This is a genomic window from Streptomyces sp. SID12501 (assembly GCF_010550245.1).
GTDB lineage: Bacteria > Actinomycetota > Actinomycetes > Streptomycetales > Streptomycetaceae > Streptomyces.
Genome location: NZ_JAAGLU010000010.1, coordinates 170791 through 264733, shown reverse-complemented (window position 1 = coordinate 264733; position 93943 = coordinate 170791). Strand labels below are relative to the sequence as shown.

Below are 93943 nucleotides of genomic sequence, written 5' to 3'. Positions count from 1 at the left end.
GCGGTCTCGCCGTCCGCTACGACAAAAAGCCTGAAAGCTACCAGGCCGGACTCGAATTATGTGCCGGCCTCCTCTGGATCCGACACCTCGGATCACAGCCTTGATCACAACTCCACACAGGCCCTAGGGCCGAACATCGCCGCACCCGCGGGGCGCAGTGTGTCCGGACTCGGGATACCCGTGGTGGCGGGCCCCTTCCTCTGGGCGGCCGGGATCTTCCTGGTCGCGGCGGTGACGGTGGCCGTTCTGTTGCGCCCCGATCCTCTGCTCACGGCCCGCGCACTCGCCCCGGTGGAGGAGCGGTCGGCCGGGGGCCGGTCCCTGCGGGCGGGTCTTGCCGCCGTCGCGGCCTCGCCGCGTGCCCGGCTCGCGCTCGTGACGGTGGCCGTGTGCCACACGGCCATGGTCTCGGTCATGTCGATGACCCCGGTCGCGCTCGGCCACCACGGCGCGAGCATCGATCTGATCGGGCTGGTCATCAGTGGCCACATCGCGGGCATGTACGCGTTCTCGCCGCTCATGGGGCGCCTGTCCGACGGGGTCGGGCGGCTGTCCGGCATCGGTCTCGCCGTTGGCCTGCTGGCCTGCTCGGCGTTCCTCGCGGGCACAGCCGACGGCAGTCACGGCCGTACCGCGGTGGGGCTCTTCGTCCTGGGGCTGGGCTGGTCGGCCGGGCTGGTCTCCGGATCCGCCCTGCTCACGGACTCCGTGCCCGAGGCCGCGCGCGCTGCCGCGCAGGGGCTGTCCGACCTCACCATGAACACCTCGGCGGGCCTCGGCGGGGCGGCAGCCGGGCTCGTGATGGCCCAGGCGGGCTACGGGTGGCTGAACCTCGCCGCCGCGTGCCTGCTGATACCCGTGGGCGCGCTGGCCTTGTTCACGTTGAAGGCGTTGCCGCCAAGGTCCCGGAAGTAGGAACTGCGCCTCCCCACCCCTCGGGCACGATGGGAGGCTGGTGGCGTCTGCCACAGGCCGCAGGGGTTTGACCGGGCACGCTGCCCGCCAAAGATCAGGGAAGACCGAACGACAGGAAGCAGGCACGTGATGCTGGTGGTGTCCGAAGAAGTGCGGGAAGCGGTCGACGCGCGTCGACCCGTGGTGGCCCTGGAGTCCACGATCATCGCGCACGGGCTGCCGCGCCCCCGCAATCTGCAGGTGGCGCTGGAACTCGAGGACGTCGTACGCCAGGAAGGCGCCGTCCCCGCCACGATCGCCGTGCTGGACGGGCGCCCCCATGTCGGCCTGGACAAGGAGCAGTTGGAACGGGTCGCGAACGAGGACGGGATCCGCAAGCTGGGCCACCGCGATCTGCCGCTCGCGGTGGCCACCGGGGCGAGCGGGGCGACCACGGTGTCGGCGACCGCGCTGCTGGCCGCCCGCGCGGGCGTACGGGTGTTCGCCACGGGTGGGCTCGGCGGGGTGCACCGGGAGTGGACGGTGACCCAGGACGAGTCCGCCGATCTGGGCCTGCTGGCGCGCACCAGGATCACGGTCGTCTGCGCGGGCGTGAAGTCGATCCTGGATGTGCCGGCCACCCTGCAGCGTCTGGAGACCCTCGGGGTCGCCGTGGCGGGTTTCGGCACCGGCAACTTTCCCGGCTTCTACCTTTCCGACTCCGGGCATCCGGTGGACTGGACGCTGCACACGCCGGATCAGGTCGCGGACGTGATGCGGGCCCAGGACGCGCTCGATTCCCCCGAGTCGGCGTTCATCGTCGCCAATCCGGTGCCCGAGCAGCAGCAACTGGATCCCGGGCTCCACGCGCGCGTGCTCGCCGACGCGCTGCACGCGTGCGAGGAGCAGGGCGTGAGCGGGCAGGCGGTGACACCGTTCCTGCTCGACTACCTGGTGCGGCACACCGACGGTGCCTCGCTGAGCGCCAACCTGGCAGCGGTCCGCGGCAACGTACGGCTCGCGGGGCGGATCGCGGCGGCCTGGGCCGGGGCGTGACGGAGCCGGGCGGGGCGCTGCTCGTCGTCGGGGACGTCATCACGGACATCGTCGCCCGGCACCGGGGTCCGCTCGCGCCGGGGACCGACACCACCGCCGCGATCCGGACCCTGCCGGGCGGTGCGGGCGCCAATGTGGCCTGCTGGGCAGCCCATTGGGGCCGCGCGGAGGTACGGCTGCTCGGACGGGTGGGCGCGGACTCGGCGGAGTGGCACGAGCGCGAGCTGACCGCCTGCGGGGTACGGCCACGCCTCGTCGTCGATCCCGAGGCGCCGACCGGGACGGTGATCTGCCTGGTGGACGCGGACGCGGCAGCCGAGCGCACGTTGGTGACCCAGAGCGGCGCCTCGCTGCGGCTGGACCCCGACGACTGGTCGGACGTACTGCTCGACGGTGTCGCACGGCTGCATCTCTCGGGCTATCTGCTGTTCTCGGCGCCGAGCCGGGCGTTCGTGGCGGTGGCGCTGGAGTCGGCACGCGCGCGTGGCGTACCGGTGAGCCTGGATCCGGCGTCCGCGGGGTTCCTCGTCGAACTGGGTGTCGACCGCTTCCTGGATCTCGTGTCCGGAGTGGATGTCCTGCTGCCGAGCCGTGACGAGGCCTGTCTGCTCACCGGGTTGCCCAATCCGGCGGACGCGGCGGCCGAACTGAGCCGCCACGTCCCGCTGGTGGTCGCGAAGCAGGGTGCCGAAGGCGCGCTGGTGGCCCGCTCGGGGAGCCTCGCCGCTCGTGTCCCGGCCGTGCCCGCGACACCCCGGGACACGACGGGCGCCGGCGACGCCTTCACCGGCGCGTTCCTCGCCGCCCTGCTGACGGGCGCCGCACCCGAGGACGCGGCGGCGGAGGGATGCCGGGCGGGCGCGCGTGCGGTGGAGCGAGTGGGCGGGAGGCCTCCGGTTCTCGGTTGAGGGGGACGGTGAGCAGTGCCCCCGACTGCCGTCGCCGTCGGCTAACCCTTGCGCCCCCAGGCCGAGATCATCGGCGCCGTCGCCAGGTCCATCCCGCCCGCGGCGACGTTGGCCAGATGGTGGTCGATCTCCTGGTCCGTGGCGTGGCCCCCGGCTACGAGCGGCTCCCGGATCTGACGGATCGTCGCCGACTCCAGCGCGGCGCAGGCGGGCGAGGTGACGGGGAAGTAGGCGTCGGCCTGTACGTTGCGCAGGCCCGCCTCGCGCAGCAGCCGCGGGAGTCTGCGGCCGTACGCCAGGTCGGCGCCGCTGTCCGCGAGGAGTTGGCGGAAGCTGTGGCGCAGCCGGTTGGCGAGCTGCTGCTCGGGGCCGTGCTCGTCGGGGCAGAGCAGGGGTTGCAGAGCGGGATCGGCGTCCTCGACCAGGAGCCGTCCGCCGGGACGCAGCGACTTGATCATCGAGCGCAACGCCCTTTCCCGGTCCGGCACATGGACGAGGACGAGCCGGGCGTGCACCAGGTCGAACCCCTCCCCCGGCGGCTCGTCGACGCCGACGTCGTGGACGCGCACCTCTACCGGCGGGCGGGCTGCCGGGGCCACCCACGAGGTGTCGAGGTCGGTCGCGACGACCTTCCCGGTCGGGCCCACCTTCTTGGCCAGCCAGGAGACCACCGAGGTGCCGCCGACACCGACCTCCCAGCAGCGCCAGCCGGGTCCCACGCCGAACCCTTCGAGGTGCCGGAAGGTCGTGGGATCGAAGAGGGCGGCGAAGGCGTCGAAGCGTTGTCCCGCCTCGGTCTGCCGGTTGTCGAGAAGATACCCGTCGGTTCGCGTCATGCCGAGATCATCCCAGTCGTCCGCTTTGTTCGGCCGGGTCGACGCTCCCGTACGACGAGATGTCCGACGATCGCGCCGACCGACGAAACCGAAGCGGAACCTTCCGTTCCCACAGGCTCCTCCGGAGTTCGCGAGGGGCTGGCACACTGGCGAACCGGACGCATGGTGCGGACAGTGCGGCACGAGGAGATCCACGCGAGGGGGTCCAGATGTCCATGGCAGGGAATCTGCGGCAGGTCACCGGCCTCAGCAGGGTCGGCGGCCTCCGCAAGGTGGCACGGCTGGCACGGCGGAGCCCGCACGTAGACCTGAGTCACCACGCCCGGTCCCCGCTGGGCTCCGCGGTCGTGAACTGCGTGGCCTACGAGGACGGCGTCCGGATCCCGGCCGGCCGGGACCTGGTCGATGCCGTGCGACGGGTACGCAAGAGCGACGAGGGCTTCGTCTGGCTCGGTCTCCACGAGCCGACGGACCAGGAGTTCGCGGGCATCGCCCAGCTCTTCGACCTGCACCCGCTCGCGGTCGAGGACGCGGTCGACGCCCACCAGCGCCCGAAACTGGAGCGGTACGGCGAAACCCTGTTCGCGGTGTTCAAGACGGTCTGCTATGTCGAGCACACCGAACTGACGGCGACCAGCGAGGTGGTGAACACCGGCGAGATCATGGTCTTCGTCGGCCGGGAGTTCGTGATCACCGTACGACATGGACGGCACGGCTCACTGGGCCCGCTGCGCGAGGGTCTGGAAGCCGACCCCCAGCAGCTCGCCAAGGGCCCGGCGGCCGTGCTGCACGCGATCGCGGACCATGTGGTCGACGACTACCTGCAGGTCACGGACGCGGTGCAGGCAGACATCGACCAGGTCGAGACGGATGTGTTCGCGACGAACGGCGCGCGGGCCGACCCGGGCCGGATCTACCAGCTCAAGCGTGAACTCCTGGAACTGAAGCGGGCCGTGGCTCCACTGCACCGGCCGCTGCAGGAACTGGCGACGCGGCCGATACGGGTGATCGACCCGGAGATACAGGCCTACTTCAGGGACGTCTCCGACCATCAGATCCGGGCCACGGAGCAGATCGCGGCGTTCGACGAGCTGCTCAACTCGATTCTTCAGGCCCACCTCGCGCAGGTCACGGTCGCGCAGAACGAGGACATGCGCAGGATCACGGCGTGGGCGGCGGTGATCGCCGTACCGACGATGGTGTGCGGGGTCTACGGCATGAACTTCGATCACATGCCGGAGCTGCGTTGGCAGTTCGGCTATCCGCTGGTCATCGGCCTGATATCCGTCGTCTGTCTGACGCTGTACCGGAGCTTCCGGCGCAACGGCTGGCTCTGACACGGCCGACCGGACACACACCCTCACCACGAGGGTGTGTGACGGGGCGGCGGGTCAGCGCATCGTGGTCCTGGCGTAGACGCTCTCGGCCCAGGACGCGATCTGGTCGTCCGTGAGGTGCTGGGCCAGATCGGCCTCGCTGATCATGCCGACCAGGCGCTTGTTCTCGATCACCGGGAGCCGACGGATCTGGTGGTCCTTCATCTCTTCGAGCACTTCGCTGACATCGGCGCTCGCGTCGATCCAGCGCGGGGTGCCCTGTGCCATCTCTCCCGCGGTGACCTTTGCCGGATCGTGGCCCATGGCCACACACCCGACGACGATGTCGCGGTCCGTGAGGATGCCGCAGAGGCGTTCGTTCTCGTCGCTGATGGGCAGGGCGCCCACGTTGAGCTCGCGCATCAACTGGGCGGCCCGGTCGAGGGTCTCGTGGGCGGGGATCCACTGGGCGCCGCGGTGCATGATGTCTCCGGCGGTGGTCATGAAGTACCTCCCGGTGCCGGCGGCCGGCGCGGCGCGGAGGGCACCGCTAGTCCCGGCGCCCTACATTCTTGCCGCGCTCCCGGGGATGCGCACCCGGAAGTCAGCGGTTTTCGGGCGCGGCGGCCGAAGCCGGGTCAGCCGTTCCACGCCGGGTGACGCGGGTCGTCCGCGCGTATCAGGACGTCGGCCGTGGTGGCGGGGTCCGTCTCGCTCTCGTAGCGCTCGAAGGCGGGGAGCGTCCAGTGCTCGGCCTCGGGGGTACGGCGGCGCAGGGCCGCCGGGGAGAGGAGGACGTGGACGGCTCTGTCGAACGGGAACCAGTGGCGCAGCAGGAAGGGGCCGTGCAGCAACAGGATTCCGCCGGGCGGGAGCTGGACGTAGGGACTGCGGGTGGAGCGGTCGGTGAGCGGGTCGCGGAGGTCGGGAAGGACTCGGCCGGTGCCGCCCGGTTCGAGGGGGCCGAAGACCTCGCGCCAGAGGGCGCCGGTGTCGAACCAGCCGTTGTAGTAGGCCTCCACGTCCTCGTGGCCGTACTCCAGCCGGAGAGAGGCGGGGCGCAGGAAGCCGGCGGTGTCGACGGCGAGTGAGGGCCGGCCGCGTAGGCGCAGCGCCTCGGCCACACGTTCGGCGAGGTCTCCTGGGCGGGCGGCCGGGGCCCCGTCGAAAGCGATGCGTGGCCAGGGGCTGCCGTCGTCCGGCTTCAGGTCGAGCACACGTTCGGCGAGAAGGTCGCCGAGCCGGTCCCAGGTGATCGGTTCCAGTCGCACACGGCCCATGATGCCGGGTGACCGCCGGTGGCGAGCAGGTGAGGTCCGTCCGGGGATTCCTGGTCGCCGATGGGAATCACACACCTGTGGAAGACCGTGCGACTCCCCCGCTCCAGACCGGACTTCTCGTCGTGCAGCCGCTCAGGCGGCGCCACTGTGCCGAGTGCCGACGGGGGCCGTTGGCACTGCTCGTGCTGGAGGAGGGGGCGCCTCGGTGTCTCGACTGCGCCGATCTCGGGCATCTGGTGTTCCTGCCCAGGGGCGACACCGCGTTGACGCGCAGGTCGCGGGAGGAGAGCGGGCTGTCGGCGGTGGTCGTGCGATTCAACCGGCGACAGGGACGGTACGAGCGGCAGGGCGTTCTGGTCGAGGAGGCGGGGCTCACCCGGGCCGAGGAGCGGTGTCTGGCGGACGCCGAGGCACGGCGGCGGCGTCGGTCGCGGGACGGATACAGGCGGGCCGCAGAGGATCTGCGGTTCACGGAGGCGTTCTCGCGGGAGATCCACCGGCTGTTTCCCGGGTGCCCGAGGGATCGGGCGGAGGCGATCGCCGCGCACGCCTCGGTGCGTGGCAGTGGGCGTGTGGCGCGGAGTGCGGCGGGGCGGGCGTTGTCCGAGGGGGCGGTGATCTCGGCGGTCGTGGCGGCCGTACGGCATGTGGACACGTCGTACGACCAGTTGCTGATGAGCGGGGTCGCGCGGCGCGAGGCTCGGCGGCGGATCGCCGGTGACGTCGAGGCGAGGCTCAGGGAATGGGGGACGGTGCTGGGACCGAGTCGGAATTAGCTCGTTCGTGTGATCGTCCGCTTGCTGGCTTGCGGTGCCCTGGGCCGTTCGGGCTAACGTGGTCGTGCGACCTGGGACACCGGGTACGGCGTCAGCGTGCGGGGCCCCTGCTCCACCAGAGGATGGTTCAGGGCCTCCCCGTCGCCTCTGGCCGTACCCACCTGGCCAGGTCGCGCAGGGAACTGGCCTCCCGGGCCCGGACCACGCACAGGATGCGTGTCGCCGCCCGGGGTCGAGTACGCCGGGGACCAGCTCGCCCAAGACCGTTCGGGGCGCGCGGCTGAACGGGGCTCACTCCCGATCAGTCCACAGGAACGGTCTTCTGCGGGTTCTCGACGTTCGTGATGAGGGGGCTCGCGGCGCTGCCGCCCGCGCAGGGTGTCGCCGCGATGCGGGCGATCAACGTCACCGCGGTGAATCCGCCCTTCATGCTCGTGTTCCTCGGGTCGGCCGCCGTGTGTCTGGTGACCGTCGTGGTCACGTTCGTGGTGTGGCCGGACGAAGGTGCGGTGGAGCTGCTGGTGGGCAGCGCGCTGTATCTGTTCGGCTCGTTCGGGCTCACCATGGGCGCGAACGTGCCGCGCAACAACGCGCTGGCGGAGCTGGAGCCGGGGACGGCGGAGGCCGCCGCGTACTGGCCCGTGTACGTACGCGAGTGGACCCTGTGGAACCACATACGCACGGTCGCCTCGGGGGCTGCCTCGGTGCTGTACGTCCTGGCCGTCGCCTGAGCCGCCGGCCGGGCCGCCGTCCCGCTCGGCGTGCCTGGTCGATGAGTCGTATCGTGGCCGAAGGAGAGTGCCGCCCGATGACGCACGGCCCCGTCATGCGTACGCAGGGAAGACGGCGAGGACACGGTCATGGGCGATCCCAAGGGTTTTCTCACCACAGCACGCCAGAACTGGCCGCGCAGGCCCGTCGAGGAGCGGGTCCGTGACTGGGACGAGGTGTACGTCCCGGGGGCGCTGCTCCCCATTGTCGGCAAGCAGGCCGGTCGCTGCATGGACTGTGGTGTCCCGTTCTGCCACGAGGCCTGTCCACTGGGAAACCTGATCCCCGAGTGGAACGACCTGGTCTCCCGGGAGGACTGGCGCGCGGCGAGCGACCGGCTGCACGCCACGAACAACTTCCCCGAGTTCACCGGGAGGTTGTGCCCGGCTCCGTGCGAGGCGGGTTGTGTGCTGGCCATCAACCAGCCCGCGGTGACCATCAAGAACGTCGAGGTGGCCATCGCCGACCGGGCCTGGTCCGAAGGCTTCGCACCGCCGAGACCGCCGGACCGGCTGTCGGGGCGTACGGTCGCGGTGATCGGGTCGGGGCCCACCGGGCTGGCCGCCGCCCAGCAGCTGACCCGGGCCGGACACACCGTCGCCGTGTACGAGAAGGACGACCGGCCCGGCGGGCTCATGCGGTACGGCATCCCCGGATTCAAGATGGAGAAGCACCACCTTGAGCGGCGCATCGAGCAGATGCGGGCCGAGGGAACCAAGTTCCGTACGTCGACAGCCGTCGGGCGTGATGTCGGGGCCGCCGAGCTGCGGTCGCGTTACGACGCCGTGGTGCTGGCCACAGGGGCCACGGCGTGGCGTGATCTGCCGCTTCCCGGGCGGGAGTTGGCCGGCGTTCATCAGGCGATGGAGTATCTGCCGCTGGCCAACCGGGTGTGCCAGGGGGATCTGGAGGCGTCCCCGATGTCCGCCGCCGGGAAGCACGTCGTCATCGTCGGCGGCGGTGACACGGGGGCCGACTGTCTGGGCACCGCGGTGCGTGAAGGGGCCGCCTCCATCACCCAGTTGGACATCTACGCCCAGCCCGGCGCGGAGCGCGACGAGGACGCCGACCCGTGGCCGACGTACCCGAGGATCTACCGGCTGTCGGCCGCGCACGAGGAGGCCCGCGACCTGGAGTCGGCGCCCGCCGCCGACGCCGACGCGCGGCTGTTCGCGGCGTCCACGCTCCACTTCTCGGGTGACGCGGACGGGCACGTACGGGCACTGCACCTCGTCGAGGTGGACGCGGGGCGCCGGCCGCTGCCCGGATCCGGGCGGACGCTCCCCGCCGACCTCGTGCTGCTCGCCCTCGGCTTCTCCGGGCCCGGCCGGGAGGACGGTCTGATCGACCAGCTCGGGCTCGCCCTGGACCCGCGTGGCACGATCGCCCGCGACGCGGACTTCGCGACGAACGTGCCGGGGGTGTACGCGGCGGGGGACGCGGCGCGCGGGCAGTCGCTGATCGTGTGGGCGATAGCGGAGGGGCGGGCGGTCGCGGCGGCCGTGGACCGTCGGCTGATGGGCGCCACGCAGTTGCCGGCGCCCATAGGGCCGTACGACCGCCCGATGACCGTGTAACTGTCCCAGCGCCCCGCCCCCGCCTCGTCCGTCCCGAGCGCGGGTCAGCGCTCGTCCGTACCAGCCACCTTTCGGGTCGCCAGGGCCACCCGGTTCCAGGTGTTGATCGCGAGGATCAGAGACAGGACCTGGGCCAGCTCCCGGTCGTCGAAGTGGGCCGCGGCCTCGGTGTAGACGTCGTCCGGGACGCCGGCGTCGGCCACCAGGGTGACCGCCTCCGTGAGGGCCAGCGCCGCCTGTTCCCTCGGGGTGTAGAAGTGGCGGGCCTCGCGCCACACCGCGACCAGGTGCAGCCGGTCCTCGCTCTCGCCCGCCTTGCGCGCGTCGTTGGTGTGCATGTGGAGGCAGTACGCGCAGTGGTTGAGGTGCGAGGCGCGGATCTGGATCAGTTCGACCAGCGCCGGGTCGAGGCCCTCGCGGGCCGCCGCGTCGAAGCCGATGAGGGCGCGGAAGACCTTGGGGGCCGTCTTCCCGAAGTTCAGGCGGGGGGTTTCGGCGGCCCCCGCGAGGTGGGCGGTCGTGGGGTTCGCGGCGTTCGTGTTCGTCGTCATGACCATGAATCTACGGGCCGGAAAGACCGGCTGTAGGGTTCATTTCCATGGCAGAAACATGGGTCAATTCCGCCGAGCGCGTCGGCGCCGACCTGCATCTGGAACTGGAGCCGACGGGACCGGGCGGGCGGCGGGCCGCGCTGATCCGTGCCCTGCGGGACGCCGTCCGCAGCGGCCGGCTCGCGCCCGGCACTCTGCTGCCTCCGTACCGTTCCCTCGCCGCCGACCTCGGTGTGGCCCGCAACACGGTGGCCGACGCGTACGCCGAACTCGTCGCCGAGGGCTGGCTGACCGCCCGCCAGGGCTCGGGCACCCGGGTGGCAGAGCGCGCCGAACCCCTCAGGGCGGCGTCCCGTGTCGCCGTAAAGGCACCTCCACGCGCGCGTGGGCCCCGACACGACCTGCGCCAGGGCAAGCCGGACGCGTCGGGGTTCCCGCGTTCCGCCTGGCTGGCCTCGTACCGGCGGGCGGTCCAACAGGCGCCGAACGAGGCGTTCGGGCCCGGCGATCCGGCCGGACGGGCCGAACTGCGGGAGGCGCTCGCGGAGTACCTGGCACGCGCGCGTGGCGTACGTACCGAGCCCGCACGCATCGTCATCTGCTCGGGCTTCGCACACGCCCTGCGGCTGCTCTTCGGCGGCACGAGCGGCAGCGGGGGCGCCGACGCCGTACTGCGCGGGCCGTTGGCCGTGGAGGCGTACGGACTCGGCTTCCACCGGGAGCTGTTGGCCGCGGCCGGGGTACGGACCGTGCCGCTGCCCCTCGACGAGGACGGCGCACGGGTCGGTCTGCTCGACCGGGAGCGGGCCGTACTGCTCACGCCCGCGCACCAGTTCCCGACCGGCGGCCCGCTGCACCCCGAGCGCCGTGCGGCAGTGATCGACTGGGCACGCGCGCGTGGCGGGCTGATCCTGGAGGACGACTACGACGGGGAGTTCCGCTACGACCGCCGGCCCGTCGGCGCCGTACAGGGGCTGGACCCGGAGCGGGTGATCCACCTCGGCTCGGTCAGCAAGAGCCTGTCCCCCGCGCTGCGGCTGGGCTGGATGGTCCTACCGGAGCGGTACGTGGAGCCGGTGCTCGCGCTGAAGGGTGAGCGGGAGGCGTGGACGAGCGCGCTCGATCAGCTGGCGCTCGCCGACTTCCTCGGGTCGGGGTCGTACGACCGTCATGTGCGGCGGATGCGGCAGCGGTACCGGCGCCGCCGTGACCGGCTCGTCGCCGCCCTCGCCACGCACGCGCCGCATGTCGAGGTCACCGGAGTCGCGGCCGGCCTGCACGCGGTGCTGCGGCTGCCGCCCGGGACGGAGCGGTCGGCGGTGAAGGCGGCGGCCTGGCGGGGAATCGCCCTCGACGGGCTCGCGGAGTTCCGGCATCCCGAGTTTCACGCGTCGGGAACGGCACCGCCCGAAGGACAGGGTTCGATCACGCTCGACGGGCTCGTCGTGGGGTACGCGGCACCCTCCGAGCATGCCTACGGTGCGGCACTGGAGGCGCTCTGCCAGGCACTTCCCCCGGGATGAGGGAGCCCGGACGACGCGAACGGCCGGCGCGCTCGACACCCTGGCCGTGTCGCACGGGGACGACGAGGCGACGATGAGGGGACACCGGCGCCGGCGGGGACCCGCACGGTCAAGGGTGTCCACCGCTCCCAGCCCTCGGACTCCCAGGGGCGGCTGTGGCGCGGGGCCGTGCCCTCGCCTGCCGGCTCCGGGCGTCGACGGGCCTCGGCATCACCACCGTCATAGATCCGCGCGCCGGGGACCTGAGCGCGGCCCAGGTCGCCGAGCCGGGAATCCCCGGGCCGTGACCGCCGCCCCGTGCGTCCGCGTCAGGACGTGCGGCCCACCGCGCCGTACCCCGGAATCACGGCGTCCTCCTGGCCCGGGATCGGCTCGCCCAGCTCCGGATGCCACCTGTCGACCACCTCGACGCCGGGCTCGACCAGGTCGAGGCCGTCGAAGAAGCGGGCGAACTCGGTGCGGGAGCGCAGGGCGAGGGTGACACCCGCCGCCTTGAGCTTCGCCGTCGCGGCAGCCGACTCCGCCGGGGAGAAGTCGGCGGTCGCGTGGGTCATCATCAGGTAGCTGCCGGCGGGCAGGGCGGCCAGCAGGCGGCCGACCAGGTCGTGCGCGCCGTCCTCGTCGGAGATGAAGTGCAGCAGGGCGACGAGCGAGAGCGCGACGGGCCGGTCGAAGTCCAGGACCTTCTTCGCGCCCTCGATGATGGCGTCCGGGTCGCGCACGTCGGCCTGGAGGTACTCGGTGACGCCCTCCTCCGTACCGCGCAGCAGGGCCGCCGCGTGGGCCAGCACGATGGGGTCGTTGTCGCAGTAGACGACCCGCGCGTCGGGCGCGATCTCCTGGGCGATCTGGTGGAGGTTCGGCTCGGTCGGGATACCGGTGCCGACGTCCAGGAACTGGCGCACGCCGTGCCCGGCCAGCCAGCGCGTGGCGCGATGCATGAAGGCGCGGTTGACCTTCGCCATCACCGGGACGCGCGAGTCGAGGGCGAGCATCTGCCGGCCCATCGCCTCGTCGACCGGGTAGTTGTCCTTGCCGCCCAGATACCAGTCGTACATCCGCGCGGGATGAGGCTTGCTGGTGTCTATCTCGATGGGGTGCTGCCCGGTCATGACGAACTCCGTAAGTCTTTTCGGTGTCTGGCGTGGCAAGTGATCAACTGAGCACCAAATTAACCAAATATGGGGAATCGACTGAACACAACGGAACCGACGCCGCACAAACGGCCGGAACCGGACCTCAGGAGAGCAGGAAGTCGGCCTCCCCCGCCTTGGCGCCCTCGATGAAGGCGAGCATCTCGGCCGTCGTGTAGATCAGCGCCGGACCGTCCGGGTCGGTGGACTGGCGCACGGCGATCCGGCCGTCGGCGAGCTTCATCGCCTCCAGGCAGTTGCCGCCGTTGCCGCCGCTCCAGGGCTTGTGCCAGCCCTCGCTGCCCAGTTCACCGGCGGGCATGCCGTTGTAGATGCGGGCACTCGCCCGCTCGGTGACCCGTTCAGTGGTCAGCTCATTGATTCGCTCGTGGCGTATCCGGGCCTTGGACGTCATGCGATCCATGCAGAGATTCAGAGCTCCTTGCGGAGATCCCGGAGGATCTCCTTCGTGCGATGTGCTGTAGCGGACTGAGCCGCCATGCGGTCCATGACCTCCAGGTGGGTGGCCACCTCGGTGCGCGAATCCAGATAGATGGCGCCGGTCAGGTACTCGCTGTAGACCATGTCCGGGAGTTCCGGCACGGCAAAACGGAACAACACGAACGGCCCGTAGGTGCCCGGGTGCGGCCCCGCGGAGAAGGGGGCGACCTGGAGGGTCACGTTGGGCAGGTCCGTGGCGTCGAGCAGTCTGTCGATCTGCGCACGCATCACCTCCGGGCCACCCACCGGGCGGCGCAGAACGGTCTCGTCCATCACGACCCACAGCCGGGGCGCGCCGTCACGGGTGAGCAGCCCCTGACGTTCCATGCGCAGCGCGACATGGCGCTCGATGTCCTCGGGTCTGGTCTGGCCGATGGCGCCCGATCTCAGGACGCCGAGGGCGTACTCCTCGGTCTGCAGCAGGCCGGGGACGAAGTGGGGCTCGTACTGGCGGATGAGGCTCGCCGCGCCCTCCAGGCTGACGTGCATGGAGAACCAGCCGGGCAGCACGTCGTGGAACCGCTGCCACCACCCGGGCAGATTGGCGTCCTCGGCCAGCTGGACGAACGCCTCGGACTCCTCGTCCGAGACGCCGTACGACTTCAGGAGGAGCTGGAGGTACGGGATCTTGAGCGAGACCTCGGCCATCTCCATACGGCGGACGGTGGCGGGGGCGACCCGGAGGATGCGCGCGGCCTCCTCACGCCGCAGGCCCGCGCGCTCCCGCAGGTCCAGCAGGCGCCGGCCGAGGACGACCTGTCCGACCGTCGGCGCGGACCGCGGTTCGCTCACGCTCCACCTCCATCGAGCACCGGCGTACGCCGGTGAAGATTCCTGACAGCCCGGCGGCGCCACCGGGAATTCGTTCGAAGGTTTATTCGAAAACCTGCCGAAAGTCCCAACTGGCGCCGCTCCGCGTGCTGTTGCGAGCAGTGTGCCACGCCGTTCCACTCCGTCACACCGCACTCTGCATTTTTCAGAGTGACACTTGCCAAGTGTTCACGGCGGGGAGATAGTGGCAAGCGTGATTCCGTCCCCGCCCTTAGGAACAGACGCCGCCGCGGACCGCTCCGGTCCCGGGTCCGCAGCCTCGCTGCGCCCCGGCACGGCGGACGAGCGCCGGTTCCGCTTCGAGCTGGCCGCCCATCCGGGCTCGCCCGCGCAGGCCCGCCGCCTGACGCGTGCCCGGCTCACGGGCTGGTCGGTCTGCGAGGACACCTGCGACACGGCAGCCCTGGTCGTCACCGAGCTGGTCACCAACGCCATCGTGCACACCGCGAGCAGCCACATAGTCTGCGAGCTGCACGACGGCGCCGACCTGGTGCGCATAGCGGTGCGTGACGAGGGCTGTGCGCCCGGCGTGCCTCATCAGTCGCCGCAGCGCCCCGACGACGAGCAGGGGAGGGGGCTGCTCCTCGTCGAGGCCATGTGCAGGGCCTGGGGCGCCCAGGAACACGGCCCCGGCCTGCTGGTCTGGGCCGAGCTCGCCCGGACGGCCGTCGTGGGCGCCGACGCCCACGACGGCACGGCGGCCCGCGGCGACCTCGGCTGGGGCGCGCAGCCGCCCCGCCCCGGCACCGCCGGCGACCCGGAACCGGAACCCGCCGACGACACGCAGGCGCACAACGGACACCACGGGCGCCATCGGTTTCAGGGGCACGCGACGACGGGGACGGGGACAGAGGCCGAATGGGTGTAAGGGGTTCGTCCACCGGGGACCGGGTCGTCACCATGGACACGCTGGTGCGCGTGAAGCGCGGCCTGCACAGTCCGCCCCGCCCGGGAAACTCCCTGCACCTTCCGATACCGGACGGCATGGCCGCCCCTCTGGGCTGCGACGCGGTGGCGGTGCCCGCCCGCTTCGGCCCCCAGATACTGCCCCGGCTACCGCGCGTGGGCTGTGTCTACGCGGACACGGGTCACTGGTGGTGGCTCGTCCCCGCCGACTCCGACTACGCCCTGGAGTGGCCCGCCCCCGCGCACTACTCCACAGGAGCGGTGGTCCTCGGGGCCCCGCGCATCCCGCCCCTCCTGCACCGCCCGCACGACACCCTCCCGTACACCCCGCCGATACCCCTTTATCTCGCCCTGTGCCAGGTGACGGGGACGATTCCGGCCTGGTCGAGGCCGATCAGCGCCTGAACCGTTCCTGTGGACCGAGCGTGTGTGAGCCCGTTCAGCCGCGCGGCCCGAACGGTCTCGGGAGATCCCCCAGAGGGGGTGCCCCCAGTCCCCGGCGTACTCGGTCACGGTGGCGACAGGAAGGCCCTGAACCATCTCTCTGGTGGAGCAGGGGCCCCGCACGCTGACGCCGCGCCCGGTGCCCCAGGTCGCACAATCACGTCAACCCGATCAGCCCAGGACACCACAAGCCCGCAAGAGGACGATCAGACGAACGAGCTGATTCGGCCCCGTACGCACTCGTTGCCGAGCAGCCACCAACCCCTCCGCGAGGGGCCCGGCGACCGCTTCACTCCCCCACGGCTCCGCCCGGGACGACCACGAGGAACGTGTCCGTCGCGAGGTCCATGACGACCTCCGCGGCCAGGCCCTCCAGGCGCCGCGCCTGTGCGAACTCCTCCGCGGGCCAGGAACCACGCGGCCCCCCGGCGGGAAAGCGTTCGAGCACCTTTCGCCCGTTCACCCTGCACCTCCATGTAGCGCTGATCTCATAGAGTTAAACGCTCATCATGGGGAAAGGGCCTCGCCCAGTGACCGTACTGAGACGTAGTTGACACTCGTTCACCGCTGGATGTGAGGATGAGCTCATCCTGTTACATCCCCTACACCCCTTTTGCCACTTTCCGTATCAGTACTCGTACGCGTCGTGATGCCGTACCCGCTCGCCGCCCAAGGGCGTTCCCAGGGGCGCCCCCAGGGGCATGAGGTCCAGGAAACTGGTGGCCGAGCCGAGGCCGTCGAGGCCGCGTCCGTACGCCGAGTAGGTGTGGAAGACCTGGTCACGGTCCCGCAGGAAACAGCTCACGCCGGACCGCTCGACGACCTCCCCCGCACTGGCGGACGTCACCAGGAAGTCGTGGTTGAAGTCGTTGCCGTACGACGAGTACCACGGAACCGTCCATCCCATTCGCGCCTTGAACGGCAGGATCCGTGTGTACGGCGCCCGGGACACGACCGCGAACGAGGCGTCACGTGCCCACAGGTGCGCCAGGTGACCGACGTTGTCGAGGAACTCCGAACAGCCGGGGCAGCCCTCGTCCCACTCGGGGGCGAACATGAAGTGGTGGACGAGGAGCCGGCGGCGGCCCTCGAAGAGGTCGAGCAGGGTCGCCTTGCCGTCGCCGCCCTCGAACACGTACTCAGCGTCGACCTCGACCATGGGCAGCTCGCGCCGCTCGGCGTCCAGTGCGTCACGCGCGCGCGTGACGACCTCCTCCTTGACCAGCAACGCCTCGCGTGCCGCCCGCCACTCGTCGCGCGAAACGATCCGCGGAAGTGTCATCGCCCCTCCATGCCCCGTTGTGGAACGGTCCGTTCTCAGGGGTGGACCGGTGGGGCACGCGAAACTCATCGGCGCCGGCGGAAGGACTTCAGGCGTCGTACTCCTGGATCCGCCTGCCGTGGCTCCGGTCGACGAGCGCGGGCAGCCGCTCCCCCAGTTCCCGGACGATTCCCGGCACATCGAGGGTCAGCAGTTCACGGTCGCGCATGAGGACACGGCCGTCGACGATCGTCGTACGGACGTCCGAGGAGCGGGCACTGTGGACGAGGGTCGCGGCGAGGTCGTGCACGGGCTGGGTGTGCGGCCCGGTGAGGTCCACGAGGATGATGTCGGCCTTCCTGCCCGGCGCCAGACTGCCGATCCGCTCGCCGAGTCCCACCGCCCGCGCGCTCTGCAGCGTGGCGTGGTGCAGGGCCTGCCGGGAGGTCAGCCAGCGGGGGTCGCCCTCGGTCGACTTCTGGATCAGCGAACTCAGCGCCATGGACTCCCACACGTCGAGCGAGCCGTTGGAGGCGGCGCCGTCGGTGGCGAGCCCGACGGGGACGCCGATCTCGCGCAGGGCGCGCACCGGAGTGGTGGTGGGCCAGGCGAACCTGAGGTATCCGCGGGGCGCGGTCGCCACGGCCGTACGCCCGTTCGTTCGCGCCAGGACGGGGAGGTCGCGCTCGATGATGCCGGTGCCGTGCGCGATGAGGACGTCGAGGTCGCCGGTCAGGATGCCGGTGCGGGCCAGGACCTCGATCGGGGTGAGGCCGTGCCGGGCGAGGCTGGTGTCGGTCTGGTCGCGGTTCTCGGCGGCGTGGATGTGCACGGGCAGGCCGTGTTCGCGGGCGAGGTCGGCGGTGGCGGCGAGGTCGGTGTCGTCGACGGTGTACGGGGCGTGCGGGGCGAGGGCGGTGGTGATGCGGCCGTGGGCGCCGCCCCGGTGCCGTAGCGCGAACTCCAGCGACTTCTCGCGCCCTTGGGGCCCCTGCGAGGAGAAGTACGCCTCCCCGAGGTGCGCCCGGATTCCGCACTCCTCGACCACCGCGGCGACGGTGTCCATCGAGAAGTAGTGGTCGGCGAAGCAGGTGACACCACCGCGGATCATCTCGGCACAGGCGAGCCGCGCGCCCAACTCCACGTCGACGGCCGTGAGGTTGGACTCGATCGGCCACACCACGTCGTTGAACCACTCCTCGGTGGGAAGGTCCTCGGCGATCCCGCGCAGCGCGACCATCGGGGCGTGCGTATGGCAGTTGATGAGCCCCGGCATGGCCAACTGTCCGCGCGCCTCGATGTGTTCGTGGGCGTCCGGGAGTTCCACGCCCACCCCGATCGCCTCGATGATCCCTCCCCGTACGGCGATCGAGGCGTTCTCGGCGAACTCGATCCGTTCACCGGAGTCGGTGTCGGCGTCGGCGTGGAGGAGGGCGGTGCAGCCGGTGATGACGAGATCCGCGGGAGCAGCGGGAGAAGGCGTCATGCGGCCACCGTACGGCGAGGTCGTGCCCGTGGGCGACGTGAACCGCGCATCCCGGCGCAGCCCTGTCGCCAGGGGCCGCGGCGCGGGCACGCTGGACACATCACCGCTGCAACTCGCGGAACCTGCTGGGACTTGAGGGGGAGCCGGCATGCTCGTCGCCACCTGGAACCTGGAGAACCTCTACCGCCCGGGCGGCCCGTCCGGCCCGAAGGACGAGGCGGCGTACGGGGCGAAACTCGCCGCCCTCGCCGCCGTGATCACGGAACTCGACCCGACGTTGCTCGCCGTCCAGGAGGTCGGCGACACCGAGGCGTTGGGTGATCTGGCCGACCTGCTGGGCGGCGGCTGGACCGTCGCGACCTCGCGGCTCACGGACAGCCGGGGCATCCGGGTCGGTTTCCTCGGCCGCGTGCCGTTCGAGGTGCTCACCGACACGAACGCGTTCCCGCCGAAGCTGACTCCGGTGCAGGTGGACGACTCGGGCCTGGAGATCTCCGTGGCGGGCCGCGGCTTCCTGGCGGTGGAGGCCGACATCGAGGGCGGGCCGGTGCGGGCGGCCGTCGCCCATCTGAAGTCGAGGCTGCTGTCGTATCCGAACGGCCGCTTCCAGCCCCACGACGAGGGCGAACGGGCCCGCTTCGGCGCGTACGCCCTGTACCGGCGCACCGCCGAGGCGACCGCGCTGCGGGCCCTCGCGGACGACCTGCTGGCGGGCGAGGGCCGTTCGCGGGACGTGCTGGTCCTGGGCGATCTGAACGACGAGGTGCAGGCGGCGACCACCCAGATCCTGCTGGGCCCGCCCGGCTCGGAGATCGGTACGCCCGGCTACGACCACGACGACAAGGGCGACGCGACGCGCCTGTGGGACGTGGCCCCGCTCATTCCGGCCGACCAGCGTTACTCGCGGATCAACTCGGGCCGCCGTGAACTGATCGACCACGTCCTCCTGAGTCACCGCCTGGTCCACCGCACGACGGAGGCGGGCACGGGCCTGCCGGGAAGCGGGGCGCCCGCCCTCCCGTCGGTCGGACCGGACCCGGAGGCCCGACGAGACGCACCGGGTTCGGACCACGCGCCGGTATGGGTGCGCATCGACTGACACGGATGACGCGGATGACGCGGAACCGCCCTCAGCCCGCGAGAGGCGTCCCGCCCGCGCGCGGGACACGCGTCCGCAGCCCGGCGCGCTCGCGCCGTTCGGCGAGTTCGTCCAGGAGTTCGGTGAGGTGTTCGGTGTGCCGGCGGCTGAGGCGTCCGCTGTCGTCGAGGTGGACGGCACAGGCGGTCGCCGTGTCGACAAGTCGTTCGAGGGTGGCGGCGACCTCCTCCGTGCCCTCGGTGTGCCGTGCCAGGGCGGGCAGTTCGGCCGCGGAGTGCGCGATGGCGGTACGGGCCTCGGCGAGCGCGCGATAGGCCTCGCGGCGCAGCATCCAGCGCGCGTGCCGGTCGTCCGAGCCGCTCATCACATGCTGGAGGTAGGCCTGAGCGGCCTCGGCGGCCCGCGCCAGCCGCGCCCGCACTCCTCCGCCGCGCTGTCCGGGCATCGGCAGATGTCCGACGATGAGTACGAGGGCGCAGGCGACCAGCGTCTCGAGGATCCGGCTCCAGGACGCCTGGGGTTCGCCGCCCACCATCACGAGGGCGAGCACGAGCACCGTGACGACGGCGGTCTGGGCGGCGAAGTGCCGGGTGGCGACCGGGATCAGCGCGCCGCTCACGGCGACGAGCGCGACGAGCCCCTCGGGCCGGGGCAGTACGGCGGCGAGCCCCGCGAAGACGACGGCCCCGAGGACGGTCCCCGCCGCCCGGCACAGGACGCGCGAGACGAGCGGCCCCAGGTCGGGCTTGACGAGGAAGACCGCGGTGGCCGGGATCCAGTACCAGTGGGCGTGGTGCGTCGCCTGCGCGACAGCCGCCCCGGCCCCGAAGCAGAGCGCCACCCGCAGCCCGTACTCGCGCCCACCGGAGTCGACAGCCGTGCGGAGCAGAGCCGCGACGGTACGGCGCCGGGTGTGCAGGTCGTGCGTGTCGCCACCCCGGTCGAAGGCGTCGGCGGCGTGCAGCAGCGCGTCGTCGAGGGCGCGCAGCCCGGGCGCGGAGCGGGCGGGGGCGGGCAGCGGCCCGGTGTGCGTGTTGGTCCGTACGGCCGCGGCTAGGCGCCGGGGTCCTTCCGCCACGCGCGCGTGGAGGGCGTCCCCGGTCCAGGCGAGGGCGGTCGCGGCCTCGGCGAGGGGCAGCGCGGCGGCGTACTGGGTGCGCAGCCGGCGCTCGTCCCTGGAAGTGGAGTACTGGCGGAGCCGGGGTCCGCCGAGGGCGTCCTGGGCCTGGTCGAGAGCGGCGGTGAGGGCGACGCGCCTGGTGCCTGACTGGCCCGTACCGGCGGCGTCGAGGAGATCGGCGACCGCGTCGTACACGGCGGCGACGGCGGCGCGTTCCCCGTCGAAGCGGAAGTCACCGGCGCCGCCGCCGGGGGTGGGCAGCGCGAGCCGCAGGGCGACCAGCCAGCCGGCGCCCGCGACGAAGAACAGCGCCCGCTCCCAGCCCGGCTCGGGCAACGGCATCCCGGCCCCGATGGCGGTGGCGACCAGCAGTTGCGTACCGGCGCCGGACGCGACGGGCCCGATGGCGCTGATGCCGCCCGCGAGGAGCCCTAGGGCGGTGAGGAGAAGGGTCAGTGGCACAGCTCCGAACTGCTGCCCGGCGTACGTCCCGACGACCAGCCCGAGGGCCCCCGCCGACGCGGGCACGCCGAGGCGCCTGACGGAGGAACGCCGGCTGCCCGGCCGGTCGTTGATCCCGGCGAGCATGGCACCGAGCGCCGCCACCACACCGAGGGAGGTGCGGTCGGCCAGCACTCCGGCCAGCAGCAACGGCCCGGCGGCCAGCGCACCCCGGACGACCGCGTTCCAGGGCACGGGCCCCCGCTGGGCGCGCAGCGCGTGGGCGAGCCAGGGCGGCAGGGCGAGACGCGGGCGCGTACTGCTGGGGCGGGACACAGGGCTCCTGTCGGGCGAGGGCGGGGGTTGTGATGCCTTCGGGCGACGTCGGCCGGGCTGTGGTGTCCAGCGTAGATCGGGTCGGTGGAGGAGATGGGGCACGAGTATTTCGGGGAGGTGACGGTCGTCGGGAAACGCGCGTTCATTATGAACGCAACGCTGGGTGCCCTCCCGCCTCCGGACGCTCCTGGCCGACGGCCGGAACTCCGAAGTCCGCCCCCGAGATCCCGCCGAACCCCGCGGCGATGCGCATCAACGGCTCGCGCAGCGAGGTGAGTTCCGCGCGCATCGCGGGTGCCTGCGGCCAGTTGGCCTCGTGGTCGAGAGGGGCCACGGCGGCCGGGCGCCCGGCCTCGTGCGCGGCGAGCCGGGGATGCCAGGTGGTCGTGAAGGGCCGGATCGTGTCGTTGATCAGGGCGTACGCCAGGCTCTGCACCGTCGCGACGCCGGCCGCCGAGCCCGGCTGAAGACCGATGTTGTACGTGTGCAGGGTGCCGCGCGTGAAGTCGATCAGCGACTTGAGCGACGCCAGCGCCTCCCGCAGGCTGCCCGTGCCGGGCGCCAGTTCCTGCACGCCGATACGGGTGACCAGTTCGACCTGGATGTCGAAGGCCGCCATCCGCTCCGACTCGCTGGGTGCCGCCATGGGGACCTCCCTCCGGCTTCCGGGGAAGGCCAGCGTAACCGGGTCGCGCCGTCCGCACAGGGTGCGCAGGGCCGCGTGCCGCAGGGCCTCTGCGCGGGCGGGGGCGGGGTCGTGGTGCCGCCAGGCGTGCAGGGTGACGGGGTGCGGCTGCCAGCGGTCCTCGGAGGCGGGGCTCAGCAGGCTGCGTACGCGCAGTTCGGCGACGCCGTTCGCGGCGTGCCGGTGGGCGACCACGTGCGGGACGGCGTCGGCCGCGACCAGCACGCCCGCCACGTCGTCGACGCTCAGCGGCAGGGGGTGCAGGGCCGCCGCGCAGCGCAGTACGTCGGCCGCGTCCGGGGTGTCGACGTCCTGGACGAGGGACGCCGTCATGCTCCTGATCCCGTTGCCGGCCTCACCGGCGGCGAGTGTGTCGAGGGGGGACACGCCCGGTCCGTGCAGCCGGTCGTAGAGGGCCCGGGAGCCGTGGCCGGCACGGACCGCACGGCCGAGCAGGTCCGACGCGCCCGGATGTCCGCCGACCGCCCGGGCGAGCACGTCGTCGCCGACGAGCACGCGCGCGTGTGCCGCGTCGAGGGGCCCCAGGTCGACGGGGGTGCCCAGCCCGTCGTAGGCGCGGCTGCGCAGCGTGAACAGGGTGTGGCCGCCGGGACGGGGCGCGGCGAAGCGGGCCAGTTCGCGGGTGGAGAGCCGCCCTTCGGGAAGCCCGTCGACGATCCACAGGAACGGTTCGCCGCCGGTCTCCCGGCGCCGCGACTCCGCACCGCCGACACGCGTCGCGTACGCCGCGTAATTCTCGTACCACTCCTCGTACTCGTCGTACGACTCACCGCCCAGCCAGTACACGCCACCGGGGTACGCCGCCTCGAAGCGCAGCGCGTACTCCTGTGCGAGCCGGGTCTTGCCGATGCCGGCCATGCCGCGGATCTGCACGGCGTGCGCGGCGGCGCGGCCGGTGACCAGGGGTGCGGAGTGGGCGTGCAACGCGGAGTGCACCTGCCACAGTTCGGGAAGCCGGCCGAGGAACTCCGGGAACGGTTCGGGCGTTCCCCCGGTACGGCGCACGGCGCCGTACTTCCTGACGGGCATCGGCCCGTCGAGCCGGCCGACATGGCCGCGTACGCCGGTCACGAGGGCGTCCGGGTCTTCGGCGGAGGCGTGCCGGGCGTCCCGCAGTTCGACGGGGTGGATGTGACCGGTCCCGTGCTCCGGGTTGACGACCATGACGCGTCGGCGCGGATCGCCCTCGCCAAGTCCCGCGAGGTAGGCGGTCGTCAGCTCCCACTGACAGGCCTCGCGTTCCGGGTAGCCGACGGAGTAGTAGGCCAGCAGGGCCTTCGAGCGGGCCAGTTCGCGCCGGATCGTGTCGCTGATGCCGGCGAAGGACGCGACTCCGGTCTCGTCCGTGAACACGGAGAGTCCACCGTCCCGCAGCGCCCGGGCCAGCGGACGCACCCGGTCCACATCACCGCGGCTGTAACTGAGGAAGACGTCCCACACGACGGCTTACCCTACTGTGAGTACGGGGAGGGCGATCATGAGACGCAGTCAGCGCAGGCGACGCGGGCCGAGTGGTCCGTCGCAGATAACGGCCACACTGGCGATTCCGTTCGTCGGTGAGATCTCGGGCACCTGGGTCCCGGCGGACGCGGAGCGCAGCGCGGCCTGGGAGCTGTACCTGGAGCTGGTCACCAGGGTGTCCGTCGAGGAACTCGACCGCGAGGAGGGCTTCCTGCGCGAGGCACTGACGTCGCTGTACACGTTCTTCGGCACCACCCGCGAGATCCTGCGCCGCTACGGCCCCGAGATCGCGCCGCCTCTCGCTCCCGGCCACGTGAGTTTCGGCGTCCTGGCCGTCACGGTCCTCAACCGCGTTCTACGGCCCCTGCTCGCGTCCTGGCACCCCCGCCTGACCGCGTACGAGTCGAGGCGGCCCGCGGACGTCGACCCGGTCGCGTACGAACGGGCGTGGGAACACGCGGACGCCCTGCGCTCGGAGATCGCGGCGGTCCGCCGGACGCTGGTGTCGCTGGCCCGGACCCTTCAGGAGGTGGCGGGTGTCAGCGACCTGATCGACCTGCCGGCACCGAGGTCACCGGGGCTGGGTCGCGGATCGGGGCACCCCCCCCCGCAGGTCAGAGCCTTCCTGACGGTAGTTGAGGGCACGGTCGGCAACGGACTCGGCCTTGTCCTGACCGCCTGAGGGCGAACCGTCCGGCTCCTGGCTCCGGGGCGGCTCGGGTGATTGTCAGTGGTGGGCGCTTCAATGGGAGGTGTCGTCACAGAGCGTCACGACGGAGCTACGGGGGAGGTAGCCATGGCTTGCCATGCCAGTGATCAGAGCTACGAGGACAGTCAAGAACCTCAGGACTGTCAGAGCGTCGAAGGCTACGAGGAGGACGGGCAGCGGTACGTCTCCTTGGCGGGACTGCGGGCTCGCGGCTGGACCGGCGGGATGGTGCACCGGCTGCTCGGGACACCGGACCGCCTCAGCGTCAATCCGCGGCTCAGGGCGGCGCCGCAGGTCCGGCTGTACCGCGTCGAGCGGGTCACCGCGGCCGAGCGGACCGACGAGTACCGGAAGGTGGCGGAATCCTCGGCGCGACGGTCGGAGGCCGTGCGGAACGCCGTACAGCGCCGGCGGCTGGAGATCCTGGAGCGGATCAGGACCGAGCCGATCGAGGTACCACGCCTGGATCCGGGCAAGCTGGCCCTGCGAGCGGTGGAACACCGGGCGCGACAGGAGGCGACGGCCGGCGGCCCGACCGAGCCGGCCGACGGCGACTCCGCGCAGGAGACGGGCCAGGTCGGCCGCGCCACCCTCGCCCCCTGGAAGGTCGACTATCTGCGGCACCGGATGAGTCACTACGACCAGCTGCTGGACGGTCTGCCGGGAGGCGAGCGGGACTCCGGCCGGGCCGAGGCCGCGGAACTGCTGCGCCGACGGATCTGCGCGGCCATCGGCGACGCGTATCCACCACTTGAACAGGGGTGCGAGAGGCAAACGCGCGACCAATGAGCGGGTCCACCGCAAAGGTGAACCCCCAGGTGAGATCCCCTCCCGAGCCGGACAGGCGCACCATCCACGTCCCTACGCTCCGGCCATGGAAGATGATCTCGCCCTGCGCGTGCACGAACGCCTGTCGGCGGGCCCCGGCCTGCGCCCGGTCGGGCCCGCCGAAGGACAGCGGTTCGCCCGCTGGGACCTGACCTCACTCGCCGAGGGCGCCCTCGGCGAGTGCACGGATCCGGACTCGATCACGGCCTCGCACGAGAAGCGGTTACGCCTCCGGCTGGGGGCGTCCGGACAGGAGTACGAACACGACGACGACTACTGCAGGAGGTACTGGATCCGGGACCCCACCGAGGACAGGGCAGGTGAGCGACCGAGGGGGCCGCTCGGGACCATCGCCGTGGACACCTGGCCGAGCGGCGTGGGGTCGCTGCGCGTCTCTTCGCTGTACGTCCATCCCGTCGCCCGGCGGCGCGGCCTCGCCTCGTCGACGCTGGACACCGTGTACGAGGCGTGCCGCGCCGAGAACCTGCACGGCTTCCGCCTCGACACGTGCTGGACCTGGCAGCGGAGCGTTCGCTACTACCTCAACCGGGGCCTGTGGGTGACGTCGTGGAAGCACGCGCTCGGGCTCGCCCGGCTGTCGTATCTACCCCGGTACGAAGTCACGGAGAGCGAGGGCGAGTTGACGTTCCTGGTGGCGGATCCGGATGCGTGCGCACCCGGCGCCATGGTCCCGCTGCTCGTCGCCGATGCCCTCGACGGGCGGCTGCGGCTGCGGGAGACCGAGCAGTACGCCCGCACCCGCGATGAGCTGAACGCCGTCCGGTACTACGCGCGGTCGACACTCGCGCTGCATCTCGCCGTGCGCGGAATGCCGTTGGTGAGAGGGAAGGAGGAGTGGGCCGAGGCGGTCGCGGGCCGCTGGCGCGACATCGGCGACCCGGAGGGGCTCGCGCGCAAGATCGAGGTCTTCGAGCGGGTCGCACGCGACGACGGCTGGCGACTGACGGGCCTGTACGGCCGGTCGTCCCACTCGCGCCACTTCTGACGAGCCCCCGGGCAGGGCGAAGCGGGGTTGGGGGGAAACAGCGACCGTTGTACGGCGGCAACCGCGTGCCCCGACGGAAATTCGGGTGCGCCCGCCACCCGGCACTCCGCATGATCGGCGAGTTGCCCGGCGGGCGCCCCGCACGCCCGCCGCTCGATCCCTCGTCCCGCCTCGTCCCGCTCCCCAGGAGTTCGCTCATGCTCAAGCGCGTCACCGTCCCCGGCCTGTTCCCGCCGCCCACGTACTCCCACGCCTCCGTCGTCGAGGCGGGCACACGCCTCGCGTTTCTCGCCGGCTCCGTGCCGCTGGACGCGGAGGGGCGGATCGTCGGCATGGGCGATCCCGTGCGACAGGCGGAACAGGTGATCGTCAATCTGGGCGAGCAGCTCCGGGCGGTGGGAAGCGACTTCGGGCATGTCCTGGCGACGGACGTGTACGTCGTGAGCGGCGAGCCCGGTGTCCTGTCCGCCGTCTGGGAAGTCGTCGAGGCGTCCGGTCTGTCCACCGGACCGCATTCGTCGACCCTGATCGGGGTGGCCTGCCTCGGCTACTCCGGGCAGTTGGTGGAGATCACGGCGACGGCAGCCGTCCCGGAGCCGGAAGAGACCCCGGAAGCGGGCCCGGAGACAGATTCGGAGCCTGCCGGGCGCGCTGGAATCCGGTGGTAAATCCAGGTGCGTTCGGCACGGCACCTCTGACAGGCTCCGCCCCCGTGACCTCTTCCTCCCCCAGCCCGAAGATCGCCCTCCGCCGTGCGGCGGCCGACGACGCCGTGCCCGCGGCCAATGTCCTCCTGCGGTCCATCGCCGCCGCGCTGCCCACCGTCAACCGGCCACGATCCGACGACGAGGTCCGCGACTACTTCCGGGACGTGGTGGTACCGCACCGCGAGACCTGGGTCGCGGAGGCGTCGTCCGCGGACGGGATCGTCGGCGTGATGGTGCTCGCCGGTCCCAAGGTGTCCCAGCTGTACCTGCTGCCGGGCTGGCGTGGGCGAGGCATCGGTGACCTTTTCATCGCCCTCGCGAAGGAGCGCAGCCCGGACGGACTGACCCTGTGGGCGTTCCAGGTCAACAAGCCCGCCCAGCGCTTCTACGAACGCCACGGGTTCGTCGCCGCCGAGCACACGGACGGCAGCGGAAACGAGGAGCGGGAGCCTGACGTGCGGTACGTCTGGCAGCCATAGCCCGTACAGGGGATTCGCGGGCTCGCCCCAGGCTCACGACCGTGCGTTGCGAGCGAGCTCGAGGGCGTACGACGGCCACCACTGCCCAGCGGGCGGGCCGCCCCGGCAGGTGCCGTCGGACTCGCCCGGCCGTTTGATCCACAGCTGAGCGTCGAGCCGAGGACGGCCGGTGACCGTCGTGGGCGGTGTCCCCAGGGCTCGCCCCGGCGGATTGCACCACGACTCGGCGTCCGTACCGATACCGGTGTCCGTACCGGTACCAGTGTCCGTACCGGTGTCAGTACCCCTGTAGGGGCCGTTGCCGTTGCGGCTGGTGTCCACGACGTAGTGCTTGCCGCCGAGGGCCCTCGACAGCGCGTCGCCGTAGACCGAACTGTCCTGGTCGGTCTGGAAGTTGGAGACGTTCAGGGCGAATCCGTCGGCCTGTCCCACCCCCGCCGCCCGCAACGCCTCGACCAGCCGGGTCGGCTGCGGAATCCAGCCGGAGTTGCCCGCGTCGAGGTACACGTGCGCGTGCGGCTGCCGTTTGATCCGCTCGACGGCGTACGCGAGCAGCGCGTACCGTTCCTCCGCGTCGACCTGGGTACAGCCCGCGACCACCTGGGCGACGGCGTCCGGTTCGACGATCACATAAGCACCCCGGTCACCGAGGCCCACCGCGAACTCGTCCACCCAGGTGCGGTAGTCCAGCACGCCCAGGGCACCGCCGCCGGAGTACTGCCCGCAGTCCCGGCCCGGGACGTCGTACGCCACCAGCACGGCTGTCCGCCCGGCGCGCGCCGCGGCCGTGGTCACCGCCTGGACAGTGGCCCGGGGGCTCGCCCCGGTCACCCACTCGGCCTGGGGGCGGCTCGCGATACGGTCCATCAGCTCGGCGTCCGCCGCGCGCCCCGCGATCCGCCACTCGGCGGCCTGCCGCGCCGCACGCGACCGGGGATCCACCCAGAGCGGTTCGAAGGCCACCTCTTCACGCCCACCCGCGTACTCCCCGGAACCGGCGGGCGCGCCCGTCCCCGGCCCCGCCCTGCGGGCACCGTCCTCCCCTGTCCCCAGCACCCCCATACAGCAGCCTCCCACCAGCAGTACGACGACAACGGCTCGCGGCAACCACATGGGAAACCTGGGCGATCTGCGCAACCTGGGCACGGGCGACTCCGTTCCCGTCGCCGACGGGCCGCGTCGGCGACGACGATCCGACCTCCCCGGAGTCTGCGGTCACCGCCGTCCAGCACCCCGCACAGCACCACCGAGCCGCCCCAAGATCACCCCACCGGCGCCCACCAGCCCTCGCGACCGAACCCCGCCGCGCCCGCCCCGTCGACCAAAGGCAGCCCCAGGCGCCGTAACGCACCCTCGCGTCGGCGAAGATGGGCCCATGACGAAGATCGAACCGCTCGGAGGGGTGCGCGACCGGGCTCCGGCGGCTCTGCCGGAGGAAGACAGCGCGGGTCGGCCGGGGCCCGGCGACCGGCTGGTCGACCGCGAGCCGACCGAGCGCTTCGACAGCATCCTGGCCACAGCGGGCAACAACCTGGAGGGCGACCAGTGACCGCCCGTACGGTGATCGGTGCCGCCCGCACCCGCCCCTGCACGCTGATCGTCTGCCGTGGCTGCTGCTGCGGCGACGCGCGCAAATACCCCGGCTACGACCACGACTGGCAGCTGGAGCGGCTGCGTGCGGCGGCCACGGCCTCCGCCGGGCGCCTCGCGGTCCGTACGACGGACTGCCTCGGCCCCTGCGACCAGGCGAACATCATCGTCGTACAGCCCTCGGGCGAGGGTCGCGGGCGTGGCGGGAAAGCCGTATGGATCGGCTGGTCGATGGGTGACGACTGCACCGACGAGATACTCCGCTGGGCGGAGGCCGGCGGCCCGGGTGTCGTTCCTCCTCCACCCACGCTGGAACTCCAGTTCGTACAGTCAGCGGGCGAACGCACCCGCACCCGCCGTCGCTAGCCGCTAGCCGCTAGTCACCGACAGTCGACTCAGCCACGGGCGGCGTACCGGTCGGTGGCCGCCACCAGCTCGTCCACCATGCCCGGCGCCCCCGCGTTGTGTCCCACCTCGTCGACGACGATCAACTCACTGCCGGGCCAGGCGTGATGCAGCCGCCAGACCGTGCCGAGCAGATTCCCGGGGTCGAGGCTGCCCTGGACGAGGGTGCCGGGGATGTTCCTGAGCAGGTGCGCGTCGCGCAGTACGACGCCTTCCGCGCCCTCGTTTCCCTCGCCCAGGAAGTGGTCGTCGCCCCAGTAGTGGGTGACGGTCCGGGCGAAGCCCATGCGGAACACCGGGTCCTCGTAGCGCGGTACGGAGCGGGGCGGTGCCGGGAGCATGGCCGTCTCCCAGTCGGTCCACGCCCGTGCGGCGTGTGCCCGGACCTCGGGGTCGGGCGACTCCAGCAGCCGGTTGTACGCGGCGGCCAGGTTCCCCTCCCGCTCGTCCTCGGGCACCTCGGCACGGAACTTCTCGAACGCCTCGGGGAACAGATTTCCCAGTCCTCTGGTCAGCAGGGCCACTTCGGCGCCGGATCCGGTCGCGACCGCGGTGAGCACCAGCTCGGACACGACCTCCGGATGCGTCTGCGCGTACCGCAGCCCGAGCACCGACCCCCACGACACGCCCCACACCAGCCACCGGTCGATCCCCAGGTGCCGCCGCAGCAGCTCGAGATCGGCCAGGATGTGGCCCGTCGTGTTGACGCTCATATCGGTGTCGTACGCGCTCGCGTGCGGTGTCGAACGCCCGGCCCCGCGCTGGTCGAGCAGCACGATCCGGTAGGCGGCCGGATCGAAGTACCGCCGGAAGTTCGGGCTCGCCCCCGACCCCGGCCCGCCGTGCAGCATCACCGCCGGCTTGCCCCGCGGATTCCCGCAGACCTCCCAGTGGACGCGGTTGCCGTCCCCGACATCGAGCATGCCGTGGTCGTACGGTTCGATCTCCGGATACGGGCCCATCGGGGCAACGTAACCTGCCTACCCCGGTCCGATCACACCAATTTTCACCACTGCTGCTCTCACTCCCGCTGCTCTCAGCACTGATGGGGCAGGCAGGCGGCGTTCGCCGCGTCCCGCAGCACATCTCGGAGCATCGCGGGCGTGAGACGGCCGGTGAAGGTGTTGCGCCGGCTGACGTGGAAGCAGGCGAAGAGCCGCAGCCCGGCGCCGAGCGTGATCCGCGCCCCGTGCCCGAAGGCGGCTCGCGGACGCGGCACGCTCCAGCCGGCCGCGTCGAGGACGGGCAGCGTCGCCTGCCGGCCGAACGCCCCGAGCACCACCACGGCCCGCAGTGTCGGCCTGAGCAGCTCCAGCTCGCTCACCAGCCACGGCCGGCACGCGTCCCGCTCCTCGGGTGGCGGATTGTTGGCGGGCGGGGCGCAGTGCACGGGCGAGGTGATGCGTACGCCGTACAGTTCGAGCCCGTCGTCGGCGCTCACCGAACCGGCCTGCGACGCGAGACCCACCTCGTGGAGCGCCTCGTACAGCACATCTCCGGAGCGGTCCCCCGTGAACATCCGCCCGGTCCGGTTCCCGCCGTGGGCAGCGGGGGCCAGCCCGACGATGAGCAGCCGGGCATCCGCGGGCCCGAACCCCGGCACCGGCCGCCCCCAGTAGTCCCAGTCCGCGAAACCGGCGCTTGGTACGGGCTACCTCCTCCCGCCAGGCGACCAGCCGAGGGCAGCGCCGGCACCCGGCGATCCGCTCGTCGAGCGCGGTCAGCCCGGCCGGGCCGTTGATGTCCATGGGCCCACGGTAGAACGGTGGACGCGTGCCGCTCCCGGAACCGGGCCCCGAAGACAGGACCGGGTATCAGGACCAGGACCGGAAAAACCCGTCCGGCCCGCCCGATCCGGAGTACTAAGGTCGAGGGCATGGCATCTGGCAGGGCTTCCGAGGGCGCGGCCACCGAAGGCAGCACGCACACCGAAGACGGCACCGCAGCCGACACCTCACCGGCCGCACCGGTCGCCCCGGTCGCCCCGGCGGTGACCGCGGCCGACGCCGCCCGTCCGGTGAGCGGTGAGACCGTCCGCATCGACAGCTGGATCTGGTCCGTGCGTCTCATGAAGACCCGTTCCATGGCCGCGACCGCCTGCCGGGGCGGCCACGTACGCGTCAACGGCGAGCGGGTGAAGCCCGCATACGCCGTGCGCGTCGGCGACGAGGTCCGCCTCCGCCACGACGGCCTGGAACGGGTCGCCGTGGTGAAACGCCTGATCCGCAAGCGGGTCGGAGCTCCCGTGGCCATCGAGTGCTACGTCGACAACAGTCCTCCGCCGCCACCCCGCGAGGCCGTCGCCCCGGCCGGCATCCGCGACCGCGGCACGGGCCGCCCGACGAAGCGCGACCGCCGCGACATGGAGCGCCTGCGAGGTCTCGCCGCCCCCGACGACGCCTCGTAAGGGCGCCACCGCCACAGGCCCCCTCACCCCAAGGCCCGCAGGGACGCGACCCGGCACGGCCCCTCGTACCCGGCAGCGGCGCCCGACAGGTCCCCAGGACCCGCCGAACGCCACCCCCGGCCGTACGCCGGCACCTTCACGCCCGCCGCACCAGCCGCAGAAGCTCCGCGTTGTGTCCACGGCGGGCCCAGGCGATGAGGGCGAGCGGCACGATGAGGATCAGTGGTGTCGCCGCGTACTGCCCGTCGAAGACAGCGACCTGCACGATGAACGCGCCCACCATCAGCGCGCTCAGTGCCATCGCGGCCACCGACTGCAGCACCGGAATCAACAGCGCGACAGCTCCGGCCAGTTCGAGCAACCCGATGGTGTACATGCCTGCGCTGCCCCAGCCCATCTTGTCGAAGGACTCGGCGGCCGACGGGTGCGCGATCAACTTGGGCAGCGCGCTCGCGAACCCGTAGAAGAGGGCGAGCACCACCTGAAGCGCCCGCAGCGCTATCCGGGCGCGGCGCCCGCGAGCGGACACGGACACGGACTCGGACTCGGACTCGGCAGAGGTGAGGGACGTGGCGGGAGCACTGGTCTCGGACATGGAGGTCTCCTGTGTGAAGCGGTTCGCGTTGCTTTCACAGAGGTAGACCGACCGCCGGCCCAGAACTCATCGCAGCTCGGCGGGAGTTCTCAGACCGGGCGCAGAGCCTGGTGCGGCCCACTGGGAAGTTCGACCTTGACCGTGTCTCCGGGGCCCACCTCACCACCTTCCGTCACGACGCTCATGATTCCGGCCTTGCGGACGACGTTCCCCGCGGCGTCCCGTCCGACCACCCGCTTCAGCAGCCCGTCCTGGAAGTTGTCGATCTGCAGGCAGGGGTTGCGCAGGCCGGTCACGGTCAGCACCACGTCGTCGCCTACGTGCAGCAGGGTGCCGACCGGAAGCGCGAGCAGATCGAGACCCCGGGTGGTGATGTTCTCGCCGAGTTCTCCGGGCGCCACCTCGAACCCTTCCTCACCCATCTCGGTGAAGAGCTCCTCGTGGATCAGATGGACCTGGCGCAGATTCGGCTGCGTGGGGTCCTTCGCCATGCGCGAGCGGTGTTTGACGGTCGTCCCGGCATGCACATCCCCCTCCACACCGAGCCCGGCCAGGAGTCTGACGCTGTCCCGGTTCGGCTTGCTGAACGAGTACCCGCCGTTGCTGCTGACCGCCACGACCATGCCGCTCATCCTCAGAATCCCCTCGCACACGTGTCTCTGTTCGCTACAAGCATCCCCTACCCACTCGTCACCCTCACCCAGACCCCGTCCTCCGTCAGATACCGGTCCGCCTTCAGGCCCGCTTCCCTCAGAGCCTCCTCGAACTGCTCCGGTGTCAACGGCCGGGCAAGGAAGGTCTGGGTCCACACCGCGTCCGGGAACTCGTACTCCGCGCGCACCGAGTTGACGCCGTCCCCGACCGGCTCCGACGACACCAGCCGTATCGTGGACCCGCCAGGCCCGATTCGCTCGCGGGGCAGGTTCGTGTGGTAGTCCGCGCCCTCGCGCTGGACCAGCACATGACCGTCCTTGGCGAGATGCCGGGCGCAGGTGCGCAGCAGCCCCCTCCGCACCTCGGCGTCCCCGGCGTGCACGAGGAACGACGCGAGCATCACCACGTCGAACTTCTCGCCCAGGTCGAGGTCCTCGATCGGGCTGCATATCGTGCGCGCTCCCCGGACGCGCTCCAGCATCTCGGCCGACTCGTCCACCGCCGTGACCGTGAAGCCGCGCTCCAGGAGCGGGTGGGTCATGCGTCCGACGCCACTGCCGAGTTCCAGGATGTGCGCGCCTGCGGGCACCGCGGCGGCGATGATGTCCGGCTCGTCCCCGATCGGCAGCCGCGAGTAGAGCTCGACCGCGCAGCCGTCCGGAGTGATCGCCCCCGGTCCCGTGCCTGTATGTCCTTCTCGCATCTCCAGCCTCATACCCGCACAACGGCCCGTGCCTGCACGGCCGTTCCCGCCTCCGGCCTGTTCACCCGTTCGAGTCAAACCATCGGCAGCGGGAACCACCCATGCCCGATGTACCAGTGGCCGCCTGCCCTCAGATGGTCCCCGACAGCCCGTTCCACCGTGGTCCGCCGGGGCATCTCGGCCACCGGCAGGTCCGGATTCCCGAAGACGAACTGGACCGGCTGGGAGTCGGCCGGGTCGTCCGCCTCCTGCACGATCCGGAAGCGTTCCTGGAAGCGGACGATGTTGGAGTCCGCCCCCAGATACCGCTTCAGCTGCGGGTCCAGCAGCCAGGAGTGACAGACCCCGCCCGTGTACCGCTCCTCCGGGAAGTGCCGCGCGAAGAAGTCCAGGGCCAGTGCCAGGGACCGATCACAGGCGGCCGGGGACAACGGCCCGTGAAAGTCGGGGATGTGCAGGCTGAGACACATGGCGTCGGCGGCCGGGGCCGGACCGGTGGCAGCGAGCAACTCCGCCGTCCGCTCCCCCACGCGCGCCCGCTGGAACTGCAGCCGCCCCAGCTGGAACAGCTCCCCGTGAAAGTGCAGGCCGAGCCACCACATCGCCTCCACGCCGCCCCGGCCGTGCCTCCTGCGGTGCAGCGCCATGTTCCGCCCGAGGTCGGCGAGCGTGCGGCGGGACACCTCCGGCGGGATCCCGAGGGCGTGGTGGTGGGCGCGAACGTACGGAAGGGCCGCGAGGAACACGTACACGGCGAAATACCGGCCCAGCGCCCCCGGCTCCCCGCCGGCCCGTCCGTCCGCCTGCCCGGTGAACAGTTCCGCGACCCGCTCGCCGGGCCAGGGCGCCGCCCCGCCGATCTCTCCCATGTCCCGCACCAGCCCCTCGACGCACTCCTCCAGAAGCCGCATCGCTCCGAAGTCGCGGGTCAACAGGTGTCGCAGTGAGACCAGTTCGTTGATGTCCTCATGGGGTACGGCCAGGTCGAGCAGGATCTCGGGAAGGTCGTCGGCATCCGGTAGCACGGTGTGTTTCTCCCCCGTCGTCTCAGCGGCCGGCGGCCCGGCCGACGGCCCTTGGTGAACGTCCGGAGCGAAGAGTACGTTGCAGGCAGGAGAAGTGGTCCTCATGCGTACGGGCAGTGAACCGATGACAGCGCGCAGTGCCCTGCGGGCTCGTCTGTGGCTGAGCGTGTGGGGGCTGGTCTGGGCGGTCGCCGGGACGGCCGCGTTCGCACTCGCCGGCCGCCCCTGGTGGGCGGCTGCCTGCGGTGTCCTGTGGCTGGTCGTCACGGTCGACCTGACCATGATCCTCCGGCACATCCGACAGGGCCCTCACTATCAGCCGGGCCCCGGCATCCCGCCGTACCGGCCGCCGGAACAGCGCGGCCCGTGAACACCACGCGCGCGTGTGGACCCGTAGGAGTCGAGCCTGCCGCTGCCGAACGCTCAGGCCTGCGAGTCGTCGAAGCGCGCCGCTTCCAGATAGCGCGGGTTCGGGTCGAGCGCCGCCGCCAGCCGGAAGTGGCGCTTGGCCTGCTCGGGGCGCCGCTGGCGTTCGTAGGTGCGGGCGAGCGCGTAGTGCGCGAACGCGTTGTCCGGCTCGCGCTCCAGGACGATCGTGAACTCCAGCTCGGCGGGGCGCAGTTGAGCGGCGGCGAAGAAGGCACGCGCGCGCAGCAGTCGGGCGGCCGTGTTCTCGGGGTGCGCGGCGATCACAGGATCGAGCAGTTTCACCGCGCCACGGGGATCACGCGCGGCGAGCAGTCGCTCGGCCGCGCGGAAGTCGATGACATGCGTCTCCGGAGTACGTCCGGTCCATCCGCTGGTCTCGGGCACGGCTGAGTCCTTCCCTCACTGGGGCGGTTCAACGCCCGGCCACGGCGGCGCTATTCCCGCGCCGCCCGCGCTCTGCGTGCGAGATCCGCCCATACATCCGTTACGCGCTGTTCCAGCTCCTCCAGGGGGACGTCGTTGTCGATGACGACGTCCGCGATCTCCAGGCGCTTCTCGCGGGTGGCCTGGGCGGCCATACGCGCGCGTGCGTCGTGTTCCGTCATGCCGCGCAGCCGGACCAGCCGGTCGAGCTGGGTCTCGGGGCTCGCGTCGACGACGATCACGAGGTCGTACAGGGACTTGAGGCCGTTCTCCGCGAGCAGTGGTACATCGTGGATCACGACGGCGTCATCCGCTGCGGCGGCTTCGAGAGCGCGGGAGCGGATGCCCACCAGGGGATGCACGATCGAGTTGAGCACGGCGAGCTTCTCCGGATCGGCGAAGACGATCGAGCCCAGCTTGGGCCGGTCCAGGCCACCGTCCTCGGCTAGCACCTCCGTACCGAAGGCATCGACGACCGCCGCCAGACCCTCGGTCCCCGGTGCGACCACCTCGCGCGCGATGCGGTCCGCGTCGATCAGGACGGCGCCCCGCGCGACGAGCAGCCGCGACACCTCGCTCTTGCCGGCCCCGATGCCGCCGGTCAGGCCCACTGTCAGCATGCCCGGCAGCTTAGGGCCTGCCACTGACAGCGTCACCGACAGAACGCCCGCGCGGGCTCGGCCCCCGGGGGCTCAGCCCTCGCCCTCCCGCTCCGCGAGGAACTTCTCGAACTCCAGGCCGATCTCGTCGGCGGACGGGATGTCGACCGGTTCCGCGAGCATGTTGCCCCGGCTCTCGGCGCCCGCAGCCGCGTCGTACTGGTGTTCAAGACCCTGGACCAGGGCCACGAGGTCCTCGTCGCCCTCCTGGATCTGGCGGTCGATCTCCGTCTGGGTGCGGTGGGCGTCCGTGCGCAGCGCGTGCGCGATGCCGGGCAGGACCAGGCCGGTGGCCCCCGTGATGGCCTCCAGGACGGTCAGGGCGGCGTCCGGGTACGGAGAGCGGGCGATGTAGTGCGGGACGTGCGCGGCGACGCCCAGGACGTCGTGGCCGGCCTCCATGAGGCGGTACTCGACGAGCGACTCGGCGCTGCCGGGGACCTGCGCCTCCTCGAAGGGGCTGCGGTGGCCCGGCACCAGTTCGTTGCGGTTGCCGTGCGGGGTGAGCCCCACGGGACGCGTGTGCGGGACGCCCATCGGGATGCCGTGGAAGTTCACGGACAGGCGTACACCGAGGCGCTCGATGATCTGCTGGACAGCCGCGGCGAAGCGCTCCCACTCGACGTCCGGCTCGGGTCCGGACAGCAGCAGGAAGGGCGCTCCGGTGGCGTCCTGGACGAGCCGCACATCGAGCGTGGGCACCTCGTAGTCGGTCCAGCGGTCGCGCTTGAACGTCAGCAGCGGGCGGCGCGCCCGGTAGTCCACGAGCCGGTCGTGGTCGAAGTGGGCCACGACTTGATGGGGCAGCGTGTCGAGCAGCCGGTCGACGATCTGGTCGCCGGTCTCACCCGCGTCGATGTATCCGTCGAAGTGGTAGAGCATGACAAGACCGGCCGACTCCTGCGCCAGCGCCATGTCGACAACGGCCAGGCCTTTCGGCTCCCATGCGTACAAACCCTGCGGATCAAGCACAGTGACCGCTCCTCCTCGTGTTCGTACTGCACAACGTGGCGCGGAGCGCGTGCATTCCCGCCCGGCCCTCGCTCACAGGTACGACTTACCCGCCTGTGGCGCGTGCACAGCCCCGGGCGGGACGGCACGCGCGCGACCGGGCCGGGCATCGGCGAAGTGCACCCGCCCGGTGGGCTCGTTGCCGGGGAAGCCTCCCAAGGGCCGGTTACGGCACGTCAGTTACCGCTGCGTCCCATACGTTTCCGCGGAACGCCGACGGCAACCCCGTCGGACGGCGACCGTCAGCACACAACACCGAGGGCCCGCACCTCGAAAGGTGCGGGCCCTCAGTCAGCTGCTAAGCCTCAGCGGCAGCGATCAGCTCTGGCCACCGGCCAGCTTCTCGCGGAGCGCCGCAAGGGCCTCGTCCGACGCCAGGGCGCCGGACGTGTCGTCCGACTCCGAGGAGTACGAGCCTCCGCCGCCGCCACCACCGGAGGCGGCCGGAGCCGCACTCGTCGTGCTGGTGCCCTCGGCCTCCGCCTGAGCGTCGGCCTCGCGGGACTTGATGACCTGAGCCTGGTGCTGCTCGAAGCGCTGCTGCGCCTCGGCGTACTGGTTCTCCCACACCTCGCGCTGGGATTCGAAGCCCTCGAGCCAGTCGTTGGTCTCGGGGTCGAAGCCCTCGGGGTAGATGTAGTTGCCCTGGTCGTCGTACGACGCGGCCATGCCGTACAGCGTCGGGTCGAACTCGACCGAGGCCGGGTCGGAACCGAAGGACTCGTTGGCCTGCTTCAGCGAGAGGCTGATGCGACGACGCTCAAGGTCGATGTCGATGACCTTGACGAAGATCTCGTCGTTGACCTGGACGACCTGCTCCGGGATCTCCACGTGGCGCTCGGCCAGCTCGGAGATGTGGACCAGACCCTCGATGCCCTCGTCCACGCGGACGAACGCACCGAACGGGACGAGCTTCGTGACCTTACCCGGGACGACCTGACCGATCTGGTGCGTCCGGGCGAACTGCTGCCACGGGTCTTCCTGCGTCGCCTTCAGCGACAGGGAGACACGCTCGCGGTCCATGTCGACGTCGAGGACCTCGACGGTGACTTCCTGGCCGACCTCGACAACCTCGGAGGGGTGGTCGATGTGCTTCCAGGAGAGCTCGGAGACGTGCACGAGACCGTCGACGCCACCCAGGTCCACGAAGGCACCGAAGTTGACGATCGAGGAGACGACGCCGGAACGGACCTGACCCTTCTGCAGGGTCGTGAGGAACGTCTGACGCACCTCGGACTGGGTCTGCTCGAGCCAGGCGCGGCGGGACAGGACCACGTTGTTGCGGTTCTTGTCCAGCTCGATGATCTTCGCCTCGAGCTCCTTGCCCACGTAGGGCTGGAGGTCGCGGACTCGACGCATCTCGACGAGGGACGCCGGCAGGAAGCCACGGAGGCCGATGTCGAGGATGAGACCACCCTTGACGACCTCGATGACGGTACCGGTGACGATGCCGTCCTCTTCCTTGATCTTCTCGATGGTGCCCCAGGCACGTTCGTACTGGGCGCGCTTCTTCGAGAGGATCAGGCGGCCTTCTTTGTCCTCCTTCTGGAGAACAAGGGCTTCGATCTCGTCGCCGACCTTGACGACCTCGTTCGGGTCGACGTCGTGCTTGATCGAGAGCTCACGGCTCGGGATGACACCTTCGGTCTTGTAACCGATGTCGAGGAGAACCTCGTCCCGGTCAACCTTGACGATGACGCCCTCGACGATGTCGCCATCGTTGAAGTACTTGATCGTCTCGTCGATAGCGGCGAGGAATGCTTCCTCGTCACCGATGTCGTTGACCGCAACCTGCGGAGTGGTGGCGGTGATCTCGGTGATGCTCGTCATGTGGGAAAGGGCTCCGGTACGGACAGAGAGTCGTAGGTACTGCTCACGCCGGGAGCCCGTTTCGCTCTGCAGAAGGCCGGACAGCCGAGGAAGCGCCACATCAGGACCGAAAGATCCGGTGGCGCCTCGACAACCGAGGGGACTTACATACAGATGCGAGCGCAGCCTGCTATGTCTGAGGTGCGCAGGCCCGCAGCGCAACTTGTAGCATACGGGGGCAGCCGAGCAGGGTCAATGCGCGAAGGCGCACACCCGGGGCGGATCGCCGCATACCCGGCACAAGACGTGTCCCAGGAGGCCACGCGGGCGCGGTGACGCCTCATTCGCGACACCGCCGCGGCAGGTCCGGCGGAAGAGCCCGCACACTAATACGAGGGAGCCGATCATCCAAGAGCCCGAATCGTCCGAGCCGGACGCCACCCGGCGCGCCGCCGGAGTCACGGAGAGCTCCCGGGCCAACCGGGGCTGGTGGGACCGGAACGCGGACGACTACCAGAACGAGCACGGCACCTTCCTCGGCGACGACCGTTTCGTCTGGTGTCCCGAGGGCCTCGACGAGGTGGAGGCGGAGCTGCTGGGCCCGGCCGAGGACCTCAAGGGCAAGGACGTCCTGGAGATCGGCGCCGGCGCGGCCCAGTGCTCGCGCTGGCTGGCAGCCCAGGGCGCCCGTCCGGTGGCCCTGGATCTCTCTCACCGTCAGCTCCAGCACGCCCTGCGGATCGGCGGCGGGGTCCCTCTCGTGGAGGCGGACGCGAGCGCCCTGCCCTTCGCGGACGGCTCGTTCGACCTGGTGTGCTCGGCGTACGGGGCGATGCCGTTCGTCGCCGATCCGGTGCTGGTGCTGCGTGAGGTGCGCCGGGTGCTGCGCCCGGGCGGGCGCTTCGTCTTCTCGGTGACGCACCCGGTCCGTTGGGCGTTCCCCGACGAGCCCGGCCCCGAGGGTCTGTCCGTCTCGGGTTCGTACTTCGACCGCACCCCGTACGTCGAGCAGGACGACGACGGCAACGCGGTGTACGTCGAGCACCACAGGACGGTCGGCGACCGCGTCCGGGACGTGGTGGCGGGCGGCTTCCGCCTGGTGGACCTGGTCGAGCCGGAGTGGCCGGCCTGGAACACGTCCGAGTGGGGCGGCTGGTCCCCGCTGCGCGGCAACCTCATCCCCGGGACGGCGATCTTCGTCTGCGAGCGCGCCTGAGGCAGGCCCGAGCAGTCGGCTTCGAAAACGCCCTCCACGCACGCGTGGGGGGCGTTTTCCATGGACGTACGACACTGGGGGCGTGATCCGTTACGACGCCCTGGACGTCCTGCCCGTACGCGCTGCCCTGCCCGACCTGACCGACGCGCTCGACGCGCACGGCACCGCCGTCCTCGTGGCGCCGCCCGGAACCGGCAAGACGACGCTGGTGCCGCTGGCGCTGGCGGGGCTGCTGAGGGACGGCGGGCCGGTGCGGCGGGTCGTGGTCGCCGAGCCGAGGCGGATCGCCGCGCGGGCGGCGGCGCGGCGGATGGCGTGGCTGCTGGGCGAGCAGGTCGGCGCGAGCGTCGGGTACACCGTGCGCGGGGAACGGGTCGTAGGGCCACGCACGCGCGTGGAGGTCGTCACGACCGGCGTGCTGCTGCAACGGCTGCAGCGGGACCAGGAGTTGCCGGGCATCGACGTGGTCGTGCTCGACGAGTGCCACGAACGGCACCTGGACGCGGACACCGCGGCGGCTTTCCTGGTCGACGTACGGTCGGCGCTGCGTCCCGAACTGCGGCTGCTGGCGGCGTCGGCGACGACGGACGCCGAGGGCTGGGCAGCCCTGCTGGGCGGTGCGCCGGTGGTCGAGGCCGCGGGTGTGTCGTATCCGGTGGAGGTGGTGTGGGCACCGCCGGGACGTCCGGTACGGCCGCCGCACGGTATGCGCGTCGATCCGGCGCTCCTGGCGCATGTGGCGTCGGTGGTGCGGCGGGCGCTGGCCGAGCGGGCGGGGGACGTGCTGTGTTTCCTGCCCGGCGTGGGGGAGATCGCGCGCGTGGCGGGCCAGTTGCGGGACCTCGGGCCCACGGTGGAGGTGCTCCAGGTGCACGGGCGGGCGCCTGCGGCGGTGCAGGACGCGGTGCTGTCGGGCGGGACGGGTCGCCGGGTGGTGCTGGCGACGTCGGTGGCGGAGTCGTCGCTGACCGTTCCGGGGGTGCGGGTGGTCGTGGACTCCGGGCTGGCGCGGGAGCCGAGGGTGGACCACGCGCGCGGGCTGAGCGCGCTGACGACGGTACGGGCCTCGCAGGCGGCCGGGCGGCAGCGGGCGGGGCGGGCCGGGCGTGAGGCGCCGGGGGCGGTGTACCGCTGCTGGACGGAGGCCGAGGACGCCCGCCTGACGCGTTTTCCGTCCCCGGAGATCAAGGTGGCCGACCTGACGGCGTTCGCCCTCCAGGCGGCCTGCTGGGGCGACCCTGATGCCTCCGGGCTGGCGTTGCTGGACCCGCCGCCCGGCGGTGCGATGGCGGCGGCGCGGGCGGTGCTGACGGCGATCGGCGCGGTGGACGCCGGTGGGCGGGCCACGGACCGGGGCGCCCGTATGTCCCGCCTCGGCCTGCACCCCCGGCTGGCCCGGGCCCTGCTGGACGCGGCCCCCGAGGTGGGCGCGGCCCGGGCCGCCGAGGTGGTCGCACTGCTGAGCGAGGAGCCGCCGCGGGAGTACGGCGACGATCTCGCGGCGGCCTGGCGTACGGCCCGGCGAGGCAACGACGCGTACGCGGCCCGTTGGCGGACGGAGGCTCGCAGACTGCGCTCGGCGGCGCCGGACCCCGTGTCCCGCGAACCCGCGAAAGGCTCCGCCCAGGTCACCGGGGACGACCGCGCGGTCGGGCTCGTCGCCGCGCTCGCCTTTCCCGAGCGGGTCGCCAGGGCTCAGGGCGGTTCGTATCTGATGGTGTCCGGTACCCGGGCCGAGGCCGGTGACGGGTCGGCGCTGCGGGGCGCGCCCTGGATCGCGGTCGCCGTGGCGGACCGGCCGGTGGGGTCCGGGCACGCGCGTGTGCGGCTGGCCGCCACCGTCGACGAGGACACCGCGCGGTCGGCGGCCGGTGCCCTGCATGCCACGGGCGAGGAGGTCCGCTGGTCCGACGGGGACGTCGTCGCCCGGCGGGTCGAGCGGCTCGGGGCGGTGGAACTGGCGGTGCGTCCGCTCCGGGACCCCGACCGCGGACTCGTACGCGATGCCCTTCTTGAGGGGCTGCGGCAGGAGGGGTTCGGGCTGTTGCGGTGGTCCGCGGACGCCGGGACGCTGCGGGAGCGGCTCACGTTTCTTCATCTGCACCTGAGTGCTCCCTGGCCGGACGTCTCCGAAGACGCCCTCCACGCGCGCGTGGACGAGTGGCTGGAGCCCGAGCTGAGCCGGGCGCGGCGGCGGGCCGACCTGGGCCGGATCGAGGCGGGGCAGGCACTCAACCGGCTCATGCCGTGGGCCTCCGGGCAGGCCGGCCGTCTCGACGAGCTGGCACCCGAGCGGCTGGCGGTGCCGAGCGGTTCCAGGATCCGGATCGACTACTCCGATCCCGAACGGCCCGTGCTCGCCGTGAAGTTGCAGGAGATGTTCGGCCTGCGGCAGTCGCCCGCCGTGGCCGGTGTGCCGGTGCTCGTCCATCTGTTGTCCCCCGCCGGGCGGCCCGTCGCCGTCACCGCCGACCTCGCCTCCTTCTGGAAGGACGGCTACAAGGGCGTACGCGCCGAGTTGCGCGGCCGGTATCCGAAGCATCCGTGGCCCGAGGACCCGGCGACCGCCGAGCCGACGCGGCACACGAACGCGCGGCTCAGGCGTTGACCGGCTCGGGGGCCGAGGTCCGTGTGGGGGCGGGGTCGGCCGGCCTGCGTCCGCGGGCCTCCAGGTAGAGGGCGAGGGCCAGCAGTAGCACGCCCAGGGTCAGGAAGCCCCAGGGCAGGTACGACGTCAGCAGCAGGACCAGTACGCGCTGGGACTTGACGAGGGCGACCGTCGAATCGATGTAGTCCTCGCGCATTTTCACGTGCCCGGAGAAGGCCGTCACCTTCTCGCGCCCCGACAGGAGCCTGCCTCCGCGCAGTTCCTCCTGGTGGATCTCCTCGGCGCGGACTGGCGCACCGGTGACCGGTTCCACCCAGAACTTCCGGACCGTGGTGTACCAGCGGGTCGTACCGGACGCGGCGACCGCCTCGGCGGTGATGCCCTTGACCGGCATGTACCTGGGGAAGGGAATCTTCGTCCAGGGGATGGTCTGCTCGAAGTAGTAGACCGACAGGCCGCGGAAGGTCTGTGTGCCCTTGTAGTGGATGGGAGCGGTCACCCGTGCCTGCGCGTCGAAGTACTCGTAGTCCCGCTTCTCGACCAGGAAGGGCCACTTGAACTCGATGCCCTCCCGTTTCACCGGGGCGCCGTCGACCATCTCCCCGGTGGCGTGGACGGGGTCCTGGGTGTGCGCGTCGAAGATGTAGCGCTCGGGGATCTTCGAGACCGTCTTCCCGTCGGGCCCCTGGACATAGGAGAGGCCGTCCCAGACGACCACGTCCCGCCCCGCCGTCCTCTCGATCTTCTCCGAGGCCTCGACGTTGCCCTTGAGGGTCTGCACGATGGTGACCTTGGGGACCTTGACGGCCTGGATCGAGTCGTAGTCGAGGAGGGTCGCGTCCTTCGCCTCCAGGACCATGGTCGTGTACTGGTTCGCCGGGACCTTGGCGAGACGCGGGAAGGCGTACCAGCGCAGCAGCGGGGACAGCGCCGCGAAGAACACGGCGAGGGCGAGCAGGATCAGGCCGGACTTTCGGCGCATCTCGGCCTCCCTCCCGGAGAGGTGCGGCGGCTAAGGATGTGACGGGACCGTGGTCAGCAGCGGCTTCGGGGACGTCGTGCCCGCCGGCGAGCCCAGGGCCGTGATCGTGAGGACGAGCGCGAACGCGAGGGCCAGGCCGGTCGCGGCGGCGATCAGGGCACGCATACGGGGCCTCCTCGGCTGCCGACGTCCAGCTGACGGAGTGTCAGGTCGGGGCACCGTAGCAACGGGTGCCCGAGATGAGAACAGCTCGCACACACGAAAGCGGCACCCCGCGCCGTGAACGGGGTGCCGCTTTCCTGCGTATTGACGCGTACGACGACTTACGCGCTCGGGGAGCTGGAGGCCGAGGGACTGGCCGACTCGGTCGGAGTCGTCGATTCCGTCGTCGACTCGGTCGAGGTGAGTGCCGTCGTCACCGTCAGCTCGACCGTCAGGGTGGCGCCGCCGGTGGTGGTGATGCGGAGCAGGAAGGTGCCGGTCGTGTCGTCCGCGTACAGCTTCGGCAGCTTGAGCAGGCCGTTCGCGTCCGTTTCGAGACCCGTGAGAGTGCGGACCGTCTTACCGTCCGCGTCCTTGAAGTAGGGGCCCTTGGCGTTCACGGTCGCGTCGTCGGCGGAGGTGACCAGGGTCGCGGTGGCCGCGACGCCGTCCGCGACAGCGCCGTCACGCGTCGCCTTGACCTCGACCTGGTCTGCGAACTCGCCGCCCGCCACGCACGTGAGCGCGGTGGTGCCGACGAGGGCGTCGGCGGCGCGGGCGGTGACGGTGACCGAGTAGTCGAGGGCACTGACCGTACGGCCGACGACGACCGCGCGGACCGTGAAGGCGCCCGTGGTCTCGCCCGCCTTGAGCGCGGGTGCGACCGCGACTCCGGTGCTGTCGGTGAGCACGGTGGCGACGCTCTCACCGCCGGTGAAGGTGGTGTCGGTGTCGCCGACGATCGTGAAGCGGATCCTGACCTTGCCGACCGCGTCACCGGCCGTGGTCTCCGCGCGCGTGCTGATCGTCTTGGTGAACGCGTCGCCCGCCGTCGCGGTGAGCTTGGCGGTACCCGCGTCCTCCAGGTGGTCCACCGTGTCGGTCGCCGTCGGCGTGGTGGGCGTGGGAACGGGTGTCGGGGTCGGCGTGGCGGGCCTGCCCGGCTTCGCAGGGGTGGGGGTGCTCGTCCCCGGCGCGCTCGGGCCGGGGCTCGGCGTCGTCGCGCCCGGCGACGGCGTGGGGCTCGCTCCGGAGTTGCCGTCGCTGCGGCTGACGGGCACCGTGCCCGTGCCGTCCGGGACCTCGTGGGTGCCCTTGCGGTAGTACTCCAGCCACGACAGGACGAGGTTCAGATAGTCCGTCGAGTTGTTGTAGCTGAGGATCGCGCGGTTGAGGTCGGCCTGCGTCGACAGGTCCCAGCCGTACCGGCACAGGTAGTGCCCGGCCGCGAGGGCCGCGTCGTAGACGTTGTTGGGGTCTTTCTTGCCGTCGCCGTTGCCGTCGCGGCCCGCCCAGGCCCAGGTCGACGGAATGAACTGCATGGGCCCGACGGCGCTGTCGTAGGTGCTGTTGCCGTCGTACGCGCCGTTGTCGGTGTCCTTGATGAGCGCGAAGCCGTTGCCGTCGAGCTGCGGGCCGAGTATCGGGCTGGTGGTGGTGCCGTTCGCGTCGACCTGGCCGCCGCGGGCCTGACCGGACTCGACCTTGCCGATGGCCGCGAGGAGCTGCCAGGGCAGGTTGCAGCCGGGCTTGGCCGTGCCGAGCGCCGCCTCGGCCTTCTTGTAGGCGTCGAGGACGGTCGCGGGTATGCCGGCCTCGGCCTCGCCGATCGAGACCGACGTGCCTATGGACGACGACTGCGACGTGCTCGGGCTGGGGTTGGGGCTGTGGAGCGGTGGAAGGTCCGTGTAGTACGGCGAGTTGCCGGTCGCGCTCGCACTGTCGTCGGCCGTCACCTCGGACGTGGGCTGGGAGTCGCTGGCGGTCTGTCTGCCCTGGTCGTCGACCGTCGCCCCCGGAGCCTGGGACGCGGACAGAGCCGCGACCGCGAGTGCGGCCACGGCGGTCGTCGCCGCCCCCTTGCGGAGCCTCCTGCCGATGTACGCCGCCATACAGAGAACCCCTCCCGGGCGACAAGTCGCCGTTTTCCACCCGTTTTCGACCAGTTCTGGCCGATCTCGACCAGTCCCGACCGATCTCGGTCAGCTTTACAAACCGGCCATTTCGCCTGATTACACGCCTTGTTCGCGCGTTACACCTGTGTTGCGCTTCGGTGTTCGACCATGCTCCCCAGCAGGCCGACCCAGGCGACCCTACGACAACTTGCGTTGCGCGGACACCCGTTCGTGCCCGATATTCACCGATTGGCCAACTGTGATTCGTCGCGTCCATGGAGCCTGGTGGCCCGCACACGGCTTTTCCCGCGCCCCTCCCACCGTCCCGTCACCGTCCGCCGCAGCCTGCGGCCCTCCCGCATACTGGACGACGGTGATCACCGGGATGGTTCGCCCCCGTCAACATCCGCTCCAGGGAGCCTCCTTGCCGTTCACTCTCAGCCATGCGGCGGCCGTACTGCCCGCCGTACGCGCCGACGGAACCGGACGCGGCCGACTGATACCGGCGGTACTCGTCGCCGGCTCCTTCTCCCCCGATCTGACCTACTTCGCGGCGAGTGTCCTGCCCCAGGCGATGGAGTTCGGCGCAGTCACCCACTCCTTCCCGGGCGTCTTCACGGTCGACGTGGTCGTGGCCTGGGCGCTGGTGGCCCTGTGGGTGCTTCTGCGCGAGCCGCTGGTCGCCCTGCTGCCACGCGCCCGGCAGGGCCGGACGGCGACCCTGCTGCGCTGCGGAACGCCCCGCGCGCGGGTGACACCGTCCCTGATCCTGCGGTGGTACGCCTCGGCGGCCTTCGGCGCCCTGACCCATGTCGTCTGGGACGCGTTCACGCACCACGACCGGTGGGGGGTGCGGCTGTTCCCCGTCCTGGACAGCGAGCTGCGGGGCTCGCCTCTGTACTGGTACCTGCAGTACGGCAGTTCGGCGCTGGCCGCGGTGGTCATCGCGGGATTCGTGTACTACGCGCTACGGCGGACCGGCGCGGTCGAGCCGACAGGCGTACCGATGCTCTCGGTACGGGACCGGTGGCTGGCCTGCGCCGTGATCGGCGGCTGCGCGGCGGTGGGAGCGGTACAGCGGGTGCTGCGCTGGCGGGCGCACTGGGGTTCGACGGCAAAGCCGTGGGAGGTGATCCCGACGTTGTGCTTCGGAGCGGGTGCGGGCCTGCTGTCCGGGCTGATCCTGTACGCGGCGGGGGTCAGGGTCCGTCGTCCCGGGAAGCGGACGGGAGCCTTCGCCCCGGAAGACCACCACCTCCGTACAGAGGGCCGCACGGTAGGCCTTGCAGAAGGTCGCGCGGAGAGGGACGCGGAGGATCACGCGGGAGGGCGGGCCGGAGGGCGTACGGGTTCTCGCTGACCGCCGCGAAGCGGCCGGCGCAGCCACTCGCGCCCCCGACCGGCCCAGAGGCGCCAGGCCTGGACGCGGCCGGACACCGGAGGCCCGGAGCGCGGGCCGAGGTGGGCACGGCGAGTGCGGGCGGGCGGCGCGAGGGCTCGGCGGAGTGCGTCCGCACGGCATCCGAGGGGCGCGACGGCCAGGCTGCCGCCGGGAAAACGGGCGGTGCTCGCGTCGGCCGCGAATGCCGGTATCGCAGAGCGCGTGGGGGCCGTCCGGCGGATGAGCGTGCGTATACCCATGCCCGCATCCTGTCGGGCGGGACCGGGGCAGGCGTGCTCGCGAGGGCCACGCGGGTGACGGGCTCGGCGGGGGCCGGGGCGAGGCCCTGGGGCGGCCCGGGACTGGTCGGCCGAGGCGGCTCCCCCGCGCCCCATGGGGGCGCGGGGAACTGCGCGACCAGCCCCCACCGACCCGCAGCAGGAAACGTACGCGACCGGCCGCCCCACAGGCCCGAGGCAGACGAACCGCGCGTCCGGCCTCACCGGCCCGAGGCAGACAACCCGCCCGCCCGAACCAACCGCCCACCCAGCGGAGCGCCAGAGCGCTAGTGTGCCGCCGACTCCCAGTCGAGCCCCGAGCCCACCGACACGTCCAGCGGTACCCGGAGGGTCACCGCGTCCGCCATCTCCCGGCGGACCAGTTCCTCCGTGGCCTCGCGCTCGCCCGGGGCGATCTCCAGGACGATTTCGTCGTGGACCTGGAGCAGCATGCGGGACTTGAGTTTCGTCTCCTCGAGCGCCCGGCCCACGTTCAGCATGGCGATCTTGACGATGTCCGCCGCCGTGCCCTGGATCGGGGCGTTCAGTGCCATGCGCTCGGCCATCTCGCGGCGCTGGCGGTTGTCGCTGTTCAGGTCGGGGAGGTACCGGCGGCGGCCGAAGAGGGTCTCCGTGTAGCCCGTCGCCCGTGCCTCGTCGACGGCCCGGCGCAGATAGTCCCGTACGCCGCCGAAACGTTCGAAGTACGTGTCCATCAGGCCGCGTGCCTCGCCCGCGTCGATGTTCAGCTGCCCGGACAGGCCGAAGGCCGACAGGCCGTACGCCAGGCCGTACGACATCGCCTTGATCTTGCGGCGCATCTCCGCGTCCACCGCCGTGCGGTCGACCGCGAACACCTGGGAGGCGACCGTGGTGTGCAGGTCCTCCCCTGACGTGAACGCCTCCAGCAGGCCCTCGTCCTCCGAGAGATGGGCCATCACCCGGAGTTCGATCTGGCTGTAGTCCGTGGTCATCAGCGACTCGAAGCCCTCGCCGACCACGAAGCCACGGCGGATTGCCCGGCCCTCGTCCGTACGGACGGGGATGTTCTGGAGGTTGGGGTCGGTGGAGGACAGCCGGCCCGTCGCCGCCACGGTCTGGTTGAACGTGGTGTGGATACGGCCGTCCGCCGCGATCGTCTTGATCAGGCCCTCGACGGTGACACGCAGCTTCGCCTGCTCGCGGTGGCGGAGCATGATGACCGGCAGCTCGTTCTCCGTCTGGTTCGCCAGCCACGCCAGGGCGTCCGCGTCCGTCGTGTAGCCCGTCTTGGTCTTCTTCGTCTTCGGCAGGCCCAGCTCCCCGAAGAGGACCTCCTGAAGCTGCTTGGGCGAGCCGAGGTTGAACTCGTGGCCGACCGCCGCGTGCGCCTCCTTCACCGCCTGTTGCACCGCACTCGCGAACATCTGCTCCATGGCTTCCAGGTGGGCCCGGTCCGCCGCGATGCCGTGCCGCTCCATGCGGGCCAGCAGCGCCGACGTCGGCAGCTCCATGTCCCGCAGCAGATCCGCCGCGCCGACCGCCTGGAGGCGCTCGGCGAACGCCTCGCCCAGGTCGACGATCGTGCGGGCCTGCACCATCAGGGAGTCGGCCTCCGCGCCCTCGTCCGTGCCGAAGGCCAGCTGGCCGTCCGCCGTCGCGGCGGGCGCCAGTTCACGGCCGAGGTACTCCAGGGACAGCGCGTCGAGATCGAAGGAACGGCGGCCCGGCTTGACCAGGTACGCGGCAAGTGCCGTGTCCATGCTCACCCCGGCCACGGTCCAGCCGTGCTCCGCGAAGACCCGCATCGCGCCCTTGACGTTGTGGAACACCTTGGGCCGGTCCGCGTCGGCCAGCCAGGCCGCGAACGCGTTCTCGTCGGCCTCGTCCAGCTCCGCCGGGTCGAACCAGGCCGCCGCTCCCGCGGCCGCGGCGAGCGCGATCTCGGCGACCGAGCCACTGCCCAGCGCCCAGGTGTCGACCGTGGCGACGCCGAGGACCTCCGTGCCGTGCCCGGTGAGCCAGGGGGCCAGCTCGCCCGCGCCGAGCACCGTCCCGTCCACCTCGACACCGGCCTCGGCCACCGGTCCGGCGTCGGCCTCCTCGGCGCCCGGATCAACGGCCAGCAGCCGCTCACGCAGTGAGGGGTTGCGGATCTCCAGCGTGTCGAGGACCAGCGCCACCGCCGTACGGTCGTACGCGGCACGCCCCAGGTCCGTGACTCTCTTCGGGAGTTCGACGTCCCGGACCATCTCCGTGAGCCGGCGGTTGAGCTTGACGGCGTCCAGGTGGTCGCGCAGGTTCTGCCCGGCCTTGCCCTTGACCTCCTCGACCCGCTCGACCAGGTCCGCGAACGACCCGAACTGGTTGATCCACTTCGCCGCCGTCTTCTCACCGACCCCGGGAATGCCGGGCAGGTTGTCGGACGGGTCGCCGCGCAGCGCCGCGAAGTCCGGGTACTGGGCCGGCGTCAACCCGTACTTCTCGAAGACCTTCTCCGGAGTGAACCGGGTCAGCTCGGAGACGCCCTTCGTCGGATACAGCACCGTCGTGTTCTCGGTGACCAGCTGGAAGGAGTCCCGGTCGCCGGTGACGATCAGCACCTCGAAGCCCTCGGCCTCGGCCTGCGTGGCCAGCGTGGCGATGACGTCGTCCGCCTCGAAACCGTCGACCGCGAACCGCTCCGCGTGCATCGCGTCGAGCAGCTCGCCGATCAGCTCGACCTGCCCCTTGAACTCGTCCGGCGTCTTCGACCGGTTCGCCTTGTACTCCGTGAACTCCTCGGAGCGCCAGGTCTTGCGGGACACGTCGAACGCCACCGCGAAGTGCGTGGGCGCCTCGTCGCGCAGCGTGTTGGCGAGCATCGACGCGAAGCCGTAGATCGCGTTCGTCGGCTGTCCCGTCGCGGTCGTGAAATTCTCCGCGGGCAGCGCGAAGAACGCGCGGTACGCCAGCGAGTGCCCGTCCATGAGCATCAGCCGGGGACGGCTCGTGCCGGAGGTCTTCTCGGTCTTCTTCGACGCTGTTTCTGCCACGACCCCGATCCTGCCACGTGCCACTGACAACGCGGGACGCCCGAGCCCTCCAGACCTGTCCACGCCGTTGTCGCTACCCCGTGCGAGGATCGAACTGGTGGCACACGCGCAGGTGCATGATGCGCACGCCCACCACGCGCAAGCGGAGAGACACGTGCAAGCGAAGGGGCTCAGCCATGGCCAGCAAGCCGCCCAAGAGTGATCCGGTCCAGGACGCGCCGCAGGTCGCCGATCCCAAGCATGTCGCGGCCGGGCTGCCCGCCATCGGCCACACCCTGCGCATCGCCCAGCAGCAGATGGGAGTCCGCCGCACCGCGCTGACCCTCCTGCGTGTCAACCAGAAGGACGGCTTCGACTGCCCCGGCTGCGCCTGGCCGGAGCCCGAGCACCGGCACACCGCGGAGTTCTGCGAGAACGGTGCGAAGGCCGTCGCCGAGGAAGCCACCCTGCGCCGCGTCACCCCCGAGTTCTTCGCCGCCCACACCGTGGCCGACCTGGCCGGCCGGAGCGGGTACTGGCTGGGCCAGCAGGGCCGTCTCACCCACCCCATGTACCTGCCCGAGGGCGGCGACCGCTACGAACCGGTCTCCTGGGACCGCGCCTTCGACATCGTCGCCGAGGAGCTCAAGGCCCTCGGCTCGCCCGACGAGGCCCTCTTCTACACCTCGGGCCGCACCAGCAACGAGGCCGCCTTCCTCTATCAGCTGTTCGCCCGCGAACTGGGCACCAACAACCTTCCCGACTGCTCCAACATGTGCCACGAGTCGTCGGGTTCCGCGCTCTCCGAGACCATCGGGGTCGGCAAGGGCAGCGTCCTTCTGGAGGATCTCTACAAGGCCGATCTGATCATCGTCGCCGGCCAGAACCCGGGCACCAACCACCCCCGGATGCTCTCCGCCCTCGAGAAGGCCAAGGCGAACGGCGCGCGGATCATCAGCGTCAACCCGCTGCCCGAGGCCGGGCTGGAACGCTTCAAGAACCCGCAGACCCCCCAGGGCATGATCAAGGGCGCGGCCCTCACCGACCTGTTCCTGCAGATCCGTATCGGCGGCGACCAGGCCCTCTTCCGCCTCCTCAACAAGCTCGTCCTCGACACGGAGGGCGCGGTCGACGAGGCCTTCGTCCGCGAACACACCCACGGCTACGAGGAGTTCGCCGAGGCTGCCCGCGCCGCCGACTGGGACGAGACCCTCACCGCGACGGGCCTCACGCGCGCGGAGATCGAGAAGGCCCTCGGCATGGTCCTGGCCTCCGAACGCACCATCGTGTGCTGGGCGATGGGCCTGACCCAGCACAAGCACTCCGTGCCCACCATCCGCGAAGTGGTCAACTTCCTTCTCCTGCGCGGCAACATAGGCCGCCCGGGCGCCGGCGTGTGCCCGGTGCGCGGCCACTCGAACGTGCAGGGCGACCGCACGATGGGCATCTTCGAGCGCCCCGCCCCCGCCTTCCTGGACGCCCTGGAGAAGGAGTTCGGCTTCGCCCCGCCCCGCGAACACGGTTACGACGTCGTACGGGCCATCCGCGCCCTGCGCGACGGCGAGGCGAAGGTCTTCTTCGCCATGGGCGGCAACTTCGTCTCCGCCTCCCCCGACACGGAGGTCACCGAGGCGGCCATGCGCCGCGCCCGCCTCACCGTGCACGTGTCGACGAAGCTGAACCGCTCGCACGCCGTCACGGGCGCGCGTGCCCTGATCCTGCCGACGCTCGGCCGCACCGAGCGCGACCTCCAGGGCGGCGGCGAGCAGTTCGTGACGGTCGAGGACTCCATGGGCATGGTGCACGCCTCCAGGGGCCGCCTGGTCCCGGCGAGCACGCATCTCCTCTCCGAACCGGCCATCGTCTGCCGGCTGGCCCGGCGCGTCCTGGGCGAGGAGTCCCGCACGCCCTGGGAGGAGTTCGAGAAGGACTACGCCACAGTCCGCGACCGCATCGCGCGCGTGATCCCGGGCTTCGAGAACTTCAACGCGCGCGTGGCTGGTTCTGCTGGTCGCCATGCGGGCTTCACCCTCCCGCACGCCCCGCGCGACGAGCGCCGCTTCCCGACGGCGACCGGCAAGGCGAACTTCACCGCGGCGCCCGTCGAGTTCCCCGAACTCCCCGAAGGCCGCCTGCTCCTGCAGACCCTGCGCTCGCACGACCAGTACAACACCACCATCTACGGCCTGGACGACCGCTACCGGGGCATCAGGAACGGCCGCCGGGTGGTCCTGGTGAACGCCGAGGACGCGCGGGCCCTCGGGGTCGCCGACGGGTCGTACGTCGACCTCGTGAGCGAGTGGAAGGACGGCGTCGAGCGCCGGGCGCCGGGCTTCCGGATCGTGTTCTACCCGACGGCGCGGGGCTGCGCGGCGGCCTACTACCCGGAGACCAACGTCCTGGTCCCCCTGGACGCCACCGCCGACACCAGTAACACCCCGGCCAGCAAATCCGTGGTCGTGCGTCTGGAACAATCGGCTACCGACTGAGCGTTTGCTCAGTGGATGGACGTAGGTGTACGGACGCCGCAGCGACCACGACGAACGGAGCCGGCCCCATGGGCGAGCAGCAGCATGTGAAGTTCCCGCAAGAGGTCATCGACGAGTACACGGCACTCGGTGTCGACGTGATCGCCATGTTCTCCGCGGGACACCTGGGGAACCGGATGGGCGTGCAGATCCTGGAGGCGTCGGCCGACCGCGTCGTCGGCACGATGCCCGTCGAGGGCAACACGCAGCCGTACGGGCTGCTGCACGGGGGCGCGTCCGCGGTGCTGGCCGAGACGCTCGGGTCGGTCGGGGCGATGCTGCACGGGGGGAGCTCGAAGATCGCCGTCGGCGTGGACCTGAACTGCACCCACCACCGCGGAGCCCGCTCCGGACTGGTCACCGGCGTGGCCACGCCGGTGCACCGGGGGCGGTCGACGGCGACGTACGAGGTCGTGATCACGGACGAGGCCGACAAGCGCGTGTGCACGGCACGCCTGACGTGTCTGCTGCGGGACGCGCCCACGGCCGGCTGAGGGAAGTCTCTCGCCCCCGCCGCCCCTACCGTCACATTCCTGGGGCGGCACCCCCAGACCGGCTGGGGGTCTACCGTTCCCCCATGAGGCTGCGACCATGACCGGCATCGGCCCCGTCGAACCCGTCAACTCGCCGGACGCGCAAGAGACTTACGAAGTCATCGGTGCCGACACACCACACTTCACGGATCGCTGGCAGGCTCTGTCACCGCGCGTCCGCAGAGCCGTTCTCGCCACTGTCGCGCTCGCTGCCGCGACAGGCGGAGTCATCGTCCTCCTGCCCCCGAAGCCGTCCACCCCGCCCAGCGCCCTCACCGCCACACCGTGGCCCGCGGACGTCACCACGTTCCGGTACACAGGACTCGCCGCGACCTTCGACTCCGCGCCCACCAGCGGCCTCTTCCGGTTCGCGGTGACCGTACACAGCGGGCCACCCGTCACCCTGCGCGTCACCGGCGCCGCCTTCGACGGCCTCACCGCCCGCATCTCGCCCGCCGAGACCTCCACCATCGGCGCCGGGACCACCCGCCGGATCACCGTCCAGATATCCGTCGTCGACTGCACGGTCCTCCCTCTCGACACGGACCTGCCATTTCTTGACGTAACGCTGCGTAACACACGTGCAATACAGCATCACCGTTTCGCCTTCGGCGGTGCCTACCCCGACGGCCTCTCCGAGCTTCTCGACAGGGCCTGCCGCCCATTGCCCCGGCGGCCAAGCACAAGGGCACAGGCAGAGGCAATCGAGGACGCAGATTCTCAAAGTATGGACTGAAAAAGATTCCGGCCAAACTGGCTGAGATCCACCTTCACCAAGGATCATCAACCGACACGTCATAACAAGAAAGTCACAAGCAAGCCCTCCCATATGCTCCCACCCACAGCGGGGCTTAGAGTCACGGCCAGTCACCGCGCCGCCGGGCGCGTCTACAGCACGACCTGCTCGACCCAGTACGGCCCGGCGAGACACACGGCAGCCCAGCAGGGCCGCTGCGCCAGGGAGAGGATTTAATCGTGCGTCAGCGTTCTTTGGTCGTACTCACCTCCATGCTCACCACGGGAGCACTCGCACTGACCGCGTGCGGTTCACGCGACGACAGCGGAGACAAGAGCGACAGTAAGACCGAGATCATCATCGGCGTCGACGCCCCGCTGACCGGCCAGAACTCCGCCACGGGCCTCGGCATCCAGGGTGGCGTCCAAATCGCCGTCGACGACGCCAACAAGAACAACACCGTTCCCGGCGTGACCTTCAAGGTCCAGGCTCTGGACGACAAGGCGATCCCGGCCCAGGGCCAGTCGAACGCTACGCAGCTCGTCAGCAACAAGAAGGTCCTCGGCGTCGTCGGCCCGCTGAACTCCGGCGTCGCCACTCAGATGCAGCAGGTCTTCGACACCGCCAACCTGGTCGAGATCTCGCCCTCCAACACTGCGCCCGAGCTCACCCAGGGCAAGAACTGGCAGACGGCGAAGTCACGTCCCTTCAAGACGTACTTCCGCACCGCCACCACCGACGCCCTCCAGGGCGGCTTCGCGGCCGAATACGCGTACACCACTCTCAAGAAGCGCAGCGTCTTCGTCGTCGACGACAAGCAGACCTACGGCGCGGGCCTGGCCAAGCTCTTCAAGGCCGGCTTCACCGGCTCCGGCGGCAAGGTCGCCGGCGAGGACCACGTCAACACCGGCGACACGGACTTCTCGGCCCTCGTCACCAAGATCAAGAACTCCAAGGCCGACCTCGTCTACTACGGCGGCCAGTACGACGAGTCCGAGAAGCTCACCAAGCAGCTCAAGGACGGCGGCTCCAAGGTCCCGCTGTTCGGCGGTGACGGTATGTTCACCCCGACCTACATCGAGAGCGCCGGCAAGACCTCCGAGGGCGACCTCGTCACCTCCGTCGGCGCACCCGTCGACTCCCTGCCCTCCGCCGCGGACTTCATCAAGAAGTACAAGGCCTCCGGCCTCAAGGGCGACTACGGCACCTACGGTGGCTACTCCTACGACGCCGCGACCGCCATCATCAAGGCGATCGGCAACGTCGTGAAGGACGGCAAGGTCCCGGACGACGCCCGCGCCCAGATCGTCGCCGAGGTGCAGAAGACCAAGTTCGAGGGCATCGCCGGCCCCGTGGCCTTCGACGAGTACGGTGACACCACCAACAAGCAGCTCACCGTCTACCAGGTCGTCGACGGCAAGTGGAAGGCCGTCAAGAGCGGCACGTTCAACGGCTGACCTCCACCGCCGCTAGCACCACCCACGGGCCGCGCGGCCACGACCACACGTCACCGCGCGGCCCGCTTCACGCCCTGCTTCACTCCCCATCCCACATGGAGGCCATGCGGTGAACACCCTGCCGCAGCAGCTGGCCAACGGGCTGTTCCTCGGCTCGATGTACGGGCTGATCGCCATCGGTTACACGATGGTGTACGGCATCGTCCAGCTCATCAACTTCGCCCATGGCGAGATCTTCATGACCGGCGGCTTCGGCGCACTCACGGTCTACCTCTTCGTCCTCCCCGACGACACATCCATGTGGCTAGCCCTACCGGCGATGCTCATCGGCGGCGGACTCGTCTCCGTCCTCATCGCGGTCGGGGCAGAACGTTTCGCGTACCGACCACTACGCGGAGCGCCACGCCTCGCACCCCTCATCACCGCCATCGGCCTCTCCCTCGCCCTCCAGCAGGCCGTCTTCAACTGGTACCCCGACGCCAAGACCGACCGGAACTTCCCCCAGCTCGACTTCGGCCCCTGGCACCTCGGCTCCATCAGCATCAGCAGCGGCTCCGTGTTCGTCATCGTCGCCGCCCCCCTCTGCATGGCAGCCCTCGCCCTCTTCGTCAACCTCTCCCGCACCGGCCGCGCCATGCAGGCCACCGCGCAGGACCCCGACACCGCCCAGCTCATGGGCATCGACACCAACCGCATCATCGTGATCGCCTTCGCCATCGGCGGGTTCTTCGCCGCGGTCGCCGCCGTCGGCTACGGCCTGCGATACGGCTCGGTCAAGTACGACATGGGCTTCCAGATGGGACTCAAGGCCTTCACCGCCGCCGTCCTCGGCGGTATCGGCAACATCTACGGCGCCATGATCGGCGGCCTCGTCCTCGGCCTCGCCGAAACCATGGCGACCTCCTACATCGACGGCATCCCCGGCATGCAGCAGCTCGGCGGCGGCGGCTGGGCATCCGTCTGGGCCTTCGTCCTCCTCATCCTCGTACTGCTGTTCAGGCCACAAGGCCTGGTCGGCGAACGCGTCGCGGACAGGGCGTGAGCAGCATGGCAACCACCGACCAGACCACGGCCACCCCCGGCGGCCTCATCGCACTCCCCCAGAGCACCGCACGCGTCCTCATCGCCATCGGCGCCGTCGGCACCATCGCCAGCACGTTCATGTCGTGGACCTACACGTCCGAATTCCCCGGGGACCTCACCTACTACGGCTCCCCGGCCGGACTCCAGATCCTCGCCCTCGTCGCCGGCGCACTCACCCTCCTGTACGCGCTCACCCTCTGGAACGTACGCGGCCTCAAGTGGCTCAACCCGGCAGGCGCCACCGCGCCCGTCGCACTCGCCGCCGCCTCCGCGTTCGCCGTCAGCTGGTTCACCACCATCGCGATCGCCGTCGACCTCAAGGGCCTCGTGGCCCTCGACCCCGGCGCCTACATCGCCGCGATCGCCTCACTGGCGGCCCTCCTCGGCGCCCTCGCACTCCCCCAGCCCGGTGACACGGCCAAGAGCTACATCACCAAGCCCGAGAACATCCCCGCGGCGACCAGGCTCCCCGGCTGGGTCGAACGCCTCGTCATCTCCGCCGCCACCGCCTTCGCCCTGCTCGTCTTCGCCTACGGCATCGGCGTCGACCCGGAGGCCAGCGAAACGTTCCTCGGCTATCTGCTGCTCGTCGTCTTCGGCGCCTGGGCACTGCTCACCGCCGGCCTCTTCGACCGCATCTCCGAACTCAACGCCCGCCACAAGGGATTCGCCACCTCCATGGCGTTCCTCGCCGCGGCGCTCTTCCCCTTCGTCGAGAACGACGAGCACAACTCCAACATCGGCGTGAACATCCTCGTCGTCGCCACCGTCGCCCTCGGCCTCAACATCGTCGTCGGCCTCACCGGACTCCTCGACCTCGGATACGTCGCCTTCCTCGGCGTCGGCGCCTACGCCGCGGCCCTGGTCTCCGGCTCCGAGTTCTCCCGGTTCTCCGGCGTCCAGTTCCCCTTCTGGGCCGCCATGCTCACCGGCATGCTCGCCTCGCTCGTCTTCGGCGTCCTCATCGGCGCCCCCACCCTGCGACTGCGCGGCGACTACCTCGCCATCGTCACCCTGGGCTTCGGAGAGATCTTCCGCATCACCGTCAACAACCTCGACGGCACCTCCGGACCCAACATCACCAACGGCCCCAACGGCATCTCGATGATCCCCGACCTGGAGATCTTCGGCTTCAACTTCGGGACCGCCCACGACATCGGCTCGATCACCATCGGCCGATTCGCGAACTACTTCCTGCTGATGCTGGTCATCACCGCGATCGTCGTCGTCGTCTTCAACAGGGCAGCGGACTCCCGCATCGGCCGCTCCTGGATCGCCATCCGCGAGGACGAGACCGCCGCCACCGCCATGGGCATCAACGGCTTCCGCGTCAAACTCATCGCCTTCGCACTCGGCGCCTCCCTCGCCGGCCTCGCCGGTACGGTCAGCGCCCACGTCGGCTACAGCGTCAACCCCGCGCCCTACCAGTTCGCCGGCTCCGTCCCGCCGAACTCCGCCTTCCTGCTCGCCGCGGTGGTCCTCGGTGGCATGGGCACCGTCAACGGCCCCATCCTCGGCGCCACGCTCCTCTACCTGCTCCCCGAGAAGCTCGGCTTCCTCAAGGAGTACCAGCTCTTCGCCTTCGGCCTCGCCCTCGTGGTCCTCATGCGCTTCCGGCCCGAAGGCATCATTGCCAACCGGCGCCGCCAGCTCGAATTCCACGAGACGGGCCAACTCGACACCCCCGAAACCGGCCTCCCCGACTCCACCGTCGGCGTCACCAAGGCAGGGGCGTGACCCACATGACCACCACCACGGCCACCAGCCCCGTCCTCGAAGCCACCGGCGTGACCATGCGCTTCGGCGGCCTCACCGCCGTGCACAACGTCGACCTCACCGTCAACACCGGCGAGATCGTCGGCCTCATCGGCCCCAACGGCGCGGGCAAGACCACCTTCTTCAACTGTCTGACCGGTCTGTACGTCCCCACCGAAGGCAAGGTCGCCTACAAGGGCAAGGTCCTCCCGCCCAAGCCCCACCTCGTGACCAGCGCCGGCATCGCCCGCACCTTCCAGAACATCCGGCTCTTCTCCAACATGACCGTCCTGGAAAACGTCCTCGTAGGCCGCCACACCCGAACGAAGGAAGGCCTCTGGTCGGCCCTCCTCCGTGGCCCCGGCTTCCGCAGGGCCGAAGCCACCTCCCGCGAACGCGCCATGGAACTCCTCGAGTTCATCGGCCTCGCCCACAAGGCCGACCACCTCTCCCGCAACCTCCCCTACGGCGAACAGCGCAAGCTCGAAATCGCCCGGGCCATGGCGAGCGAACCCGGCCTCCTCCTTCTGGACGAGCCCACCGCCGGCATGAACCCCCAGGAGACACGGGCGACCGAAGACCTCGTCTTCGCCATCCGCGACCGGGGCATGGCCGTCCTCGTCATCGAGCACGACATGCGCTTCATCTTCAATCTGAGCGACCGCGTCGCCTGTCTCGTCCAAGGCGAAAAGATCGTCGAAGGCACCTCGGAAGTCGTCCAGAACGACGACCGCGTCATCGCCGCCTACCTCGGCACCCCCTTCGAAGGCGCCCCCGGCGCCGAGGAGATCGCCGAAGTCGAAGCGGCCGAAGCCGCCGGAGCGCAGAGCACCACCAGCACGGAAGGACCTGCCAAGTGACCGCACTGCTGGAGGTCGAAGACCTCAAGGTCGCCTACGGCAAGATCGAAGCCGTCAAGGGCATCTCCTTCACCGTCGAAGCCGGCCAGATCGTCACCCTCATCGGCACCAACGGCGCCGGCAAGACCACCACGCTGCGCACCCTGTCGGGGCTCCTCAAGCCCAGCAGCGGCCGCGTCCTCTTCGACGGCAAGCCGATCACCGGCACCCCCGCCCACAAGATCGTCGCTCTCGGCCTCGCCCACTCACCCGAGGGACGCCACATCTTCCCCCGGCTGACGATCACCGAAAACCTCCAGCTCGGAGCGTTTCTGCGCACCGACAAGGCAGGCATCGAGAAGGACATCCAGCGCGCCTACGACCTCTTCCCCATCCTCGGGGAACGCAGGAAGCAGGCCGCGGGAACCCTCTCCGGCGGCGAACAGCAGATGCTCGCCATGGGCCGCGCCCTGATGTCCCAGCCCAAGCTGCTGATGCTCGACGAGCCGTCCATGGGCCTCTCGCCGATCATGATGCAGAAGATCATGGCGACCATCGTCGAACTCAAGGCCGCCGGCACGACCATCCTCCTCGTCGAGCAGAACGCCCAGGCGGCGCTCTCCCTCGCCGACCAGGGACACGTCATGGAGGTCGGCAACATCGTGCTCTCCGGCACCGGCCAGCACCTGCTGCACGACGACTCGGTCAGAAAGGCTTACCTCGGCGAGGACTGAGTCCTTCGACGGTACGCACACGGCGTGTACGAGGAGGCCCGCACCCCTGGCCGGGGGTGCGGGCCTCCTCGTACACCTACGTTGGTCTCGTACGTCCGTCCGTGGCCGCGTCAGCCCTTCGCGGCCTTCTTCTCCTCGGCGTCGGCGATGACCGCCTCGGCGACCTGCTGCATGGACATACGCCGGTCCATCGACGTCTTCTGGATCCACCGGAACGCGGCGGGCTCGGACAGGCCGTACTCCGTCTGGAGGACCGACTTGGCACGATCGACGAGCTTGCGGGTCTCCAGCCGCAGGGTGAGATCCGCGATCTCCTTCTCCAGCGTCCGCATCTCGTTGAACCGCGACACCGCCATCTCGATCGCCGGCACGACATCGCTCTTGCTGAACGGCTTCACGAGGTACGCCATGGCTCCGGCGTCCCGGGCCCGCTCGACGAGGTCGCGCTGCGAGAAGGCGGTCAGCATCAGCACGGGCGCGATGGACTCCTCGGCGATCTTCTCGGCCGCCGAGATGCCGTCGAGCTTCGGCATCTTCACATCGAGGATGACGAGGTCGGGCCGGTGCTTACGGGCAAGCTCCACGGCCTCCTCGCCGTCACCGGCCTCACCGACGACGGAGTAGCCCTCTTCTTCGAGCATCTCCTTGAGATCGAGCCGGATGAGCGCCTCGTCCTCGGCAATGACGACACGGGTCGTCAGCGGAGGCACGTGCGACTTGTCGTCGTCGGGCGCGTCTGCGGGCTGGGGCGACTCGGGGGCGGTCACGGGGGCTCCTTGATACGGGCCGGGCACTGCTGCTGCTTTGCAGCCTACCTAGCGGCGTGGACCTGCGGTGAACCGGTACACTCGCGTCAGCGCCTGGCCGGGTTGGTGGAATGGCATACACGGAGGTCTCAAACACCTCTGCCTGAGAGGGCTTGCGGGTTCGAATCCCGCACCCGGCACATCTGGAAGCGGATGCTCACGTTCTCGTGAACATCCGCTTTTTGCTGCGTGTCGTCGCGATCAGTGACACAGAGTGCTCGCATGAATTTTCACGGCACTGACGTGCGACAGAAGGCGGTCACACTGCTACGCGGCGGTGCAAAGAACGCAGAGGTGGCGCGGCGCCTCAACGTCCCACTCGGGACAGTCGGTTACTGGAAGCACATGGACCGAGCCAAGCACGGCGAATGCCCCGGGAAGCACGACCCCAAGTGTCATCGCTGCGACGGCCGGGAACTCGACGAAGAGGCCTACAGCTACCTACTCGGCCTCTACCTCGGCGACGGCCACATCAGCCAATATTCCGAGCACCGTGTGCCCAACCTGATGATCACCTGCACCGAGTCCTGGACCGGCCTCATGGACGAGTGTGAGCGGGCCATGCGCGCGGTTTTCCCCGACAACTCCGTCTGCCGTGTCCGCAGGACCGGCTGCAGCAACGTAAAGGTCTATTCGAAGCACCTGCATTGCCTCTTCCCTCAGCACGGCCCCGGCAAGAAGCACGACCGCCGCATCGCCCTGGAGCCCTGGCAACAGGACATCGTCGACGCGCACCCCTGGGCATTTATTCGCGGCCTCATCCACTCCGACGGCTGCCGCATCACCAACTGGACCACTCGCCTGGTCGCCGGTGAGCGCAAGCGCTACGAATACCCTCGCTACTTCTTCACCAACAAGTCCGACGACATCAGGAAGCTCTTCAGCGACACCCTCGACAAAGTCGGCGTCGAGTGGACCAGCCTCGCCCGAGGCAGTGACCCCTTCAATATCTCCGTCGCCCGCAAAGCCTCCGTAGCCCTGATGGACACACACGTAGGCCCCAAGCACTGACCGAAGAAGGGCCCCTCCGTCAAAGAGGGGCCCATCGGGGGAACGCCTACTTGGGGCTGTCGTCCTCCCCGATGTGGTGCACCCGCACCAGATTGGTGGAGCCGGAGACCCCGGGCGGGGAGCCGGCCGTGATCACCACCACGTCGCCCTTCTGGCAGCGCCCGTACTTCAGCAGCAGTTCGTCCACCTGGTCGACCATCGCGTCCGTGGAGTCGACATGCGGGCCCAGGAACGTCTCCACGCCCCACGTCAGCGTCAGCTGGGACCGGGTCTCCGGGTCCGGGGTGAAGGCCAGGAGCGGGATCGGGGACCTGTACCGGGACAGTCGCTTCACCGTGTCGCCGGACTGGGTGAACGCCACCAGGAACTTCGCGCCGAGGAAGTCGCCCATCTCGGCCGCCGCACGGGCCACCGCGCCGCCCTGCGTGCGGGGCTTGTTGCGGTCCGTCAGTGGCGGAAGGCCCTTGGCCAGGATGTCCTCCTCGGCCGCCTCGATGATCTTCGCCATCGTGCGGACCGTCTCGATGGCGTACTTGCCCACGCTCGTCTCGCCGGACAGCATGACCGCGTCCGTGCCGTCGATGACCGCGTTCGCCACGTCCGAAGCTTCCGCCCTTGTCGGGCGGGAGTTCTCGATCATCGATTCGAGCATCTGTGTGGCGACGATGACCGGCTTGGCGTTGCGCTTAGCCAGCTTGATCGCGCGCTTCTGGACGATGGGGACCTGCTCCAGGGGCATTTCGACGCCGAGGTCGCCGCGGGCGACCATGATGCCGTCGAAGGCGGCGACGATGTCGTCGATCGCTTCGACCGCCTGCGGCTTCTCGACCTTGGCGATGACCGGGAGGCGGCGGTGTTCCTCGTCCATGATGCGGTGGACGTCGTCGATGTCGCGTGCGCTGCGAACGAAGGACAGCGCGATGACGTCGAAGCCGGTGCGCAGTGCCCAGCGGAGGTCCGCCTCGTCCTTGTCGGAGAGGGCGGGGACCGACACCGCCACGCCGGGGAGGTTGAGGCCCTTGTGGTCGGAGATCACTCCGCCTTCGACGACCCTGGTGTGGACGCGGGGTCCGTCGACGGCGGTGACCTGGAGGCAGACCTTGCCGTCGTCGACGAGGACGAGTTCGCCGGGGGTGACGTCGGTGGCGAGGCCCGCGTAGGTGGTTCCGCAGGTCTGCTGGTCGCCTTCGACGCCTTCTTCGACGGTGATGGTGAAGGTGTCCCCGCGTTCGAGGAGTACGGGGCCTTCGGCGAAGCGGCCGAGTCGGATCTTCGGGCCTTGAAGGTCGGCGAGGAGGCCGATGCTGCGGCCGGTTTCGTCGGCGGCCTTGCGGACGTGCTGGTAACGCACCTCGTGTTCGGCGTAGCTGCCGTGACTGAGGTTGAAGCGGGCCACGTCCATTCCGGCATCGACCAGTGCTTTGATCTGGTCGTACGAGTCGGTGGCGGGGCCCAGAGTACAGACGATCTTTGCTCGACGCATACTTCGAGCGTAGGCCTTACCGGTGGGTAGCGAATTGGCGCTGCATGACTACTCAACAACCGTTGCGTGAAGGGTTATTGACAACTGTTGAATTGCGCGCCGGGTTGCTCCGATGAGCATTTCAGTGCCCTGATCGCAAGCCTGGCGGTAAGCCTGTTCACAGCTGTGGCGGCACCATTGTGAAGCGGGCGTTCACCTGTGCGTAGACCTGTTGCCGCTGCGGCTCCAGATCGAGTGGCGCGGCCTCGTCCGCGACCTCGGCTCCGGCGAAGGCCGCGCGACGGAGAGAACGGGACTGGACCCCGTACTCCATGGGCTGGGCGGCCTCGGCGCCCACGTCCGCCAGCTCCACCAGGGCCGCCAGCGAGGTGCCCAGGGCTTCCGCGTACTCGCGAGCCCTTTGCACCGCCTCCCGTACGGCTTGTCGGCGGGCGTCGCGGTGGGCCGGGGAGTCGGGGCGCAGGGCCCACCAGGGGCCGTCGACGCCGGTGAGGTCCAGGTCGGCGAGTTTGCTGGTCAGTTCGCCGAGGGCGGTGAAGTCGGTGAGTTCGGCGGTGAGGTGGACGCGGCCGTGGTAGGCGCGGACGCGTTCTCCGCGGCCGTGTTTGGTGAGTTCCGGGGTGATGGAGAAGGCTCCTGTCTCCAGGCGTTCCACCGCCTCGCCGTAGGTCTTCACGAGGTCCAGGACGGTGGTGTTGCGGCGGGTCAGGTCGTCCAGTGCCGAGCGGCGGTCCGTGCCCCTTGCGCCGATCGTGATACCGATGCGGGCGATCTCGGGGTCGACTTCGAGGTGGGCTTCGCCACGGACGGCGATGCGGGGGGCGTCCGGGGTGCCGTAGGGGACAGCTGTGGGGTGCTCCGGGCTGGAGGTCATACGCCCCACTCTGTCACTCGTAGGGCGGTTGCGGACCGTGTTGCGGAGTCTGCCGGTCACCAGATCGAAACCTTTGGGGGCTGTTGCCACCGGTCGTGCGCGGGTCAGAATCTACGCGCGTCGTTGACCATTCCCCGAGGAGCCCGAAACATGCCGTTGAACCGCCGGAAGTTCCTGAAGAAGTCCGCTGTGACCGGGGCGGGGGTGGCGCTGACCAGTGCTGTCGTGGCTCCGGCGGCGCAGGCCGCGGAGGCGAAGAAGCCCGCGAAGCCGGTGAAGCGTTACTCCCTGACCGTGATGGGCACGACCGACCTGCACGGTCACATCTTCAACTGGGACTACTTCAAGAACGCGGAGTACTCCGACGCGAAGGGCAACGCGCAGGGGCTGGCCCGTATCTCGACGCTGGTGGAGCAGGTCCGCAAGGAGAAGGGGCGCTGCAACACGCTGCTGCTCGACGCGGGCGACACGATCCAGGGCACCCCGCTGACGTACTACTACGCGAAGGTCGACCCGATCACCGCCAAGGGCGGCCCGGTGCACCCGATGGCGCAGGCGATGAACGCCATCGGGTACGACGCGGTGGCACTCGGCAACCACGAGTTCAACTACGGCATCGAGACGCTGCGCAAGTTCGAGTCGCAGTGCCGTTTCCCGCTGCTGGGTGCGAACGCGCTGGACGCGAAGACGCTGAAGCCGGCGTTCCCTCCGTACCTCATGAAGACGTTCCATGTGAAGGGTGCTCCGCCGGTCAAGGTGGCTGTGCTGGGGCTGACGAACCCGGGTATCGCGATCTGGGACAAGGCGTACGTGCAGGGGAAGCTGACGTTCCCGGGTCTGGAGGAGCAGGCGGCGAAGTGGGTGCCGAAGCTGCGTTCGATGGGTGCGGACGTGGTCGTCGTGTCGGCGCACTCGGGGTCCTCGGGGACTTCCTCGTACGGTGACCAGCTGCCGTACGTCGAGAACTCGGCGGCTCTCGTGGCGCAGCAGGTGCCGGGTATCGACGCGATTCTGGTCGGTCACGCGCACACGGAGATCGCCGAGCTGAAGGTCACGAACACGGCGACCGGCAAGACGGTGGTGCTGTCGGAGCCGCTGGCGTACGCGGAGCGGCTGTCGCTGTTCGATGTCGAGCTGGTGTTCGAGAAGGGTAAGTGGGCTGTCGAGTCGGTCGCGGCGACCGTGCGTGACTCGAAGACGGTCGCGGACGACCCGAGGATCACCAAGCTGCTGAAGGACGAGCACGACGTTGTCGTGGCGTACGTCAACCAGGTGGTCGGTACGGCGACGGAGACGTTGACGACGGTCGAGGCGCGTTACAAGGACGCTCCGATCATCGACCTGATCACGAAGGTCCAGGAGGACGTCGTGAAGGCGGCGCTGGTGGGGACGTCGTATGCGTCGCTGCCGGTGATCGCGCAGGCGTCGCCGTTCTCGAGGACGTCGGCGATCCCGGCCGGCCAGGTGACGATCCGGGATCTGTCGAGTCTGTATGTGTACGACAACACGCTGGTCGCGAAGTTGCTGACGGGCGCGCAGGTGCGGGCGTACCTGGAGTACTCGGCGCAGTACTTCGTGCAGACGGCGGCGGGCGCGGTGATCGACGTGGAGAAGCTGACGAACGCGGCGAACCGGCCGGACTACAACTACGACTACGTGTCGGGTCTGACGTACGACATCGACATCGCGCAGGCGGCCGGTTCGCGGATCAAGAACCTGGCCTACAACGGTGCCGCGCTGGACGACGCCCAGCAGTTCGTGTTCGCGGTGAACAACTACCGTGCCAACGGCGGCGGGGCGTTCCCGCATGTGGCGTCGGCGCAGGAGCTGTGGTCGGAGTCGACGGAGATCCGGACGCGGATCTCCGAGTGGGTGACGGCGAAGGGTGTGCTGGATCCGAAGGAGTTCGCGTCGGTGGACTGGAAGCTGACGCGCGACGGCACGCCGGTGTTCTAGTCACCGGTCTCCGTAGGCCGTTTCCGGTCGGCGGTCTCCGGTCGGCGGTCTCCGGCAGGCGGCGGGTTGCCTCGGATTCCCCGGATCCTCAGATTCCTTCCACGAGAGGGGTCAGCACATGGTGCTGGCCCTTTTCTCGTTCCTGGCTCTGCCGGGGAGTCGGGACCTGGGGCAGTGGTGGTTCGAGGCCGAAGGTGGTGAAGGCGGTTCTGGCCGGCTGGGGGTAAGGGGACTTGCCGGTGAGGGAGTTGAGGATGGCGGCGCTGCGCCAGGCGACGAGTCCGAGGTCGGGGGTGCCGACGCCGTGGGTGTGGAGTTCGGCGTTCTGGACGTAGACCTGGCTGCCGGAGGCGGTGACGGCGGGGTCGAGGACGAGTCTGAACCGGTCGTCGATACGCGGGCGTTCGGCGTTGTCGCGGCGAAGGTAGGGGTCGAGGCCGGCGAGGACGCGGTCGAGGGGGCGGTCGCGGTAGCCGGTGGCGAGGACGACGGCGTCGGTGGTGAGCCGGGAACGCGTGCCCTGCTGGGTGTGTTCGAGGTGGAGTTCGACCTTGGTGGTGGCGACGCGGCCGGCGGTGCGGACGCGGACCCCGGGGGTGAGGACTGCTTCGGGCCAGCCGCCGTGGAGGGTACGGCGGTAGAGCTCGTCGTGGATGGCGGCGATGGTGTCTGCGCCGATGCCTTTGTGGAGTTGCCACTGGGCGGCGACGAGGCGGTCGCGCACGGGTTCGGTGAGGGCGTGGAAGTAGCGGGTGTGGTCGGGGGTGAAGTGTTCGAGGCCGAGTTTGGAGTACTCCATGGGCGCGAAGGCCTCGGTGCGTCCCAGCCAGTGGATCTTCTCGCGTCCGGCGGGGCGGTGGCGCAGGAGGTCGAGGAAGATCTCGGCGCCGGTCTGTCCTGAGCCGATGACGGTGACGTGTTCGGCGGTGAGGAGCCGGTCGCGGTGGGCGAGGTAGTCGGCCGCGTGCAGGACAGGCACGGTGGGGGCTTCGACGAGGGGTTTGAGGGGCTCGGGGATGTAGGGCTCGCTGCCGATGCCGAGGACGACGTTCTTCGTGTACGTCCGGCCGAGGGCCTCGGCTTCTCCGTCGGCGTCGAGTTGGGTGAAGTCGACTTCGAACAGGTCCCGTTCGGGGTTCCAGCGGACGGCGTCGACCTGGTGTCCGAAGTGCAGTCGGGGCAGGTTCTCGCTGACCCAGCGGCAGTAGGCGTCGTATTCGGCGCGCTGGATGTGGAAACGCTCGGCGAAGTAGAACGGGAAGAGCCGGTCGCGGCTCTTGAGATAGCTGAGGAAGGACCAGGGGCTGGCGGGGTCGGCGAGGGTCACCAGGTCGGCGAGGAAGGGGACTTGGACGGTGGCGCCGTCGATGAGGAGTCCGGGGTGCCAGTCGAAACGGGGGTGTTGTTCGTAGAAGACGGTGTCGAGGTCGGGGAGGGGGTGGGCGAGCGCGGCGAGGGAGAGGTTGCAGGGGCCGATGCCGATGCCGACGAGGTCGTGGGGGTCGTCGGGGGTGGGGGTGGCGGCCGGGTTGTCGGCGGGTGTGGGGGGTTTCATCGGGGGGTGTTTCCTTCCACCAGCTTCAGGAGTGCGGCCAGGTCGTCCGGCCGGGTGTGGGGGTTGAGGAGGGTGGCCTTGAGCCAGAGGCGGCCGTCGAGGTGGGCGCGGCCGAGGACGGCGCGGCCGTCGTGGAGGAGTTTTCGTCGTACGGCGGCGACGGCGTCGTCGGTTGCTCCGGTGGGCCGGAAGAGCACGGTGCTGATGGTGGGCGGGTCGTGGAGTTCGAAGCCGGGGTGGGTCCGGACGAGGTGGGCGAACTCGTGGGCGTGGGCGCAGACCTGGTCGACGAGTGCGCCGAGTCCGTCGCGGCCGAGGGTTTTGAGGGTGACGGCGATCTTGAGGACGTCGGGTCGCCGGGTGGTGCGCAGGGAGCGGCCGAGGAGGTCGGGGAGGCCTGCTTCGGTGTCGTCGTCGGCGTTGAGATAGTCGGCGTGTTGGGCGAGGGCGGTGAGGTCGCTGGGGTTCTTGACGGTGAGGAGGCCTGCGGCGACGGGTTGCCAGCCGAGTTTGTGCAGGTCGAGGGTGACGGTGTCGGCGTGTTCGAGGCCGGCGAGTTTGATGCGGTGGCGTTCGCTGAAGAGGAGTCCGCCGCCGTACGCGGCGTCGATGTGGAGCCGGGCGCCGTGGGCTGCGCAGAGGGCCGCGATCCGGGGCAGCGGGTCGATGAGCCCGGCGTCGGTCGTCCCGGCCGTGGCGGCGACGAGGAGCGTGCCGCGAGGGCCTGGCAGCGCGGTGAGGGCTTCGTCGAGGGCGGCCGGGTCGAGGGTGCCGGCGGGGGCGGGGACGACGACGGGTTCGGGGAGGCCGAGGAGCCAGACGGCGCGGGCCAGGGAGTGGTGGGCGTTGGCGCCGCACACGAGGCGGACACCGCCGCCGCCGTGTGCCTCGCGGGCGAGGAGCAGGGCGAGTTGGTTGGACTCGGTGCCGCCGGTGGTGACAAGGGCGTCGGCGGCGCCGGTCTCGGCGGCGAGGGCGCGCGCGACGAGGGTTTCCAGCTCGGAGGCGGCCGGGGCCTGGTCCCAGGAGTCGAGGGACGGGTTGAGGGCACTGGCGGCGAGGTCGGCGGCTGTGGCGACGGCGAGGGGCGGGCAGTGCAGGTGGGCGGCGCAGTGGGGGTGGGCGGGGTCGGCGGCGCCTTCGGCGAGGGCGCGCACGAGGTCGTACAGGGCGTTGGGGTCGCCCTTGTCGGGCAGTACGTCCCCGACCGCGGCGCGTATCCGCCGGGCGACGGTTTCCGGTCCGCCGGCCGGGAGGGGGCCTCCGCGCGCGTGTCCGCCGTCCGCGAGGGCGCCGAGGACCGTGTCGAGCAACGGCCGCAGGGCGTCGGGGCCTTCGGCTCCTGAGGCGAGGGGCGGCATGCGCATGGTGGTCCTCCCGGGGCGCGTGGCTGGGGAGTTCCAGCTTGGACGGGGCCGGGGCGACGCGCCCGGGAAGACCAACGATCGGAACCCGAAAGGGGGTACGGGGTTGTCGTCGGGCGGGTGTGTGGGGCAGGGGGTGTCCCCAGGCCCCACATGTGCACCCGTACGCGTACCCGTTGCCCGAACCCGCTTCGGACAGTGGGGGCGTTACGCCTGCTTCTGGGCCCCTTCCCGTACGCGCAGTGCGCGGCTCAGGTCGTCGAGCTGGTCGACGAGTTTGCGGCGCAGGGACGGTATCGGGGCGGCGTCGCGCAGGCACTCCTCGCCGAGGAGGAGGGTGTCGGGGGTGACGGCGTGGGCCGGGAAGGCCCAGCGGCCGGCGGCGTCGGCCATGGCGGGGCCCCGGCGGGCGGCGACGGAGACGGCGTCGGTCCAGTACCGCTCGACGTACTCCTCGGTGAGGTCTGTCTGTTCGGGCTGCCAGAAGCCCTGGGCGGTGGCGACGAAGAGGTAGTTGGAGAGCGCGTCCGAGTTGAACATCTGTTCCCAGGCCCGGAGTTTGGCCTCGGGGTCGGGCAGGGCGGCCCGGCAACGGGCGGCGCCTTCCTGGCCGGAGGCGCTGGGGTCGCGGGCGAGTTCCGCGTCGATCTCCGCCTCGTCGGTGGCGCCGAGGACCGCGAGCCGGGCCAGGACCCGCCAGCGCAGTTCGGGGTCGAGTTCGGGGCCGCCGGAGACCGTGCCGTCGGCGAGCCAGGCGGCGATGGTGTCGGGGTGGGCGGCGACGTCGATGAAGTGCCGTACGGCGATGAGGCGCAGCCCGGGGTGGTCGCCGTCCTCGGTGCGGCGGATGAGGTCGCGGCACAGGGAGGCGAGGGCAGCCAGGGCGGCGGGGCGTGCCTGCGGGGGCAGGTAGCGGTCGGCGACGACGGTCGAGGCGAAGGTGAGGACGCCCTGGACGAGAGCGAGGTCGGTTTCGCGCGGGAGGTGGGCGCGGACGGTCTCCAGGTAGTCCGCGGGCGGGAGTTGGCCGTCGCGTACGGCGTCGCGCAGGGAGTTCCAGACGACCGCGCGGGTGAGCGGGTCGGGGAGGCCGGAGAGGGCTGCGCGGACGGTTTTGAAGGATTCGGGGTCGAAGCGGACCTTGGCGTAGGTCAGGTCGCCGTCGTTGACGAGGAGCAGGGCGGGCCGCTTGCCGATGGGCTGCGGGGCGTCCTGGGGGACGTCGACGTGGAGGCGTTCGCGGAGGGTGAGGGTTCCGTCGCCGGCGACGTCGTGGTCGTAGAGGCCCACGGCGACGCGGTGGGGGCGGCTGCCGTCGTGGCGGACGGTGAGGGTGTGACCGCCGGCGTCGCCGTTGGTGAGGCGCGGGGTGAGGGTGTCGACGCCTGTGGTGCGCAGCCAGGCGTCGGCCCAGGCGTGGACGTCTCGTTCGGTGGCGGCGGCGAGGGAGTCGATGAAGTCGGCGAGGGTGGCGTTGCCGAAGCGGTGGCGGGCGAAGTGGGTGTTGATGCCGGCCAGGAAGTCCTTCTCGCCGAGCCAGGCGACGAGTTGACGCAGCGCGGAGGCGCCCTTGGCGTAGGAGATGCCGTCGAAGTTGACGAGGGCGGCGGCGGTGTCGTCGACGGCCTCGGGGGCGACGGGGTGGGTGGAGGGGCGCTGGTCGGCGTCGTAGCCCCAGGCCTTGCGGGAGACGCCGAAGTCGGTCCAGGTGTCGGTGTAGCGGGTGGCTTCGGTGAGGGTCTGGTAGCCCATGTACTCGGCGAAGGACTCGTTCAGCCAGATGTCGTCCCACCACTGGAGGGTGACGAGGTCGCCGAACCACATGTGGGCCATTTCGTGGGCGATGACCATCGCGCGGGTCTGGCGTTCGGTGTCGGTGACGGCGGAGCGGTAGACGAACTCGTCGCGGAAGGTGACGAGGCCGGGGTTCTCCATGGCGCCGAAGTTGAATTCGGGGACGAACGCCTGGTCGTAGGAGTCGAAGGGGTAGGGCTCCTCGAACTTCTCGTGGTAGCGGTCGTAGCACGCGCGCGTGATGTCGAGGAGTTCGTCGGCGTCGGTGTCGAGGTGGGGGGCGAGGGAGCGGCGGCAGTGCAGGCCGAAGGGGAGGCCGCGGTGTTCGCTGCGGACGGAGTGCCAGGGGCCGGCGGCGACGGCGACGAGGTAGGTGGAGATGCGGGGGGTGGGGGCGGCCTGCCAGAGCCCGTCGGCGGTCTCGGTGGTGATGCCGTTGGCGAGGACGGTCCAGCCCTCGAGGGCGCGCACGGTGACCTCGAAGACGGCCTTGAGGTCGGGCTGGTTGAAGTTGGCGAAGACGGCTGCCGCGTCCTCCAGGGACATCTGGGTGTAGAGGTAGGTCTCGTCGTCGACGGGGTCGGTGAAGCGGTGCATGCCCTCGCCGGTGCGGGAGTAGCTCATCGCGGCGTCTACGCGCAGTTCGTGCTCGCCCTCGGCGAGGCCCGTCAGGGGCAGTCGGCCGTCGGTGAGGGTGCCGGTGTCCAGGGGGTGGCCGTCGAGGGTGGCCGATCGCAGCTCGGCGGGCCTGACCTCGACGAACGTGTCCGCGCCGGTGTGGCCCGCCGCCACCGCGAAGCGGATCACGGTACGGGAGTCGAAGGTGTCGTCCCCGGTGGTGAGGTCGAGTTCGACCGTGTACCGGTGGACGTCCAGGAGGGTGGCACGGGCTTGCGCTTCGTCGCGCGTCAGTACGGACATGGAGGACATGCTGCCTGATGCCGCTGACACGGCACAGGGGCGGATCGGTACACGGCCATTGTCCGTGCGCGCGCCCCTGCCTCCGGTCCGGCCCGTGGGGCAGTTTGGGGGCCGTTCGCGGTGTCTAGGTGGGGTCCTTCTCCAGGGTGCGTGTGAGTACGTCGTGGTCTCTGACGAGGGCGCGGAGTTCCCGTGCCTCCTGTTCGAGGGCCACGTGGCGGCGGTGGGCGTCGTAGAGGTAGCGGACCTTGGTGCGCAGCGTCCAGGGGTCGATGGGTTTCCTGACGAGGTCGGCGACGCCGAGTCCGAAGGCGGTGGAGGTGAGTTCGGCGTCGGGGCCGAAGCCGGTGAGCAGGACGACGGGGATGTGCTGGGTCTGTTCGAGGCGGCGCATGTAGCGCACGACGTCGAGGCCGCTGACGCCGGGCATGCGTACGTCGAGCAGGAGGAGCCCGACCTGGCCGCGCAGCACCTGTTTGAGCGCCTCGTCGCCGCTGGTGGCACGGGCGAGCAGGTAGCCGAGCGGCGCCAGGGCGCTCTCCAGTGCGTACAGGGTGTCCTCGTGGTCGTCGACGATGAGGATCTTGGCATCCGACGGCATGGCCCGACGTCCTCTCCCGTGTGGACAACCGGCTGGCGCCCGCACCGCTGACGCGCAGTGCTCGTCAGCTGACTGCGAGTGCACAAGGAGTGCACAGCGCAGCATGCCCCCGCGAGTACCCGGCTGTCACGCCCCGGGCGTCAATTCACCGGTGGTTTCCCGCCGTTCAGGGTGTCCTCGGCGATGCGCTCGTGGTGTCTGATCACCTCGGCGATGATGAAGTTGAGGAGTTTCTCGGCGAACGCGGGGTCGAGGTTCGCGCTCTCGGCGAGTCGGCGCAGGCGGGCGATCTGCTGGGCCTCGCGGTTCGGGTCGGCGGGCGGCAGCTGGTGTGCGGCCTTGAGGTGGCCGACCTGCTGGGTGCACTTGAAGCGCTCGGCGAGCATGTGGACGACGGCGGCGTCGATGTTGTCGATGCTCTCGCGCAACCGGCCGAGTTCCGCTCGGATCGCGGGGTCGACTTCACGGTTGTTGCTGGTGGTCATGGGCGTCCACATTACGTGCCACGGATCGGGCCGGCTCGTGGGGCGTCGGGGTTGTGCGGGGCGCGTGGGACGGGCGGGATCCCGGCGTCACACCGTGTGCGGGTGTTCGATCGTCGGGGGGTCGGCGGGGTCGGGGACGCGGTCGCTCCAGCCGCCGGGGACCGTGCGTCCCTGCTGGGCCCGGAAGCGGACGGGGGCCATGCCGACACGGCGGGTGAAGAGGCGGGAGAAGTACGCGGGGTCGTCGTAGCCGACGCGGCGGGCGACGGCGGCGACGGGCAGTTCGGTGGCGGCGAGGAGTTCCTTGGCGCGGCTCAGCCGGATACCGAGGAGGTAGTCCTTGGGGCTGCATCCGGCGCCGCGTCGTACCGCGGTGCGCAGTTCGGCGGGGGTCATGCCGTGCCGGGCGGCGTGTTCGGCGACGCTCAGAGGCCGGCAGGCGTCCCGGGCGAGGGCGGCGAGGACCTGGTCACCGTCGGGTGCCAGGTCGGCGCGGGTGCGGCGCAGGGCGACGAGCAGTTCGTGGACGGCGGCGGCCGTCTCGACCTCCAGGATGGGGTTGTCGTGGCGTGCGGCGCGGGCCATGCGCCCGATCACGGCCCGGGCGGGGCCGGCGTCGGTGAGGGGTACGAGGGGCCGCTCGGCCTCGATGTGGCCGAGTTCGGCGTAGGTGGCGGTGGCGGGCCCGGTGAAGTCGACGAACGCCTCGTCCCAGCCGGTGTCGGGGTCGGGCCCGTAGTGGTGGGCGGTGCCGGGGGTGAGCCAGATCAGGGTGGGCGCGGTGACGGGCCGGCGGCGTCCGTCGGTGCCCTGGAACCAGCCTCGGCCGCTGCTCACGACGACGGCCACATGGTGGTCGAGGACGCGCGGCCGTTCGGGGCGCGCGGCTGAACGGACTCACTCCCGCTCAGTCCACAGGAACGGTTCGTGTGGGTCAACGGATTCACTTGGACGATAGCCGGTCCATGGGCCCGCAACCCTCACTGTATGTCCCTGGCCCGGCAAGCCCGCCGGGAAGTGACGAGCCGTTACCGGCGGGGCCAGGCGCCCCGCCGGACTCGGTCGCCCTACAGCGCTGACGCCGCCCGGGCTATGTCCTTCGCGAACGTGGACACCTGGGAGTAGACGCCGGGTACGCCGGGCCGGGCGCAGCCGTCGCCCCAGCTGACGATGCCGACCTGGATCCAGGCACCGGTGTCGTCCTTGCGGAACATCGGCCCACCGGAGTCGCCCTGGCAGGTGTCGACGCCGCCCGCCAGATAGCCGGCGCACAGTTCGTCGCCGGGCACGAGCCGCTTGCCGTAGTGCAGCTTGCAGCCCGCGTCACTGACGTAGGGGACGGTGGCCTTCAGCAGCTTGGTCGTGCCGGTGCCGGCGTTCTCCGTGGTGTCGCCCCAGCCCGCGATGGTGAACGTGCCGCGGTTGTACGTGGTGGTCGTGGCGATCTTCAGCGTGGGCTTGTTGATCGGCCGGGCGAGCTTGATGAGCGCCCAGTCCTTGCCGCTGCCGTTGTAACCCGGGGCCTGGCGGACCTTGGTCGACTTGACCTTGATCGCACCCGAGGCGTTCAGGTCGGCGACCCCCGCGGTGACGGTGATGGCCGTGGTGGCGCCGGAGCCTTCCACGCAGTGGGCGGCGGTCAGGACGACGTCCTTCTTGTAGAGCGCGCCGCCGCAGCCCATCGAGAGGTGCACCAGCCACGGGAACTCGTTCTGCGCGGCGGGCGTTCCTCCTACGACGGGCACGGGTGCGGCCTGTGCGGCGAGCGGCTGGAGGCTCGCGATCGCGAGGGCCGCGGCACCGACCGCCGCAGCCCGCTTGACCAGGGAGATACCTCTTCCGACCGACGAGGTGTGGGTCAACGTACGTCCTTTCATGGGGGGTGACGACAAAGAACGCAAGTATGAAGATCAGGACGGTGTGAAACAAGGGCGGATCTCACGTGCCCGCGGCGGAACCGGACGGTAGGAAATCCACTCTTACCGACAGCTCCCCGGCACGTAGAGCGGAAGCGGGTTCAGGGCGTCTTGGGGGTACGGACGTGGCGAACGGCGGACCGGTCGAGCACGGCTACCCACATCTGGAGACGGTGCGGGCCGCGATCAACGCGCTCTACAAGAGGCTGTCGTACGACACCGTCCAGACCTTCGCGACCAGTGTGGCCCCGGTCGACGTGGCTTTCTGCGACACCGACGACCTCCATCTGGGCGCGCAGCGCGTGGCCCGCGCGATGGTGCGCCACTACCGGCTCCCGGACGCGCGCATGATCGTCGGCTTCCGCGAGATGACCCACGCCGCGAACGTCGAACTGGCGGCGGGGCCCGAGTACTTCATCGAGCTGAACGACCGGTTCCGCACCCACCGCAGGGACATCGGCGCGGCCCTCGCGCACGAGGTGATGCACGTCTATCTGCACCGCCTCGACCTGTACTTCCCGGGAACCCGGGACAACGAGATCCTCACGGACACGGCGGCGGCGTACCTGGGCGCGGGCTGGCTGCTCCTCGACGCCTTCCGCGAGGACGCGGCCTCCTCGCAGAAGCTCGGCTATCTCACACCGGAGGAGTTCGGATACGTCCTGGCCAAGCGTGCGCTGGTCTTCGACGAGGACCCGGCGATCTGGTTCACCAGCCCGCAGGCGTACACGGCGTACACGGCGGGCATGGAACTGGCCCGCCACGACACGCGCCAGCCCCCGCTGACGGCGGCGGGCTGGGCGGGCCGCCGCCGCTACGCGCGCGACCGCCGCCATGCCCAGGACCACCACTCGCCGAACACGTCACAGCCGGGCGGTGTCCCGTACAGCTTCACCCCCGACTCCCCCGGCAACCACGACGGCCACGGGCCGCTGCGGGTCTCTTTCCCCTGTCCGACCTGCCACCAGCGGATCAGGGTGCCGGTACGGGGGCGGGTGCGGGCGCGGTGCGGAGTGTGCCGGACGGTGCTGGAATGCGACACCTGACGTCGGGGCGGCGTGGGGCACCTCACCCCGAAACCCTTTGCCTCACCGGCCCTTCGCGGGCGAAGGTCGGAAGGTATGAACGGGCAAGAACCGCATATCGGCAGCGAGCGCGATCTCTTCACGGCGGTGTACGCGGGTGACGAGGACGCGGTCGTACGGCTGCTGCGTCTCGGTGTGAGCCCGGAAGCGGTGGACGAGGACGGCCAGAGCGCCCTGTACGCGGCGGCGGTGAACGACGCGCCCGGCATCGTACGGCTGCTGCTGTCCGCCGGTGCCGCGCCCGACCGGCTGAGCGCGGGGTCGGACCTCCCCCTGTGCGGGGCGGCCTGTGGCGGGCACGCCGAAGTCGTTCGCGCGCTGTTGGCCTCGGGGGCCGTTCCCGACGCGGTGGAGGCGTTCGGTTTCACTGCCCTGACCTGGGCTCTGCGATGCGGTCACGCGGCGGTGGCGGAGACCCTGCTCGCCGCGGGCGCGGACCCGAACCGCCCCGACCCGACCGGTTCGCCTCCACTGGTCGCGGCCGCCCGCCGGGGCTCCCCCGCCTGCGTACGGTCCCTGCTGGCGTACGGCGCCGGGTCGAGGGGGGAGGCGCTGGCGGAGGCCCGCCGCTGGACCTGGCTGGACGTGCCGTCGGAGCTTCGGGCGGGGCTGGGGCGTGCGCATGGCTTCGGCGGGGAGTACGTGACGCGGCGCTGGGCGCAGGAAGTGACCGTGGAGCTTGTGCGGGACGGGAACGTGGTGGCGGGGGTCGATCAGGGGACCGGCCATGCGGAGATCGTGGCGGTGTTGGAGGAGGTACTGGGGATGGGGTGAGCTTTTCCCTCACCCCCGACCAGATCCGCCGCCCCTGTTCGCAGTCGCCGCGTCCAGAAACGCAGGCCGTTCCCCCCCACCGTGCACCAGCAGACTCGCCCCGCTGACATACGCCGCGGCATCGGAGGCGAGGAAGACGGCGGCGGCTCCGATGTCGGACGGATCGGCGAGACGGCCCGCCGGGACCGTGCGGGCGACTGCGTCGAGGCCGTCGTCGCCGCCGTAGTGCAGATGGGACAGCTCGGTTCGGACCATCCCGACGACGAGGGTGTTGACCCGTACGTCGGGCGCCCATTCCACGGCCATCGAGCGGGCGAGATGCTCCAGCCCGGCCTTGGCGGCACCGTACGCGGCGGTCCCGGGCGAGGGACGGCTCCCGCTGACGCTCCCGATCATCACGACGGATCCCCGGGCCCGTTTCAGGTGCTCGTAAGCGGCGAGGGAGACGGTCAGCGGCGTGATCAGGTTCAGCTCGATCACACGAACATGCCGCTCGACGTCGGCACCCCCGTGTCCCCCGTGTCCCCCGTGTCCCCCGTCTCCTCCCTCACCACCACCACCCAACGGTCGATAAGGACTCCCCCCTACGTTGTTGACGAGCACATCAAGTCGAGGCAGCCCTCCGACGAAGTCGTACACGGCGGTCCGGTCCCGCAGGTCGACAGCCGTGAACTCCACGCCGGGCAGCGGGACTTCGGGCGGCCGGCGAGCGCAGACCAGCACCTCCGCCCCCGCCTCGACGAGAGCTCGGGCGACACCCGCGCCGACTCCGCGGGTACCGCCGGTGACAAGAGCGACACGGCCCTTCAAGCCGTTCGAGCCGTTCAAGTCGATCAGAGCCGCTCGATGATCGTCACGTTCGCCTGTCCCCCGCCCTCGCACATCGTCTGAAGGCCGAACCGCCCGCCCGTGCGCTCCAGTTCGTGCAGCAGCGTCGTCATCAGCTTGACGCCGGTCGCGCCGAGGGGGTGACCGAGGGCTATCGCGCCGCCGTTGACGTTGACCCTGGCAGGGTCCGCGCCGGTTTCCTTCAGCCAGGCCAGGACGACCGGGGCGAAGGCCTCGTTGATCTCGACGAGGTCGATGTCGTCGATGGACAGGCCGGTCTTCTTGAGGGCGTGGGCGGTGGCCGGGATCGGCGCCGTCAGCATCCGGATCGGGTCCTCGCCCCGCACGGACAGATGGTGGACGCGGGCCCGTGGCCGCAGCCCGTGCTCGCGTACCGCCCGCTCGGAGGCGATCAGCATCGCGGCGGCGCCGTCGGACACCTGGGAGGAGACGGCGGCGGTGATGGTGCCGCCCTCGATGACGGGCTTCAGGCCGGCCATCTTCGCCAGGGAGGTGTCCCTGCGCGGTCCCTCGTCGACGGTCACCGTCTCGTAGGCCACGGTCTCGCGGGCGAAGCGGCCCTCATCGATGGCCAGGACCGCACGTTCGTGCGAGCGCAGCGCGTACTCCTCCTGGTCCTGCCTGCTGATGCCCCACTTGGCGGCGATCATCTCGGCGCCGGCGAACTGGTTCACCGGCCGTTCCCCGTACCGCGCCCGCCAGCCCGTGCTGCCCGCGAACGGGCCCTCGGTGAGCCCCAGGGGCAGGGCGGCCTGACGGGAGGCGAAGGCGATCGGGATCATCGACATGTTCTGGACGCCACCCGCGACAACCAGGTCCTGCGTGCCCGACAACACGGCCTGGGCGGCGAAGTGGACGGCCTGCTGCGAGGATCCGCACTGCCGGTCGACGGTCACCCCCGGCACCTCCTCGGGGAGTCCGGCGGCCAGCCAGCTGGTGCGGGCGATGTCACCGGCCTGCGGCCCCACCGTGTCCAGGCAGCCGAAGACGACGTCCTCCACGGCGGCCGGGTCCACCCCGGCCCGCGACATGAGCGCGATCAGGGCATGCGCGCCCAGGTCCGCCGGATGGACACCGCTCAGACCACCTCCACGCCGCCCGACGGGCGTACGGACCGCTTCGACGATGTAGGCCTCGGCCATGGCAACTCCCTCACAGAAAAGGGCTGTTCACATAAGTCTGTTCACATGGGGCTGTTCAGGTACGGCTGTTCACGTACGGCGATCCCGTCCAGCACCATCGACAGGTACTGGCGGGCGATCTCCTCCGGGCTGTGCTGTCCGCCCGGCCGGTACCAGGACGCGGCGACCCACACGGTGTCGCGCACGAAGCGGTAGGTGAGCCGGATGTCGAGGTCGGCACGGAAGACCTCGGCGGCGACTCCGCGTTCCAGCGTGGACAGCCACGCCTTCTCGAATCTGCGCTGCGACTCGGCGAGGAACGCGAACCGCTCCTGCACGACGAGCTGCTTGGACTCCTTCTGGTAGATCGCGACGGCGGCACGGTGCCGGTCGATCTCCCGGAACGACTCGGTGACCAGCGCCTCCAGCGTCTCGCGCGGCCCGGACTCGGCGTCCAGGACGGTGTCGTAGCCCTCCCACAGCTCGTCGAGGAACGTGCGCAGGATCTCCTCCAGCATCGATTCCTTGGAGTCGAAGTGGTAGTAGAGGCTGCCCGCGAGCATGCCGGCGTGGTCCGCGATCTTGCGTACGGTGGTGGCGTTGTAGCCCTGTTCGGCGAAGACCTCGGCGGCGGTGCCGAGGATTTCGCGGCGGCGGGCGGGCACGGCGGTCACCTGGGGCTTCTTCTTCGTAGGAGGCACGCGCCCATTGTGGTCCCAGACATGTGCCGTCCTAGGGGTGCTGGCTGCTGACGGAGACGACTTCCCCCGTCAGGTACGAGGAGTAGCCGGACGCCAGGAACACGATCACGTTGGCAACCTCCCAGGGTTCGGCGTACCGCCCGAAGGCTTCACGCGCCGTCAGTTCGGCCAGGAGTTCGGGGGTGGTCACCTTCACGAGGTGGGGATGCATGGCGAGGCTCGGTGACACCGCGTTGACCCGGACCCCGTACTCCGCGGCCTCGATCGCCGCGCTCCGGGTCAGTGCCATCACGCCCGCCTTCGCGGCGGCGTAGTGCGCCTGCCCGGCCTGGGCCCGCCAGCCGACGACGGACGCGTTGTTGACGATCACGCCGCCTGCCCCGCCGTCACGAAAGGCCCGCAACGCGGCCCGCACACACCGGAACGTGCCGCCCAGCGTCACGTCCAGCACCCTCGACCACTGCTCGTCCGTCATGTCGACGAGGGTCGAAGTACCCCCGAGACCGGCATTGTTGACGACGATGTCGAGCCGCCCGTGCATTTCCACGGCCGCGTCGAAGAGGGCGCGGACCTGGCGTTCGTCGCTGACATCGCAGGGCATCGAGTCGACGCCCTCGAACTCCCCGGCCAGCTCCCCCTCGTACTCCTTGAGCCGCCGCGCGTGTGCGTCACTGATCAGCACGCGCGCGCCCTCCTCCAGGAACCGGCGGGCGGTTGCCCCACCGATCCCCGCACCGGCGGCCGCCGTGATGACGGCGGTGCGCCCCTTCAGCAGCCCATGTCCGGGTACGTACGCCGGACTGTCGACGTCTCCCATGCGGCCACACTAACCTACCAAACACTTGTTAGGGAAGATTGGAGTCAAGGGACTCGGAGCGACGCCGAACGGGGTGTACGCCGGTGTCAGCCGACGATCCCCTCCGCCCGAGCGGCGACCAGCCACTTCGGGAACTCGCCCACCAGACGGTCGTACAACTCGTCGTCGGACACGGCGCGCGGATCGGAACCGGCGTGGAAGAACCCGGCGTTGTCGACGACCCGTCGCTCGGGCACCGCCAGCTCGTCGAGCTTGCGCAGGAAGTCGAACTGTTTGCTGCCGGTGTCCCCGAAGCCGATGAACTGCCAGAACAGGGGCAGCCGCGCCGACTTGCACACGTACCGTTCGGCGGCGAGCTTGTTGATCGGGCCGCCGTCGGTCTGGAAGACGACGAGTGCGGGGGCCGTCGACCCGCTGTCGAGGTAGTGCTCGATGACCGCGTCCATGGCCAGGTGATAGCTGGTCCTGCCCATGTGCCCGAGCCCGGCCACGATCCGGTCGACGCTCCCCGCGTGGTCGTCGAGCGCGATACCGGTCACGGCGTCGACGTCGGTGGAGAAGAAGACGACGGGAACCGTCCCGTCGTCGTCGAAGTGGGCCGCCAGCCCCAGCACCCGGTCGGCAAGCGCCTGCACACTGCCGTCCCGGTAGTACGGCTTCATCGACCCGGAGTAGTCGACCACCAGATAGACGGCGGCCCGCTGACCGTCGAGGCCGTGCCGGTCGACAGCCGCCCCGGCACTCTTGTAGAGGCTGACCAGCGCGGGCGCGGTCTCCGCCACCTTGGTGAGACTGATCGCGGCCATGTCTGGCTCCCCTCCCAGGGCGGACGGAAATGCTGAGGGTACGTCACCCATACGCCCGCCCGGGCAGCATATGACCCTTGCGTACCCTGGCCCGTACTCTTGTGCCCCATGAAACGAACCGGCGTCCTCCTCCTCGCCGTGCTCCCCCTGCTGGCAGCGACCGCATGCCTTTCCGTCGCGTCGGACGACTCCCGCGGCCCCGACGCCAAGCGCGTGGAGGAGGCCGGTTCGCTGGACGCGGAGGCCACGCTCGCCGATCCGGCGAAGAAGGAGCTGGCCCAGCAGATCGTGGCGAGCGCCGAGAACGGGACGCTCGACTGGCGCAGTGCGTACGGCTATGTCGAGGACATCGGCGACGGGCAGGGCTACACCGCCGGCATCATCGGGTTCTGTACGGGCACCCACGACCTGCTCACCCTGGTCGACGGCTACACGAAGGCCCACCCGGACAACGCCCTCGCGCCCTACCTTCCGGCGCTGCGCGAGGTCGACGGCACGGACTCGCACGAGGGTCTGGATCCGGGGTTCCCGGCGGCCTGGAAGCAGGAATCGAAGGTAGCCGCCTTCCGCGAGGCACAGGACGAGAAGCGGGACACCGGCTACTTCGGACCGGCTCTGCGTCTCGCCGTCGGCGACGGCCTGGGCCTGCTGGGTCAGTTCGTCTACTACGACGCGATGGTCTACCACGGCCCGGGCAGCGACCGGTTCAGCGTGGGCGGCATCCGCGCCGCCGCCCTGAAGAAGGCCGACAGCCCGGCGGAGGGCGGCGACGAGAAGACGTACCTGGTCGCGTTCCTCGACGCCCGACGCACGGCGATGCTGGTCAAGCGGCCGGGCGTTGACACCAGCCGCGTCGACACGGCCCAACGGCGCTTCCTCGACGAGGGCAACCTGGACCTCCGTACACCGCTGGAGTGGAAGGTGTACGGGGACACGTACAAGGTGCCGTAGTGATGTCCGCCCGGACCCGGACTCGGACTCGGACCAGGGCCCGAACGCGCCGCGGCGCCCGCCGTGTCCGGTCGGGGACTGTGGCGAGCGCCGTGGTTTGTTCGTTCCGTACGCCTTTGTACGGGACGTCTTTTGGGGGGTACCCCGTCAGACCATCAGGGAACGGTCCGTCGGGCGGATCGGGGCCGGGAGTTCGCTCGCGCCCGTGAGGAAGCGGTCGACTCCGCGCGCCGCCGAGCGGCCCTCGGCGATGGCCCACACGATGAGCGACTGGCCGCGGCCGGCGTCACCGGCGACGTACACGCCAGGGACGTTGGTCGCGAAGTCGGCGTCGCGGGCGATGTTGCCGCGCTCGTCGAGGTCCAGGCCGAACTGCGAGACGAGGCCGTTGTCCTGGTCGGTGCCCGTGAAGCCCATGGCGAGGGTGACCAGCTGGGCGGGGATCTTGCGCTCCGTGCCCGGCTTCTGGGTCAGCCTGCCGTCGATGAACTCGACCTCGCTGAGGTGCAGCCACTGCACGTTGCCGTGCTCGTCGCCCTCGAAGTGGGTCGTCGAGACGGAGTAGACGCGCTCGCCGCCCTCCTCGTGCGCCGAGGTGACCTTGTAGAGCATCGGGAAGGTCGGCCAGGGCTGCCCGGGGCTGCGGTCCTCGCCCGGGCAGGGCATGATCTCCAGTTGGGTGACGGAGGCCGCGCCCTGACGGTGGGCGGTGCCCACGCAGTCCGCGCCCGTGTCGCCGCCGCCGATGACCACGACGTGCTTGCCCTCGGCGGTGACCGGCGGGGCCACGAAGTCGCCCTCCTGCACCTTGTTCGCCAGGGGCAGGTACTCCATCGCCTGGTAGACGCCCTTGAGCTCGCGGCCGGGGACCGGGAGGTCACGAGCCGTCGTCGCACCCGCCGCGATCACGACGGCGTCGTACCGCTTGCGCAGGTCCTTCGCCTTGAGGTCGCGGCCGATCTCGATGCCCGTACGGAAGCGGGTGCCCTCCGCGCGCATCTGCTCGATACGGCGGTTGATGTGCCGCTTCTCCATCTTGAACTCGGGGATGCCGTAGCGCAGGAGGCCGCCGATGCGGTCCGCGCGCTCGTACACCGCGACCGTGTGACCGGCCCGCGTCAGCTGCTGGGCCGCCGCGAGACCCGCGGGACCCGAGCCGATGACCGCGACCGTCTTGCCGGAGAGGCGCTCCGGGGCCTGGGCGGCGACATCGCCGGTCTCCCAGGCCTTGTCGATGATCGAGACCTCGACGTTCTTGATGGTGACCGCGGGCTGGTTGATGCCCAGCACGCACGCCGACTCACAGGGAGCCGGGCACAGGCGGCCGGTGAACTCCGGGAAGTTGTTGGTGGCGTGCAGCCGCTCGGACGCCGACGTCCAGTCCTCGCGGTAGGCGTAGTCGTTCCACTCGGGGATCAGGTTCCCCAGCGGACAGCCGTTGTGACAGAACGGGATACCGCAGTCCATGCAGCGGCCGGCCTGCTTGCTGATGATCGGGAGCAGGGAGCCGGGAACGTAGACCTCGTTCCAGTCCTTGAGACGGACGTCCACCGGGCGGGACTTGGCGACCTCGCGGCCGTGGGTCAGAAAGCCCTTGGGATCAGCCATTGGTCGCCGCCTCCATCATCTTCTCGGTGATCTCGGACTCGGTGAGCCCGGCTCGCTCGGCGGCGTCCTTGGCGGTGAGCACTGCCTTGTACGTACTGGGGATGATCTTGCTGAAACGCTCCACCGCGACATCCCAGTCGGCCAGGAGCTTCTCCGCGACCGTCGAGCCGCTCTCCTCCTGGTGCCGGCGCACGACATCGTGCAGCCACTGCTTGTCGGTGTCGTCGAGGGCCTCGACCGCGTCCGCGTTGCCGACGTTGACGTTGTCGCGGTTCAGGTCGATGACGTACGCGACACCGCCCGACATACCGGCCGCGAAGTTGCGGCCCGTCTCGCCGAGGACGACCGCGTGACCGCCGGTCATGTACTCGCAGCCGTGGTCGCCCACGCCCTCGGAGACCACCGTGGCACCGGAGTTGCGGACACAGAACCGCTCGCCCGAACGACCGCGCAGGAACAGCTCGCCACCGGTCGCGCCGTACGCGATGGTGTTGCCCGCGATGGTGGAGAACTCGGCGAGGTGGTCGGCACCCCGGTCGGGACGGACGATCACCCGGCCGCCGGAGAGGCCCTTGCCGACGTAGTCGTTGGCGTCGCCTTCGAGCCGGAGGGTGACACCGCGCGGCAGGAAGGCGCCGAAGGACTGGCCGGCGCTGCCGGTGAAGGTGATGTCGATGGTGTCGTCGGGCAGACCGGCCCCGCCGAACTTCTTCGTCACCTCGTGGCCGAGCATCGTGCCGACCGTGCGGTTGATGTTGCGGATGGCGACCTGGGCGCGGACCGGCTGGGCGTCGGTGGCGCTGTTCGCGGCGAGGGCGTCGGCGGCGAGCTTGATCAGCTCGTTGTCGAGCGCCTTCTCCAGACCGTGGTCCTGCACGATGACCTGGTGGAGCGGGGTGCCCTCGGGCAGCTCCGGCACGTAGAAGAGCGGGGACAGGTCCAGGCCCTGCGCCTTCCAGTGGGTGACCGCCCGCTCCACGTCGAGGTGCTCGGCGTGGCCGACGGCCTCCTCGATGGTGCGGAAGCCCAGCTCGGCGAGGATCTCGCGGACCTCTTCGGCGATGAACTGGAAGAAGTTGACGACGTACTCGGCCTTGCCGGCGAACCGGTCGCGGAGTACCGGGTTCTGGGTGGCGATGCCGACCGGGCAGGTGTCCAGGTGGCAGACGCGCATCATGACGCAGCCGGAGACGACGAGGGGCGCGGTCGCGAAACCGAACTCCTCGGCGCCGAGCAGCGCGGCGATGACGACGTCACGGCCGGTCTTCAGCTGGCCGTCGGTCTGGACGACGATCCGGTCGCGCAGGCCGTTGAGCAGCAGCGTCTGCTGGGTCTCGGCGAGGCCGAGCTCCCAGGGACCGCCGGCGTGCTTGAGCGAGGTGAGCGGCGAGGCGCCCGTTCCGCCGTCGTGGCCGGAGATGAGGACGACGTCCGCATGCGCCTTGGACACACCGGCGGCGACCGTGCCGACGCCGACCTCCGAGACCAGCTTCACGTGGATCCGCGCCTGCGGGTTCGCGTTCTTCAGGTCGTGGATGAGCTGGGCGAGGTCCTCGATGGAGTAGATGTCGTGGTGCGGCGGCGGCGAGATGAGGCCGACGCCGGGGGTGCTGTGCCGGGTCTTGGCGACCCACGGGTACACCTTGTGGCCGGGCAGCTGGCCGCCCTCGCCGGGCTTGGCGCCCTGAGCCATCTTGATCTGGATGTCGTCCGCGTTGACCAGGTACTCGGAGGTGACTCCGAAGCGGCCGGACGCGACCTGCTTGATGGCCGAGCGGCGCGCCGGGTCGTACAGGCGGTCCGCGTCCTCGCCGCCCTCACCGGTGTTGGACTTGGCGCCCAGCTGGTTCATGGCGATGGCGAGGGTCTCGTGCGCCTCCAGGGAGATGGAGCCGTACGACATGGCGCCGGTGGAGAACCGCTTGACGATCTCGCTGACCGGCTCGACCTCGTCGATGGAGATCGACGGGCGGTCCGACTTGAAGCCGAAGAGCCCGCGGAGCGTCATGAGGCGCTCGGACTGCTCGTTCACCCGGTCCGTGTACTTCTTGAAGATGTCGTAGCGGCGGGTGCGCGTGGAGTGCTGGAGGCGGAAGACCGTCTCCGGGTCGAACAGGTGCGGCTCGCCCTCGCGGCGCCACTGGTACTCGCCGCCGATGTCGAGGGCGCGGTGCGCGGGCGCGATACCGCTCGCCGGGTACGCCTTGGCGTGCCGGGCGGCGACCTCCTTGGCGATGACGTCGATGCCGACGCCGCCGATCTTGGTGGCCGTGCCGTTGAAGTACTTCCCGACGAAGGCCGTGTCGAGACCGACGGCCTCGAAGACCTGGGCGCCCCGGTAGGAGGCGACGGTCGAGATGCCCATCTTGGACATGACCTTGAGGACGCCCTTGCCGAGCGCGTAGATCAGGTTGCGGATGGCCTGCTCGGGCTCGCTCCCGGGCAGGAAGGTACCGGCGCGGACCAGGTCCTCGACGGACTCCATCGCCAGGTACGGGTTGACCGCGGCGGCGCCGAACCCTATGAGCAGGGCGACGTGGTGAACCTCGCGGACGTCACCGGCCTCGACGAGCAGGCCCACCTGGGTGCGCTGCTTGGTGCGGATGAGGTGGTGGTGGACGGCGGAGGTGAGCAGCAGCGACGGGATCGGCGCGTGCTCGGCGTCCGAGTGGCGGTCCGACAGGACGATGAGACGGGCGCCGTTGTCGATGGCCGCGTCGGCCTCGGCGCAGATCTCCTCGATACGGGCGGCGAGGGAGTCGCCACCGCCGCTGACCCGGTAGAGGCCGGAGAGGGTCGCGGCCTTCATGCCGGGCATGTCGCCGTCGGCGTTGATGTGGATGAGCTTGGCCAGCTCGTCGTTGTCGATCACCGGGAAGGGCAGGGTGACGCTACGACAGGAGGCCGCGGTCGGCTCCAGCAGGTTGCTGGCGGGGCCGAGGGAGGAGCGCAGGCTGGTGACCAGCTCCTCGCGGATGGCGTCCAGCGGCGGGTTGGTGACCTGCGCGAACAGCTGGGTGAAGTAGTCGAAGAGCAGTCGCGGACGCTCGCTCAGCGCGGCGATCGGCGAGTCGGTGCCCATGGAACCGAGCGGCTCGCCGCCGGTCTTGGCCATCGGCGCGATGATGACGCGCAGCTCTTCCTCGGTGTAGCCGAAGGTCTGCTGGCGGCGGGTGACCGAGGCGTGGGTGTGCACGATGTGCTCGCGCTCGGGCAGGTCGGAGAGCTCGATCTCGCCGGCCTCCAGCCACTCCGCGTACGGCTTCTCGGCGGCGAGACCGGCCTTGATCTCGTCGTCCTCGATGATGCGGTGCTCCGCGGTGTCGACGAGGAACATCTTGCCGGGCTGGAGGCGGCCCTTGCGGACGACCTTCGCGGGGTCGATGTCGAGGACGCCGACCTCGGAGCCGAGGACGACGAGGCCCTCGTCGGTGACCCAGTAGCGGCCGGGGCGCAGACCGTTGCGGTCGAGGACCGCGCCGACCTGGACGCCGTCGGTGAAGGTGACACAGGCCGGGCCGTCCCACGGCTCCATCATCGTGGCGTGGAACTGGTAGAAGGCGCGCCGGTCCGGCTCCATCGTGGCGTGGTTCTCCCACGCCTCCGGGATCATCATCAGCACGGAGTGCGGCAGCGAACGCCCACCGAGGTGGAGCAGTTCGAGCACCTCGTCGAAGGACGCGGAGTCGGACGCCTCGGGCGTACAGATCGGGAAGATACGGTCGATCTTCCCCTGGTCGCCACTGTGTCCATCGTCGGCAGAGCCGAACAAGTCGGAGGCGAGCTGCGACTCGCGGGCCGCCATCCAGTTCCGGTTGCCCTTGACCGTGTTGATCTCGCCGTTGTGCGCGACGAAGCGGTACGGGTGGGCGAGCGGCCACGACGGGAAGGTGTTCGTGGAGAAGCGCGAGTGGACGAGCGCGATGGCCGACGCGAAGCGGCGGTCGGACAGGTCCGGGAAGAAGGGCTCCAGCTGGCCGGTGGTCAGCATGCCCTTGTAGACGATGGTCCGCGCGGAGAGCGACGGGAAGTAGACGCCGACCTCGCGCTCGGCGCGCTTGCGCAGCGCGAAGGCCTTGCGGTCGAGGTCGATGCCCTTGGCGGGCACCGCGGCGCTGTCCGCGACGAAGATCTGCCGGAAGGCGGGCATCGTCGAACGGGCGGTGGCGCCGAGGAGTCCGGGGGCGACCGGCACCTCGCGCCAGCCGAGGACGGTCAGGCCCTCTTCGGCGGCGATCGTGTCGATACGTGAGACGGCCTCGGCGGTCGTCGGCACGGCGTCCGTCGCCGTCTCCTCCGGGAGGAAGGCGATACCGACCGCGTAGGCACCCGCCTCGGGCAGCTCGAATTCGGCCACCTCACGGAAGAAAGCGTCCGGAACCTGCGAGAGAATGCCGGCGCCGTCGCCGGAATCGGGCTCGGAGCCGGTGGCACCGCGGTGCTCCAGGTTGCGAAGAACCGTGAGCGCCTGCTCGACCAGCGCGTGGCTCGCCTCGCCGGTGAGGGTGGCCACGAAGCCGACGCCACAGGCGTCGTGCTCGTTGCGGGGGTCGTACATACCCTGCGCAGCAGGGCGAGCATCCATGAAGGACCACTTCTGGCCATTCTCGGAATGCTGGGACGGCTCGCGCGGCGTACGCATCGGCTCTCCCGTCGTCGTTGTTGTGGCATATGCATTAAGCCGAGGGACGACGTTGGCCCTCTTGTACTTCAAAATTTCACGCAGGTTACATGATGGGGCGATTCTCGGGAACCGGATACCGCGTACCAACATGCGGACACCGCAGCGCGCGGCATGGTGACCGCGCTGCGGTGGAAGTAATGGGGGCCGAATCGGACAGATCGATGTCCCTCGACCCATGGCAAGGAGAGCGTCGTCGCCCTCTCCGCGAGTGCGCCGCAGGCTTCGTTGCCCACAGCGCGTACGGCTCATGCCCAGTGGTTAAGCGTTCGAAACCAGCGAGTAACGGCTACTTATGCGGCCCATCGCATAAGTGCACGATGACCTATCCTACGGCCGCACCGAACAGGTTGCCCAGGGCGTACGTCACACCGGCCGCCGCTCCACCCAGCGCGAGCTGCCGCAACCCGCTGAACCACCAGCTCCGGGCGGTCACCCGGGCCACTACCGCACCACATCCGAAGAGCCCGACAAGCGCGACCAGCACGGCAGGCCACAGGGCGGTGGCGCCCAGAAGATACGGGAGTACGGGCAGCAGCGCGCCCAGCGCGAACGCCCCGAAGGACGACACCGCGGCGACGGCGGGCGAGGGCAGGTCGCCGGGGTCGATGCCCAGTTCCTCGCGGGCGTGTATCTCCAGCGCCTGCTCAGGGTCGCGCGAGAGTTGCCGGGCCACTTCACGGGCGAGCTTCGGCTCAACGCCCCGGGACTCGTAGAGCGCGGCGAGCTCACGCTCCTCGTCCTTGGGGTGCTTCCTCAACTCCCGCCGCTCAACTTCGAGTTCGGCCTCGACGAGCTCGCGCTGCGAAGCGACGGAGGTGTACTCGCCGGCAGCCATGGAGAAGGCGCCGGCGGCAAGACCGGCCAGCCCGGTGATGACGACGGTCCGGTGCGAGACGGCCCCGCCCGCCACACCGGTCATCAGGGCGAGGTTGGAGACGAGCCCGTCCATCGCCCCGAAGACGGCCGGCCGCAACCAGCCGCCGGTGACATCCCGGTGGGTGTGGTTGTCGCGGTGCGCCTCCTGCAGCGCCGCCTCGGTCTCGATGATGGCCATGCCGTCCCCCACACTCGCTCGACTCCGAACTCGACTCGGACGCCCGACCCGGACACTCGACTCCGAAACTGAATTTAGACTCATTCCAGTTCTCGACAACGCTAAAAATACGCCTCGAATTCCCTTCCCGCCAGCAAGGAGAGGCTGCCCTCACCTGCGCGTTCACCGTGATCGCTCATCCGTAGGTGTACTCGCACAAATGTCGACCGGGTGATGCTGGGGCGCCTGAGGCGCACCTGAACCCCTCCGGTGGGACAGTTCCGCAAAGGGTTCCGCTCCCCGCGAGGGAGCCCCCCGGAACCCTCCGGAGGAGAGGCCGCGTATGGCATCGATCGCCTGCATTCCCCCGGTCCCGGCGCACCAGGACGCCGCCCTGCTCCGCGACAGAGCACGCGGCGCCCTGCTCGGTCTGGCCGTGGGGGACGCGCTCGGCGCCCCCGCCGAGAACATGAAGCCCTCGGAGATCCGCGCCCGCTGGGGCCGCATCACCGGATATGTGGCCGAAAACCCCGCCGGCACGGACGACACGGAGTACGCGATCTTCTCGGGCCTCCTCCTCGCCCGGCACGGCTCCGCCCTCACCCCGGCCCATGTGGAGGCGGCCTGGCACCACTGGATCGCCGACCTCGACGAGGGTCCCTTCCGAGGCGCCGGTTTCAGCGAACGAGGCACCCTGGAGAATCTGCGCCGGGGTCTGGCCGCCCCCATCTCGGCCCAGCACCGGCACGCCTGGAGCGACGGTCTCGCCATGCGGGCGGCGCCGTTCGGCGTCTTCGCGGCGGGCCGTCCGGCCGAGGCGGCCCGGCTGGTGGCGATCGACGGCTCGGTGAGCCACGACGGCGAGGGCATCTACGGCGGCCAGGCGGTGGCGGCGGGCGTGGCGGCGGCGATGGCGGGCGCGCCGACCATCGCCGTGGTGGCCTCCGCCCTGGCGGTGATCCCCGACGACTCCTGGACGGCACGCTCCCTGCGCCGCGCGGTGGCGGTCGCCCACCGGGGCGAACGCGCGGTCCGCTCAGCGGTGGTGATCGGCGGCTACCCCTGGACCGACCTGGCCCCCGAGGCGGTCGCCCTCGCCTTCGGCGCGTACGCGGTGGCCGACGGCGACTTCGCGGAGTCGGTGCTGACAGCCGTCAACATGGGCCGCGACGCGGACACGACGGCGGCGGTGGCGGGCGCCCTGGCAGGCGCGACCCGCGGCGCCTCGGCGATCCCGCCCGAGTGGGCGGAGGCGATCGGCCCGGCCCGCGGCAGCTGCCTCCCCTCCATGGCGGGCCACCACATCCTCGACGTCGCGGAACTCCTGACACCGGGCGAGGGCGGCAAGTGGGGCGCGAAGCCGGTCGTACGGAATCCGGTTCCGGACCCCGTACGCGGCCCTGATCCCGTACGACCGGACCGGGCGGCGTACGTCCTCGCCTCGGACCGCGACACCCCGCCCGCGACGGAGGTACGACCGTGAACCCGCGCCGCATCGAGGGCCTGCTGCTGGGCCTGGCCGCAGGCGACGCCGCCGGCTGGCCCGCCGCCAGGCACCGGGCCGCCCGGATGCCCGAGTGGACCCGCCGCCTCACCCGCGAGCTGGACACCTTCGCCGAGCAGAACGCGACGACCACCCTCCCCGTGCCGATCGCCCTCAACCAGCCCCCGGAACCGCTCCGGCTCGGCCCTTCGGACGACGCGGAGTGGGCGGCGTTCGCGGCCGAGGCCCTGCTGCGGGCCGGGGACGACAGTGTGCTGGGCGACCTGAGCCGGGAACGCCGGGCGCGTGCCGCCATCGACCTGTCCTGGAACGCGGTCGCCAGCGAGGTCGCAGCCGCGGCGGAACGCGCCCCCGAGGTCGAGTCGGCGGTGCTTCCGCTGCGCGCCCGTATCTCCGTACGGGCCGGTCTCGGCAACCTCGCCGCCGGTCTACGGCCGCCCGCCACCGGCCACGACAACCCGCACTACTTCGACGACGCGGCCTGCGTACGGGCCTGTGTGCTGGCGGTGGCCCACCCGGGCGACCCCCGACTCGCCGCCGAGCTGGCCGAGTTCGACGCCCGCTACACCCAGGACGGCGACGGTGTGCACGGCGCCCGCGCGATGGCGGCGGCGCTCTCCCTGGCGCTGGTCGGCGAGGAGGTGGACGCCTGCGTGAACGCGGCGCTGGCGGAACTGCCCGAGTTCACGGAGATCGGCCGGAACACCCGCCACGCGCTGAAGCTCGCACGGGACGCAGACAGCGCAGACGGCGCGTTCGCCCTGGTCCCGCTCCTGGAACACCAGATCGTCGACCACGTCTACAGCTACGGCATCGCCGCCGCCGAAACGGTCCCGGTAGCCCTCGCGCTGGCCACGGCGGCGCACGGTCGGATCGCCGAAGCGGTGCCGGCCGCCGCCTGTCTGTCGCGGGTCGCGGACTCGGCCCCCGCACTCGCGGGCGCCCTCACCGGCGCGCTGGGCGGCGGCGCCGCGATCCCGGCAGCCTGGCGGGACGCCTGTCGCACCCTCTCCGGCTGCGCCCTTCCCAGGCTTACCGGTACCGACCTCGTGGAACTCGCCGAACTGCTGGAAGCCACACAACGAGCCGCCCCAGGAGGATGATTCGCCACATGGCACCCAAAACAGAAGAAAGCCAGGAAGACGCCCAACTGGCGGGTCTGGACGAGAGGATCACCGGCGCCCTGGTCGGCGCGGCAGTCGGCGACGCCCTCGGCGGGCCCGTCGAGGGCTACACCCCCGAGCAGATCCTCGAACGCCACGCGGGCCGCGTCCACGGCATCGTCGGCCCCTGGAACGGCGACGCCTGGCGCACCGCCCGCCCGATCGCGCCGTACCACAAGGGCGACGGCCACGTCACCGACGACACCTTGATGACCCATGCGCTGGTACGGGTGTACGCCCAGGTCCGCGACCACCTGGACGCGTACGCGGTCGCCGACCACCTGGTCCCGGACCTGATGACGAACCCGCGCTGGATCCCGGAACTGGAGGCCGAGGCACTCCCCCTCCAGCGCATCTTCCTCGCGGAGAAATGGCTGGTGGCCCGGATCCACTACGGCCACATCGACCCCCGCGAGGCAGGCGTGGGCAACATCGTCAACTGCGGTGCGGCGATGTACATGGCCCCGGTCGGCCTGGTCAACGCGGCCAACCCGGCGGGCGCGTACGCCGAGGCCCTCGAACTCGCGGGCGCCCACCAGTCCTCGTACGGCAGGGAGGCGGCGGCGGTCTTCGCGGCGGCGGTGGCAGCGGCGTGCGCCCCGGACGCGACCCCCGACTCGGTGATCGGAACGTGCCTCTCCCTGGCGAAGGACGGCACCCGGGCGGCGATCGAGGCGGTGTGTGAAGTGGCCTCCGGATACACGGACTTCGAGTCGGCGCTGCGGCCACTGCGGGAAGCGGTGACTCCGTACGACACGGTCGGCCCGGACTACCGCAGCCCGTCACTGGGCGCCCGTCGGCCCTCCCGTCTCCACGCGATCGAGGAACTCCCGGTGGCGCTCGGCATGTTGGTGGTGTCGGGCGGCAACTTCCGCCATGCGGTGCTGGGTTCGGTGAACTACGGCCGCGACTGCGACTCGATCGCCACGATGGCCGGAGCGCTCGCCGGCGCGCTGGGCTCCGAAGTACCGACCGACTGGTCGAAGACGGTCGCCGAGGCGAGCCGCCTGGACCTGTGGGAACCCGCCCGGACACTGACCGAGGTGACCCGGGAGATCTTCGAACGGGACGTCCACCAACGCCGTTCCCACGAAAGGGCGTTCGCCCGGCTCAGGAGCGCGGGATGCTCCGACTGACCTGGGTCCAGCCGGAGGACCTGATCGGCCACGAACTGCGCCAGGCGACCCAGGACGGCCGCGAGCCCGCCAGAATCGCCGCCCGCTGGCGAGCGGCGGGCGGACCGGAGGCGCCATCACGTGCGGGCGCGTCTCCCGGTCCGGTCTCCCGCTACCTGCGCCTGCTGGCCGAAGACCTCCTGGACGAACTGGCGGACCTGCCAAGCAGGTTGGCGGACGACGAGCCGACGGACCTGGCCCGGATCCGGGCGCTGTGCCCCGACTGGCCCGCGCGGCCCGTCCCGCCCGCACAGCCCGCGCCCACCCCCCTCCGCATGGAAGCCGCCTGGCTGGGCAGGGCCGCCGGCTGCCTCCTGGGCAAACCGGTGGAGAAACTTCCCCTCACCGCCATCCGCCAACTCGCCCGGTCCACCGGCAACTGGCCCCTGAACACCTGGTTCACCGCCAGAGGAGTCCCCGAGGAACTGACGACGGCATACCCCTGGAACCGCCGCTCGGCAGCGAACTCCCTCGCCGAGAACATCGACGGCATGCCCGAGGACGACGACCTCAACTACCCCCTCCTCAACCTCCTCCTGCTCCAACGCCACGGCCCTCGCTTCACCACCACCGACGTGGCGCAACTCTGGCTGGACGAACTCCCCGCGGGCCGCACCTTCACGGCCGAACGTATCGCCTACCGAAACCTTCTCTGCGGCCTCGAACCCCCGCTCACCGCCCGTCACCGCAACCCGTTCCGCGAATGGATCGGCGCCCTGATCCGCGCCGACGTCCACGGCTGGACCAACCCCGGCGCCCCGGCCACCGCCGCCGAGCAGGCGTACCGCGACGCCGCCCTCACCCACACCGCCAACGGCGTCTACGCGGCGATGTTCACGGCGGCCACCATCGCCGAGGCCGCCACCGGCACCCACGACATCCACGCCTGTCTGCGCACCGGCCTGACAGTCGTCCCCCCACGCTCCCGCCTGGCCAAGGCGATCCGCCACGGCATCCAACTGGCCGAAGCGCACCGGGACTTCACCACCGTCGTCGACGAACTCCACTCGACCCACGCGGCCACCTACCACTGGG

The 93943-nt window shown here is 70.6% G+C and carries 82 protein-coding genes, 1 tRNA gene and 4 pseudogenes (1 of these 87 cut by a window edge); 42 read left to right on the top strand and 45 right to left on the bottom strand.

The window, feature by feature from the left end:
• Positions 1-123: 123 nt before the first annotated feature.
• The 3 genes and pseudogenes from G3I71_RS14780 to G3I71_RS14770 form a co-directional block, all read left to right on the top strand.
• A pseudogene (locus tag G3I71_RS14780) lies at positions 124-915 on the top strand (MFS transporter); the annotation flags it as partial.
• Between the two features lie 129 nt (positions 916-1044).
• On the top strand, positions 1045-1950 hold the full coding sequence (locus G3I71_RS14775) for a pseudouridine-5'-phosphate glycosidase (RefSeq protein ID WP_164314852.1): 906 nt from the start codon (positions 1045-1047) through the stop codon (positions 1948-1950).
• Positions 1947-2858 (top strand): sugar kinase, encoded by a 912-nt coding sequence (locus tag G3I71_RS14770; RefSeq protein ID WP_164314810.1) that lies wholly within the window; start codon positions 1947-1949, stop codon positions 2856-2858. The genes G3I71_RS14775 and G3I71_RS14770 overlap by 4 nt, the downstream gene beginning before the upstream one ends.
• A gap of 41 nt (positions 2859-2899) precedes the next feature.
• On the opposite strand, the gene G3I71_RS14765 is transcribed toward G3I71_RS14770, so the two are convergent.
• On the bottom strand, positions 2900-3694 hold the full coding sequence (locus tag G3I71_RS14765) for a methyltransferase domain-containing protein (RefSeq protein ID WP_164314808.1): 795 nt from the start codon (positions 3692-3694) through the stop codon (positions 2900-2902).
• A gap of 209 nt (positions 3695-3903) precedes the next feature.
• Here G3I71_RS14765 and G3I71_RS14760 point away from each other — a divergent pair, with 209 nt between their 5' ends.
• Entirely contained in the window at positions 3904-5031 is a 1128-nt protein-coding gene (locus G3I71_RS14760; protein ID WP_164314806.1) for a magnesium and cobalt transport protein CorA, read from the top strand.
• Positions 5032-5085: 54 nt separating this feature from the next.
• On the opposite strand, the gene G3I71_RS14755 is transcribed toward G3I71_RS14760, so the two are convergent.
• Entirely contained in the window at positions 5086-5514 is a 429-nt protein-coding gene (locus tag G3I71_RS14755; RefSeq protein ID WP_164314804.1) for a CBS domain-containing protein, read from the bottom strand.
• Between the two features lie 134 nt (positions 5515-5648).
• On the bottom strand, positions 5649-6290 hold the full coding sequence (locus G3I71_RS14750) for a uridine kinase (protein WP_203730255.1): 642 nt from the start codon (positions 6288-6290) through the stop codon (positions 5649-5651).
• Positions 6291-6367: 77 nt separating this feature from the next.
• Between G3I71_RS14750 and G3I71_RS14745 the strand changes: the two genes are divergently transcribed.
• The 3 genes and pseudogenes from G3I71_RS14745 (at position 6368) to G3I71_RS14735 (ending at position 9414) form a co-directional block, all read left to right on the top strand.
• Complete coding sequence (locus tag G3I71_RS14745; protein ID WP_164314800.1) at positions 6368-7066, top strand: DUF2293 domain-containing protein; 699 nt, start codon at positions 6368-6370, stop codon at positions 7064-7066.
• A gap of 317 nt (positions 7067-7383) precedes the next feature.
• A pseudogene (locus G3I71_RS14740) lies at positions 7384-7797 on the top strand (DUF1772 domain-containing protein); the annotation flags it as partial.
• A gap of 129 nt (positions 7798-7926) precedes the next feature.
• Positions 7927-9414, top strand: coding sequence for a glutamate synthase subunit beta (locus G3I71_RS14735; protein WP_164314798.1), 1488 nt, complete (start codon positions 7927-7929; stop codon positions 9412-9414).
• Positions 9415-9458: 44 nt separating this feature from the next.
• On the opposite strand, the gene G3I71_RS14730 is transcribed toward G3I71_RS14735, so the two are convergent.
• Positions 9459-9965 (bottom strand): carboxymuconolactone decarboxylase family protein, encoded by a 507-nt coding sequence (locus G3I71_RS14730; protein WP_239149149.1) that lies wholly within the window; start codon positions 9963-9965, stop codon positions 9459-9461.
• Positions 9966-10012: 47 nt separating this feature from the next.
• On the opposite strand from G3I71_RS14730, the gene G3I71_RS14725 reads away from it, so the two are divergent.
• Both G3I71_RS14725 and G3I71_RS52270 read left to right on the top strand, forming a co-directional pair.
• Complete coding sequence (locus G3I71_RS14725; protein ID WP_164314793.1) at positions 10013-11488, top strand: PLP-dependent aminotransferase family protein; 1476 nt, start codon at positions 10013-10015, stop codon at positions 11486-11488.
• Positions 11489-11643: 155 nt separating this feature from the next.
• A complete protein-coding gene (locus G3I71_RS52270) occupies positions 11644-11775 on the top strand; it encodes a hypothetical protein (RefSeq protein WP_275409202.1) in 132 nt (43 codons plus the stop codon).
• A 21-nt stretch (positions 11776-11796) separates the two neighbouring features.
• Here the strand turns inward: G3I71_RS52270 and G3I71_RS14715 are convergent, their stop codons facing one another.
• From G3I71_RS14715 to G3I71_RS14705, 3 genes are all read right to left on the bottom strand, one after another.
• Positions 11797-12600 carry an SAM-dependent methyltransferase gene (locus G3I71_RS14715; RefSeq protein ID WP_164314791.1) on the bottom strand — a complete coding sequence of 268 codons (804 nt, stop codon included), beginning with the start codon at positions 12598-12600 and terminating at the stop codon, positions 11797-11799.
• Between the two features lie 127 nt (positions 12601-12727).
• Positions 12728-12943 (bottom strand): DUF397 domain-containing protein, encoded by a 216-nt coding sequence (locus G3I71_RS14710; protein WP_055525969.1) that lies wholly within the window; start codon positions 12941-12943, stop codon positions 12728-12730.
• 110 nt (positions 12944-13053) lie between these two features.
• The gene (locus G3I71_RS14705) at positions 13054-13914 is read right to left on the bottom strand and encodes a helix-turn-helix transcriptional regulator (RefSeq protein WP_164314789.1); all 861 of its coding nucleotides are present in this window, start codon (positions 13912-13914) and stop codon (positions 13054-13056) included.
• 223 nt (positions 13915-14137) lie between these two features.
• Between G3I71_RS14705 and G3I71_RS14700 the strand changes: the two genes are divergently transcribed.
• Both G3I71_RS14700 and G3I71_RS14695 read left to right on the top strand, forming a co-directional pair.
• Complete coding sequence (locus G3I71_RS14700) at positions 14138-14821, top strand: ATP-binding protein (protein WP_164314787.1); 684 nt, start codon at positions 14138-14140, stop codon at positions 14819-14821.
• Positions 14812-15264, top strand: coding sequence for a hypothetical protein (locus tag G3I71_RS14695; RefSeq protein ID WP_164314785.1), 453 nt, complete (start codon positions 14812-14814; stop codon positions 15262-15264). The genes G3I71_RS14700 and G3I71_RS14695 overlap by 10 nt, the downstream gene beginning before the upstream one ends.
• A gap of 328 nt (positions 15265-15592) precedes the next feature.
• Here G3I71_RS14695 and G3I71_RS50325 read toward each other — a convergent pair whose 3' ends face one another.
• The 3 genes from G3I71_RS50325 to G3I71_RS14685 all read right to left on the bottom strand — a co-directional run bounded on the left by G3I71_RS50325 (position 15593) and on the right by G3I71_RS14685 (position 18050).
• Complete coding sequence (locus G3I71_RS50325; RefSeq protein WP_343240179.1) at positions 15593-15766, bottom strand: hypothetical protein; 174 nt, start codon at positions 15764-15766, stop codon at positions 15593-15595.
• A 165-nt stretch (positions 15767-15931) separates the two neighbouring features.
• A complete protein-coding gene (locus G3I71_RS14690) occupies positions 15932-16585 on the bottom strand; it encodes a DUF899 domain-containing protein (RefSeq protein WP_164314783.1) in 654 nt (217 codons plus the stop codon).
• Positions 16586-16673: 88 nt separating this feature from the next.
• Positions 16674-18050 (bottom strand): amidohydrolase, encoded by a 1377-nt coding sequence (locus tag G3I71_RS14685; protein ID WP_164314781.1) that lies wholly within the window; start codon positions 18048-18050, stop codon positions 16674-16676.
• A 148-nt stretch (positions 18051-18198) separates the two neighbouring features.
• Here G3I71_RS14685 and G3I71_RS14680 point away from each other — a divergent pair, with 148 nt between their 5' ends.
• Positions 18199-19149, top strand: a complete 951-nt coding sequence (locus G3I71_RS14680; protein WP_164314779.1) for an endonuclease/exonuclease/phosphatase family protein — start codon at positions 18199-18201, stop codon at positions 19147-19149.
• A 31-nt stretch (positions 19150-19180) separates the two neighbouring features.
• Here the strand turns inward: G3I71_RS14680 and G3I71_RS14675 are convergent, their stop codons facing one another.
• Entirely contained in the window at positions 19181-21046 is a 1866-nt protein-coding gene (locus G3I71_RS14675) for an FUSC family protein (RefSeq protein ID WP_164314777.1), read from the bottom strand.
• Positions 21047-21191: 145 nt separating this feature from the next.
• Positions 21192-23192, bottom strand: coding sequence for a TIR domain-containing protein (locus tag G3I71_RS14670; protein WP_164314775.1), 2001 nt, complete (start codon positions 23190-23192; stop codon positions 21192-21194).
• A gap of 37 nt (positions 23193-23229) precedes the next feature.
• On the opposite strand from G3I71_RS14670, the gene G3I71_RS14665 reads away from it, so the two are divergent.
• The 5 genes from G3I71_RS14665 to G3I71_RS14645 all read left to right on the top strand — a co-directional run bounded on the left by G3I71_RS14665 (position 23230) and on the right by G3I71_RS14645 (position 26942).
• Positions 23230-23895 (top strand): hypothetical protein, encoded by a 666-nt coding sequence (locus tag G3I71_RS14665; protein ID WP_239149148.1) that lies wholly within the window; start codon positions 23230-23232, stop codon positions 23893-23895.
• Between the two features lie 114 nt (positions 23896-24009).
• Positions 24010-24711, top strand: a complete 702-nt coding sequence (locus G3I71_RS14660) for a hypothetical protein (RefSeq protein ID WP_164314774.1) — start codon at positions 24010-24012, stop codon at positions 24709-24711.
• An 85-nt stretch (positions 24712-24796) separates the two neighbouring features.
• Positions 24797-25756, top strand: coding sequence for a GNAT family N-acetyltransferase (locus G3I71_RS14655; protein ID WP_164314772.1), 960 nt, complete (start codon positions 24797-24799; stop codon positions 25754-25756).
• A 197-nt stretch (positions 25757-25953) separates the two neighbouring features.
• A complete protein-coding gene (locus G3I71_RS14650) occupies positions 25954-26424 on the top strand; it encodes a RidA family protein (RefSeq protein ID WP_164314770.1) in 471 nt (156 codons plus the stop codon).
• Between the two features lie 44 nt (positions 26425-26468).
• A complete protein-coding gene (locus tag G3I71_RS14645) occupies positions 26469-26942 on the top strand; it encodes a GNAT family N-acetyltransferase (RefSeq protein WP_164314768.1) in 474 nt (157 codons plus the stop codon).
• A 33-nt stretch (positions 26943-26975) separates the two neighbouring features.
• Here G3I71_RS14645 and G3I71_RS14640 read toward each other — a convergent pair whose 3' ends face one another.
• Complete coding sequence (locus tag G3I71_RS14640) at positions 26976-28055, bottom strand: glycoside hydrolase family 6 protein (protein WP_239149147.1); 1080 nt, start codon at positions 28053-28055, stop codon at positions 26976-26978.
• A 262-nt stretch (positions 28056-28317) separates the two neighbouring features.
• Here G3I71_RS14640 and G3I71_RS14635 point away from each other — a divergent pair, with 262 nt between their 5' ends.
• Positions 28318-28491, top strand: a complete 174-nt coding sequence (locus tag G3I71_RS14635) for a hypothetical protein (RefSeq protein ID WP_164314766.1) — start codon at positions 28318-28320, stop codon at positions 28489-28491.
• Positions 28488-28898, top strand: coding sequence for a (2Fe-2S) ferredoxin domain-containing protein (locus G3I71_RS14630; protein WP_164314764.1), 411 nt, complete (start codon positions 28488-28490; stop codon positions 28896-28898). Before G3I71_RS14635 ends, G3I71_RS14630 begins: the two co-directional genes overlap by 4 nt.
• Positions 28899-28927: 29 nt before the next feature.
• Here the strand turns inward: G3I71_RS14630 and pip are convergent, their stop codons facing one another.
• Together pip and G3I71_RS14620 are read right to left on the bottom strand one after the other, a co-directional pair.
• Positions 28928-29899 carry a prolyl aminopeptidase gene (gene pip, locus G3I71_RS14625; protein ID WP_164314763.1) on the bottom strand — a complete coding sequence of 324 codons (972 nt, stop codon included), beginning with the start codon at positions 29897-29899 and terminating at the stop codon, positions 28928-28930.
• A gap of 74 nt (positions 29900-29973) precedes the next feature.
• Positions 29974-30685: pseudogene (locus tag G3I71_RS14620) on the bottom strand (uracil-DNA glycosylase).
• 128 nt (positions 30686-30813) lie between these two features.
• On the opposite strand from G3I71_RS14620, the gene G3I71_RS14615 reads away from it, so the two are divergent.
• Positions 30814-31344, top strand: coding sequence for an RNA-binding S4 domain-containing protein (locus tag G3I71_RS14615; protein ID WP_164314761.1), 531 nt, complete (start codon positions 30814-30816; stop codon positions 31342-31344).
• 136 nt (positions 31345-31480) lie between these two features.
• On the opposite strand, the gene G3I71_RS14610 is transcribed toward G3I71_RS14615, so the two are convergent.
• The 4 genes from G3I71_RS14610 to G3I71_RS14595 form a co-directional block, all read right to left on the bottom strand.
• A complete protein-coding gene (locus tag G3I71_RS14610; protein ID WP_164314758.1) occupies positions 31481-31939 on the bottom strand; it encodes a DoxX family protein in 459 nt (152 codons plus the stop codon).
• 89 nt (positions 31940-32028) lie between these two features.
• Positions 32029-32571 carry an MOSC domain-containing protein gene (locus tag G3I71_RS14605; RefSeq protein ID WP_164314756.1) on the bottom strand — a complete coding sequence of 181 codons (543 nt, stop codon included), beginning with the start codon at positions 32569-32571 and terminating at the stop codon, positions 32029-32031.
• Between the two features lie 47 nt (positions 32572-32618).
• Entirely contained in the window at positions 32619-33296 is a 678-nt protein-coding gene (locus G3I71_RS14600) for a bifunctional 2-polyprenyl-6-hydroxyphenol methylase/3-demethylubiquinol 3-O-methyltransferase UbiG (RefSeq protein WP_239149146.1), read from the bottom strand.
• Positions 33297-33370: 74 nt separating this feature from the next.
• Positions 33371-34321, bottom strand: a complete 951-nt coding sequence (locus G3I71_RS14595) for an acyltransferase domain-containing protein (RefSeq protein ID WP_164314753.1) — start codon at positions 34319-34321, stop codon at positions 33371-33373.
• Between the two features lie 103 nt (positions 34322-34424).
• Here G3I71_RS14595 and G3I71_RS14590 point away from each other — a divergent pair, with 103 nt between their 5' ends.
• Entirely contained in the window at positions 34425-34691 is a 267-nt protein-coding gene (locus G3I71_RS14590; RefSeq protein WP_164314751.1) for a DUF6343 family protein, read from the top strand.
• A gap of 53 nt (positions 34692-34744) precedes the next feature.
• Here G3I71_RS14590 and G3I71_RS14585 read toward each other — a convergent pair whose 3' ends face one another.
• The 4 genes from G3I71_RS14585 to rpsA all read right to left on the bottom strand — a co-directional run bounded on the left by G3I71_RS14585 (position 34745) and on the right by rpsA (position 38673).
• Complete coding sequence (locus tag G3I71_RS14585) at positions 34745-35134, bottom strand: tetratricopeptide repeat protein (protein ID WP_164314750.1); 390 nt, start codon at positions 35132-35134, stop codon at positions 34745-34747.
• A 50-nt stretch (positions 35135-35184) separates the two neighbouring features.
• Positions 35185-35793 carry a dephospho-CoA kinase gene (coaE, locus tag G3I71_RS14580; RefSeq protein WP_164314748.1) on the bottom strand — a complete coding sequence of 203 codons (609 nt, stop codon included), beginning with the start codon at positions 35791-35793 and terminating at the stop codon, positions 35185-35187.
• A 72-nt stretch (positions 35794-35865) separates the two neighbouring features.
• The gene (locus G3I71_RS14575; protein ID WP_164314746.1) at positions 35866-36804 is read right to left on the bottom strand and encodes a PAC2 family protein; all 939 of its coding nucleotides are present in this window, start codon (positions 36802-36804) and stop codon (positions 35866-35868) included.
• A 357-nt stretch (positions 36805-37161) separates the two neighbouring features.
• Entirely contained in the window at positions 37162-38673 is a 1512-nt protein-coding gene (rpsA, locus tag G3I71_RS14570) for a 30S ribosomal protein S1 (protein WP_164314744.1), read from the bottom strand.
• A 382-nt stretch (positions 38674-39055) separates the two neighbouring features.
• Here rpsA and G3I71_RS14565 point away from each other — a divergent pair, with 382 nt between their 5' ends.
• Positions 39056-39868: a class I SAM-dependent methyltransferase gene (locus G3I71_RS14565; protein WP_164314850.1), complete on the top strand. Its 813-nt coding sequence runs from the start codon at positions 39056-39058 to the stop codon at positions 39866-39868.
• 82 nt (positions 39869-39950) lie between these two features.
• The gene (hrpB, locus tag G3I71_RS14560; RefSeq protein WP_164314743.1) at positions 39951-42476 is read left to right on the top strand and encodes an ATP-dependent helicase HrpB; all 2526 of its coding nucleotides are present in this window, start codon (positions 39951-39953) and stop codon (positions 42474-42476) included.
• Here the strand turns inward: hrpB and G3I71_RS14555 are convergent.
• From G3I71_RS14555 to G3I71_RS14545, 3 genes are all read right to left on the bottom strand, one after another.
• On the bottom strand, positions 42466-43458 hold the full coding sequence (locus tag G3I71_RS14555; RefSeq protein WP_164314741.1) for a DUF3068 domain-containing protein: 993 nt from the start codon (positions 43456-43458) through the stop codon (positions 42466-42468). The genes hrpB and G3I71_RS14555 overlap by 11 nt on opposite strands.
• Positions 43459-43488: 30 nt before the next feature.
• A complete protein-coding gene (locus G3I71_RS14550; RefSeq protein ID WP_164314740.1) occupies positions 43489-43623 on the bottom strand; it encodes an SPW_0924 family protein in 135 nt (44 codons plus the stop codon).
• 158 nt (positions 43624-43781) lie between these two features.
• Positions 43782-45551 carry a lytic transglycosylase domain-containing protein gene (locus G3I71_RS14545; RefSeq protein ID WP_164314738.1) on the bottom strand — a complete coding sequence of 590 codons (1770 nt, stop codon included), beginning with the start codon at positions 45549-45551 and terminating at the stop codon, positions 43782-43784.
• Positions 45552-45978: 427 nt separating this feature from the next.
• On the opposite strand from G3I71_RS14545, the gene G3I71_RS14540 reads away from it, so the two are divergent.
• Positions 45979-46914, top strand: a complete 936-nt coding sequence (locus tag G3I71_RS14540) for a DUF4184 family protein (RefSeq protein WP_239149145.1) — start codon at positions 45979-45981, stop codon at positions 46912-46914.
• A 586-nt stretch (positions 46915-47500) separates the two neighbouring features.
• Here G3I71_RS14540 and polA read toward each other — a convergent pair.
• Positions 47501-50227, bottom strand: a complete 2727-nt coding sequence (gene polA, locus G3I71_RS14535; protein ID WP_164314735.1) for a DNA polymerase I — start codon at positions 50225-50227, stop codon at positions 47501-47503.
• A 176-nt stretch (positions 50228-50403) separates the two neighbouring features.
• Between polA and G3I71_RS14530 the strand changes: the two genes are divergently transcribed.
• From G3I71_RS14530 to G3I71_RS14495, 8 genes are all read left to right on the top strand, one after another.
• Entirely contained in the window at positions 50404-52695 is a 2292-nt protein-coding gene (locus tag G3I71_RS14530) for an FdhF/YdeP family oxidoreductase (protein WP_164314734.1), read from the top strand.
• A gap of 68 nt (positions 52696-52763) precedes the next feature.
• Positions 52764-53228, top strand: a complete 465-nt coding sequence (locus G3I71_RS14525; protein ID WP_164314732.1) for a PaaI family thioesterase — start codon at positions 52764-52766, stop codon at positions 53226-53228.
• Positions 53229-53325: 97 nt separating this feature from the next.
• Positions 53326-54003 carry a hypothetical protein gene (locus tag G3I71_RS14520; protein ID WP_203730248.1) on the top strand — a complete coding sequence of 226 codons (678 nt, stop codon included), beginning with the start codon at positions 53326-53328 and terminating at the stop codon, positions 54001-54003.
• 239 nt (positions 54004-54242) lie between these two features.
• Complete coding sequence (locus G3I71_RS14515) at positions 54243-55460, top strand: branched-chain amino acid ABC transporter substrate-binding protein (protein WP_343242961.1); 1218 nt, start codon at positions 54243-54245, stop codon at positions 55458-55460.
• Between the two features lie 109 nt (positions 55461-55569).
• Complete coding sequence (locus G3I71_RS14510) at positions 55570-56502, top strand: branched-chain amino acid ABC transporter permease (RefSeq protein WP_164314730.1); 933 nt, start codon at positions 55570-55572, stop codon at positions 56500-56502.
• Between the two features lie 5 nt (positions 56503-56507).
• Positions 56508-58280, top strand: a complete 1773-nt coding sequence (locus tag G3I71_RS14505) for a branched-chain amino acid ABC transporter permease (RefSeq protein ID WP_164314846.1) — start codon at positions 56508-56510, stop codon at positions 58278-58280.
• On the top strand, positions 58277-59158 hold the full coding sequence (locus G3I71_RS14500; RefSeq protein ID WP_164314728.1) for an ABC transporter ATP-binding protein: 882 nt from the start codon (positions 58277-58279) through the stop codon (positions 59156-59158). Before G3I71_RS14505 ends, G3I71_RS14500 begins: the two co-directional genes overlap by 4 nt.
• Positions 59155-59871: an ABC transporter ATP-binding protein gene (locus G3I71_RS14495; protein WP_164314726.1), complete on the top strand. Its 717-nt coding sequence runs from the start codon at positions 59155-59157 to the stop codon at positions 59869-59871. The genes G3I71_RS14500 and G3I71_RS14495 overlap by 4 nt, the downstream gene beginning before the upstream one ends.
• A gap of 110 nt (positions 59872-59981) precedes the next feature.
• Here the strand turns inward: G3I71_RS14495 and G3I71_RS14490 are convergent, their stop codons facing one another.
• The gene (locus G3I71_RS14490) at positions 59982-60638 is read right to left on the bottom strand and encodes a response regulator (protein ID WP_164314724.1); all 657 of its coding nucleotides are present in this window, start codon (positions 60636-60638) and stop codon (positions 59982-59984) included.
• A gap of 96 nt (positions 60639-60734) precedes the next feature.
• On the opposite strand from G3I71_RS14490, the gene G3I71_RS14485 reads away from it, so the two are divergent.
• Both G3I71_RS14485 and G3I71_RS14480 read left to right on the top strand, forming a co-directional pair.
• Positions 60735-60817 (top strand) — tRNA-Leu (locus G3I71_RS14485).
• An 82-nt stretch (positions 60818-60899) separates the two neighbouring features.
• Positions 60900-61688, top strand: coding sequence for a helix-turn-helix domain-containing protein (locus G3I71_RS14480; RefSeq protein WP_164314722.1), 789 nt, complete (start codon positions 60900-60902; stop codon positions 61686-61688).
• A 46-nt stretch (positions 61689-61734) separates the two neighbouring features.
• On the opposite strand, the gene pyk is transcribed toward G3I71_RS14480, so the two are convergent.
• Both pyk and G3I71_RS14470 read right to left on the bottom strand, forming a co-directional pair.
• The gene (gene pyk, locus G3I71_RS14475) at positions 61735-63171 is read right to left on the bottom strand and encodes a pyruvate kinase (RefSeq protein WP_164314720.1); all 1437 of its coding nucleotides are present in this window, start codon (positions 63169-63171) and stop codon (positions 61735-61737) included.
• Positions 63172-63328: 157 nt separating this feature from the next.
• Positions 63329-64045: an SIMPL domain-containing protein gene (locus tag G3I71_RS14470; protein WP_164314718.1), complete on the bottom strand. Its 717-nt coding sequence runs from the start codon at positions 64043-64045 to the stop codon at positions 63329-63331.
• Between the two features lie 150 nt (positions 64046-64195).
• On the opposite strand from G3I71_RS14470, the gene G3I71_RS14465 reads away from it, so the two are divergent.
• Positions 64196-66001: a bifunctional UDP-sugar hydrolase/5'-nucleotidase gene (locus tag G3I71_RS14465; protein WP_164314716.1), complete on the top strand. Its 1806-nt coding sequence runs from the start codon at positions 64196-64198 to the stop codon at positions 65999-66001.
• 88 nt (positions 66002-66089) lie between these two features.
• On the opposite strand, the gene G3I71_RS14460 is transcribed toward G3I71_RS14465, so the two are convergent.
• From G3I71_RS14460 to G3I71_RS14430, 7 genes and pseudogenes are all read right to left on the bottom strand, one after another.
• Entirely contained in the window at positions 66090-67556 is a 1467-nt protein-coding gene (locus G3I71_RS14460; protein WP_164314713.1) for a lysine N(6)-hydroxylase/L-ornithine N(5)-oxygenase family protein, read from the bottom strand.
• Positions 67553-68923 carry an aminotransferase class V-fold PLP-dependent enzyme gene (locus G3I71_RS14455; protein ID WP_164314711.1) on the bottom strand — a complete coding sequence of 457 codons (1371 nt, stop codon included), beginning with the start codon at positions 68921-68923 and terminating at the stop codon, positions 67553-67555. Before G3I71_RS14455 ends, G3I71_RS14460 begins: the two co-directional genes overlap by 4 nt.
• Positions 68924-69127: 204 nt before the next feature.
• Positions 69128-71644 carry an aminopeptidase N gene (gene pepN / locus G3I71_RS14450; protein ID WP_203730244.1) on the bottom strand — a complete coding sequence of 839 codons (2517 nt, stop codon included), beginning with the start codon at positions 71642-71644 and terminating at the stop codon, positions 69128-69130.
• A gap of 115 nt (positions 71645-71759) precedes the next feature.
• Positions 71760-72236, bottom strand: coding sequence for a two-component system response regulator (locus G3I71_RS14445; RefSeq protein WP_164314707.1), 477 nt, complete (start codon positions 72234-72236; stop codon positions 71760-71762).
• A gap of 140 nt (positions 72237-72376) precedes the next feature.
• The gene (locus G3I71_RS14440) at positions 72377-72721 is read right to left on the bottom strand and encodes a chorismate mutase (RefSeq protein ID WP_164314705.1); all 345 of its coding nucleotides are present in this window, start codon (positions 72719-72721) and stop codon (positions 72377-72379) included.
• 87 nt (positions 72722-72808) lie between these two features.
• A pseudogene (locus tag G3I71_RS14435) lies at positions 72809-73591 on the bottom strand (helix-turn-helix domain-containing protein); the annotation flags it as partial.
• 197 nt (positions 73592-73788) lie between these two features.
• A complete protein-coding gene (locus G3I71_RS14430; protein ID WP_164314703.1) occupies positions 73789-74598 on the bottom strand; it encodes a trypsin-like serine protease in 810 nt (269 codons plus the stop codon).
• Between the two features lie 164 nt (positions 74599-74762).
• Between G3I71_RS14430 and G3I71_RS14425 the strand changes: the two genes are divergently transcribed.
• Both G3I71_RS14425 and G3I71_RS14420 read left to right on the top strand, forming a co-directional pair.
• Positions 74763-75683: a hypothetical protein gene (locus G3I71_RS14425; protein ID WP_164314701.1), complete on the top strand. Its 921-nt coding sequence runs from the start codon at positions 74763-74765 to the stop codon at positions 75681-75683.
• Positions 75684-75758: 75 nt separating this feature from the next.
• Complete coding sequence (locus G3I71_RS14420) at positions 75759-76496, top strand: ankyrin repeat domain-containing protein (protein ID WP_164314699.1); 738 nt, start codon at positions 75759-75761, stop codon at positions 76494-76496.
• Between the two features lie 9 nt (positions 76497-76505).
• Here the strand turns inward: G3I71_RS14420 and G3I71_RS14415 are convergent, their stop codons facing one another.
• The 5 genes from G3I71_RS14415 to G3I71_RS14395 form a co-directional block, all read right to left on the bottom strand.
• Positions 76506-77306, bottom strand: coding sequence for an SDR family oxidoreductase (locus G3I71_RS14415; protein ID WP_164314844.1), 801 nt, complete (start codon positions 77304-77306; stop codon positions 76506-76508).
• 23 nt (positions 77307-77329) lie between these two features.
• Entirely contained in the window at positions 77330-78487 is a 1158-nt protein-coding gene (locus tag G3I71_RS14410) for an acetyl-CoA C-acetyltransferase (protein ID WP_164314697.1), read from the bottom strand.
• 41 nt (positions 78488-78528) lie between these two features.
• Entirely contained in the window at positions 78529-79167 is a 639-nt protein-coding gene (locus G3I71_RS14405; RefSeq protein WP_164314695.1) for a TetR/AcrR family transcriptional regulator, read from the bottom strand.
• A 31-nt stretch (positions 79168-79198) separates the two neighbouring features.
• Positions 79199-79984, bottom strand: coding sequence for an SDR family oxidoreductase (locus G3I71_RS14400; protein ID WP_164314693.1), 786 nt, complete (start codon positions 79982-79984; stop codon positions 79199-79201).
• A gap of 86 nt (positions 79985-80070) precedes the next feature.
• Positions 80071-80790, bottom strand: a complete 720-nt coding sequence (locus tag G3I71_RS14395) for a VWA domain-containing protein (RefSeq protein WP_164314691.1) — start codon at positions 80788-80790, stop codon at positions 80071-80073.
• A gap of 108 nt (positions 80791-80898) precedes the next feature.
• Here G3I71_RS14395 and G3I71_RS14390 point away from each other — a divergent pair, with 108 nt between their 5' ends.
• Positions 80899-81741, top strand: coding sequence for a chitosanase (locus tag G3I71_RS14390; RefSeq protein WP_164314689.1), 843 nt, complete (start codon positions 80899-80901; stop codon positions 81739-81741).
• A 147-nt stretch (positions 81742-81888) separates the two neighbouring features.
• Here G3I71_RS14390 and G3I71_RS14385 read toward each other — a convergent pair whose 3' ends face one another.
• The 3 genes from G3I71_RS14385 to G3I71_RS14375 all read right to left on the bottom strand — a co-directional run bounded on the left by G3I71_RS14385 (position 81889) and on the right by G3I71_RS14375 (position 89087).
• Positions 81889-83349, bottom strand: a complete 1461-nt coding sequence (locus G3I71_RS14385; protein WP_164314687.1) for a glutamate synthase subunit beta — start codon at positions 83347-83349, stop codon at positions 81889-81891.
• Entirely contained in the window at positions 83342-87991 is a 4650-nt protein-coding gene (gene gltB, locus G3I71_RS14380; RefSeq protein WP_164314685.1) for a glutamate synthase large subunit, read from the bottom strand. Before gltB ends, G3I71_RS14385 begins: the two co-directional genes overlap by 8 nt.
• Before the next feature lie 364 nt (positions 87992-88355).
• Complete coding sequence (locus G3I71_RS14375) at positions 88356-89087, bottom strand: VIT1/CCC1 transporter family protein (protein ID WP_164314683.1); 732 nt, start codon at positions 89085-89087, stop codon at positions 88356-88358.
• Positions 89088-89409: 322 nt separating this feature from the next.
• Here G3I71_RS14375 and G3I71_RS14370 point away from each other — a divergent pair, with 322 nt between their 5' ends.
• The 4 genes in view from G3I71_RS14370 to G3I71_RS14355 are tightly spaced (at most 8 nt apart) and all read left to right on the top strand, a layout consistent with a single transcriptional unit that may run on beyond the window.
• Positions 89410-90549, top strand: a complete 1140-nt coding sequence (locus G3I71_RS14370) for an ADP-ribosylglycohydrolase family protein (RefSeq protein WP_164314681.1) — start codon at positions 89410-89412, stop codon at positions 90547-90549.
• A complete protein-coding gene (locus G3I71_RS14365) occupies positions 90546-91673 on the top strand; it encodes an ADP-ribosylglycohydrolase family protein (RefSeq protein WP_164314679.1) in 1128 nt (375 codons plus the stop codon). Before G3I71_RS14370 ends, G3I71_RS14365 begins: the two co-directional genes overlap by 4 nt.
• Positions 91674-91681: 8 nt before the next feature.
• Complete coding sequence (locus G3I71_RS14360) at positions 91682-92869, top strand: ADP-ribosylglycohydrolase family protein (protein WP_164314677.1); 1188 nt, start codon at positions 91682-91684, stop codon at positions 92867-92869.
• Positions 92857-93943 carry the 5' portion of an ADP-ribosylglycohydrolase family protein gene (locus G3I71_RS14355; protein WP_164314675.1) on the top strand. It continues 296 nt past the right edge of the window, so only the first 1087 of its 1383 coding nucleotides appear in the window; its start codon is at positions 92857-92859; the stop codon falls past the right edge of the window. Before G3I71_RS14360 ends, G3I71_RS14355 begins: the two co-directional genes overlap by 13 nt.

Bases quoted from the DNA above. Each gene is read 5' to 3' on its own strand.
- G3I71_RS14430 (WP_164314703.1), bottom strand. From the start codon at position 74,598: ATGAAAGGACGTACGTTGACCCACACCTCGTCGGTCGGAAGAGGTATC.
- G3I71_RS14730 (WP_239149149.1), bottom strand. From the start codon at position 9,965: ATGACGACGAACACGAACGCCGCGAACCCCACGACCGCCCACCTCGCG.
- G3I71_RS14375 (WP_164314683.1), bottom strand. From the start codon at position 89,087: ATGGCCATCATCGAGACCGAGGCGGCGCTGCAGGAGGCGCACCGCGAC.
- G3I71_RS14525 (WP_164314732.1), top strand. From the start codon at position 52,764: ATGGGCGAGCAGCAGCATGTGAAGTTCCCGCAAGAGGTCATCGACGAG.
- coaE (WP_164314748.1), bottom strand. From the start codon at position 35,793: ATGCTGACAGTGGGCCTGACCGGCGGCATCGGGGCCGGCAAGAGCGAG.
- gltB (WP_164314685.1), bottom strand. From the start codon at position 87,991: ATGCGTACGCCGCGCGAGCCGTCCCAGCATTCCGAGAATGGCCAGAAG.
- G3I71_RS14505 (WP_164314846.1), top strand. From the start codon at position 56,508: ATGGCAACCACCGACCAGACCACGGCCACCCCCGGCGGCCTCATCGCA.
- G3I71_RS14520 (WP_203730248.1), top strand. From the start codon at position 53,326: ATGACCGGCATCGGCCCCGTCGAACCCGTCAACTCGCCGGACGCGCAA.
- G3I71_RS14400 (WP_164314693.1), bottom strand. From the start codon at position 79,984: ATGGGAGACGTCGACAGTCCGGCGTACGTACCCGGACATGGGCTGCTG.
- rpsA (WP_164314744.1), bottom strand. From the start codon at position 38,673: ATGACGAGCATCACCGAGATCACCGCCACCACTCCGCAGGTTGCGGTC.
- G3I71_RS14695 (WP_164314785.1), top strand. From the start codon at position 14,812: ATGGGTGTAAGGGGTTCGTCCACCGGGGACCGGGTCGTCACCATGGAC.
- G3I71_RS14775 (WP_164314852.1), top strand. From the start codon at position 1,045: ATGCTGGTGGTGTCCGAAGAAGTGCGGGAAGCGGTCGACGCGCGTCGA.
- G3I71_RS14445 (WP_164314707.1), bottom strand. From the start codon at position 72,236: ATGCCGTCGGATGCCAAGATCCTCATCGTCGACGACCACGAGGACACC.
- G3I71_RS14605 (WP_164314756.1), bottom strand. From the start codon at position 32,571: ATGAGCGGCATGGTCGTGGCGGTCAGCAGCAACGGCGGGTACTCGTTC.
- G3I71_RS14685 (WP_164314781.1), bottom strand. From the start codon at position 18,050: ATGACGCCTTCTCCCGCTGCTCCCGCGGATCTCGTCATCACCGGCTGC.
- G3I71_RS14615 (WP_164314761.1), top strand. From the start codon at position 30,814: ATGGCATCTGGCAGGGCTTCCGAGGGCGCGGCCACCGAAGGCAGCACG.
- G3I71_RS14470 (WP_164314718.1), bottom strand. From the start codon at position 64,045: ATGACCTCCAGCCCGGAGCACCCCACAGCTGTCCCCTACGGCACCCCG.
- G3I71_RS14530 (WP_164314734.1), top strand. From the start codon at position 50,404: ATGGCCAGCAAGCCGCCCAAGAGTGATCCGGTCCAGGACGCGCCGCAG.
- G3I71_RS14680 (WP_164314779.1), top strand. From the start codon at position 18,199: ATGCTCGTCGCCACCTGGAACCTGGAGAACCTCTACCGCCCGGGCGGC.
- G3I71_RS14665 (WP_239149148.1), top strand. From the start codon at position 23,230: ATGAGACGCAGTCAGCGCAGGCGACGCGGGCCGAGTGGTCCGTCGCAG.
- G3I71_RS14755 (WP_164314804.1), bottom strand. From the start codon at position 5,514: ATGACCACCGCCGGAGACATCATGCACCGCGGCGCCCAGTGGATCCCC.
- G3I71_RS14550 (WP_164314740.1), bottom strand. From the start codon at position 43,623: ATGCGTGCCCTGATCGCCGCCGCGACCGGCCTGGCCCTCGCGTTCGCG.
- G3I71_RS14635 (WP_164314766.1), top strand. From the start codon at position 28,318: ATGACGAAGATCGAACCGCTCGGAGGGGTGCGCGACCGGGCTCCGGCG.
- G3I71_RS14610 (WP_164314758.1), bottom strand. From the start codon at position 31,939: ATGTCCGAGACCAGTGCTCCCGCCACGTCCCTCACCTCTGCCGAGTCC.
- G3I71_RS14440 (WP_164314705.1), bottom strand. From the start codon at position 72,721: ATGACCACCAGCAACAACCGTGAAGTCGACCCCGCGATCCGAGCGGAA.
- G3I71_RS14640 (WP_239149147.1), bottom strand. From the start codon at position 28,055: ATGTGGTTGCCGCGAGCCGTTGTCGTCGTACTGCTGGTGGGAGGCTGC.
- G3I71_RS14660 (WP_164314774.1), top strand. From the start codon at position 24,010: ATGGCTTGCCATGCCAGTGATCAGAGCTACGAGGACAGTCAAGAACCT.
- pepN (WP_203730244.1), bottom strand. From the start codon at position 71,644: ATGTCCTCCATGTCCGTACTGACGCGCGACGAAGCGCAAGCCCGTGCC.
- G3I71_RS14385 (WP_164314687.1), bottom strand. From the start codon at position 83,349: ATGGCTGATCCCAAGGGCTTTCTGACCCACGGCCGCGAGGTCGCCAAG.
- G3I71_RS14545 (WP_164314738.1), bottom strand. From the start codon at position 45,551: ATGGCGGCGTACATCGGCAGGAGGCTCCGCAAGGGGGCGGCGACGACC.
- G3I71_RS14715 (WP_164314791.1), bottom strand. From the start codon at position 12,600: ATGACCGGGCAGCACCCCATCGAGATAGACACCAGCAAGCCTCATCCC.
- pyk (WP_164314720.1), bottom strand. From the start codon at position 63,171: ATGCGTCGAGCAAAGATCGTCTGTACTCTGGGCCCCGCCACCGACTCG.
- G3I71_RS14600 (WP_239149146.1), bottom strand. From the start codon at position 33,296: ATGCGAGAAGGACATACAGGCACGGGACCGGGGGCGATCACTCCGGAC.
- G3I71_RS14690 (WP_164314783.1), bottom strand. From the start codon at position 16,585: ATGACACTTCCGCGGATCGTTTCGCGCGACGAGTGGCGGGCGGCACGC.
- G3I71_RS14655 (WP_164314772.1), top strand. From the start codon at position 24,797: ATGGAAGATGATCTCGCCCTGCGCGTGCACGAACGCCTGTCGGCGGGC.
- G3I71_RS14735 (WP_164314798.1), top strand. From the start codon at position 7,927: ATGGGCGATCCCAAGGGTTTTCTCACCACAGCACGCCAGAACTGGCCG.
- G3I71_RS14370 (WP_164314681.1), top strand. From the start codon at position 89,410: ATGGCATCGATCGCCTGCATTCCCCCGGTCCCGGCGCACCAGGACGCC.
- G3I71_RS14395 (WP_164314691.1), bottom strand. From the start codon at position 80,790: ATGGCCGCGATCAGTCTCACCAAGGTGGCGGAGACCGCGCCCGCGCTG.
- G3I71_RS14725 (WP_164314793.1), top strand. From the start codon at position 10,013: ATGGCAGAAACATGGGTCAATTCCGCCGAGCGCGTCGGCGCCGACCTG.
- G3I71_RS14420 (WP_164314699.1), top strand. From the start codon at position 75,759: ATGAACGGGCAAGAACCGCATATCGGCAGCGAGCGCGATCTCTTCACG.
- G3I71_RS14455 (WP_164314711.1), bottom strand. From the start codon at position 68,923: ATGCGCATGCCGCCCCTCGCCTCAGGAGCCGAAGGCCCCGACGCCCTG.
- G3I71_RS14750 (WP_203730255.1), bottom strand. From the start codon at position 6,290: ATGGGCCGTGTGCGACTGGAACCGATCACCTGGGACCGGCTCGGCGAC.
- G3I71_RS14765 (WP_164314808.1), bottom strand. From the start codon at position 3,694: ATGACGCGAACCGACGGGTATCTTCTCGACAACCGGCAGACCGAGGCG.
- G3I71_RS14590 (WP_164314751.1), top strand. From the start codon at position 34,425: ATGCGTACGGGCAGTGAACCGATGACAGCGCGCAGTGCCCTGCGGGCT.
- G3I71_RS14480 (WP_164314722.1), top strand. From the start codon at position 60,900: ATGAATTTTCACGGCACTGACGTGCGACAGAAGGCGGTCACACTGCTA.
- G3I71_RS14465 (WP_164314716.1), top strand. From the start codon at position 64,196: ATGCCGTTGAACCGCCGGAAGTTCCTGAAGAAGTCCGCTGTGACCGGG.
- G3I71_RS14360 (WP_164314677.1), top strand. From the start codon at position 91,682: ATGGCACCCAAAACAGAAGAAAGCCAGGAAGACGCCCAACTGGCGGGT.
- G3I71_RS14460 (WP_164314713.1), bottom strand. From the start codon at position 67,556: ATGAAACCCCCCACACCCGCCGACAACCCGGCCGCCACCCCCACCCCC.
- G3I71_RS14710 (WP_055525969.1), bottom strand. From the start codon at position 12,943: ATGCCCGCCGGTGAACTGGGCAGCGAGGGCTGGCACAAGCCCTGGAGC.
- G3I71_RS14390 (WP_164314689.1), top strand. From the start codon at position 80,899: ATGAAACGAACCGGCGTCCTCCTCCTCGCCGTGCTCCCCCTGCTGGCA.
- G3I71_RS14555 (WP_164314741.1), bottom strand. From the start codon at position 43,458: ATGCGCCGAAAGTCCGGCCTGATCCTGCTCGCCCTCGCCGTGTTCTTC.
- G3I71_RS14760 (WP_164314806.1), top strand. From the start codon at position 3,904: ATGTCCATGGCAGGGAATCTGCGGCAGGTCACCGGCCTCAGCAGGGTC.
- pip (WP_164314763.1), bottom strand. From the start codon at position 29,899: ATGGGCCCGTATCCGGAGATCGAACCGTACGACCACGGCATGCTCGAT.
- G3I71_RS14650 (WP_164314770.1), top strand. From the start codon at position 25,954: ATGCTCAAGCGCGTCACCGTCCCCGGCCTGTTCCCGCCGCCCACGTAC.
- G3I71_RS14410 (WP_164314697.1), bottom strand. From the start codon at position 78,487: ATGGCCGAGGCCTACATCGTCGAAGCGGTCCGTACGCCCGTCGGGCGG.